The following is a 115343-nucleotide window of genomic DNA, read 5'->3' as shown; positions in this document are numbered from 1 at the left end:
TTTAACATTTGATTCGTCTTACAATCTGGATCACGCAGCACGTCTACGGAATTCATAATCTCACCTAAGCAGACAACACGTTCATCCTGCAATAGCTTATCGATATCTGCAATCTCAATGGAACCACCTGTCGTTTCCAACGGTGTTGCTGGAACTGAGCTAGGAATGGCATAGAGAATATCAGCTGTGCATTCTTCACTCGCTCGAATCATTTCCTGTACCCCTTCAAGACCAAATACATTAGCCATCTCATGTGGTTCGGATACAACTGTCGTCACTCCATTTTGAATAATGCCATGAGAAAATGTTGCCGGGGTAATCATCGAACTTTCAATGTGTAAATGAATATCAATGAGTCCGGGAATTAGATGTCGCCCATTGCCTGCTACAACTTCTTGCGCTGCGAATGTCTCTTCTCCACGAGCACCTACATACAAAAAGCGTCCATCCAGCACTGCTATATTACCTGTAATAAATCGCTTCATATATACGTTGAATATGTGCACATTTGTGATCAACAAATCAATCTTCATTCGTTCTGACATCTTCTATGCTGCCCCCCGTATCATGCTCAGTCTTAACAACTCCAAGCCTCTACCCATCGAAAAAACTTACAAGCGTACATTTAAATATGAATACGTACTTCTTAACTCGTGCTAAACCCTATATATTATCGCTTTACACCGAGATAAAAGATAAACCCCTTCCTTAATAAAGAGAGGGGTTTATGCTATAGCTGAGTGAAGAATAAATTCTCCCCCAAAGATCTTTACGTTTGCATACAAGCATTCAAGTATTTAAGCACTTAAGCAAAATAGGCTACACCTTAGTACGTACAAGTACAACCTTCTCTTTCGGCAGTACGAGCTGAACAACTGCATTGGTTTCAAAAGGCGCTTCCATCTCACGATTGACTGTGAAAGTTCCCAGAGCAGTCTCTACTTCATATTGATAACTGCGACCTAAGAAGGTGCTAACCTTAACTCGGCCAGCAATCACATTCCAGCCTGACTCTAGTTCCGCTGCCGTCAATCCACCAAGCCCATTCGACAGTTCACTTTGCAGAGCAATCAACAGATCATCTGGACGAATCGCTGCTTTCATCTGCTCCACAATCGGATGTCCTGAACGATGAACAAGACTGAGCTTCAACCCTTGCGGGCAATCTGATGTCACTTGCTCTCCATCAACCTTCAGACCATTAACATCAATGAAGTTATGGAAGCCAATAAAGCGAGCAACAAACTCGGTCGTCGGATATTTATAAATTACAGCTGGCGCATCCAACTGTTCGATAACACCTTGATTCATAATTGCAACTTTATCAGAGATTGAGAAACACTCTTCTTGATCGTGAGAGACATATACTGTTGTGATACCTAACTCTTTCTGGATACGGCGAATCTCTACGCGCATATTCACACGAAGATTCGCATCCAAGTTGCTGAGTGGTTCATCGAACAACAGCAAGTCTGGTTGAATGACCAAAGCCCGCGCAATCGCAACGCGCTGACGCTGTCCGCCGGACAGTTCGCCTGGGAAGCGCTTCTCGAAGCCTTCTAAGCTAACGACCCTCAGCATATCCGTCACACGTTTAGCAATGTCATCCTTGCTTACTTTACGCAGACGCAAACCATAAGCTACATTATCAAATACGGTCATATGCGGGAACAATGCATAGCTCTGAAATACAAAGCCGAAGTTGCGCTTGTTCACCGGAACACGTGTATAATCTTTGCCATCGAACATAAAGCGTCCGTCCTTCGCTTCTAGGAACCCTGCAATGAGACGCAGTGTCGTCGTCTTTCCGCAACCGGATGGACCGAGCAGCGAGATCAACTCACCTTTTTCAATATGAAGATTGAAGTTTTTTAGAATGAGATTCTTTTCATAAGCAACTGAAATATCATTAAGCGATAACAATTCCACGTCCGTAGTCCCTCCGATGTTGAGCCGTTATTTGTTCGTAAAATAAGACAATCCCATCAAGCGCTCGATCATGACCATTAATAATCCTGTCAGCACCATGAGCAGTACCGATATCGCCGCTATCGTCGGATCAAAATAATTCTCGACATACGTTAGCATCTGAATCGGCAAAGTACTCACACCCGGACCCGTCATAAATACGGAAATATCCACATTGTTGAACGATTCCAAGAAAGCAAGCAGCACACCTGCAATCAAACCTGAGCGAATGTTCGGCAGTACGACCGTAAAGAATGTCTTCAAGCGGCTCGCCCCCAAGCTCATAGAAGCTTCTTCTACCGAGTAATCAAAGTTCGATAGACTCGAACTAATGACACGAATAATAAAAGGCAGCATCAGCACAATATGGCCGATTAGCAAGCTTGTATAAATGGGAAGATTGAGTTGTACGACCAAAAACTTCAGCATCGTGAAGCCCATAACGACCCCCGGAATTAAAATCGGGGAAATAAAGATCGAATTCAGCAGCTCTTTACCGCGGAAATGACCACGGCTTAGTGCATAGGCTGCTGGAACCCCTAGCAAAAGGGCGATTAAGTTGCCAAGCAGGGCGACGCCCATCGTTACTTTGAACGTCTCCATAAACATATCGACTTCGAAAATATTTTTATACCACTTCAGCGAGAACCCCTCTGGCGGAAACTTCAACACAGAGCTGTCTCCAAATGATGTTCCGATTATAATGACGAGCGGTCCGAGCAAAAAGATAAAGACGAGCGTCGTAAACAGAGCAAGGCCGCGATGTTTGTCCTTCATGTTGCGCTACCCCTTCGGATTCAATTTGCGGGCAAGACGATTCATGAGCCCAATAATGATGAACGTTATCACAATCATAACGGTCGCTATAACCGAGGCCATATACCAATCGTTTAGCGTCATCGCATTTTGATAAAGGAACGTTGCGATAACACGCTGTTTGCCTCCTAGCAGCTGTGGTGTCGTATAGGCCGTCAAACTTCCTACAAATACGAGAATGCTGCCTACAATAAGGCCCGGTACACACAAAGGAACGATAATGCTCATGAAACCTTTCCAACGCGAAGCGCCGAGTGATTCAGACGCTTGCAGCAGGTCGCCATCAATATTCTCCATTACACCAACAAGCGAAATAATCATTAATGGAAGGAACAGATGAATCATTCCTATCATCATCGCTGTCGGCGTGTACAAAATTTTGAGTGGATCATCGATAAGACCGATGCCAAGCAGGAACTGATTCACTAGGCCATTTTTCCCGAGGATAACCATCCAGCTGAATGAGCGCACAATCGCACTTGTTAAGAGTGGGAACAGTGCCAACATCAATAAGATGCCTTTCGTTCTCGCCTTCGTCTTCGAGATATAGTAAGCTGTCGGGAATCCTAGCAAAATACAAACAAGCGTCGTCACGAAGCTCACTTGTAAAGTTGTCCCGAGAATCTTCAGCATGTAGGGATCGCTGAGCAGCTTCACGTATCCATCAACCGTAAACTCGCCTTCATAATAGAAGGTGGAGCCAATCGTCATAAAGATCGGAATGATCATAAAGATTGTCAAAAATAACAGTCCTGGCAGTAGTAAGAGCCAGAGGTGTACTTTCTTCATCGCTGCTTATCTCCCATTTGCTATCATAGTAAGTTGCTTAAGATGACTTCTACCTCTTCTATTTCTTCTAACCTCATATTTCTTCCTTTGCGATATTTTATCTATTCTATTTTCATATTTTCTTATTCTATTTTTAAGTCGCGAACAATCGTTTCGAACAAAGCTTCACTACATTTCGATCTACACTATCTCTTTAGGACATGTAAGAAACGCTCAATAAATGCTTCTTGGTTAAGGTCCATGCACACATGCACGTTAGGTTCCTTATTCCAGCGCCCTTGGAAATCAGCCACTGTCTGTCCATCACACAAGTTGCTGTTCACTTCAACGTCAACATACAAATGCTCTGTCGTTGCTACAGCACGATCGATTGCCACAGCTACTGCAAATGGATCATGCATCGCACAAGCAGGATATCCGTAACGCTTCGCGTACATGTCCATGTAATCGCGAGTACAGTCATAAACCAGTGGAGCTAGTGGAGCATCACCCATCGATTCAATATGCTCTCGAGTCAACAGCGCTCGACGTGTTACATCAAGGCCGACCATCGTAATGTTAAAGCCAGCTTGCAGAACGTTGCGCGCTGCTTCAGGATCAACAAAGATGTTGTACTCTGCCGTCGGTGTAACGTTGCCGAATGAGGTAACAACGCCTCCCATGAAAATAACTTCCTTCACGAGCGTTGGCAGCTCAGGGCAAGCGCGCAAGGCCAATGCCAAATTGGTCAAAGGTCCTGTCATGATGAGCGTAATCTCGCCCGGACGTTCTTTGATCGTTTCTACCATAATAAGTGCAGCCTGCTTCGAAGCACGCATTGGCGGCAGCTCTAGATCAGCCAATGCACCACCAATGCCATCATTGCCATGCACGCGATGTTCGAAATATTGAGGACGACGCAATGGACGATCCGCTCCTGGAATAACAGGAATGTTCGCGATGAGTTCTGCCTCTTCATTGCGTCCCTTCTGCTTCGCTTCCTCTGCTAGCACATGAAGCACTTTCCGAGTGTTCAAAGTCGCCTGAGCTAGTGATACGTTGCCGTTCACAGTTGTGATGCCGAGCATATCAAATGCCCCGCTCTTTACTGCCAACATAATGGCAAGCGCATCATCCACACCTGTATCAACATCAAGGAAAATCGGTTTACGCGACTGTAGGCTTCCTGTCTCAGCAGCTCCTATTGCGATTTCCTCTGCTCGTGTTTCCGTCATTTGTTCGTTCATTTTGTTTCGCCTCCTATGTCGTATCTCTATCGACAACTTTCGCTGCCATTCGACCATGCACGGTCGCGATGATTATACATGGAAAAGAGGCTCGTGACCAATGAATTGAAAATATTTACACTTTATTCGCTCTAGTACATACACGGATTGCTACTCTAATTCACGATTCCAACGATCGATCCAAGATGCCATCTGCTCGTTGACCATTTTAAGGTCAAGTGTCTTCAAATTCTCAACAACTTCTGCACCATATGTCATTCCAAATGCTTGCTCTTCAGTAAGCTTTACATTTTTATTAGAAGGAGCATCGACTTTATCGAGCGCATTTGCTTTTTGAACTTCCTCACTCATATGCCAGTTGATGAACTTTTCAGCTAGCTCTTTATTTTTCGAACCTTTTACAACATTGACTGTGTTCAATAGTGCATACGCGCCCTCTTTCGGTGTAATGAACGCTGCACTTGGCACAGCCTCTTTCGCACTGCCGAAGAACGTATCCTGCATGGGAGCAATGATAACTTCACCCTGCGCGAACATGTTAGACAAGTCAGCTGACTTCGAATAATACTTCACAACTCCTGGGTTAATTTCTTTTAGTGCTTTGAACGCGGCATCTGCATTCATATCTGAGCTGCCTGCATGCTTGGACGCCATATCCATCAACATCGGCCCACTTGTAATCGTAATGTTTGGCAGTGCAATCTTGTTCTGGAATTCAGGCTTCCACATATCACTCCATGATTCTACTTTCATTTTCACTTCATCCATATTTATGACTAAACCTAACTGCGCTACAGTGTGTGCCGGTCCCCAGTCCTCACCAAGAGGTGCCTGTGCAATGTTGTACAGCTGATCGATATTCGGAATGTTCTTGCGATCGATCTTCTCAAAAAGTCCCTCTTCAATTCCTTGTAGTGCGTAGTAATCAGACAAATAAATAAGGTCGACTTTGGAGCTTCCTTGACGAATTTTATTCAAACGGTCGGTGTTATTACCCGTTTCCACAACGATTTTGACGTTATGTTCCTTCTCAAATGGCTCGTACACATTTTTCTTCATTACATCTTCTGAGAAGCCCCATGTCGAAATGACTAGCTCAGTCGGCTTATTCGCCGTAGAATCATTCGAACAAGCCATCAACATCGTGCTTAGCGCAAGTACAATAACAAGAATAGAAGCGATTTTTTTCATAAGTAGAACCCCTCCTGGATGTAGTAAAATTCGTTAACGATATCATACATACGGAATGATAGATTATGTTATCGATATCACACTAGAGAAAAAAGTGAGATTGCAGCTTTAGACCTAAAGTTGCAATCCCGCTTCCCGTTCTTAGTGACCACCTTGCATAAATACGTAACGTGCTAGTACGAGGACAAACAATACCCACATCAACCAGTGAATCTTGTATTTCTGCTCTCCTCTACCCGAAACGTTGGCAACGAATGCAAGCAGCACATAGGATAAAATACCGAACGAGATACCATTTGCGATACTGTACGTAAATGGCATGAATGTCACTGTCAAAAAGGCTGGAATACCGATGACCAAGTCTTTGAAGTTAATTTCATTTACAGACTGCATCATAAGTACACCGACAACGATCAACGCTGCTGCTGTAGCAGAGCTTGGAATAATCGCAATGGCCGGTGCCAAGAACAAGGCTAGCAAGAAACACACACCTGTAGATACTGCGGTTAGACCTGTACGTCCACCCTCAGCGATACCAGCTGAACTTTCTACATAAGCCGTTACCGTTGATGTACCCAACATCGCACCACCGCTCACTGCGATGGAATCTACGAACATCGCCTTGCCGACGCGCTTCTTCCCTTCTACTGGATTTTTCATAAAACCAGCACGGTTGGCTGTTCCAATCAAAGTTCCGAATGTATCGAACAATTCTACGAATGTGAATGTCAAAATGATAGATACGATACCAACACCCATTATGCCTGCAAAATCAAACTGGAACATTTGTAATTCAGACAAGTTAGGAATCCATGGTGTTTGTGAAGTATCTGAAAGACTGCCAAGATTCACTTCACCCATAAAAATACCAACTACGGTTGTACCTAATATTCCGAAGAGAATAGCACCAGGCACACGAAGCACCATAAGAATCGAAATCAGAGCCAAGCCAATTATCGTAAGTAGTACAGGACCTGATGTGAATTGACCAAGACCGAATACCGTTTCAAATCCTAATACAGGAGTGAATGTTCCTGCCGGAATATCTTTCACCGATTCAACGGACACCGTTAGCAATCCGCTATTTTTCAAACCCACTATTGCAATAAATAATCCAATACCAACTGTAATTGCATGTTTCAAACCATCTGGTACTGCATCAATTAACATTTGTCTAATTTGCGTAATCGTTAATAAGAAGAAGATAATTCCCGAAATAAATACGGCGGTTAGCGCCATCTGCCACGTTACAGGCTGTCCCGTCGATGCGGTCGACACGACGATAGTAGCAAAGTAAGCGTTCAAGCCCATACCAGGTGCTACTGCCACTGGGAAATTAACGAAAATCCCCATCGCAATCGTAAATACTCCTGCTGCAATCGCTGTTGCCAAAAAGACCGGATACCATTCCATGCCTGTCTTACCGAATGCCGTTAAAATGTTAGGATTGACGACGAGTATATAAGCCATCGTCATAAACGTCGTAATACCTGCCATAATCTCGGTTCTAACCGTTGAGCCGTGCTCCTTGATCTTGAAGAAGCGTTCCATCCGAGTTACATCCTCCCCATAATACCCCTGTTTTGTGTTCTGTCCCTCTTGTAATGCTCCCCTGACAAACAAAAAAGAACTTGAGATGAAGCTCTCAAGTTCTGACTACGTAACAGATACACTTATCCACTCTTATTTGGGTACACAAATATACATTGCATACATTCGTGTGCATTCTGTACATGTCCTATTGCTAGGATACATGCACAGCCCATCCGCCTATTCAAAATTGTAGAAATAGACAACGGAAACAAAGAGTAAGGTGAGGTGAACTAACGCTGCACCCACATCGTGTGGACTTGCATGACGCGTACACCTGTATCTTTCGTAGCCAGATCATTTACGGTAATCTTGTAGAAACTTCCGGGCCAATTCCCGAAATTATACGAAAAAACGATATGAAATTATCTATTCCTATTGTACGAGCGACCATGATTTATGTCAACGCAAAATCCGAACATTAGTAAATTTAATTATGTTTACGTTCGTGTTTTAGATTTAATCATTCGTTAAACTGACAAGTTTCTACACTTTTTCATCGCTTATATATCTATGAATGGAGCGTTAATAAGCCGTTCACATTCCGTGACATTTCTACAAAAACACAAAAAACCGCCGAATACCTAGCATAGGCATCCAGCGGTTCTACTGTTGTTATTTCTATTCCCACTCAATTGTTGCAGGTGGCTTGGACGTTACATCGTAAACGATACGGTTGACGTTCTCAACTTCGTTAACGATACGTACGGAGATCTTCTCAAGAATATCCCACGGAATACGTGCCCAGTCAGCTGTCATACCGTCAATGGATGTTACTGCACGAATACCTACTGTGTAGGAATACGTACGGGAGTCACCCATAACGCCGACACTCTTCATGTCAGGCAGCGCTGTGAAGTACTGCCAAATCTCGTTATCAAGACCTGCTTTTGCGATTTCCTCACGAAGGATCGCATCAGATTCACGAACGATTACTAGCTTGTCCTCTGTTACTTCGCCCAATACGCGGATCGCTAGACCCGGACCTGGGAACGGCTGACGCCATACGATTTCACGAGGAAGACCCAACTCTTCGCCCACTTTACGAACTTCGTCCTTGAAGAGTGCGTTAAGAGGCTCGATAAGTTGGAACTTCATGTCCTCTGGCAATCCGCCTACGTTATGGTGAGACTTGATTGTCTCAGCAGTAGCTGTACCACTCTCTACGATATCCGTGTACAACGTACCTTGTGCCAAGAAGTCGAACTCGCCAAGTTTAGCGGACTCTTCATCGAAGCAGTAAATAAACTCGTTACCGATAATTTTACGCTTTTGTTCAGGATCAGAGACGCCTGCCAATTTGCTCATGAAGCGTTCACGAGCGTCAATTTTGATAACATTCATATCAAACTTGCCTGTGAATGTTTCCATAACGCCTTCAGCTTCGCCTTTGCGCAGCAAATTATGATCAATGAACATACAAGTAAGTTGATCACCGATAGCACGGTGAATCAATGCAGCAACTACAGAGGAATCTACACCGCCGCTCAATGCACAAAGTACTTTACGGTCGCCAACTGTATCACGAATTTCACGGATTTTGTCTTCAACGAACGATTCCATGCTCCAGTTGCCTTCGCATTTACATACTTCGTATAGGAAGTTGCGGATCATTTCATTTCCGTACACAGAGTGACGCACTTCTGGGTGGAATTGAACAGCATAGAAATTCTTCTCAGGATGGCTCATCGCTGCGATTGGCGCATGCTCTGTGCTTGCATCCACGCGGAAGCCAACTGGTGGTTCTACAACGAGGTCACTGTGGCTCATCCATACCGTTTGGTTGGATTCCAAACCGTTAACTAGTGCACTGTCTGGTTGGAATACGACATCTGCTTTACCGTATTCGCGCTTCCCTGCACGCTGTACTTTACCTTCAAGCTGATGAGACATCAACTGCATGCCGTAACAAATCCCCATAATCGGAAGACCCAAGTCATAAATCGCCGTATCAACGACTGGAGAATCTTCTAAGTACACGCTCGCCGGACCACCGGAGAATACGATACCTTTCGGATTCAATTCCTTGATTTTTTCTACTGGAGTGTTAAACGGCATCAACTCGCTATATACGCCTAGATCGCGAATACGGCGAGCGATAAGTTGGTTGTACTGACCACCGAAGTCAAGAACGATAATCATCTCTTGCGGCTTGCTGCTCATTCATGTGCCCCCTCAAAAATAATGTTTACTATTATAATAAAATGCCGGTATCAGCGTCAATTGTTTGTACTGTGACGCGATATGTTTCCAGTAGTTACTATGCCATAACTTACCCGTTCGCATTCCCTGCATTATGTTGATGGTACTCTTTCTTCCTTCATTCGTCAAAGATAAATGTCCTGTTGAAAAATGACAGATATACCTTTTCCATAAATAAGGAAATTAAGTCATGAAGTAAACCATTCCATATTCGATTCATGTTCAGCAATAAAGGATAGCTATTTTTTGTTACCGATAACTGGACTTATTGAATACTTGTTAAGTAACTTTTACTTCCTAAATAATAACACAAAGTGTATCCCACAAGAAGACATTCTGTGTAAATGTCCACACAAAAGTGGACACCTAGAACTTACTAGACAACTCTTCCTCTCACCAGACATAAACACTAGATATAGTTCGTTTTTGTTTTATAACAACTAAATATGCTATTTCTTCCGCGACAGATGGTATATATTCTTTTCAAAACAAGTGTCCACTTTTGAAAGAACATTTTTCGTTATTTTCCACCTATAAAAGACATCGCACAACATTGTATTCTGACTAGGACGGAGTCTAATATGACGCGTCCTGCCACTCACTCACGATGCCATACTATTTACGCCTACGCTTCGATAAGTTGTAAATCAATTAGCCCTTTGCGGATCCCATCCTCATGAGCAGCAGCCGTTAGGCGATGCGCCACCTGCTTCACTTCATCCTTCGCATTCCCCATTGCTACACCTGCTCCCACGAACTGAAGCATCTCCAAATCATTCAATCCGTCACCGAATGCAGCGGCTTGCTCGGGTTGCAATCCTGCTGCTTGCAAATAGGCTGCGATGCCTGATGCTTTTGAGCAGCCCTCATTCTGAATATCAACAGCCAGGGGATGCCAACGAATGAAGCGCAACTGCGGGAATTCATCTACGTAGTCGCTCATTTCCTCTTCTTCACAAAATAACAATCCTTGGTATACAGCATGCTCATGGTAGTATTCTGGCATGATTAATGGGATCTCAATGCCGAATTCCGCAAACGAATCCGTTACACGCTCATTAGCAAGTGATACTGCGGTATTATCGGTCCCAACCATACCAAGTGCATGTCCTCTTGCACCAGTAGAACGGCTTATTTTATCCAACATTTCAGCAGATACTGGGTCATCAATAATAACTTCCTCATTTCGGACGACGTAACTTCCGTTCATGCTAACGTACGAATGAATATTTAATTCTTCTCTTATCCATTTGAACGCATATGGGGTCCGTCCCGTTGCGATAACCGTCTCTACACCCTGCTGCTGTAAGCGCGCAATGCTTTCTTTGGCCGATTGTGGAATACTTCCTTCCGAGTTCAACAGCGTTCCATCTATATCAAAAAATACAACTTTATACATCATTTATGCCTCCTTTATCTTACGACCACGATCCAAGAGAAAAACAAGGCCGTCACGCCGAATTGAACGACAAACGCCAACGTCCAAATCGTAACGCCAACCTCGCTCTTCTCGTCTTACATGTTCAAGATAAAGGATGAAACGCGTTTCAGAGCAAGCATTTTTCATAATATTTTTTGAAAATCTGATACTTCGATGGCTACGATCACGCTCACCATGCACATGCAGCTCGTACGATGATAATTTGAGGCGTTAGCCGTACTTGGTATACAATAGAGTAAAATACTAACGTTCGAGTGAAAAAGTAGTATAGCCTTTAACGATACATAGCAGAGGTGAATGAATTGGCTAACATTCGTCAGATTGCAAAAGAAGCAGGTGTATCGGTGACGACGGTATCACGTGTACTTAATGGCCATCCCTATGTGCGTGAGGACAAGCGCCAAGCAGTCATAGCAGCGATGGATCAATTGCAATATACCCCGAACCGAAATGCTGTTCATTTGGCAAAAGGACGAACGTTTATGGTCGCGGTTATGCTTCCTTTTGCAAATCACCCTTACTTCTCAGGACTTGTCGACGGGATTGCTTATGAAGCATTACAGCATCAATATCGGATTATCCTGTGCCAAACCGACTACAATATAAGTGAAGAAGAGCGTGTTCTTCAGTTGCTGCGCGATAAATTGGTAGACGGCGTTATTATTTGCTCACGTCAATCTTCTTGGCATGATATTGAACCCTATAAAGCATACGGCCCGGTCGTTGCTTGCGAATATACAGATGTACCAAGTTTTTCGAGTATTTATATGGACCACTACCAGACAATGAAGCATGCACTGGATGTACTCATGGATTATGGGCATCAACGGATAGGGTACTGTCTAGGTCGGCCAGATAGCTACAACAGCGACAAGCGCTTACTTGCTTATCGCGAAGCATTACAGCAACTTGGCGAACCATTTCGCCCTGAGTGGGGATTCCATCATTGTTACAATGTTGAAGATGGTGCAGAGGTTATACGGACACTGTTGCAAATGGAAGAACGTCCAACTGCACTGCTCGTTGCAGGTGACCAGTCAGCAGCCGGCATGATGTTGGAACTGCGCAACCACAGCGAAGCTGACATTCGGTCCTTTTCTATTATCGGGTTCGATAACTTGCCAATTGCCAAAGTGCTCGGCCTGACTACGTTTGATCTTTCAAGTTACGATATCGGGCGGAAAGCTTTTGAACTGTTCAAGTACCAGCTCGATCATCCAGATGATCCGCCTGAACATCATGAACTTCCGTTTCGCATGATTCATCGCTCCAGTGTGTATCGAGTAAATGCGTAAATGCAAGCAGCCTATATGGTTTGCCATCATTAGAAAAAAGCAGCAGACACCATTAAAAGTCTGCTGCTCTCCGCTTTTTAGTAGGAAATAATTCAGAGCAGATGTGCCCTAATTCATCTTGGTGATTGGGACGCTCCTCTACAGCCGCATACAACATTTCATTGCTGTATGCAATAAAGCGCTCTAATGCATCTCGCTCACTGTGCGTAAGCTTACTGCCCAGTTTCTCGCCCCCCGCCTTTACATAACACTCCAATGTCATACTAGGCGTCCGTTCACCTAAGCGGCTTTGCATGATAGACCAAGCCAGCTCACCTATACGCAGTGCACGACTTCTGCTGTAGTTTCGCTGCTGTTTGCGCAGCAAGAAACGCAGCGTCCATAGTGGATATTCTCGCGAAATACTTACCCTAATCCATCGGGCTAAACATCCTATCACAATCAGCAGTACAATGGCTGCGATGCTCACAGATACCGGATAGGCTGCCCATAGTCGTCCCCAGCTTTCTCCTTGCCAAAACATAATTATCGCTGCTAGCCAATCTACCCAAAATGCTTGATGCTGCCAAGCTCCAAGCTCCGTCAACAGCTGCTGCCGTAAGGAAGAAGTACTCATGAGCAGTTTCTCCCCGCCCGCTTGCATCGCTGAAAAAATGGATTCCCATATCGGATCCAACCACTTTTGAATATAGGTTAGTATCGAATCTACTGTCATTGCAGTACCTCCGAGCGCTCTATTGTACAACTGCGCATTCAGCTCGTAAGATGCATTTTCACCTTGTATAACATCTGCTCTTGCAGGAATCGCCACAGCCTGCTCCACATCCTGAACGATACCTCTCGCAGGTGTTGGATCGAACGGCACCCAACCCACTTCAGGTATATACACTTCCACCCATGCATGTGCATCTGAATGACGTACTGTATAGGTGCCATCTGCTTCTTGCTCTCCTGGTGCAAAACCTTTGACCCAGCGTGTAGGAATGCCCTGTGTTCGCAGCATAACCGCCATCGCAGTGGAGAAATGTACACAGTAGCCTTGCCGCTGCTCAAATAAGAAATGGTCAACAAAGTCAACTGCCCCTTCGGGAACAGTTGTGGCTTCCGTTGTATAGACGTAATTCTCCAACAAGTAGCGTTGAACACGCTGCACTCGTTCATATCGGTTAGAGGCACCTCCCATCAATTTTGCTGTAAGCTCCTCAATTCTGTTTGGTAGATGTTCCGGCAGTTCTGTATATTTTCGCTGCAATTGTTCTGGATCATCCGTATCTGTTAATTTTGTAAACAACACTGGTGTGCCAATGAAATGACTTACTTGGACGGTGTAATTCGTTACTTTAGTATCGCTCATATTGACTGGTTCCCGGTTCACTTGAATGAGCTGTCCACCGTGCAGCAAAGGCATCCCAGCTGGAAACTGTTCAAAACGTAAATGTTGTTCAAATGGTTCTGTCCATGCACCTGTAATGAGGTTGGACGAACTGCTGTTATTCGTCAAAACCGATCGAACACTATCGCCTTGCTCCCTATCATCGAGATCGTCCCAACCTTGTCCGGTATACAATCGCTTAGATTCAGCTCGCCAATAAGTCGGATATGGGCTCGTGGCACGAAACAACACTGCTTTGTTCATCCGAATTGGCATCCCAAGCTGACGATCATCCTGTCCGTATCCTGTCATTCCAACCGTAGCGATAGGGCGGCCACCTTTGTTTGCCCGAGCTTGCATTCGATCATCATTGTCTATCAGCTTCTCGAACTTTTCTTGCACCCATGCCTCAAGGGCTGGCCATACAACAGGACTTCTGCTAGTAAAGGTCATCGCCCATATTGTGTAGCTTATAACTAACACAACAGCCAGTGAGACCGTTGCCAGCCACCACCGAGCAGGCCATGATGCCGTGCTCAGGCCGCTTCCCTCACGCTGGCGCTGCAATTGCAGCCATGAAACAGCAATCATCGTCCAAATGAACGCTCGAACAAGTCCATCGCTTGTGTCGAGCCCCATGATTTTTTCCATCAGCAGCAAGTATATGATGGTCGCGGTACTGAACAAGCTGACCGAATAAGAAGAAGTCATCAACGATTGAACGAGCAAGCTTAACAGCATAATAAAAACCAATATTACCGTCATCTCGCTAACATCTGAATAGCGAAAATCTTCTCCTGTTATGAAATACATGGCCATTCCTTCTATATCTACGGCCCAAGAATAAATCGTGTCCACGAGTTGTCGTGGCATGGAAAGTACATTTGTTAGCCACGTTTCTTCCCCTAAACTTGCCCATGCGCTGACCAATAGAACGGTTAAACATACAAGCCCACCCCGCAACCATGCGGAAGAACAGCATAGACCGATCATCAGAGCAGCACCCATAGGAACGAGCCATGTGCCTAAATGAACGGACATACTTAAATAGGTTGATTGATAGAAAGGAAGGAGCCACTCTACAAACAGTCCCATCAACAGCAAGTTGCAACCTAGCCAGCTCCACCAATGAATGAGCGATGTAGGACGGTTGTCACTTAATCGAGCAGCCTGGATGCCGCCATTGGAGGGAGTACTCAGGCTTGTAGATACATCCCTTGTTTCTATGGAGTCCATTCCACTCCGCTCTTCATTTGCGAGAGGCGATAACCGTTGTCGTTCAGTTGTGAAAAGTAACATCGCCGCTTCCTCCCGTATGTTTATGTAAGGGATCCCCCATCCGTATTCGTTCTGGTGACTGCTGTGCCGTGGCTTGAATCCAACACGAAATGCGGGATATCTGATAATCAGACTGAATCGATGCTAAACGAGAGGACGCATCATAAGGACTAATAACGATTACAGCTGCTTGAGTAGAAAAAAAGCGATGCGATGCTAATGATGACTGAACTGTACTTCCTATGCTCGTCCCTTCCTCCCCTAGCCTCCTACCTGCTGCAAGATGAACGATGACCGATTCATAGCCACGAACCCACGTTTCTGTGCATGTTCGAAACAGCTGTATTGGCCCACGATAGCCGCTCTTTTGTAGTCTCCATACCCACTCTAGTGTTGTGTCTATTAACGCTGCAAAAGATTCCTTACTCAACGGAGGATTCTCTCGTACTAAACGATCATCGAACAATACAATCATCTCTGTCTCATCCATAGCTTGCTGAGGGCGAACAACTAACTGACGATTCTTTGCATAGTTTCGCCACTGTATGGAACGCCAAGCATCCCCCTTCTGATAGGGACGAAGCTCCGTCGAGGCCATCACGACTTGAGATGTATGCCGCTGCTTCAAATTATCCACAGATTCCGTATAAACCTCCGTACCCACTGCTCCCTTAGTCATCGCTTCTGCCCGTAACATTTGCATGAGTGGTTGCTGCAAGCCGTCATCGTTAACCCATTGAACAGCAGAAGGAACGACAATGGCGTGACTTGGATCTATCGCCTTTTGTCCGATTGTATGCGGTTGTAATGCAGCGTCAGCATGCTGGCTTCGTTGTATAACTAACGCCTGCTCCAAGGGTTGGATGAACCGCCCTCTGCGCCACCATCCAAGCAAATCGCCTGTTACGATATGCGTGCCTCCATGACGATACATGCCCAAGGTCACGGCAGGCAAGCTCATCTTACAGATCAGGCGGCGCTGGCTGCCTAGGTAGAGCATGCGGGTGCAGGACAACTGCTCCAGCACCTCACCTTGCTCGTCTACCCGCAGCCACACTTCTGTGACTTGCAGCCATATTCGCGGCAGGCGTGACCGCGAATGTATCGTTGTTGTCCAGACGAGCTCTGTCTCGACAGGACCGATCTTGTGACCGCACCGCGTTGTGACTGTGCGAATATGCCGCAGCGGTGCGGTTAGGCAGCTCCACGCCGCGAAGAGCCAATAGCCGAGCAGCGCGGAGCCCATGAAGCTAAGCGCTCCATGCCGCTCAGCTATGCCCCATGCGAGCAGGACTAGCGCTAGCAGTCCGGCTACCGTTGGGCGCAGCCATGCAGCGCCCAGGTCTGTTCCGCTTGCCTCAAGCGGCTGCAGCTGCAATAGCTGCGGCTTCATCGGAACAGACCCCCGAGCCACCAATGGTTGGCTCGGCGCTGCTTGCGCAGCATAGCAGGCAACTGTTCAGGCACGCTGCTGCCTGCATGGGCCGGGCGTCGGAGCAGCTTAGCTGCTCTGCGCGCCTTGCGGCCTCCTTGGCTGCCGCTACCGCCCGCACTCGCATGCGTGCGCGGCAGCTTATGGCCGAATGTCGGCACCGGTGTGCTCAGCAGCAGCTCCTGGATTATGGACGCCTGCCGCTCAGCGGCATCCTCCCCACCACGGAGCTGCAGCCGATGCGCCAGCACCGGTACCGCCACGGCCTGCACGTCCGCAGGTATAACATAATCCCGGCCGTGCAGAAACGCTTCCGCTTGGCTCGCGCGCAGCAACGCTGCTGAGCCGCGCGGACTAACCCCAAGACGTACGTCGGCGTGGCTGCGCGTCGCCTGTACCAACTCTACGATATAGCGACAAATGGTCGCATCCACATGCTGCTTGCGAATCCGCTTTCGTAGTAAAAGCCACTCCTCCGGCGTTAAGACAGCACGCACTTTTCGTGTGCAGCCTTCGTAGGCCAACTGCTGAATAAGCATATCGGATTCCATTTCTCGATCTGGATATTCAATCGTTAATCTCATCAGAAAACGATCCAGCTCTGCTTCTAGCAAACGGTACGTACCTTCAAACGATAACGGGTTTTGCGTCGCGATAAGCATAAATGGCTCTGGCAGTTTACGTGTAATCCCATCTACCGAAATCGTTCCTTCCTCCATCGCCTCCAGCAAAGCTGCCTGTGTACGTGTCGATGCTCGATTCAACTCGTCCGCAAGCACGATATGTGCATCCAATGGACTTCCGCTGTAGCGCAGTTCGCCTCCCTTTGGATCAAATACCATACTCCCTGTTACATCAGCCGGCAGCATATCGGGCGTCATCTGTACACGACGATAATCGGCGGCAGTGACTTGCGCTAACGTACGCGCAAACAGAGTCTTCCCTACACCTGGAGCACCTTCCAGCAGCAAATGCCCGCCGCACAGCATCGTATTGCAAGCAAGTCGAAATACCTCCGGCTTGCCAACTACGACCTGTTGAAGCTGTTCCAGCAGCTGCGGAAAATCATGCTGCACAAAGCCCGACGTCCAATTCGGCTTATCCCTTATATTTTCATAACAATCTATCATTGCAGTGATACCTCCATCCTTTACATGCTTGTCGCACAACACTAGGTATTGATGAACCATCGCCTACTAGCTTACTAGTCTCAGTCTCGCCCAATTCTATGAATTGTAAACAAATAGACAGCTAGACTAGAGCATGTAAATAACAAAAAAACCTTCTGCCTCACGAGGAAAACAGTCTGCGATCAAGAGCTTATTACTAAGCGTCTCTATCAGTTGTCCCTTATTTGTGAAATAGAAGGTTTTACGTTTAATTAGAGTCAAGCATCGATCTTCCCCAATTCCAGAGGAATGAACTCATGCTTTAACAATGAAATGTCTATGGTATCTAGAACTGGACGAAGTGGTATCCACAACACTCCATCTTCTTCGATCCCTTTCCAAGCTAAACGCTCACGTTCATTCGTACCAGCCTGCCAAACAACCGCACCTGTCATCCGATTAACCGTAATGGTTCCTTGCTTAAAATGAAGCTCAATTGGGCTCGAATGATCGCTGATAATAATTTCTCCATCTAAATGAGTAGTCAATATACGCGCAGGAATATACGTATTTTGTTGGATACGTTTGTACTGTCCGGGCTGCAAATTGAGCATTCCCACTTCTGTTGTTGCCTTGAAACGCATCGTACTTTCATTTTGATAGTCGAAATGTTTTTGTGGCTGTTGTTCCGCTCTCTTCTCTGGACGTTGTTCGGTTTGACGTTCTGGCTGCTTCTCACCTCGTACATCTACAGCCTGTACGTGCTGGTCGATCCAAGCCTGTGAAACAGGCTTACGTTCCCAACGCTTACGTGTCGCTACTTTAAATTGCACGGGCTCTAAGTCTGGAGTCATTATGTCAAATGTATAGCCTTTATCACGATAAAACTGAATCATATCTGGCAGCGCCTTAACCGTCTCGCCATGCCCTGCACTATCATGCATTAGCACAACGGTATGCGGCAGTCTTGCACCAGCTCGGATCGATTTCATAATCTCGCTTTTTGGTACATTTGCTCGCTTGGAATCCCCACTATCCACATGCCAATCATGTACGATATAACCTGCTTGACTTAACAGTTGAAAATACTGTTTGTCAAAATTCAAATAGGTTCCTCCTGGAGCACGTACAAGGCGCGGCTCATAGCCAACCACCTCTTTAATCGCTTGTCCCGTATCTCGGATTTGCTGCCAAAAATTCCGGAAATCGCTGTACAGCTTTTTATAAGCATGATTATAGGAATGATTCCCTATCGCATGACCTTCTGCATCAATCCGCTTCAACAGCTCTGGATTCTGCTTGACTTGCTTGCCCAGCACGAAAAATGTGGCTTTTACCTTTTCACGCTTCAATATATCCAACACATCAGCGGTATGCTTGCTAGGACCGTCATCAAATGTTAAATAGACAACTTTGCTAGAAGATGGAACAGATTCCTTTGCAGCTACAGCTGCATTAGCAAATTGATCAGTGATAGAACGAGTATGTATTCGTGCAGATTCTCGCTCACTTAGATGGGATCGCTTGTCCAGCAAATGCTCAGCGTCTCTAGCATCACCCATGTGCTCCGTCCACGATTGAATCCCGCTTCCCTCGGCTTTATCACCATCAATAGGATGGAGACCCGCTCCCATTAAGAACACGACGGTTAACACTAGCACCAACATTTTGCTTACTATATTGGACCATCTCTTTCTTCGTGCGTGTCGATTCCGTCTCGCAAATACTTTCATCATTAGCATCCTCCTTCAGCAGTACATCTGATCGGATTTAAGAACCAGCAAGCTTACACATGCTCTATCAGTTACTACAGAAACCTACCTTATTAGACCTAAAACAATGTTACTCACTTTATTAGGAAAAGGCAGTTTCCTTATTACATGGACACCAATCTGATCTGTAGTTCAGCTTATGATAGATTACTATGTTTCATGACGGTTTCTGAGATAAATAGAATGAGATCCGCTTGTATTTATTTTCAAGGGATATTTAATAATTCCATTTCATCTATACTTCTTAAATTGAAAGTATGAACCGATCCTTCTATAATAAAATGGATATGCTTGGGCATCAATTCGAATCTACTATGATTAAGAATGAGTGAGGAAATAAACAAATGAAGGAATCGATTCTGAAGCGCAGCAAAGTCCGCGCGCTAATCGCATATGTATTACTGCCTGTGTTATTGCTGCATTCCTGCAATCTGTTACCCTCAACACCGCCTAATGACAACGATGCTGCACATGGAACATTAGTCGTTGCGGCAGATGCTAGCTTGCAAACCGTGCTAGTAGAGATACAAGATAACTTCGAGCGAAAGTACCCACATGTAAAAGTACAGCTCAATTTCGGAGCTTCGGGAGCTTTACAGAAGCAAATCGAACAAGGCGCAGCAACGGATATATTTATGCCTGCTAGCAGCAAGCAAATGAACAGTCTGATCAAGTCTGGATTCGTCAATACCGACCACCAGCAACATTTACTGAGCAATGAGCTTGTTGTTATCGTAAACACAACGAACAAACAAACTTGGTCAAGCTTGAAGAAGCTAACATCAAGCGACATGGAACGGATTGCGATCAGCGACCCTGAGACCGATGCCGCAGGTATGTATACGGAACAAACGTTACAACGCTTACATTTTTGGAATGACATTAAAAATAAAGCGGTATTCACAAAAGATGTTCGCCAAGTTCTCTCCTATGTAGATACCGGCAATGTGGACGCTGGCTTTGTTTATCGTACGGATGCGTTAGTAGCGAAAAACTCCAAAATCGTTCACTTTGTAAGTCCAAAGCATCATGATCCAGTCGTCTATCCGATTGGCATCATTCAGCAGACACGTAATGTAGAAGCTGCGCAGCTATGGATGGCATATGTGCAACTGCCCGAGGCACAACAAATTTTTAAGCGTTATGGATTTAAAATGGCGGGCGAATAACCTGTGACATGAAAAGGTAGATGCTTGTAAACAGCACAATCAAGTTCATGGATAAACGAAAGGGATCTGCATATGGTTCATCCCCAAGATGCAGATCCCTTTCGTATTTAGTATGCGATGTCCATCATTCTTTATAATAGAAACATAAGTCATGGACGTGCTGGAAACCGACCTTTTTATACAACTGAATAGCTTGATCATTGCTCGCATTTACACACAGCGTAATCGATTCAATCGTATCAAAAGCAAACAACCAAGTTAGTGCAGCCGTCAACAAACGACTGCCTACGCCCTTTCCTCGCTCGGACTCTGTCACGCCGAAAAACTCGATGCTAGCTTCTCCAAACTCTGGATCAGCTTCGACATAAATGTACCCCGATAAATCCGTTTCATTTTTAATGATAAACACTTTTCTATGTTCATTTACACGCTCTACAATTTGTTGACCGCTGTAATACGTATTCGGAAATACATGATCATGTAGTTCGATCATATCAGCATAATAATATTCTGTTAATTCGTCAGCTCCTGCTTCTGTTAACTTGCAACGATCCGCCTGTTGAAACTTGAGAATGGCTTGTTCACTTTCTTTAGCGAAATCAAAATATTCGGCTAGTTGAATAACAGGTGCATTCTTTTTATTTGGAAACATGCTTAGCGAGTGGATTTCTGGAGGAAGCAGCTCAACCATTTGACCCCACAACTTATCAATATGCCCCCACTTGTCCGCCTTCATAAATGGTCCCCATATTTCAGCGCAATGTTGCTCTAGCTCTGCATCGAAGCCCAGCACTCCAATCAATTCATCATGCTCGTAAGCGAGTACGAAACCTTCATTGTATGGAACATCGGTTATATCCTCGATAAAGGAATGTGCAATCTCTTGCTGCTCAGTACCACAATAGCCGATATGTGTCTCTTCGAGCTGATTTAACTCTGCAATAAAGCGAGAAACCTGGTCTACATCGGCTGCATTCATGATCCGAATCTGTACCATGCCTTGTTACACCCCTATTTTAAAAATGGATGGACTTATCGTTCTATTGCTTCATCTTCGACTTAGATTCCATTCGACTATAAATCATCGCCACGATAGGGCCGGATATATTGTGCCACACACTAAAGATCGCACTTGGTACAGCAGCGAGCGGAGAGAAATGAGCCGTTGCTATTGCTGCACCTAGACCTGAATTTTGCATACCAACCTCGATCGAAACTGCTTTACATGCTGCAAGGTCCAGCTTAAGCAGCTTCGCAAATAAGTAACCCAACAGAAGCCCTAAGCAATTATGAAGAATAACAACAGCAAAAATAATGAGCCCTGTTTCTGCTATCTTCTGCTGGCTGCCTGCTACTACAGCGGCTACGATTGCAACGATTGCCACTGTGGAGACAAGCGGCAAAGCCTTAATCCCTACTTGTGCAGGCTTCTTGAGCAAGGTTTTGAAAATAATACCTAGTATGATGGGGATAATTACGATCTGTACAATAGACCATAACAATGCCGAAGCATTAACAGGAACCCATTCACTAGCTAAAAATAAAATAAGTGCTGGTGTGACGATAGGCGCCAATACGGTCGTAATCGATGTAATGGTTACGGATAATGGCACGTCTCCTTTGGCCATATACGTCATAACATTGGATGCGGTACCTCCAGGACAGCAGCCAACGAGAATAACACCTACTGCGATTTCCGGCGGAAGCTGAAGTCCCTTCGCGAGTAAGAAAGCAAGCGCCGGCATAATAAGAAACTGCCCAGCAACTCCAATGATAACCGCTACAGGACGACGAAGTACCTCCTTGAAATCACCTATAGATACCGTTAGCCCCATACCGAACATGATGATACCGAGCAGTGGCGTAATGTATGCACCGATCCATTTAAATAAGTCTGGCCAAATAAAAGCTGAGCACGCTGCGATCATCACCCAGACCGCAAATGTTTTTCCTACAAATTGTCCTAACTTTTCCATAATGTCCTCCATGTATGTACATATGTTTTTATGTAAAACACATTATATATCCTAATTTAGGTATTTGCCACATAAAAATATGAAAATTGATCCAATTGAAACAGACAAACTCTCAATCATGGAAGCGGCTTAAACTAACATGAGCAAATAAAAAACAATGGATAGCGTATCATCAGGGCTTGCAGCCACCGATAACGCTATCCATTGTTTACGTTAATGAAGCGTAAATGAATTAAGATTTATATTTACGCCAATCCATCTTGTCGTTGTTTAATAAATACTCAAAATCATTATCAAGACGTTTCTGTTCCGCCTTGCGTGCTTCTTCTTCCTTCTTGCGCTCTGCTTCTTTGCGTTCAGCTTCAGCTGTCTTCAAGCCTTCGCTTTGCGCCTTCAGTTTGCTTAGCACATCCGCACTCAATAAGTCTTTCAACGTAGCTGGCTTATCCGCGGATAGGTTGGGAGAAGGCGTTGATTGCTGTTTTCTTTTCTTAGCCATCCTATTCACCTCAGTTTCTCCTTCTATTATAACAAGGATAATACAGCAGGTGAACTGAGCAACGGAAAGCAATCAGCTTTCCGTTAGGCTCTACGCCTCTACCATCCTATACGATGATTGTTACAGCTTGAACTTCGCAATCGTTTCTTCTAAACGCTCAGCCATGCGCGACAATTCTTCCGCTGAATTGCTAATTTCCTGCATGGAAGCCAACTGCTCTTCCGTTGTAGCAGATACCGTTTGTGTACCATCTGCCATCTTCAACGTGACAGACTTCACTTCTTGCATGTAGCCGGACATTTCTTCTGTACCTACAGACATCTGTTGAGCCGAAGCAGATACTTCTTGGATTTGTGTCGCTACAATTTGCACAGCCTGCTCAATACGTTCAAACGCAGCTCCTGCTTCGTGCATGACTTCAATACCAAGAGATACCTCAGATACGCTTTGCTCTGAATTGCGAACCGACTTCTGCATTTCAGACTGAATATGCTTAATCGTCTCTGCAATTTCCTTCGCCATCGTCGAAGATTGCTCAGCCAGCTTACGTACCTCACTTGCAACCACTGCAAAGCCTCTGCCATGCTCACCAGCACGAGCCGCTTCGATGGAAGCATTAAGGGCCAACAAATTCGTTTGTTCTGCGATCCCTGTAATGGCTTTAACGATATCATTGATCTTATGCGTTTGCCCGCTGAGATCTTTCATTGATTGACCCATGCCGCTCACACTGCTATTAATGGACTCCATCTGCTGGATCGCACGCTGAATCGAACGATTCCCCTCTTCTACCATATCTGACGATTCAAGTGCTGCATGACTAACCGTCTGTGAGCCGCTAGCAATTTGTTTGGCCCCAACGGTAATCTCTTGAACAATTCCCTCTGCTTCATTCATATTCGATACTTGCGTTTCTGAGCCTACTGCCAGTTGGTTCATGCTCTCCGCTGTATATTGAGATGCCTGAGCCGATTGCTCAGAAGCAGCCGCAAGTTCTTGCGAAGAGGAAGACAAGTGCATCGAAGTATCTGATACTTCATGAATGACACTGCGCAGCGAATTAGTCATCGTATCAAAGCTGTAACTCAGCTTACCGAATTCATCGTTTGAGCGAGAGTCAATTTTTACAGTCAAGTCGCCCTTGCTCACTCGATTGGCAGCTCTCATTAATCGTTGCAAAGGGTTGAAAATAGAACGAATAATAACAAAGATAACGCCAGCACCAATAAGGACTGCTATAGCTATAATAATAACTGTCGTTCGGAAAATAGGCTGTGATGCCTCTCCATACTCTTCAGTAAGCATCATTCCAGCAATTTTCCAGCCTGTCTCTTCATTCGTCGTATACGCCATATCTTTTGATTCACCGTTCAGCATATAATGATGACGTCCAGAAATTTGACCGTACACTTCGTCCATCCATACTTCCTTAGCCTCGCTTCCTAGTGGCAGGGTTGGATGCACAACATATTTACCAGTCTGATCGAGAATGATGATATATCCGTTCGTTCCAACTTTTACTTGACTCGTCATCGCCATCAGTTTCTTCAGATCCAAATCTACGGCAACTACGCCATTACCGTTATCGATAGCACGGGAAATCGTAACGACTTCTTTGCCTGTTAAAGCATCACGGTACGGAGGTGTAGTAACGACATCACCCTTCTTCTCCATCGCGAGTGTATACCAATCACGCTTCCTTGGATCAAAGCTTACGTCCGTCTTAAACTTCGGCGCTTGAATCATAGCACCGTCCTTCGTGCCAATAAACGTAGAAGCTAATTCAGGATGAGTGAACTGGAATCGATTTAACAGATCAAAGATTTCAGAATGATCTTGACCCTTCTCTATTGAATCCAGTACAGATCCAGCTAAAAATTCAACATTGCTCTTGCTGTCGGAAACCATACCGCTTATTTTATCATCCAACAGCATGACACTAGCTTCAGTTGCGGAGTATATTTCTTCTTGTACGATACCTTTAGCCGTATCGTATGAAAACATGCCAATCGACAAACTCGGCACTAACAATATCAATACAAACGCTAAAATCAGACGCGCCCGCACGGATAATTTCCACTTCATATTGTTCCCACCTTGTAACAAAATGTTTATACTATGTCTTTTACTTATCGGTATTTTAGGCTTGAAAATGCATGCATAAATATTAACAGGGAAAAGAGCCCATTGAAGATTCACTGGACTCTTTCCTGTAACGAATGATTCTATTTAAATAGACTGCTTATTTAAATGAACTAGACTATACCTTAAACTTTGTAATTAGCGACTCCAGACGTTCTGCCATACTGGACAATTCTTCTGCTGAGTTGCTAATTTCCTGCATGGAAGCCAGTTGCTCTTCTGTCGTCGCAGATACCGTTTGAGTACTGTCAGCCATTTGTACAGTGACAGCCTTAATAGACTGCATATTACCCGCCATTACTTCTGTGCTCGCAGACATCTGCTGAGCAGCCGCAGACACTTCTTGAATCTGTGTCGCCACGATCTGAGCTGCTTGCTCAATTTGTCCGAATGCCATGCCCGCTTCATGAATAACATCAATACCTCGTGCAACCTCTACTGCACTCTGCTCAGAACTAGATGCCGACTTCTCCATCTCAGCTTGAATATGCTGAATCGTCTCTGCAATCTGTTGTGCCATCAGAGAAGACTGCTCTGCGAGCTTGCGCACTTCACTTGCTACAACGGCAAATCCTTTGCCGTGTTCACCAGCACGTGCCGCTTCAATGGAAGCATTCAACGCCAACAGATTCGTCTGTCCTGCAATCGCTGTAATCGCCTTGACGATATCGTCAATGCTCCGTGCTTGCTCTCTTAAGCCACGCATCGACTGGCCCAGCTCACCTACACTGCTATTGATCGACTCCATTTGCTTAATCGCTCGCTGGATGGAATGATTGCCGCTGCCAACCACTTCTGACGATTGCATCGCTGCTTCGCTAACTGTGCTAGAACTACTAGCAATTTGCCTAGCCCCAACTGTAATTTCCTGTACAATCATCTCCGCAGCATCCATACTCGCTACCTGGCTGTCTGACCCTTCAGCCAACTGTCCCATGCTGTCAGCTGTATACTGAGCCGCCTGCGCAGATTGCTCAGAAGCAGCCGCAAGCTCCTGTGAGGAAGAAGCCAAATGCATCGATGTATCGGACACCTCATGAAGTACGGTACGAAGTGACTCGGTCATCGCATCAAAGCTGTTACTTAACTTACCGAACTCATCATTCGATTGCGAATGAATTCGCACAGTCAAATCCCCCGCACTAATCAACTGCGCAGAGTTCATAAGACGCTGCAATGGACTTGTAATGGAACGAACAATTAAGAAAACAACTAGTGAACCTACTAGCAACGAGATAGCAATAACAATTAGAGCGCTCTTAAAAATAGGAGCCGAAGTCTGCTCAAACTCCTTCGTGTACATCGTTCCGATGATTTTCCAACCAGTCGTCTTGTTCGTTGTAAATACTAATGCTTTAGGTTCTCCCTCAAATGTATAGCTGATCGTACCCGATTCCTTGTTGTACAGCTCATCTATCCAATCCGCCTTAGATTCAGCGCCTAATTTTTCAGTTGGATGCGCTACATACTTGCGCGTTTCATCCATGATGATTGTATAACCTTGCTTACCAATCTTAATACTCTTCGTCATCTCCAAGATGCCTTTTAAATTCAAATTCATCGACACAACACCCGAGCCATCGTCAATCGTCCGTGATATGGAGACTACTTCTGCCCCTGTTGAAGCCGTATAGTAAGGCGCAGATACGATAACCTCTCCTTTTTTCTCCATCGCGTGCTTATACCAATCCCGCTGTCTCGGATCATAGTCTGCAGCCATTTTAAACTTAGGAGATTGAATCATTGCACCATCTTTCGTTCCTACATATGTACTGACAAGCTCAGGATTTTGTGCCTGATAATGAGTAACTAGCTTTCTAGTAGGAGATCCCTCTTCTCCCTTATCACCAGTTGCCTGAACAATTCCTGCCAAAAATTGAACATCGCTCTTAGCGTCAAGAACCATAGTTGTGACCTTGTCATTCAGCAGCATAACATTCTCTTTAGCTGCATCAACAATCTCTTCCTGTACGATAAACTTAGCCGCATCATATGAAAATAGACCAATTGACAAGCTTGGAACGATCAAAATAAGTGCAAATGCCAAAATAAGTCGTGTACGTACTGACCCTTTGATTTTCATGTTGTCCCCCACTTGAAGAAGTTTGTAACCATCTAACAACCTAGTAGTTTCCCCTTAGTAAATCTCTTTGACACCTATTTCGATTTGCTCATGCACTCACCTCGCGCCGCTTCCCCTCTTAAAATAGTAGCTATACGATAATTTGTTTCACAAATATTATAAATGACATATCAATTTAATGACATATTTTACGATAATTTTGTTGAAAAATGGATCATTATAACTAAAAAAGCTGCCTTGTCATTACCTGACAATGGACAGCTTTCTTAGAACTTTATTCCTGATATAGCGCAATTACATTGAACTGTATCCTTACAATTTGAACTTCGAAACGACAACAGTTAACCGTTCCGCCATGCGGGATAGCTCTTCAGCTGACGAACTAATTTGCTGCATGGAAGCCAACTGTTCCTCCGCTGTTGCCGATACGTCTTTCGTATGATCCGCGGCTTGTTCCGTCACAGCCTTCATTTCGTTAATGTAGCCACTCATCTCATCCGTACCAGCGGCCATTTGTTCAGAAGATGCAGATACTTCTTGAATTTGTGTAGCTACAACTTGAACCGCACTCTCCATACGTTCGAATGCAGATCCCGCTTCATGGATTACTTTAATACCAAGCTTAACCTCAGCAGCACTGTTCTCTGTATCTTGTGCAGACTTCAGCATTTCTGCTTGAATATGTTGAATCGTTTCTGCTATTTGCTGGGCCATCAAGGAAGACTGCTCCGCTAATTTACGAACTTCGCTTGCTACTACTGCAAATCCTCTGCCGTGCTCACCAGCGCGAGCTGCTTCAATCGACGCATTTAGCGCCAGCAGGTTAGTCTGGCCGGCAATACCGGTTATAGCTGTTACAATATCATCAATACTGCGCGCTTGCTCGCTTAATCCGCTCATCGATTGACCTAGCTGAGTTACACTGCTATTAATCGATTCCATTTGCTCAACCGCTTGCTTAATAAAGCGACTTCCTTCCACAACTACATCGGAAGAAAGCGTCGCCGCTTCTGCGACAGATTGTGAGCTGTTTGCAATTTGACGCGCGCCTACAGTCAACTCGCCAACAATCGTATCTGCTTGATTCATCTGGCTTACTTGCTGTTCTGATCCTGCAGCTAGCTCCGTCATACTCTCCGCCGTATATTGCGAAGCTTGCGCAGACTGCTCAGAAGCAGCTGCTAACTCTTGAGACGAAGAAGACAAATGCAGCGAAGCGTCTGTTACTTCATTCAATACGGAACGCAATGAATCCGTCATCGTATCGAAGCTACGACTCAACTCACCGAGCTCATCCTTGGATGAAGAATTTAAACGCATCTGCAAATTGCCGCCACTTACAGCATGAGCAACGCCTCTTAGACGATTAAGTGGGATCAGAATAGAACGTATAATATATACGACAACAACAGTGCCAAGTGCTACAGCTATAGCAATAACAATCATCGTTGTATTCAAAATAGGCTGTGATGCGTTACCATATTCCTCTGTGTACATCGTTCCTGCTACTTTCCATCCTGTCGCTTCATTTGTAAGGAAGCCCATCTCTTTGGAATCTCCCTCAAATTCATATGTGAACATTCCTTGCTTATCTGTAAACATAGGGTCAACCCAAGACTCTTTACTTACATCCGATCCTATCTTCCTCGTTGGGTGTATCATAATTTTCTTATCTTTACTTAGCATAATAATATAGCCTTCATGGCCAATTTTCACATCTTGTGCAATATTCATTAAATGTTGTAGCTTTAAATTCATCGCAACTGCCCCAGAACCGTCTTCCAAGGAGCGTGCAATGGTTACGACCATTTGTTTAGTAGCATCGCTCATACGAGGATTCGTAATTACAACTTTTCCTTTAGCTTTCATAGCCTCTTTATACCAAAGGCTGTCTCGTGGGTCATAGTTGTCAGACAACTTCATTTTCGGAGACTGAATCATAACTCCGTCCGTCGTTCCAACGAATGTACTCGCCAAATTTGGGTGAAGCTCTTGGAAATCATTCAACAATTCACGAACTGGAGAATTATCTGCTCCATCATCTCCTTTAGCGTTAATAATTTTAGATAAGTATTTGATGTTTGCATCACTTTCATCAATCGCTGTATCAATCTGTTCATTGAGCAGCTTAATATTTTGAGCAATGGATAGCTCCATTTCATGCTTTACGATCGAACTCGCACTATTATAAGAAATTACTCCAATCAAAATGCTTGGAGCAAGCAAAATAAATGCGAATGAGACAATCAATCGCACTTTTACGGATGAAAACTTATTCATGTTGGCCCCCTAAATGTCTTTTCTTTCTGTATCTACTGATTAATTATCGGAAAATGAATGTAAATGCAGTAGAGTTTCATCATTATTTTCACAAACCTTTTTATTCCAGTAAATTCTTGTATGTAGGAATCGTCGTCTTTTCACAAGTGATCGAAGAATGCAAAAAAGCCGAGTTCAGGATTATCAATGCCCCTGACTCGACCCTTTTCACCTATTTGTTTATTGGATCTACTGCTTGTTCAAAAGTCTAACTTCTTCTCGAACAGCCTCTACACCTGCGCTGCCTGTACCGCTTCTAACACATCCTGCGTATGTCCATTTACTTTTACATTGCGCCATTCACGCACAAGTCTGCCTTCTTCATCTACTAAGAAAGTAGAACGAACGATACCATAATACTCGCGACCGTACATTTTCTTCAACTGCCAGACGCCAAACTGTTCGGCTACCGTCTGTTCCGTATCCGACAACAGCAAGAACGGCAATTCATGCTTCGCAACAAACTTGTTGTGAGATTTCAGATCGTCAGGGCTAATGCCAAGCACAACCGTATTGTATTTCGCAAAGTCACCATGATAATCACGGAAATCACAAGATTCCTGCGTGCAGCCAGGCGTCATATCTTTCGGGTAAAAATAAATAACGACCTTCTTGCCGCGATAGTCTTGCAAACTTACTTGCTCCCCGTTCGACGCGAGAAGTGTAAAGTCTATTTGCTGCCCTAGTTGAGCTTGTTCTGTCATCGTCATACACCTCTTATCTCTTTACCATCCTATACCCTTAGCTTATCATGCCGAATCAATAGCGACAAATAATTGACCGGGATAAACGACTTATTACTACCTGAATCCTGAAATGCGTTTTTTGCACGAGCACTGTTTTAATGAGCATTGACCGATGTAAAATCAATACTTAGCCATAACACTCTTCCCGCAAATCACGCCAAACGGCACCACTAAGAGCGATCCGAAGAATGGCCTTGAACATGGAACGTTCACTTAATTTTGATGTCCCTCCTGTTCCCTTCATCCAGCCAATACGCTTATGCTTCTTATAGACAAGACGAGAAAAGGACTTATGATTGGCATTTAATCCCTGTGTTCGTAAGTCCATTGGTTGCATGGCTAATGCTCTTTGAAATCATAATTTCTATGAAAAAGTTTACTTGCAGTCTTATGTGTAGGATGTAAAAAGTAGAATAGTCAATAAGCAGGATAGAAAAGAATAAAGTCTCCCTTTACTTTAGTGAGATAGCTCCTATGTTTTCCTTTTTGAACGTAGCTAAACATGGAGCCGAGTTGTTCTGTAAAGTGCCAGCCTTTGTTTTTCATATATTTATGAAATGATTCGTACCCATTCTGCTCGGGGGTTATGTTTTTTTGATTGGTGATAAAAATCTCTGCTAACAACGTAAGACGATATACAGAGTACTCATTGTAGTATGCTCTTGAAAATGCAATGACGGTATATATAATGTTTATAAAAATGAATAATGCTATAATCGCTAATAATATTATCATCTTTTTTTTCATAGTTTTACTTCCTTTATTTCGCATATTTAACGGACATATTATCAAACTAAGCGCAAAAGTTCATTTATGAGTGATTCGAAAGGCTCTCTCCCAGCCAGTAAATTAGAACATTAGTGGCACTCTCAAGCTTTTTAAGATATGTGTGAAAAAATTAAAGTCCGATGAAAAGAGTATACAATATCCACAGTACAATATTTAGAATACTGGTATCGTGGTGATTGGATATTGTATCATTTCAAATCATCGGACCACTTAAAGATCGAGCACTTATTCAATCGAGTTAGTCGTAGTAAGTTAATAGTGGCTGGAACTCAATAATACATTGCAAGTTTTGGAGGATTTCGAGTTCAAAGGCTATAACTATAAGCCGTTTTTGATGTAAAAGAAATCGAACTTTTTATCAGTTGATCTAGCAGCTAGGCTTTTCAAACTAGTATTGTTTGTGGACGAAGAGTGTGCCGCTAAATAAACATCAGAGGAGTCATAAGTATATACTACCATGGTATGATACGCTTCATACCACCAAAGTTTTTTCTGGAGAAGTTGTACTACATCTCCTGTCCATAGCTTTTGGTGAAAATGTCCTATATTATCAATAACCCCTTGGCCAGTAAATCCTAAGTCAACTGAGGCTGAATATCCTCCACTGTAACGGTTGTTAAACTGTTTCGCACTGATCCAAGGACTAGGGTCGGCAGTACCCCAAGAATGATTAAACTGTGTTACGTTAGATGGTGAGGGATAAGTGGGAGGAGATTGTTTAGAGTTGATATACCATCCTCCAGTCGTGTCCATTGCTAAACCGCCTGCATGTAAAACTTGAGAGACAAAATTTGCACAATCTCCACCCATATTGTTTAAGTTTGGATATTTAGGAGTATTGTAAGTATTCCAGTAGTTAGTTATATATTGTTTAGCGACAGTACGGTCGTATTGAGAATTAGATGCGGCTTGAGGAGTGATTACATTTTGTTTATTAGATATGTGTCGTTCCAAAGAAGGTTCTCCAGCATAGGGAGCAAATTTATTTACATAGTATTGGAGTAGTTCTACTTGTTTAGAAGATCCTTTATTGTTATCGATGGTTTCGATTATTTTTTTCATTACAGTTATTTTATCTTCTTTAGTTATTGATGTAGCTAATGTTACAAAGTTAGTTTCGGGATATAGCGAAGTTAAAATCTCACCAACAGTTCTCTCTTTATCACGTTCGAGCTTCTGATTTTCTTCGTACTTTTGATTTAACTGTGAAATATAAGAATCGATATCGGAAGTTTCAGAAGTTTGAAAAGCTTGAGTACGATTATATTTTAGATTAATTTCTTCTATTAAGCCATTCTTAATGTCTGTGGGGGAGTTGATTTTTGAGTATTCTTCCAACAGTAGTTGGTATGTGGATTTACTATGGCTATTTTCTGGTGAAGGAGAAATACTCGATGATGAATTAGCTACAGATGAAAATAGTGTGAAGAATAACAATAAAGATAGAAGTTGTGCTATTTTTTTCATATCAAACTATCCCCTAACAATTTAAATTTTGAAATGCAACTACATACTTAAGACGTGAAAGAGTTGAATTGTTGAAATGGTTGGGGCATCTAGAAATTAACATGAATCAGTTTTTTATAGTAGCAATACACACCCCTCCTTTTCTACCAATTTTATCAAGTTAGTTATGTATATGTCAATTATTTTCTTAGGTGAATCATCTAACTTATAGTTGGCATCAGAGACACAATTACATGTTCCTTATTGTATTTCAGTTTCTTACATTAATCATAAAACCCTTTAGTTTTCAGACACGCCCTAGTAAGCGTAGTCGACATGCACAAAAAAAAAACGGGTCAGACAGTATTTCTGCTGTCTGACCCGTTGTGTGATGAAATTTATTATACCCGAGTGAAATTATATATGGCTACTGTGAACCTTGAGCATAAGTTATCCTATTGATTCAACATCAAGCTAAACCGTTCTAAGACCCCGCTCCACGATATCGCTTCACGCCAACATTCCACATCGTAAGACCAATCGTAAATGCAATAATACCGACGGCAGGTGTTAACAACGCCATTTGCTCCATTCCCTTGTCCTCCAAGAAGCGAGATGCCGGCACAATGCCAACAAACGCAAACGGAAGAATCCACGTAAGCAGCACTTGGATAAAACGATTGTAAATCGTCAACGGATATCGACCATAGTTCTGAATATTCCATACGAGCGGCAAAATGCCTGTCGGCGCATCCGAATAGAACGAAATGGACGTTAAACCCGTGTAGATACCGAAATAAATAAGTACAGAGCCGAGGATCATAATCAACAGCAGCAGCATATCTAGTATGCCGAAATCAATTCCCATCTGCGAACCTGCCGTAATCATCAATATAGCTCCGACGAAGGAGCCGATAATGGATGGAGGATCGACATTTTCCAAAAGAATCTGAAACAGATTGTGTGCAGGACGCGTCAATATGCGGTCCATTTCACCCTTAACAATATAACGCTCGCTAAATCCCCACATGTTGAAGAAACAGCTGAAAATACCGTACGGTATCATAAAGTATCCGTAGACGAACACCATCTCATCCCGGGTCCAACCTGCTAAGGTCGGCGTGTGCATAAACACAACGAAAATAAAAATTAAGTTCGTAACTTGAAACATCAAATCCGAAATAACTTCTATCCAAAAGTCTGCCCGATAGGTGAGACGGGTTTTGGCATAGTTTTTTAAGTACTCTGAGACAAGCCCCAAGTAATACATTCGTTACCCTCCTTGCACGAACAAGCGCTGACGCGCTGCACGCCACAGCAGCATAATAGGCACGATCAGCACAGCGAACCAAATCAACTGAATCGCCAATACGCCGAGCAAATCACCATCCGGTATACGCCCTGTAAATACGGAGCTTGGAAGATACGTGATCGCTTGGAACGGTAGCCATTCATTTAACGTAATAAGCCAGCCTGGGAAGAACGAGATCGGCACGATTACGCCGGAGAACAAGTCAACGATAACCCGCTTCAATCGCATCATCCCTTGGTTATTTTCAATAAAGAAGGCTGTAAGTCCCGTAATAATGTTGATCTGGGAGTTAATAAGAAAACTCATAAATAGCATCCATGCAAATATAAGCCATAGCTTCGGATCCGTCGGCAGCTGCACTGGGAACAGAATGCACGCCAAGATCATCCCCGGTCCCATAAACAGCAGCAAGCGGAAAATACCTTCCCCGAACCCCTGCATCATCTTCACTAGAATATAGTTGTACGGACGAATAAACTGAATCGCAACGCTGCCATCTCGTATTTCCCGTGATATTTCTTGATCGAGATTGTTGAAATAAAAGGCCCGTGCCATCCACGATACTGCAATATACGTCGTCATTTGTTCAACTGTAAAACCCGCCAACGTCTGCTGGGAGCCATATATCGCTTGCCATGTAAAATAGTACACCCCAATATTGAGCGTATATATTAATATGCCTGAATAGTAGTTCACGCGGTACGCAAGCATCATGAGGAACCGCATGCGAATGAGGTCCAAGTAAGCGCTGTTTCTCATATTACGATACTCCTTGCTTGGATGGCTGATCCGCATTGCCTGTACGATAAATCTCACGTACGATATCGTCCGTGTTCGTCTCTTCGATACTCAAGTCAGAAATCGAAACCCCACTCGCCACCCGCGCGATCACGTCAGAAACGTTCGCATCCTGCGGCACGATTACACTGGCTTCATATTCAGACTGCACTTCCAGTACAACCGGAAGACCCGCTGTCAGGATGCTAAGCTTCTCTTTGGATACTTGTTCTGCGAATTGGAATTTCACTTCCCGACCTTTGCCCCATGTCATTTTTAAATGATCGAGGCTTCCATCGTAAATAATGTTTCCGTCATCCAGCATCACAACGCGCGAACATAACGCTTCGATATCTTGCAAGTCATGTGTCGTCAAAAGAATCGTCGTACCATGCTCCTTATTAAGTTGAAGAAGGAATTCACGTATTTCTGACTTCACAACGATGTCGAGACCGATTGTAGGTTCATCTAAAAATAGAATCGACGGTTGATGAAGCAAAGATGCAACCAGCTCACAGCGCATCCGCTGCCCTAAGCTTAATTTTCGTACAGGACGATTGAGCAAATCCTGCAGTTGAAGACGTTCAACTAACTCATCCAAACGGCTTTTGAAATCTTGCTCACCTACTCGATATACTTTGCGCAGCAAGCGGAATGACTCAATAACACCGATATCCCACCATAGCTGACTTCGCTGTCCAAATACGACTCCGATATGTTGGACGAACTTCTCGCGCTCTGCATAGGGCACATAGCCACCTACCTTCAGATGGCCCGAAGTAGGCACGAGAATACCTGTTAGCATTTTAATCGTCGTTGACTTGCCAGCACCATTTTCACCGATGTACCCACAGATCTCACCTTGAGGAATGGTGAAAGAAATATCCTTTACTGCCATAACTTCGTTATATTCACGCTTGAACAGATCCAGCATGGCACCCTTCAAGCCTTCTCGATTGCGCTGCACTTTGAATGTCTTGCGCAGTTTATCTACTTCAATTGCATTCATTCGTTGAAACAACCACCTTTCTGCTTAGCCTTTAACAGTGTAACGCAACTGGGCTTGTCAGGGAAGACATGACGGTTCAGCTGTGAGTACATTCATTGATAAGCCCTTAGATTCGACCTATAATGATAACAAGCAACAGACACAACTTCATATCGGAAATCACCATGAACAGACTCTCTTTCTCCGATCGCAGAAAGGACGAAATGACATGACATGGTTGAGACAAAAGTGGAAATGGGTCCTGCTCGGTGTACTCATTGTCATCCTTGCAACTGTCGGCCTGTACACATGGTCGCTCTATCGCAGCTTGGATGGTCTAAATAAACCGCCTGACAGCAGCTTGCTGCCTAAACCTAAAGATTCTGCTCAGCCTGTCTATTCGCCTCCTACATGGGAAGGCACGGAACGAGTAAACATCCTGCTGCTTGGCGCTGATTCTCGTGGATTGGAAACGGGCGATGTCCCTCGATCAGATACAATGCTTATTGCCTCCATTGACCCTATCACCAAACAAGCGACACTAATGTCCTTGCTGCGGGATATGTACATTTCGATTCCCGGACACGGTGACAATCGAGCTAACGCCGCGCTTGCATTAGGTGGGCCAGAATTGGCTATGAAAGCGATAGGTGATTATACAGGTCTACATATCCAATACTATATTTATACCGATTTTCAAGGCTTCATCTCGCTTATCGATGAGCTCGGTGGTATTGAATTCAACGTAGAGAAAGATATGAAATATCGAAGCAGAGCAGATGGGCCCGAGTATGATATCAATCTCAAAAAGGGAGTACAAACCCTTGATGGCAAGAGAGCGCTGCAATATGTCCGCTTCCGGAATGATGCGATGTCCGACTTCTCTCGTACGCAGCGACAGCGTGAACTCATGGTCGCCGTAGCAAATAAGATGCAGTCCGTATGGTCGATTATGAAGCTGCCTCAACTTATCGAAAGCATTTCACCTTACATGGACACGAACTTAGAAGTTAGCGATATGCTGAAGCTGGGGTCATTAGCACTTGATACAAAGGTAGGAGCCACACATCAAGTTCCTGGGCAAGAAATGATATACGACAAAAAGATTGGTTCAAGCTCTGTCATCGCTCTGCGTCAAGGTTATGACGTACCTACCTATGTGCACCACATTCTCAAAGGTTCGACTACGTCCGAATCAGAATCGAATACAAAAGCGAGAGCAGAAACAAGCGAAACCCGTTAGCATTAAAGTGGATCCACATGAAATTCCATATGAGTTCAAGTTGTCAGAGAGAACGACATTTTACAAATGAACACCACTATGACAAACAAGGAGATGATATACATGACTCACCAAAATAGAAATCGTTCGTCTGAGCTATATGAAGAAGCATTACAGCATATCGTAGGCGGTGTAAACAGCCCTTCTCGCTCATTCAAAGCCGTAGGCGGAGGAGCGCCTGTATTTATGAAGCGCGCTCAAGGCGCTTATTTCTGGGATGTAGACGGCAATCAATATGTGGATTATCTTGCCGCATACGGCCCTATTATAACCGGACATGCCCATCCGCATGTAACGGAAGCGATTACGCGTGCAGCACAAAATGGTACGCTGTACGGCGCACCTACTGAGCTGGAAATTCAGCTTGCTCGCATGCTGAAAGAAGCAATTCCTTCGATGGATAAAGTGCGCTTCGTCAACTCAGGTACCGAAGCCGTTATGACAACGATTCGTGTTGCCCGTGCTTATACGAAACGCAATAAAATCATTAAGTTCGCTGGCTGTTACCACGGTCACTCTGACCTCGTGCTCGTTGCAGCAGGCTCTGGTCCATCCACGCTCGGCATCCCTGACAGCGCGGGAATTCCAGCAAGCATCGCCCAAGAAGTCATTACCGTTCCATTCAATGATTTGGACAGCCTGAAGCTTGCTCTCGAGCGTTGGGGCGACGATATCGCTGCTGTTATGGTTGAACCAATCGTAGGCAACTTCGGAATGGTTATGCCAGCAGAAGGCTTCCTTGAAGGGCTATGCGAGATGACACGTGCCAATGGCTCGCTCGTTATCTATGATGAAGTGATTAGCGCGTTCCGCTTCCACTACGGCTCAACGCAAACGTTCCGTGCCTTCCCGAATCAGGCTGCTATCGAGCCTGACTTGACGGCACTGGGCAAAGTCATCGGCGGCGGATTGCCAATCGGCGCCTATGGCGGACGCAAGCATATTATGGAGCAAGTCGCTCCACTAGGCCCTGCTTATCAAGCGGGAACGATGGCAGGTAACCCAGCCTCCATTTCGGCAGGTATCGCTTGCTTGGAAGTGTTGCAAGGCGAAGGCGTGTATCCTCGCATGGAGGAGCTGGCGATTCGCTTGACGGCTGGCATCGAGGAAGGTGCAAAGCGTTTTGGGGTTCCGTTAACGATTAATCGCATTAGCGGTGCATTCTCCACTCATTTCTGCGATCATCCGGTGACAAATTATGAAGAAGCGCAGGACACGGATACAGAAGCGTTCGCATCGTTCTTCCGTCATATGCTCGATCAAGGTTTCTACCTTGCTCCATCGAAGTATGAAGCGTGGTTCCTAACGACAGAGCATACAGAAACGGACATTGATCGTACGATCGAAGCTGCGCATGAGAGCTTCCGTAGAATGACGAAATAGCGATATAACATTCACAACCTGAACACCCCGTAGATGCACACTTTGATTAAAGGTTCATCTACGGGGTGTTGTCGATCATTATCGTTCAGACATGAAGGATTAATAATTTGCATCAGCGCACACCTGTTGATTAATCGTCTTATAGACCGTCGGGTATCGGATGTGAGTTTTACATTCAACCCTTAATTTTTAGTGTACAGCTTACAGCCTTCATCCTGCAATACACCGAGAGGCAACCTGAGATCTTTCTCTAATGGGCGTCATAGAGGCTATTTTCGTGAAATGGCACATTATAAAAATGTAACGGTTGTAGGTGAGCTTATTTGGGCTTTTGTGATGATTAAAACTGCTATAAGTAATAAATAAGCTCTCTGGCGCCCTTTACATTTCAAAACTAGCCAATTTAAGCTGAATAACCTCTGTGGCAACCGTTAGCACATTAGAACTTACGAAATTAAAAATAGCGGTGCAGGAGTCTTCTCCTACACCGCTATTTTATATTCCTATTTAAAGCCTAGCTTACAGCTTATTAATCTCTTCCTTAAGAAGCTCAGATTGTGTACCGAATACGATCTGTACGTTACCAGAGCCAAGCTTCATGATGCCAGCTGCACCTAGAGCTTTCAAGCCAGCCTCATCTACGACTTGGTCGTCTTTCAACGTCAAGCGAAGTCGAGTAATACATGCTTCGTTGGACACGATGTTGTCTTTACCACCGATCATGCTAAGCACCTTCTGTGCCTTCTCAGACAACGGAGAGCTTGCATTTGTAGAACCAGCAGAGTTGCCAACAGCTTCATCGTCTTCACGCCCAGGTGTCTTCAAGTTCATCTTCACAATGAGGAAGCGGAACAAGAGGTAGTACACCGCGAAGTACGCAAGACCAATTGGGATAATGAGCAACGGTTTCGTCGCCAATCCGAAGTTCAAACCGTAGTCAATAAATCCTGCCGAGAAGCCGAATCCATGCTTAATTCCCAACATGTAGGTTATCGCACCAGACAAACCAGCCAAGAGCGCATGAATCACATATAGGAATGGAGCTACGAACATAAATGCGAACTCAAGCGGTTCTGTAATACCTGTAAGGAAAGAAGCGAATGCCGTACCGATAAAGATAGAAGAAACCATTTTGCGTTTCTCAGGCTTCGCTGTGTGAATAATCGCCAAAGCCGCACCAGGAAGTGCGAACATCATAATCGGGAAGAACCCTGTCATGAACATACCTGCAGACGGGTCACCATGGAAGAAGCGTTGAATGTCTCCACGGAATACTTCGCCGCCAACTTCCCATGTTCCAAGCTGGAACCAAGGAATGTTATTCCATACGTGATGCAAGCCTGTTGGGATAAGCAAGCGGTTAATCGTAATAAACATACCAGAACCCACTGCACCCAAACCTGTAATCCAAGTACCAACCGCATCGATTTGCGCTTGCACTGGACCCCAAATCATACCCAATGGAATACCGAGAAGCAAGATTGCTGCTGCTGTTACCATCGGAACAAAACGTTTACCACCAAAGAATCCTAACCAATCCGGCAGCTTAATGTTATGATATTTCTTATATAACCCAGCTGCTACTAGACCTGACAAAATACCACCGAGTACGCCCATATCGAGCTTTACAGAATCATCTACGAACGACCAAATACCCGGAGAAATGGCTAACACTTTCATAAGTATCGCATGTGCGATAACTGCTGCCAATGCTGCTACTGCATCACCGGCCAAACCAATAGCTACACCGACCGCAAAGATAAGTGGTAGCTCCGCAAAGATTGTACCACCCGCAGCATCCATGAATGGTGCGATATAGCTGTTGAAAAATCCACCGACTGTTTCGCCAAACTTGAATTCGTTGACGTAGTCAATTGCACCTAACCTCATGAGAATTGCTGCCGCTGGAAGCGTTGCCACAGGAAGCATCAATGCACGACCTATTTTTTGCAAAAAGGCTAACATGAGAGGTATCCCCCTTTAAAAGATATATTAAGTATGGATAAAAGGCAGGCGCAATATTCTTTGCACCCCGGCCTGTCATCACCGCTAAGGATGATCAAGCAATCGAACAATTAAAAAAGGCATGAACTTGCGACGAGTCGCATCCTTGAATATCAAGGATGTGTCTCATGGCAAGCTCATGCCTAGTCGAACTAGTAACACGCTTATGGTATAAGGTTAAGTTAATCTAAATCTTTATTGAATAAACGATACAAATGCATCGCGATGTAAGCTGTCTCATCATCAGTTACTGACTTGTTGAGCTTCTTCTCCATTAGATCTGCTGCCTCTCTCGCAACCGAGTATTCATGAGGCACCATATCCTTCAGCTTATCGCGGAATGGATTCGGTGAATGCTCACCCTGCCTAATACGCTCAATCGCAAAACGAAGATGCGTAATTAAGCGTAAATAGTCAACACTTTCCTTCGGAATCGGCCCACCTCGTCTGTGCTCGATAAGCGCCACCAAGTCTTTCAGCAGGTGATTGTACTGTACAACATTACCTACTGGAACATGTGCAGCAGCAGATTGAATATGGATCGTTAAGAAACCGATCTCATCTTCAGGCACCTCTACACCGAAGCTGTTGGCAATCATCCCAGCAGCTCGTGCGGCAATTTCGAATTCCTTCGGATTCAGCGTCTGCAATTCCCACAAGAACGGATTCTCAATCGCTATATCATGACGAATACGATATAAAGCGTACTCAATATGGCTCGGCAGAGCCAAGTGAATGTGCTCATTGAGATTCGGCGTTAGTTCCTCCGATACCATGGAAATAATGCGTTCTGAAACGGTGATGACATCAGGATCAATCTGATTCAGTAACATTTGATATTGGGATAAATGCTGCTGGCTTTCAAGCGTAAACGTCTTCTCAATCCGACCATCTGAAGCGGGTATAGATCCATTAGGCTTAGCCCCGAATCCTATTCCTTTGCCCATGAGAATAGTCTCTTTGTTCGTCAACACATCGTTCGCCAACACGACATTGTTGCTTAATGCGCGTATGATTTCAAATCGACGCTCGTCGGACAACGGTATACTCCTCTCTCATCGGATTGAAAACGTTTTCGCCATCACAGCGGTCAATCTAATGATTATATTAGAAGAATCCTTGATAATTGTCAATGAAGATATGCGATATTATCGCGTTTATCCAACTATTACACTAAATTAGAGAACAACATCATAATTATACTAAAAATGTAAAAAAATGCAGACTAGGAGTGCTTTCTAAACTTCCCTAGCCTGCATTGTTGTGTCTAGATCGTAAGTTCCTGAATCGCAGGTACACGGTCAACAATCAAATATTGAATTTCTTCTGCTGTTTCCAAGTTCAACGCTTCTTCAGCCAATTGCTTCATCTCTTCACGATTCAAGCGGCTCAACAATACACGAACGGAAAGTACAGAACTTGCACTCATACTGAACTCGTCTAAGCCAAGTCCAAGCAAAAGTGGAACAGCTTTCAAGTTACCAGCCATCTCGCCGCACATACCAGCCCATTTGCCTTCTTTGTGCGCAGCATCGATAACCATCTTGATCAAACGAATAACTGCTGGGTTGAATGGTTGTGTCAAGTGCGATACGTTCTCGTTCATGCGGTCAGCCGCCATCGTATACTGCACCAAGTCGTTTGTTCCGATCGAGAAGAAGTCTACTTCTTTTGCCAACTGATCAGCGATAATCGCTGCAGCTGGAACTTCGATCATCATTCCGACTTCCATTTCCTTATTGTATGCAATGCCCTCTGCATCCAATTCCGCTTTTGTTTCGGCCAACAACTCGTTAGCTGCACGAAGTTCTACAATGGAAGAAATCATCGGATACATCAACTTAACGTTACCATGAGCGCTTGCACGCAAAATAGCACGAAGCTGTGTCTTGAACAGATCTTTACGATCCAAGCAAAGACGAATAGCACGGTAGCCCAAGAACGGGTTCATTTCCTTTGGAAGCTCCAAATATGGAAGTTCTTTATCTCCACCAATATCGAGCGTACGAATGACAACCGGCTTCTCAGCGCCCAATGTCTCACACACAGCAACGTAAGAGTTGAACTGTTCTTCTTCAGATGGGAAGTTATCGCGACCCATGTAAAGGAATTCCGTACGATACAAACCTACACCTTCAGCCCCGTTGTTACGAGCGCCGAGTGCATCTTGAGGATTACCGATGTTAGAAACGAGTTCAACCTCATGTCCGTCAGCTGTAATCGATGGTTTGTCTTTGTACAGCTTCATCGCTTCTTGACGCTTCATGTACTTCGCTTGCTTCTCTTGGTATGTCTTGATTGTATCTTCATCAGGATTAACCAAAATAATTCCGCTTGAACCGTCCAAAATGACGATGTCTCCCGTTTTTACAACTTCAGAGCCATTTTGCGTACCAACGACAGCTGGGATTTCCATAGAACGTGCCATAATTGCAGAGTGCGATGTACGGCCTCCGATGTTCGTTGCAAATCCAGCTACTTTGCTGCGATCAAGCTGAGCTGTATCCGAAGGAGTCAAATCATGTGCGAACAGTACAACTGCTTCTTCGAAATCATTTAATGATGTGCCTGATTGGCCAGATAAAGCAGTCAATACACGCTTGCTCACGTCACGGAAGTCCGCTGCACGCTCACGCATGTACTCACTGTCCATACTGGAGAAGATATCAACAAGCATTTGCGTTACTTCTGACATTGCAAATTCTGCATTAATAGACTCGTCACGCACTTTTTGTACCGCTTGACCGATAAACTCTTCGTCCTGAAGAACGAGGATATGTGTTGCAAAAATTTCTGCCTCATGTTCACCAAGCTTAGCTGCTGTTTTTTCTTTGATCTGTTCCAGCTCTGCCATCGCTTGCTGTACCGCCGCCTGTAGGCGGGCTGCTTCTGCTTCTACTTCACCAGCAGGCAATTCACGACGTTCAATCTCAGTATGATGCTCTTCCATAATGAACGCCGGTCCGATTGCATAACCAGATGCTGCTGCGATTCCTTTAAGTAGCATGAAGGATTCTCCACTCCTTTACGATTGCCTAGACGTTGCTTCGATAACGTACAAAATTAGTCAAGTACAGATTCGATAACTGCGCCTACTGCTTCAACCGCTTGCTCTGCTTGATCGCCTTCTGCGCTTACTGTAACTGTATCTCCAGCTTTCATGCCAAGTGTCAATACGCCTGTGATGCTTTTTGCGCTAATTTTACGGCCGTTTAGCTCAAGAGAAATTTGAGTAGCTGCGAACTCGCTAGCTTTTTTCATAATTGCACCTGCTGGACGAGCGTGAATACCTTGTGGGTTTTTAACTGTAAATTGTTTTTCCATGATGAAATGGCTCCTTTGTTCGTTAAATTCGAAAATAATTATATTTGTAAGAAGTAACGTAAGCTTAACGAAAAATAAGGACTAGACCTTTTATTTCGGAAGAGCAGTTCGTTCTCTATTTCAATGTAATTTCAATAACCGGGCTGGAAGCTGCCGTTACATTGCCTTCAAGTGCTTTCAATTCAGCTACAACGTCACCATTAGCAATGATAACAGGTGTAATCGTTGGAAGACCTGCTTCTTTAATTTGAGCGATGTCAAACTCGATAAGCGTATCGCCTTTTTTCACTTTGTCGCCAGACTTCACGTGCGGTGTGAACGGCTTGCCTTGCAAGGATACTGTGTTAATGCCGATGTGAACAAGAAGTTCAACACCTTCGTCACTTGCCATAACCAAAGAATGGTGGGAGTCGATCAAATGAACGATAGTTCCGTCAAATGGAGCTACGAAAACGCCCTCAGTCGGCTCGATTGCGATACCATCACCGATAATTTTCTGTGAAAATGCTGCATCAGGAACTTGATCCAATGCTACTGCCTTACCTGTAATCGGAGCTGCGATTGAAACTTGCTTTTTTTTCTTACCAAAAAGACCAAACATGAGAATTCCTCCTTCAAGTTATCTAGCTGTCAGCGTATCGACTGTATGGATCCGTCAAAGACGGCTTTTTATTCATATCAAGCTGGAAAATATACCACTGAATGTCAAAAAAGGCATAAGCTAAAGCTGCAGTTCACCCTAATGAACAGCTGCTTAGCTCATGCCTAGTCGTACTAGTAACACGCTATTGCATTCCACTTAAAAACTATATAAGTCATTTTAACATTTTGAATCAGCGGATGCAAGCAAGCAGAGCACTGCAACATATTTTCCAAAGATATGCTGAAAATCGGCCGTTCACTAGCGATAGCCGCTCTTATAAGATGCACTGCAAACAAGCAATTCATACAGATTAGCAGCGTCTATTCTCATCGCATTGTGAAGTAATTACCTACCATGAAGATCATTGAAACAAGTAAGCTATTCATCCTTATATTTATGCTTACTTGCTCCAATTGGAGATCTGTTCGTTGCTGATGTATCCGAATCCTGCTCGGTAGGTTAAATAAACAGTGCCGTCTTCCCTGCTATAATGCTCGTTGTAATATTCCTTCATATATTGAATCCATGTTCGTGTTATAGGGGCAGGCTGCTGTTGAAGCGCATTGCTCGCTCCAATTCGACGAACATGTTGAAGCATGTCTTCAATGCTGGCATAGGTCAACGTCCATTCTTGCTCCATCCAAGCTGAAGAAGGGCATTCTCCCATCCATGATTGCCAGTCCGCTGCATCTACATAAGCTTGTCCGCGTGGGTACACTTCATCATTCAGTTGGCTGTCTGCATAGGCACATGCATCGTGCAATTGATGCAGCGTACCTGGCAAAAAGGTTGCGAATGCGAGCATGCCTCTTGGCCTTAGACGTTTACAAAGCGCTCGCAGCGTCGAGTGCGGCTGATTGAACCATTGAAACGCAGCACTTGATAAAATGATGTCGTAACTGTCTTGGCTCGATGTTTCAATACCATTTCTACTATCGCGTTTCTTGCTCTGTTCATTGTCAACAACAGCCCACTTTTCGGCGTCCGCTACAATAAGATTGAGTTGCTCGACGTCATATCCTGTTAGCATTAGCTTCCGTCGTGCTTCTTGCAGCATTCGTGGCGATAAGTCCAATAATGAGAGGCGGGCTGATGCTGGTACAACTGAAGTTGAGATCGCAGCTTGTGTCAGTGCTCCTGTACCGCAGCCGATGTCCAGCAGCTTTACTGGTTCATGATTGCATGCATGCTGTTCACTGTTCAAGCCTGCATGTAGTTGCATATGCCGCTGCACAGGGGGACATCCCAGTAATGTTTGAATCATTTTTATTTGAACGTCGGCATATCGGTCATATTCATGTGCACGGCGATCAAATCGCTGCCCTACGATTTCTTTGTTAATGTCAGGCGCTATCGTGCCTGTTGTTCCCTTTAAAAGGAGCTTGTTAGGACTGGAATTGTTCATGCCAGCGGCTCACCTCTTCCTCCCATTCGCGTGGATGCGTCAAGAATGGGATATGCCCTTGTCCGGTCAAGCGTCGATATACGACGGACCGTACGTCGGGACCCGCTAGGCGGCGCGCTTCTGCTTGCGCGCCTATAGACACTAGCGGGTCTTGCTCCCCGTGAAGCCACAGCACGGGGAGCTGCGCAGCGCATAGCTGCGCCCATGCATCCGTCAAGTTAGCGGATGCCAAATAGGCCAAGCCCGCGTCCAATCCCGCGGGCGTGAAGCCAGGCCGTTGGAAGCGCTCAATGAGCTTCGCTTCCAACGGCCTGTGCTGCTGCCGCTCCGCCGGAGCTAGCAAACGCTCCGCGAATTCGCGGAGCGTTTGCTCTGGCGCGGCGGCCAGCCGCTGCCGCATGCGCTGCAATACGCGCGGCGGCCACCCCTCCGTGCTGGTAGGTGCGACGAAACGCAGCGTCGAACCCACCAGCACAAGGCTCGCGAGCAGCCCTGCATTAGGCTGCCGAAGCTTCATTTCTTCTCCGCTCATGGCACTGCTGTTGCTTACCGCTTCCCGGAGCTTCACATTTCCCCTGCTTCGCATATCACTTCTCGCTTCCCGCAAATCCAAACTTTGTCCACACCGCGTATTACTTGCCACTTCAGACAGCCTTCCATCATCCACGCTGTGCGCAGCACTCCCCGCTTCGCGTTGCCTCATATCCGACCTGCTACGCACTTCTTGTCCTGCATCGTTGTTCCCTATGCTTCCCAAGCTACGCACAGTACGCCCAGTTCCACGTAACCACTTGGCAACTGCTTCAATCGCCAGCATGCCGCCCATAGACCAACCCACAAGATGGCAGCGCTGCGAACTCGCAGTTGCCGCAGCCAATCGCTCCATAATCACTGCAACCATCTCATCCGATGAATCGCATTCCATAAAGCTTACATAATGATGAGCAGCATCAGGAAGCGACTGTGCCGCGTGCTGCCACAGCTGTTCATTGGCCCCCCAGCCGTGAATCCATATGTAACTGTCATTAAAATTGCATAGATTGCCGCTCATTGACTCCAGCGCCCCTTTCTCGCTTATCGCTCATTGAGGCTTACCTTATTACTACTGGTCATCCATGACCTTATACATGAATGTATATCAAGCACCGTAAAGTGCAGAGCATGCTGCCAACCCATTACGTTCCTCGAACCACATTCACAACGATGGAAACTGCTTTGCGCAGTTCTTGTTCTGACTGAGACGCCATCGGTGTAAAGCGAATTCGTGCCGTGCCCTCCGGAACGGTTGGCGGTCTAATTGCAATACCCGCTATGCCTAATTGTGCAAGCTCGCGACTAATCTCCACAGCCCTGTCATCTGTACCAAGGATAAGCGGTACGATATGACTGCTTCCCTCACCTGTGTTCAGTCCCGCTTCCATGAATCCATCGCGCAGCAAAGCCGCGTTTCTCATCAGTGCGAACCGCGAATGATCTGCTTTTTTCACTTGTTCTAAACGCATAAGGATAAGTGCCGCCATTAGTGGGGGCAATCCCGTATTGTATATCAACGTACGAGCGCGATTAATCATATAACGAATTACAATGTCATCCGCAGCAATATAAGCTCCTACTGCTCCAAATGCCTTACCGAATGTGCCCATCACGATATCGACACGTTCATGCAATCCTAACTTATGGCATAAACCTCGCCCTTCAACACCATAGACGCCACCGCTATGCGCCTCATCAATAAGAAGAAGCGCATTGTAGCGCTCCTTCAGCAGCACCAGATCTCGTAATGGCGCAACTGTGCCATCCATACTAAATACCGCATCACTAACAATTAAAGCATGATTGCGCTTCCCTTCTAACGTCTTGCTCCACTGCTGCAACTGATACTCTAACTTGTTCATATCAAGATGTGAATAGCGATACATGTGAGCGCGGCTTAACAACGCACCATCTACAATGCTGGCATGATTCAATCTGTCGCTGAACACAGCATCATTTCGTCCTACTAGTGCAGCAATGACACCAACATTGGCCATATATCCGCTCGTGAAGACAAGTGCAGCCTGCCGGCCTTTAAACTTGGCTATTTCTCGCTCTAACTGTGCATGTACACCATCATGACCGGAAATAAGCCTCGATGCTCCCGAACCAATTCGTACGCCTGACTCACCATACTGCCGGCACCATGCTTTCACTTGCTCCCAACCGTTGTCATCCAACCACGGATTCAATCCCAAATAATGATTGGATGCAAGATTCAACATACGAATACCATCTCGCTCCATATAGCCATCGTCCAACCAGTGGCTCTCTATCATAGTTCGCAAACGATCTCCTGCTTGCAATCGCTCCAAATCTTGATGCATCCAATCGTATTTTTTTGAACACATTGATTGAGGAAAACCTCCTCTCACTTTTCCACAATCCTATATCTGCGTCACTTACAGTAACGTTCTATTTTCACAAAGAGCCTTCTTTTACAAGGCACATGTTTCAATTTCAAATCCGATATCTTCAATCATGGCATGATCGGCAGATGCCTCTTGTCCCTCGGTCGTTAAATAGTCACCAACAAACACGGAGTTAGCCGCATATAGCGCCAACACCTGCATCGATCGCAAATTAACTTCTCGGCCACCAGAAGCGCGGATCTCCTTCGTCGGACATACAAATCGGAACAAAGCCAATGCCTTCAAGCAGCGTCTTGGATCCAAATTAGACATCTTCTCCAATGGAGTTCCTGGAATCGCATTCAAAAAGTTCACAGGAATGGAATCCGCATCAATATCACGGAGTGCAAAAGCTACATCCACTAGCTGCTCATCCGATTCTCCCATGCCAATAATAACGCCAGAACAAGGCGACATGCCAGCGTACTTCGCTGTCTCAACCGTTTCAATTCGATCTTCGTAGGTATGTGTAGAAGTAATATGCGAATAGTGGTCAGCACTCGTGTTGAGATTGTGATTGTAGCGATCCACGCCTGCTTCTTTGAGCCGTTTTGCTTGCTCTTCAGATAAAATACCGAGACAAGCACATATTTTCATCGGCATCGTGGATTTAATTTCCTCCACCGCCTCAATTACTTGATTCAATTCACGATTCGTCGGTCCACGTCCACTAGCAACGATACAATATGTTCCCACCTGCATTTCCATTGCTTTACGTGCACCATCAACAAGCACACCTTTTTCTAGCAACGGATATTTAGTAACAGGTGTATCCGCTACACGAGATTGTGAGCAATAGCCGCAGTCCTCCGGGCATAATCCACTTTTCGCATTAATGATGAGATTGAGCTTTACCTTTTTACCGTAAAAATGCTTTCTTACACGGAAGGCAGCATCCATAATCGCCAATACTTCATCATCATCCGCTCGAATTACACTTAACGCTTCTTCACGTGTAATGGACTCCCCTGCAATTGCTTTACGCGCTAACCCCAACCAATCTTGCTCCACCATCATCATAGACATCTTCTTCCTCATCCTCTCATCTATGTATCGAATTTTTCATTCATAGTCGAACATTTAGCCAGTCGTACAAAGCTGTTAGGTGAGCTGTTTCGCGCAGCCAATCCTTACGCCAATTGATCCACATGTCCTCATCTAATCTATTGGGGTGCGGAAGATATGGAACAGCTCCTACTACCGGTACTTCAGCTATCGACTGAATCATCTCGGTGTTCTCGTACAGCTGCTGCTCATAAGCAGTCTTGTTCCATTCAGCAGCTGGCTTAATCAACATTGCACCAAACACAACAGCGACATCCTTCACACCCTTAGAACGAGCATATTGCACGGCTGTAACCGTATGACTTACCGTCCCCAACAGCGGAGCAGCAACGATCAGCATGGGCAATTGCAGCGCCGCAGCCAAATCCGCCATCGTATGTCGAGCATCTAAAGGAACAGCCACACCACCCGCCCCTTCTACAACAAGCCTGTCAGCTGCTTGCAATCTGCGCTCCCCTTCTACAACAAGCTCACTCATGCTAATTTCTAGCCCCTCCCGCTTAGCGGCGGCCCATGGGGCTAACGGTTCACGTAAAGTCCAAGTAACCAGATCACGTTCTCCCACATTTGTTAACCCAGAACCTTTTAACAAACGATAACTATCAGCCTCTAACGTCCCTAGCTCCACACCACTTTGTACAGGCTTCCATAGTGCAGTTTCACCTAACTTATGTATATGCATCCAATGAGCAATTCCTGAAGCTAATACCGTTTTACCCAGCTCTGTTCCAGTAGCTGAAATAAATATCCCCTTGCCAAAACATCCATCAAGAAGTGCCATCATCCACCTCTTAGTCTACTATTTATACCTTTTTATTTGTTAACCTATTATTTATGGAATGAGGTTAACACTTTACGCAAGTTGTATTTTATCTGAAACCATCTCAATCATCAACTATTAAGGTTAATTTCATTCCAATCCATTTCATTCACATGGAATGCAATATACAAACGTAAAAGACAAAAAAGCCTCCAAATATCCACTATTTAAGCGGAGATGGAGGCTTCTGTTGAAGCAATACTTTATGCAGTTAGGTCACACTTACAAATTACGATATACCACTACCTATTACATCTACTGATGCTATCCATATAACTATAAGAGCTCCGATTAACGCTGCTCGTGTAATGCTTGCATTGCCAAAGCCAAAGAGCCCGTAATTCCTGCGCGATCCTCTAGGCCTGGAGATACGATATAGGAAGCTGTATCCGTCAAAATAGCCGGATGCTGCACATATCCATTCAATAGCTGACGCAATTTCTCATGTATACGAGGGAACAAATGACGCTGCTTAGATACGCCGCCTCCAAGCACAATTTTTTCAGGGGACAAGATCAAAATATAATTCATGAGCGCTTGCGCAATATAATGAGCTTGGAATTCCCATGCCTGATGATCTTCGCCTAATTCAAAAGCCTTAACACCCCAACGTTCTTCAATTGCTGGTCCTGCTGCTAAGCCTTCCAAGCAATCTCCATGGTAAGGACATTTGCCTGCATACGTATCATCTACATGACGCGGCACAACAATATGCCCCATTTCTGGATGAGTCAATCCATGCACGAGCTTCCCTTCTACAACAGCACCTGCACCGATGCCCGTACCAATCGTAATATATAGACAGCTGTTCAAACCACGTGCTGCGCCCCATGTTGCTTCACCTAGCGCAGCTGCATTCACATCAGTGTCAAACCCGATCGGCACTTGGAAATGACGCTTCAAATGCCCAACGACATCATACCCACTCCAATGCGGCTTCGGTGTTTTCGCAATATGACCATACGTATCGCTAGCACGATTCAAATCAACAGGGCCAAATGAGCCGAACCCGATCGCTTCCACACCTTTGTTTTGGAAAAATTGCACCGTACGCTCCATTGTCTCCTCTGGAGTTGTTGTCGGGAAAGATTCCGTTTCAATAATGGTTCCATCCGATGTTCCAATTCCGACGACGAACTTTGTGCCGCCGCCTTCAATAGCTCCCAGTACTGTCATGTTCGTATCTCCGCTCCTTCGTACTGCTCTCTCCTCTACACGAAGCGCTGCCGCTAGGAAAGTATCGTCTCACGATAGCGCTTCCAACACATATTGATTATATCATTTATATCTTTACAATCCAATATTAAACATAAACTCTAACTCAAGTAATCCACACATATACAGCTATAAATTTTAGTAAATACAAAACCTCTCTCACACCTAAAAAGGATAGACTTTCCTTTCAAGTCTCCGCTAAAATAAATATATTTCAACCTTTTTCCATTTCGTTTATCTCGAACAGGAGGACAAACCATGACTATTTCAACATCTACTACAGGCATGTTCGGTTCATTCGGAGGGAGCTTTGTTCCCCCAGCACTGCAGGGTGTACTGGATCGTTTAGCAGAAGCGTTTGAGACTTACAAGAATGACGCTGAATTTATAGCAGAATTCGAATACTACTTGCGTGAGTATGTCGGTCGACCAAGCCCACTTACTTATGCAAAACATTTAACGGAACAATTAGGCGGCGCTCGTATTTATTTGAAGCGTGAAGATTTGAATCATACTGGCTCTCACAAAATTAACAATGTCCTTGGGCAAATTCTCCTCGCTAAACGTATGGGAGCGAAGCGCGTCATCGCTGAAACAGGTGCAGGTCAGCATGGCGTTGCAACAGCCACTGTTTGTGCCATGTTCGGGATGGATTGTGTCATTTATATGGGGGCTGAAGATATTCGCCGCCAAGCACTCAATGTGTTCCGCATGGAGATGTTGGGCGCTATCGTCGTTTCTGTAAATAAAGGACAAGGCCGACTTAAGGACGCTGTCGATGAAGCGCTTAATGACTTAGTTGCGAATTATGAAACTACATTTTATTTACTCGGATCTGCAGTCGGGCCTCATCCATTCCCTACGATCGTTCGTCATTTTCAAGCAATCATTAGTCAAGAATCAAAAGAGCAAATCTTGCAGGCCGAAGGAAGACTTCCAGATGCGGTCATTGCATGCGTAGGGGGAGGCAGTAATGCGATTGGTGCCTTTGCACATTATTTGGACGAGCCAAGCGTTCGAGTAATTGGAGTAGAGCCTGATCAGGCTCCAGCATTAACACAAGGCGTACCAGCTGTTCTTCATGGCTTTAAATGTCTCGTGCTGCTAGATGAAAATGGGGAGCCTGCTCCTACCTACTCGATTGCAGCAGGACTTGATTATCCTGGTATTGGTCCAGAACATAGTTATTTGAAAGAGTCAGGCCGAGCGGAATATGTAACGGTTTCTAACGAAGAAGTTCTGGACGCGTTTATGCGCTTATCCAAAACAGAAGGTATCATCCCTGCGTTGGAAAGCTCACATGCTGTTGCACACGCTATAAAACTAGTTCCGCAAATGAAGCAAAATGAGATTGTTATCATTAACATTTCTGGACGTGGTGATAAAGATGTGGAGCAAGTCTATGAAATGTTGAAGCAAACTAAATAAATCGGTAACATAGTACTTTTCTTGTGATAGCTCACTCTACAATTCATAAGTAAATGATCAGACTATCCTACTAAAAGATGCACTTTCACTTCAAACGAAGTAGTATCCAGCTAAAGATCGGGCTGCTATACGAAGACAAAACGTCCTCTGTTCCGATTGTTCCTATGTTTAAACAACACGTAGTTGAGTGCCGCGAATCTGAAGCATTTAAGGAACGTTACATGCAAAAATCACAAAAAAATCGTTTTGTCGCTGCTCTAGGCAACTATAAAACGATTTTTCAGTGCTCTTCTGCTTTGGGATATTCCCTTTTCAAATCGGAATGTAGATTGCTAGAAACTAAGACGTGTTATTGGAATGTAGCTGAATAATCAGTGATGGATGCCCAAGGACCTACACGGACAAATACTCGGTAAGTTCCTTGTGGGAGATTATGGAGGACGGCATGACTGCTCATATTTTGATGGTACAATGTCGGCCCGCCTGGACCAGCATATGGGTTATAGGGTTGCCCGGCGACGATTGGTCCAACTATCGTTAAACTCCAGTACCCTGCACCGCCTGCATCTGGATTAGGATGGGCATTTCCTCCTGTAAAATTTACAACTAGTGTTCCCGATCCTGTTATGTCTTCATAAAAACCACTACTATCTGGCCAAGGCAACGGAACTGTTGCAGCGGAAGCATTAACGGCAGGCAACATGGCGATGATAAGTACAAAGATTAGCATTATTTTGGTCATCGTTTTTTTCATGATCTAATCCTCCTTTGATTTTACGGATAGTGTAAGCCTAATAGCGAGACATTCACCTCCATAGGTAAGAATTGCCTACACAAAACGGATCATATATGATCTTCATCTAGTTGTAAATATACCTATAAAATAATACGATTATCGACTTTTTCTATTAAACCTGAGACAGCACGTTTGTTTCAAGTTGAAAATGGAGCCGTTGCAAAACTCGCTTCTCTTTTTTGAAAGAAAACGATTATTGGCTATGAGTAAAATTAAAATATATGGTCAATCAATAGTCAGGATAAAATGTTATATTATTCTTTATTTCTAAAGCCTTCGCTAGAGGGCTTTTTCTATTATTCAAATCAACTTTTGAACTAACATTTTCAACCCTCCTATCCGATAAATAAGTATATCTATGTCCACGTAACTTAGTAGGAGGATGCAATGGTGTCACGCCTTGTTCGCCAGATGAATCGCTGGCTGCTGTTCTGTATTATTATCACCTTGTGCGTGTTTCCATTACAACGACTGATATCGTCCAAGATTAACGAAGGACGCTTCTCATTCGAGATGCCTACCGATGATATTGTGCTCATGTTGTATAGCAACACTGCAATTGTAGGTCCATATTTAGTACCGATCGATTCGAAAACGAAACATGCTGCTCCCTATCAACATAGTGGAGAAACACTCATACCTGCTCGCTTCTTAGCAGACAGCTTTGATGCAGAGCTCACGTACGATAATAAACAAGGAAATATCGCGCTTACTTCAGATGAAGGAAGCATTCAATACGCATTACATAAAGCTCAAGCAAAAGTAGAAGGCAAGCCACTCAAGCTCCAAACCAAACCTGTGGTGAAAGACGGCATTACCTACGTTCCACTCCGAGCCGCAAGTGAAGCATTTGGACGCAATCTTCATATTGAAGACGGTGTTGTGCTGTTATCTCGCAGCAAAGATGCACCAGACTCAGACCGGATGACTGCTTGGCGTGAAGAGCTCTCTACCTATATTGCTTATGAAGCATTTGGTTCTTTCACTGTGGAAGCGTCCAATCATAGTCAGGCATTATTTAAGACATGGAATGAAGCTGTCACGTATGCAAGAAAAGGTTCTGGTCGCAAGGTGACCTATCGCGGCAGCAATCAAGTGTTATGGGATCCTGCTAAGCCAGCTCCCATAACGGCACGACATAAGAAAGCCAAAGCGATTATGCAGCTGCCCGAACTGCCTCGTGGTTGTGAGGTCACTGCGCTCGCCATGCTGTTATATGCGAATGACATTGACGTTGACAAGATGACACTTGCCAAGCAGATTAAAAAAGAACCAACTCCATACAAGAAGGTTGGCAATACGATCTACTTCGGTAATCCGCATGATGGCTTTGTCGGCGATATGTACAATATTAAGAACCCTGGACTTGGTGTGTATCATGAACCAATTGCTGAATTAGCTGAACAGTATGCACCAGGTCGAGTAGCCGATATAACAGGTACAACTTTTGAGCATCTGAAGTATACGGTCGGTCAAGGGATACCCGTATGGGTCATTCACACTACACTGTATGATGCCGTTCCTGAAAGTGCTTGGCATCAATGGCAAACGCCGACTGGGCCTGTCCGCATTACCTATTACGAACATTCCTTGCTTGTTACAGGCTACGATAAAAATTATATGTATGTCCTAGATCCACTCGGACGTACTGATCGCATCAAAATAGATGCCTTCCGTCGTGGCTGGGAGCAAATGGGCTCTCAGGCCATTGCAATTATGCAGCCAACAAAGTAAAAAACAACCTGCAAGCAGTTCAACTGCATGCAGGTTGTTTTTTTAATGCTATTCATTTTAACAGGCACACTTTTTTCTCGATTACCCTTGTGCATCCGCATCTTTGAGCACTTGAATGAAATCAGCATGAATATGGCCATTTGAACCTAACACATCTCTCACTCCGAGATGGTACGGCTGACCATGTGTATCTGTAATCTTTCCACCTGCTTCAGAGATGAGAAGGCTGCCAGCTGCCAAATCCCAAGCATTCAAATTCAGCTCCCAAAACCCTGTTAAACGACCAGCTGCCACATACGCCATATGTAGGGCTGCTGAGCCTGCCGTTCGGATATTTCGCACTTTCGGTGCAAGGGCCTGAATGCCTTTCAGATTCACTGGCAGTGCCCGAGTGATGTCCGTAGGGAACCCCGATGCGATAAGACTGCCATGTAAGTTCTTCTCATCTGCTACCTGCATCCGCTGACCGCGGACATAAGCACCTTTTCCTTTCTCTGCGACGAACAACTCGTCCCTTATCGGGTCATACACGATACCAACAATTACTTCGCCTTTATGTGCCAATGCAATCGATACCGAGAAGAAGGGAAAGCCATGAACATAATTCGTTGTCCCATCCAGCGGATCAATAATCCAAAGGTATTCGGATTGCAACGCTTCTTTGAGTGCTTCTTCCGAAGCCGCCTGTCCGCAACCTACTCCCTCTTCACCCAAAATGCTATGATTCGGGAAATGCGTTCGTATTAGCTTGCGGATCATTAACTCCGCACCTTTGTCCACTTCCGTCACAACATCGTGCATGGAAGATTTCATTTCTAACGATTTATATTGACCGAGTCGACTTTTGATCCATTCACCCGCTTTTGCAGCACAATTGATGGCCACAGCGGTAAAACTTTTCCCCGTTACAACGTAAGGTGTCTTTTCCTGATTCAATCCTCTCTCACTACTTTCTGTATAAAAATGTCATATCCTTAACTATACGCTGCCTCCTTGCCGAAGTTTCATCCAATTATCCTTAATCGCTCAAATTCCACTAATCTGCCATAAATCCACTTATAATCATTCGAAGGGAAATGATGAGCAAAGTCAATCGCAACAGCAACAGCAGCCCCTTACCCGACATTCGATTGGCTATCGCAGCACCGAACTTCCCCCCTATCCACGCACTTGGAGCCAAGATGAGTACAAGCAGCCAGTCCACCGATCCATTCCATGCATGAACCGTCGTGCCCAATATCGAACTAAGGAAGATGACAAACATCGAAGTAGCTGTTGCAATATGCGCTGGGTAGCGAAATAGCAAAACCATTAATGGTACGAACAAGGAACCCCCACCAATGCCGAACAACCCCGAGACTAAGCCGACCATAAAACCGATCAGCAGCATAAGCGGGATATTTACACCATATTCATGCGTTGCACCTGTTCCATCTGTAAATGACTGCATACGACCCCACTGAATTTGAAGCGGCTTCATTCTTTCTTTTACAATCATTAGAACAGCCATCGCCAACATAAAAAAGCCGAACGCCAACTGGAATGAGCTATCTTGAAAATACTGTGCGAGCTGTGCACCAACCATCGACCCGGGGCCGCTCGTTATGAAGAAGATCAAACCATTTCTCCAGTCTACTCGCTTGACTTTGGAGTAAGCTAGCGTAGAAGATAGCGCTGTAAAGATAAGTACAGCCAATGAAGTAGCGACAGCTGTCTGTGATGAAACCGCTTCCCCAAGCAGCCATGGTCCAAGATAAACGAGACCAGGAACGAGAATAATTCCCCCACCTAAACCGACCACACTGCCGAATGTCGCTGCAATGAATCCAATGATCCCGAGCAGCAAAATCTCAAGCCACATGCCAAGTTCCTTCTTTCGTATTAACGAAGCCCATAGCTTCTATTTATTGTCGCAGCGCCTCGATTATAACCACAACCTTTGTGGGGCATTCCGCAATTGCACCGCATAATATTAGCGGCACATAGAACAAGCGCCCTGCATAGGATGACGTCTCCTTAGAAGACACCTGTGCAAGGCGCGTGGCAATCAGGCAGGCGAACGCACAAGCCTGATCACCGCCGTTAATCATTTAACTAAGTAGATACGATGTTGTAACCGCCATCCACGTAGATGACTTCCCCTGTAATACCGCGGGACCATGGGCTCATTAAGAACATCGCCGTATCCCCTACTTCTGCAGCATCTGTCGTACGACGAAGCGGAGCCTTCTCTTCCACTTGCTTCAAGATGGAGTTGAAATCGCCAATCCCCTTCGCTGCTAATGTACGAATTGGACCTGCGGAGATCGCATTTACGCGGATATTGTGTTGACCAAGGTCATTCGCCAAGTAACGAACAGACGCTTCCAGCGCAGCTTTCGCTACACCCATTACGTTGTAGTTCTTCATCGCACGCTCTGCACCTAAATACGTCATCGTCATGACGCTTCCGCCTTCTGTCATGAGCGGATGCAGACGCTGCGTAACCGCTACAAGAGAGTATGCGCTAATATCATGTGCTAGCGCGAAGCCTGCACGAGACGTATCCACATACATGCCTGTGAGTTCTTCTGTTTTCGCGAATGCGATACTGTGCACAATACCGTGCAAAGTACCAAAATGTTCTTTTAATTGGACAGCCAACTGATCGATATCCTCATCCACTGTAACATTACAAGGAAGAATAACAGAACCTTCGATCGTTTCCGCCAGCTTGCGGACACGAGCTTCCACACGCTCGCTCTCATATGTAAACGCTAGTCTTGCGCCTTGAGCTGCCAACGATTGCGCGATTGCCCACGCGATACTACGATCATTTGCAACACCCATGACGACGATATTTTTACCTGCTAATACTTGGGACATACTTTTACATATCCTCCTCTCACCGTTGAACCATTGGCAGACCCAGCTTGTACATTTCTATACGTGCATGATTCTCCAATAAACGGTTTGCTTTCTTTGTACAAGGTAACGTATTTCGCTCATCTTTTCAAGTGACGACCATCATTAAGATTGGATGGTCACAGATGCAGGGCTTACGAGCGAAACCCCTTCGCCCTCATACTGAGCAAGGTCATGCATCAGTTTAAAGAGTGCATCATCTTTCTTCTTCGCTTCAATCATCACATCCAGCCTATCTGTATAGGGAGCTATATCCCTTAGAAAAGCTAGCAATGGCTTCACATCCACATAATCGGCATGCCCCCGAACATCCTTCTCACTCTTCGGACTAGATACATGTATCTTAGGTGGAAACGAATTATCAGCTGGTGCGTCTGCCTGAGCATACGCGCTGTCCCATGTTTTCAATATTCTTGGCCACAGCTCAGCTAGCTGCTCCCCTTCATGATTGACCCAATGATGGTGAATATCCAGCACCATCGGAACTTGAAGCTGCTCACATACGTCCAACGTCTCTGCCGCAGTGAAAGTTTTGTCGTCGTTTTCCAGCGTCAATCGCTGCTTAATAGGTTCAGACAGGAGCTTGAAATTAGCCGCGAACCGCTCTCCTGCAGCCTTCTTATTGCCATAAGCACCGCCAATATGAATATTGTTCTTTGCTCGCGCATCCAGTCCCATTGCCTCAAGCATGCGAAGATGATGCTCTAAGTCGCGGATCGAATTATGAAGCACATCTTCTCGGGGTGTGCTTAGCACAGTAAAGTGGTCAGGATGGAAGCTCAACCGCATTCCATGTTCGTTGGCATACGCACCGATAGCTGCAAATGGTTCTTTCAAAGCGATAAAAGGGTTCCAATCTGCTAATGCTTCATGTGTGGCAAGAGGAATCAGTTTGCTGGAGCAGCGGTACAACTCAATATGATGAGCACGATTATGCTTCAATAACCTCAGCGTATTGGTCAAGTTCTCCTCTGCCAATCGCTCCAACTTGCGAATCGCCGCTTCGCGATCATCAATCTTGCAAAAGCTCGTATACGTCATCGTACGTGAGGGCGAACAATTCTTCACAATGACCGACATCGCTACATAACCGAATCGGACAAGCATAGCTGTACCTCCAATGTTTGATTTGCTACTTACTAGCATCCCAATCAAGAGATTGGATCATACTCGGAGATACGAATAAAGCCGAAATGGAGGAATTTATACATGTGGACAACTCAAGCTGGAAAGGAGAACGAAGATTATATAAACAGACTTCACTGCACGAAGCCGGAGAAATAAACGTCCACCGGCTATGTGCACGCGTGTATTTTCGGAAGATACCAATCAAGAGGTTGGGTCAACAAACACCTGAACATTAAGAGAAATGGCTAACTTGGAAATGGCCTTCCACTTTAGCTTGTAGTAACTGTACTCAGATAAAGGAGGATCGAACGTAAAGCTGTACACTTGGTAGTCATAAACACCGTCTTCCTTCAAATAGCGTTCGGTAATAATCTGCCGTTCCTTCTCAGGCAAGCGCTGTGCAGCTTTCTCCACTCGCTCGCAATAGCTACGCATCTTCTCAGAAATATCAACATTGTCGGCAGCAATCTCCCCCGTCTGATCCGTTACTCGATTCGTCAGCCCATGAGAACGCACCGTGTAGGAAGAGGTCAGTCTCGTTTCTTTCACTTCATAGCCAATTTGCTTGTACATCCGGTATTTTTCCAGTACCGCCTCAACGTTTCTACGAGTCGCTTCCTTGTCTAAATCCGGAAGATCGAAAGATACGCCACAAAGCATCGTAGCACCGCCTTTGTTCACATATGCAGTATTTATACTTTCATTATATGAGAACAAACGTTCTTATTCAAGTTCTTTTTCATATATCTCTTTTTCCATACAACTAGAATTGAAATATAATTTTCTCCTATTTAAACAAATAAAAGCCCCAGACTTATCCAGGGGCTAGAAGAGGCGTGTTACACATAGCTAATTGATGTAATTTCAAGGTATTGTTCTGGTGTTATCTCTCCAGATGGGTTGTTCCCTGTTCGCACAGCTTTACGAAGAATATCCGCGTTGATCCACTTCATATCGAATGCATATTTCCAAAATTCCATTGTTCCAATCTCCCTTCTATTTATCGTTGTTATTATTCATATCAGTTAACCATCATTAACCTACTTAAAATTGTTTCGAAACGTGCTGAACTGCTAAGTTGTTAATGTTTTATTACACTATTTAAATTCGTTTAAATGTTTATCAAGCATCTTTGTATGACTTCTATCATTTTGTCTCTTCGCTATTTTTCATAAGTCTCACTTAGTTAACTGGACATATTCACAAAAATCAAACACAAACCGAATCACACATGTTCTGCGCCTGCCCGCGCCTTTGATCCATTGTGGAACCGGTGTGTCGTTTGCGTTTGAATTCGTAATATTAATGTAACATGTCTAGAACAAAACGCTTGATGGGATTCCTATTAATTAATCGAGAACATTTGTTCTTATTTTTGTGTAAAATCATTTCGCTATAATGGATTTCCTTTTGCGTTTTCTTGCCATCCTTGTTGGATATTCTTTGACGTTTTTTCGTTCTGTCCTTGAATGTCCCATGACTCATCCATGACTTACCCACGCCTTATCCGTAACACTGCCGCATTCCTAGTGACGTAATGCAACCTCATTTCATACAAAAAAGCCCATCCCGCATAGGAATGGACTTTATTATCGTAAAGCCATAGGTTAATGCCGAACAAGAGCCGACTTATGCTTTCTGCTCACCAAAAAACATTTCAAAAGCTAACGCCGTTTGAATGCGTGACTCTTCATCTGTCAGCTTGCGCACTAACTCCATCTCAACCTCTGTTACTTCTTCTCCTTGAAAGTTAATTTCCGCGATAGAAGCAACGATTTTGACAATGGCTACTGCTGTATTATCTGGTGTATACGCGATTACCTTCTGACCTGTTGGGAAAATACGCAAGCCCGATTTCTTCATTTTCCCGCGTCCATATTCTAATAATTCGTACAACTCTTGCTCGCTTTTGAATTTGCATACCGAATTGAACTCTGTCTGGAACCCCACAATAACCGCTCCTCTCTGCATCTTATACGTCTATTGAAGCACGAAACATTATCGGATGGCAATGTGAGATAAGGCAAACCCTCCATATTCATAAATAAGTAAAGAGGCACCATAATCAACAAATCGCAATTTACTGCCCACAATCAACTAATACGAAGCAATTCCTTTTCATTCAACTTGCGATCAATAAGCCGCTCCATACGCAGCTCCAGCATCTTCTTCAAACGGTCTCGTTTACTCGCTGGCAGCTTGCGAACTCGGTCCTCTTGCTCTAGCTTTTCATGAATTCGAGCGTTCATCTTCTGGACAATGGTCTGCCGTTCTATCCCTTTCGTATGCGCGTACTCAACGAGTGACTTACCTTCCGCCGTTGCCTTGTGCCAGGCATCTGCCCCCAATCCAAGCTCCACGAGCACCTCACTTAATTGAAGCTTCTTCATTTTCAAACCAATATGCTCTTTCCCAATAGGTCGCGCTCTCTGTTCTTGAATCGAGCCCTGTTCCCCAGCTGAAAGAGACGTATAAGCAGAGAACACCTCTTTACTTGCATAGGCTCCTACATGTATGGCTACAAATATATTGGTAGCCACAATAACACCCAACATGACGAGTTTGGAAGCTTTCCGTTTCATATCTAATTCCCTCCGTAGATACTTATATAGGAATCAGTATGTCCACGGCACTGCACTTTCATCTCTATCACAAAAAAGCGTGCCGACAACTTACACGAAGTAAGTTGAGAGCACGCTCCTACCTAAATATTTATTCACACTGCTGAAATGATAGATGTGATGGACAGATACAGCTACACATTCACATAATGAAGCTTCTGCTTCGCTGCATAACGATTCAATGCCAGCTCAATCAAATCATCCAACAATTGCTGATATGGCTTGCCCGTTTCTTTCCACATCAATGGATACATACTGTACGGGGTGAAACCTGGCATTGTATTTACTTCATTAATAAATACCTGACTATCGGAACGGCGCACGAAGAAGTCTACACGAGACAGTCCAGAACCATCAATCGCACGATACGCACGAACTGCCATCTCACGAATGCTAGCTGCCAATTCAGCATCGAGCTCGGCTGGGATTTGCATACCGGATTTGCCATCAATATATTTAGCTTTGTAATCGTAGAACTCATTGGAAGAAATAATTTCACCCGTTACAGAAGCCTGCGGTTCGTCATTGCCCAATACACTTACCTCAACCTCACGAGCATCTACAAATTCTTCGATAATGACCTTGCGATCATATTGTAGAGCAAGCTCGATAGCTGCGATCAGTTCTGCACGATTGCGCGCCTTCGATATGCCTACAGATGAGCCAAGATTAGCTGGCTTAATGAAGCAAGGATAGCCAAGCTCCTCTTCCGTTTGACGCAAGATCTGTTCCTGATCACGGTTCCATTCTGCACCGATAAAATGAACATACTGAACTTGTGGCAAACCTGCATCTGCAAACACAAGCTTCATAAACGCCTTATCCATGCCGACAGCTGAAGCCAGTACGCCTGCGCCTACATAAGGGACATTTGCCATCTCGAACAAGCCTTGAATCGTACCATCTTCACCATTCGTTCCATGAATGAGCGGGAACATAACATCGATGACAGATTCAGCTGCTGTACCAGCACTTCGATCCAAGCTGCGGAACAACATATCCATAGCCTGTACCGTGCCACCTTTTGCATCCAACAGCTTCAATTGTTCTTTATCTGCAAATGGAGCGTTCATCAAACTGCCTACACGCCATTCCCCTGCCTGTGTAATAAAGAATGGGATCATTTCATATTTGTCAAAATCAAAAGCATTCATAACCGCGAACGCTGTTGATAACGATACTTCATGTTCTCCGGATTTGCCGCCGTATACAAGGCCGACGCGCATTTTACGTTGTTTATCCATAAGCCCCTCCATTTAGCGCATATCGCGCAGTTAGTCTATCCATGACGCACCTTAGGCTTTGCTGACTGTACCAAAATACCGGCAACATGCAATTCATAACTTCAAGCGGTTAGAATACGTCTGTTATGTGGAAAAAGCGATACGCTGTCGCTTCCGTCCATGCGTAAGAATCTTGATAATCCCAGTAACGGTGACGACTGTTCGTCGTATGAGCGTTCACGAGCGGCATACCATTCAGGTCAAACGAAGTTACAATTGAACTGTGCTGATAGTGTCCGTTGCCATCCCAATCATAAAGGATAACATCTCCAAGCTTCAGTTCTTTCGGGTGATCCACTGCAATTGCTCGCAGTCCTGACTGATTATACGTCAAATAAATCTCTAAGCTATTGGATACCGCCCAACTGTAGCTCCACGCTTCGCGATCCGCTATCATCCCTCTGTACCACCAGCCTAATTCTCTTTTACCAGTATAGTTCATGGGTGCTCCACCTGCAAAGAGACATTGTGATACATAGTTCGTGCAATCGACCTCGAATTGTAAAAATTGAGGGTTGGGTTCATTCCAATACAATTCTGCATACTCCACAGCCATTTCACGGCGATAAGGCGTCAGATTGGCTGGTTTGGAGTGACCAAGCACATTTCGATTTAAAAATGGCCGCGTTGCAGACCGATGCTCCTGCATCAGCTTTTTATCTTGTAGGAGCGTCGACATCGGCTTCCGTTCTGGGGTAGCATGCTCAATCTGGGCAATTACCCAGTCTCCCCCTTCCTTGACTAGGACAACTCGTTCCGATTCCAGTCGCTCTTCTATTAATGTATTTCCTTTTTGCTGGCCGATACGCTGAACATGGAATTCCAAGTCAACATGCACTTCACCTTCTGTCTCACGCACACGATTTAATTTGGCCTTCGTCTGGGACTTAATCGGCTCAAGATCACGCCTCCGATACCATTCACGCAACCGCTGCCTGCGCTCACTCATCATGAGCACATATCTTCTATCCGTAATTGGCGTAAGAAGTGCTTGAGGACGTTCGTCTACTTCGTGTCGGTTATGTTGTTCCACATAAGCATATAATGTCGTCTTCCATGCCTGCCTCATCTTCCTGCCTCCCCTGTCCATCGCCTATTCATCTAAATTCATATGTATGCCCAACTTGTCTTGTACATGTCGATGTGAAACATTTAGGCATATTTTTGAAGGAAAACATCTTTACCAGCGTCACTAGAAACGATATACTTGTATTGTAAATATGAAATGGGGTTTCATTAGATGAAACATTCTCATTTGATAAAGAGGAATTGAGGAGTTTACAACGATTACCACTAACTAGATATTGCAATCACAACCATGAAGGAGGTCCTTTACATGACAAGAAATAATGCATATTCCGCTCAGCGCGAGCTGACAGTCGGAAGCAAGTCCTATCGTTACTACAGCTTGGATGCACTAAACACGCAAGGATTCAACAGTATTTCTCGCCTACCGTTCTCTATTAAAGTTCTTCTTGAGGCAGCTATTCGTCAATTCGACGGTCGTGCAATTACACAAGAACACGTTAAACAAATCGCGAACTGGGCTGAAGAGCGTGATGGAAACAAAGAGATTCCGTTCATCCCTGCACGTATCGTTTTGCAAGACTTCACAGGTGTTCCTGTTGTCGTAGACTTGGCAGCAATGCGCGACACGGTTAAAAAAGCAGGCGGCGATCCGAAGAAGATCAACCCGCTCGTTCCAGTAGACCTCGTCATCGACCACTCTGTCATGGTAGATGCATTCGGTAATAAAGACGCTCTTGAATATAATATGAACATCGAGTTCGAACGCAACGAAGAACGTTACCGCTTCCTTCGTTGGGCACAAACAGCGTTCGATAACTTCCGTGCTGTGCCTCCAGCTACAGGTATCGTTCACCAAGTTAACTTGGAGTACCTTGCTTCTGTAGCAGCTACGAAAGAAGTAGATGGAGTAACTGAAGTTTTCCCTGACTCTCTAGTAGGTACAGACTCTCATACAACAATGATCAACGGTCTTGGTGTTGTTGGTTGGGGTGTTGGCGGTATCGAAGCAGAGGCTGGTATGCTTGGACAACCACTTTACTTCGTTACACCTGAAGTTATTGGCTTCAAATTGACAGGTAAGTTGGCAGAAGGCGCAACAGCAACTGACTTGGCATTAACCGTTACACAAATGCTTCGTAAAAAAGGCGTTGTTGGTAAATTCGTTGAGTTCTACGGCCCTGGCCTTGAGCAGCTTGGCTTGGAAGACCGTGCAACAGTTGCGAACATGGCACCTGAATATGGCGCTACAATCGGCTTCTTCCCAGTTGATAACGTTACATTGAACTTCTTGCGTGCAACTGGCCGTAAAGAGGAGCAAGTACAATTGGTTGAAGAGTACTACAAAGCACAGGGCATGTTCCGTACACCTGATATGGAAGATCCAATCTTCTCTGACACGATCGAGCTTGATATCGGCTCTGTTGTACCGAGCTTAGCAGGACCAAAGCGTCCACAAGACCGAGTTGAACTAACAAACATGAAGAAAGAGTTCAACGACATCTTGCGCACGCCATTGGACAAAGGCGGCTACGGCTTGTCCGATGAGAAGATCGCTGAAGAAGTTACCGTTCAGCATCCTAATAACAAAACTAGCAAGATGGGAACAGGTGCGGTCGTTATCGCAGCAATCACATCTTGTACAAATACATCCAACCCTAGCGTAATGCTTGGTGCAGGTCTTGTTGCGAAGAAAGCTGTCGAGCGCGGATTGGTCAAACCTGAATACGTGAAGAGCAGTTTGACGCCAGGTTCTCTCGTCGTTACCGAATACTTGAAGAAAGTGAACTTGTTGGAGCCGCTTGAAGCGCTTGGCTTCCACGTAGCTGGTTACGGTTGCGCAACTTGTATCGGTAACTCCGGTCCACTTCCAGATGAAGTTGGTCAAGCGATTGCAGACAACGATATGACAGTAGCAGCTGTTCTTTCCGGTAACCGTAACTTCGAGGGTCGCGTACATGCCCAAGTAAAAGCTAACTACTTGGCTTCTCCACCGCTCGTTGTTGCTTACGCACTAGCTGGAACGGTAAACATCGATTTGGCTAATGATCCAATCGGCTATGATCAGAACAATGAGCCTGTATTCTTGAAAGATATTTGGCCTACTTCTGAAGAAGTACAACAAGCTGTTGCTCAAGCACTCAATCCACAAATGTTCATCGATAAATACGAGAACGTATTTACGCAGAACGAGCGTTGGAATGCAATCGAAGTTCCAGAAGGCGAGTCATATGAGTGGGATCCGAAGTCCACTTACATTCAGAACCCACCGTTCTTCGAGAACTTGGGCGATGATCTGGATGATATTACAGACATCAAAGATGCTAACATTATGGCGTTGCTTGGAGATTCCGTTACAACGGACCATATCTCCCCTGCCGGTAACATCAAAGCAGACAGCCCAGGCGGCGAATACTTGATTAACAACGGCGTACAACGCAAAGACTTCAACTCCTACGGCTCACGTCGTGGTAACCATGAAGTGATGATGCGTGGTACTTTCGCGAACATCCGTATCCGCAACCAAGTTGCACCAGGTACAGAAGGCGGCGTAACGAAGTACTTGCCAACTGACGAAGTCATGTCTATCTACGATGCTTCCATGAAGTATCAAGCAGAAGGCAAAAACCTCGTCGTTATCGCAGGTAAAGAGTACGGTACAGGAAGCTCCCGTGACTGGGCTGCGAAAGGTACGTACTTGCTGGGCGTCAAAGCTGTTATCGCAGAAAGCTTCGAGCGTATTCACCGTTCCAACTTGGTTGGTATGGGCGTAATGCCACTTCAATTCGAAGCCGGTCAAAGCTGGGCATCCCTAGGCTTGACAGGTCGTGAGGTAATCTCGATCGAAGGATTGTCCAACGCAGTACTTCCAGGACAACAAGTGAAAGTAACAGCTGTTCGCGAAGACGGAACAGCGTTCGACTTCAACGCAATCGTACGTCTCGACAGCATGGTTGACGTTGACTACTATCGCAATGGCGGTATTTTGCAAACGGTTCTTCGTCAAATGATCGCTAACATGCGCACTCATGCTTAATTGAATCTTATAAATAGAGAGGACCTTCCCGAGCAAATTATTGCTTAGGAAGGTCCTCTTTTGTTAGGTAACAATTATGATGTTCCTCTTCTGATCCGAGTTGATCATTTGACAGTAAATCCTTGGCACGATGCATTTGTGTTCATCCATTTTCTATCTCAATCCATACGTTCCGAAGAATAGGTCGCTGCATATGATAGATCACCCAAATGTAAGCCTTTTCGAATTAAAGGAGGTATGTGTACTGTGATGGAATTATCTTGGCTTCATGGGATTTATCTTACCTTCATCCTGCTTATTATTGGCTGTCTAATAAAGCGCCGTGATACGACACTTGTTTGTATCGTCGGCATATTGCTTCTCGGTTGGTTCGCCACTTCCTCTCTGGTAACAGCAGTCAGTGGTATTTTTTCTACGTTCATTTATGCCATGAAAGAACTTATGCCTACGATACTTATTATTTCGATTATCGTTGGTATGAGCCGCGTCCTGCTCACTTCAGGTATTCACGAAGCGCTCGTAGCTCCATTTACGCGCTTTATGCGCAGTCCTGCGATGGCTTATTGGACAATCGGCATTGTTATGATGACGATAAGTCTGTTCTTCTGGCCATCGCCTGCCGTTGCGCTTGTTGGCGCCGTGCTGCTACCAGCGGCGATCCGAGTTGGACTGCCGCCGCTCGCTGTCGCCATGGCGATGAACTTGTTCGGACACGGCATCGCTTTGTCCGGCGATTTCATTATCCAAGGTGCTCCAAAGTTAACAGCTGATGCCGCAGGCATTCCCGTAGAGAGCGTCATTAGTGCTAGTCTACCGCTCGTACTGGTCATGGGAGCAGTAACGACAGGCGCAGCCTTTTGGTTGATACGGCGAGACTTGAGGTCAGGGCGACTGCAACCTACTAGCAGTACAATGGAGACCCGAGTAGAATCTACAGAAAATGTAGGCAAGACAGACTCTACGAATATTGCATATATGACAGCTCCTGCGGAAACTAGGCCTTCTCCTGATAAGGGCATTAAGGACAGTAAGAATAACAGCGCTAATCATCCTAATAATCCTGATTATCCTAATAGCTCCAATAACTCTAATAATGCTAGTGACGATACCGATATCCCTTTGACGGGCACTATTGCACTCACTCCGCTGTTAAAACGTTTATCCGCCCTATTAATCGTTCTTCTATTTGCGCTCGATGTCATGATCTTATTCCGATATAATCTCCAAGGTGGTGAAGCCACTGCACTTGTAGGTGGTACCGCGGTACTTATTCTCCTCCTCATCAATCTACTCACCTATCGTGGAAAAGGATTAGAACAAACGACGACACATCTTATCGATGGTTTCCTGTTTGGCTTTAAAGTGTTTGGACCTGTCATTCCTATCGCCGCGTTCTTCTATCTTGGCGACGCGGCTTTAACAGAATTGTACGGCTCGGTGCTGCCAACTGGTTCGCATGGTATCGTCAATGACCTTGGCGTTACCCTAGCCCACAATGCGCCCGTTCATCCAGCAGTTGGCGCTGTCACGATGACCGCCGTCGGCACGATAACGGGCCTCGACGGCTCAGGCTTCTCTGGCATTTCGCTGGCGGGCTCAGTCGCCAGCGTGTTCGGCAGTGCCATTGGTGGAGGCACTGCTACCTTGACCGCCCTAGGGCAGGTCGCCGCCATCTGGGTCGGTGGCGGAACGCTTATCCCGTGGGCGCTCATCCCAGCCGCTGCGATCTGCGGCGTCAGCCCGTTCGAGCTCGCGCGGCGTAATCTGATTCCCGTATTCATTGGCCTAACGGCCACAACGCTGCTAGCAATCATGCTGCTTATGCTCAACATATGAATACGAACAATGATGTGAAAAAGCGATGAGAGTACGCGCTTATCAGCAGCGTACTTTCATCGCTTTGGCTTTATTTTCAAAATGGTACAAGGGCTATTTGCGTTTATCAGTTTAGTATTTTGATACTCTAGATTACAATTAACTACAACTTGTTGCAATAAATCGTCTTCCCTATAAGGACAAATCATAGTTTTGTCTATACAAAGGTGGACATCATAGAGATATAGTCCCGAAACGCACTTCAATCCCCACCCCACTACATCTAGTGCTTCAATAACATCCATCACACCAGATACAGGTTTCCGTTCAGCGAGCATGTATATACTTTTTTTAAAATGTATGTCCACTATTACGAAGACATTTTTAATAAAATTCCATGTATAATAGACATTAACTCATTCATTTTTAGTAATTGAAGCAACGTTTGGACCACTTACACTGCTTATGTTGCTTATGCTGCTTATATTCCTTATTCTGCTTACTCTGCTTATGTTAAAAGTTAATTTGATATGGCCTCTTATTATTGGATATAGCGAGGCAGTTTCACTTTATCGATAAGCAGGACACCGTCATAATGATGGCGCGGAACAATCAAGGTACCAGCCATTCCCCAATCATAAGCAACGACACGTTCAAACATCCACGAGTTGCCACGCTCATTGTCGCGATAGCGCAAATCCATAAACGTGTAAGGCTGCTTCGATGAAGATAAAATATCTTCCATCGATCCTGGAAGTAAAGGCTGTACAGGAATCGGTTTCCTTGTTTGATTTTCTGCCGATTCTCCACTTGCCATATAAAGTCCCATGACGTAGCTTTGACGTTGGAGATTATCTGTCATAAGTTCTCCCATCCATTTATGGGAGCCGTCAACAATTTGAGACTGTGCCTTGCTGATGTGACCATTATGGGCCCAGACAATAAACTTCTCTTCTGGATAGACTTCCGTAGCAAGCCAAATCAAATTGTTCGCCATGGCACGATCACGCCATTCCGTTGCACGATACATCGCTTCCATGCCTTCTTTTTCTATATCTATATTTACATTAATATTAATCTCAACATATTCGTTAATGAGGCGGATACGATCCTCTACCGCCCGTTTCATTAGCACCACAATTTTCGGCTCATTCGGATACTGTTTCTTCAATTCCTCCTCATGAGATGCCACTTGCTCTCTTAATTTTTTATACAGACTAAGAAGTTCTGGCTTCACCTTACGATATCCCGCTAAATCCTTTCCACGGCTCCATTTGGACAAATCAGCCTCTGCCTTCATGACTTGCTCTTTAAGCTTCTCATCTTTTAACCACCGTGCATCTTTAAGCAGAGGAGTTTGTAATTGAATATCAAAGCCTAGCAACCGAAGCGGCTGCTGGCTGTCCTGCGTATCCTTCATATATTGAAACATAGGAAGTGTCTCTTCCGTCCACCATACTTTGAAAATAGAACGTTTCATCGTTTCTTCAGCCGTCTTGCTCTTCATTGTACCTTGTGCAATCGCCGCATCAGGAAGACCGCTTTCGAACGCAACAAAGTTATAACCCAACTGCTGATGCAAATACTGAATCAAACGTGTCTTCACGGAGTTAAATTCAGCAGCGCCATGACTACTCTCTCCTAAATAGACAATGCGCTTATCCGCTAACAACGGAACTAACATATTGAGATCTTCAAAATTGCTTTCCGGAATCGCCCCATCTACTCGTTTCTCCGGTTGAATGGATTTGAAAGCATAAGCATAGTCATTCACATACTTTTTCCAATTGGCAATAGCCTCCGGGTAGTTGCGGGCTTTACGTTCTTCTTTGGGATGTATCTTCTTGTTTGTCTGCTCTACTGTCAGCTCTACTGTTTGATCTCCTTGCTGCTCAAGTTGCTTGCCCTGCTTGGAGTTGGAGTCACTTTGTGCAGAAGCAATATGGCTCGGTGCTGCAGCATAACTAATGGAATTAGTAGATGTTAATGCCATTGTGGCTGTCAATACAAGCAAAACAAAGCGGCGACATCGTGCAGACAACGGCTGGGATGTGTGAGTTGATTTCACTAGTTTCATTACGTTCAACTCCCTAATTTCAATATGGTTTATGTTGATTTCATCCTAGCAGTTACGCACGATGGGCGTCTTGACATTTTGTGCTATCTTATTTGGAGATAGGCCGTATATATCCATTCAGGAAATCATCTCGAAGGAAATCTTATCGTTACAATACACTATGACAATATGAGAAACTAGCTCAATTTCCGCAAAAAACTTCCCGTCTTAAAGTAGAAAAAACGCTGCATCACTTCTCGATGCAGCGTTACCGTTTCTATAAATCTATTTAACTGCCTATATCTTGCGCAATTACTTTATATAGCGAGGAAGCTTTACTTTATCGATAAACAAGATACCATCATAATGATGACGCGGTACGATCAAAGTCGGCATATATCCCCAATCATAGGCGAAGACACGTTCAAACATCCAAGAGCTGCCACGCTCATTGTCACGATAGCGTAAATCCACAAACGTGTAAGACTGCTTCGCTCCAGATAAAATATCCTCTAAAGTCCCTGGTATCGAAGGCTGTACAGGAATCGCTTCTCTCGTATCGTTGTCAGCCGATTCTCCACTCCCCATGTACAGACCCATAACGTAGCTTTGACGCTGAAGTGACTTCGGCATCAACTCGCCCATCCATTTATGCGCATTTTCGAAAGGATAAATTTTGGACTGTGCCTTGCTAATGTGACCATTATGAGCCCACACAACAAACTTCTCCGTCGGATATACCTCAGTAGCGAGCCAAATCAAATTGTTTGCCATAGCACGGTCACGCCACTCCGTAGCACGAAACGCAGCCAACATGTCCCCTTTTTCAAAAGCAATATTGCCTTCAATATTAATTTCAACATATTCGTTAATAAAGCGGATACGATCCTCGACCGCACGTTTCATCAGCACCATAATTTTCGGTTCATTCGGATATTCTTTTTTCAATGCTCCTTCATGAGCTTCCACTTGCTTCAGTAATTTTTTATACAAAGTAATAAGCTCTGGCTTCACTTTACGATAGCCCGCTAAGTCTTTGCTGTCTCTCCATTTGAGCAACTCCACTTCTGCCTTCAATACTTTTTCTTGCAGCTTCTTATCCTTTAACCATGCAGCATCCTTAAGAAGAGGTGTGCGCCATTGAATGTCGAAGCCTACCAATCGAAGTGGTCGCTCGCTGTCTTGTGTATCCTTCATATACTGGAACAAAGGAAGTGTTTCCTCCGTCCACCACACTTTAAAGATGGAACGCTTCATCGTTTCTTCAGCCGTCTTATTTTTCATTTTCCCTTGTGCAATTGCTGCATCAGGAAGACCGCTTTCAAATGCAACCATATTATAGCCAAGCTGCTGATGTAAATATTGAATGAGACGTGTCTTCACCGAGTTGAATTCAGCAGCGCCATGGGTGCTTTCTCCCAAATAAACAATTCGCTTATCTGCTAACAATGAAACTAACATATCAAGGTCTTCAAAATTGCTTGCTGGTATCGAGCCATTCACACGCTGTTCCGGTTGAATCGACTTCAATGCATAGGCATGATCATTCACATATTTCTTCCAATCTGCGATTGATTCCTTATAGGTACGGGCTTGGCTATCCATTGCCTTCTCGATTTGCTCTTTGGCTTGTTGACTCTGTTGAGCGGCTTGCTCCGCTTTCTGTTCTGGTTGTGCTGCTGCCGCTTGCGCTTGAACGGAGCTAATAGGTCCGAGCCAAGCTGTCATTACCATCGCCGTCATCGTAACCGTTAACAGCATCGCTTGCAGGCGTCCACGCCATCCTTTATTTGAGTTGTTCGTTGCCATCTTCATCGTATTCATCTTCATTCCCCTATTCTAAGTAAAGTAATGTATGTACGAATCTTTTTCTACTATTACGCATTATGTTTGCTCACGAATTGATATGTTTGTTCTTGTTTCTCGTATAAGATAAGTTTAGACCCCAAAAGTTAAATGGGAGATACTTGAAGTTTAAATTTAGGTTAAAAATCAGCTTGGATACACATATATCTATAGCAGCATCATTTCCACTTATGATGGAAACCATTGTTCAAACTCTAACAAACCTTCCTCTGTCGAATAAACCGAACGGCTGCTTTTATCGCGTATAAGGACTCCCGTCTCTATTAATCGCTCAGCAATCGCGTGCCCTAGCGCCTCTACCTAAAAGGAGCGACTCTTCGCAAGTCAGAACTGTGCGCAACGGCACCCTTTGATATCCATCCTGCATCTATGCTACGCTTCTTGCATGGAGGTGGATGATATTGGAATCCAACAATTGGTCCCCGTCTTTATTAGAAGAAGCCTGCCGGAGATATGGCGGTGATCCTTCTTCCATTCAAACGCTCGGTGGATTTGCTAACAATGTGTATTCCTTTAAGAGAGATGAAGAATCGGTAATCTTAAAATTATATACGTACAAGTCTCCTGCCGATCACTCACAACTAGCTAGCGAACTAACATGGATGACGCATTTATCACGGAAAGGAGTACGTATTACGAAACCTATTTTCTCTCAACAGAGTCTATGGATTGAGGAGATACAGCTGGATGAGGGAGCTTTTTTAGCAGTCGTTTATGAGAAAGCGGCAGGTAAGCTGCTCCAAAATCAGCACGAAGAAGCTTGGAACAATACTCTATTTTACAAAATAGGTGAAGCAACGGGGAACATGCATCGTGTGGCGGCAGAAATGGAACCTATACTAGATGACAACAAACGCCTCGAATGGCATGAGGAGGCGTTTATACATTCTCCTCCCCTTGTCAGTAAAGAAGTACTTTTACAATGGAATACCTATGTGAGCAAGCTAAAAAGCTGGCCAACCGATTCAAATGTATACGGGCTTGTCCATCACGATCTGCATCCGCATAACTTTTATGTCCATGATGGAGAACTCGTTCTATTCGACTTTGGCGACTGCCTCTATCATTGGTACAGTTATGATATCGCCATCATTCTTTATCACTCTTTGCAATTCGCTCGTATCTCCGATCAGGCTGACAGAGACAAATGGGCCGTTTCATTTATGGAGTCCTTCGGCAAAGGATATGCTGCGGCCTATCAGCCATTAACCAAGCAGCAGCTCGAACAGATTCCGTTCCTATTAAAATATCGTAGACTGTATTCCTATATGTATTTCAAAGCGAATACTGTTTGGGAACAGTTAGATGAAGGAACAAGAACTGCACTTGAACAAATGAGAGTAGCAATTGAGCAAGACAAACCTGTACTTGATGTCGAATTGAGTCCACTCAAGCAATAAATAAGTAAAGAGCGCTGAATCCAATTCGATGATTCAGCGCTTCATTCTTGTAGCAGTGATTCATTATCTATTTGATATACTTAGGCGCGTTCACTTTATCAATTAATAGAATGCCATCGTATTGCTCACGTACGTTCATGCTCTCCGGCATCATTCCCCAACTGTACGTAGTTACAGGTTCGAACATCCAAGAGTTCCCCCGTGTTTCACGCTGATAGCGCAAATCTACAAACGTATATGGCTTATTGGATGCAGACAGAATCGATTCCATCGAACCTGGCTCCAATGTGACAACATCCTTTTTATTGCCTAAATTATCAGCAGTCTCACCGCCAGCCATATAAAGACCAAGAACATAGCTGTACTTATTGTACTCTTCCGGCATCAATTCACCCATAAACTTCACCGTATATGGCGTACCTTCAACTTCGGAATGAGCTTTACGGATGTGGTCATTATGTGCCCATACAATGATTTTTTCCGTTGGATACACCTCTTCTGCAAGCCAGAGCAAATTTGCAGCCATCATTTTATCGCGCCATGCGAAAGATTGCAGCATCGTATCGTATTTACCTTGCTTCGCATCTACCTGACCACGAATGCTCAACTCGTTATATTCATTAATAACGTCAATCTTTACCTTGAACGCACGCTCCATCAACTTAACGATATGAGGCTCATCTGGGTATGCTTTCTTCAAACGCTCTGCGTTCGGCTTCACCTGCTGTTTCACTTTTTCAAAGGTCTTAATCGCATTAGGCTTTACCTTTTGATAAGCTTTCAGATCATCGCCTGCTTCACGCAGTTGCTTCTAATGTGCCGCTGGTCAACTTACCTTGCGCTGCTGTAACATCTCCTAGCCCACTTTCAAAAGCAAGCACGTTATATCTCATTTCTTGATGCAAAAACTGTATCAATCTTGTTTTCACACTATTAAATTGTGCCGCTCCATGTGTACTTTCACCAAGATAAACAATTCGTTTTGATTGCAGCAATGGCTTCAGCATTTGCAAATCATCGAACTCTTTCTTCGCAATCTTACCGCTCCCGAATTCAATCTTTTCTGGCTCAATGGAATCTAGTGCGTACGCGTTATCCTTAATCCAAGAAATCCAATCCGCCATCGTTCATCAATGAAAGCTGATATAGAATATAACCCCTTACCTTTTCCGATTAGATTAGATTCGAATGAACGTTGTATCAAAGTAACTAACTGAACACAAATACCACAGGAGTTGAGCCCCTGCCTATGAAAATTATGATTATCGGATCTCCCGGTTCAGGAAAATCTACATTTGCAAGAAAACTAGGCACACTTACTAAGTTGCCTATCTATCATCTGGATGCCTACTACTGGCGGCCTGATTGGGTTGCAACGCCAAATGAAGATTGGGATTTGTTTATGAACAATCTAGTAAAAGAGGAGTCTTGGATTGTAGATGGGGATTATAACAGGACGCTGGATATTCGAATGAAGGAAGCTGATGTCATCGTCTTTTTCGATCTCCCTTCTATTATGAACATGTACCGAGTCATCAAAAGACGGGTACAGTATCACGGGAAAACAAGACCTGATAGGAATGAAGGCTGTGAGGAGAAACTTGACTGGGCGTTTATAAAATGGGTTTGGAGTTTTAGGAGAAACAACAGACCTATAATCAAGCGAAAGATAGTGGAGTATGGCAGCGGGAAGAAAGTTATCATTTTTCGAAAAATATCAGATTCTAATAAAGTAATGCAACAAGTTGAGGAGATTGGGGTTAGAGGGCTGCTTTAGAATATGTCTAAACGCCCTCTCATTTTATCTTCGCGTACTCGTTGGCAAGCAACTTCATAGTAAGGGTCATTTTCAAATGTAATATACCCTGTCATATATAAGCATTTTAAGTAGTATTCAAAATATTCATTTCCTAACACCATTTGTTGTGGTGGAAGACCACGAAATACATAAAGCTCATATCCAAGAATTTCAGATCCTCCTTGAATGGTCAGACCCGATACATATTTATGATCGGTGGATTCAAGAATTAAATTAACCTCTAGGTAATTTCTTATAAGGAAAGTACTTGTCTCATCATTTACCTTCACTAGCTCTTCTATCACTTCTTTATCTCTGAAAATATATGCCCTCACTGCTTCATTAAAATTAGCATACGGATCTTTAGCTAGGTCAGCAAATCGATTTACATTTACTTCTTCAGCCATGTACCGCTCCTTTAATCTCTTATCGATATCTTCTAAAGTAAACGGGTTAGGCAAACTTAATGTCAAAAACTTTTCGTGTAGTGTGTATATATTCATTATTATTCTCCTTTAATTAAGTTTTTTGGTATACGGAAAATTAAAAGCAAATTCGAGAATAGGGCTTATGTAACACACAGTGGCCCCATTCTCGAATTTGGTAATCTACCCAAAGATAATTTTATTAATTAATTACTGGCTCTGGCAGGAAGAAAGGAGTCCAACTTTGTTGACCTACCTTAAACTCCGTGCCATAAAAAATATGGCCTACTGTTCTATCTTGATCATGATAGTGCCAATAATATAATAAATCAACTGAACCTCTTTCTGCATGATTTTCACTTACCGGCCATTTGCCATTTCCTATTTGCGAAGCAAGGTAAAATGCTTCCATTGAATCCGTAGCCCACACATCATTGTTCTTATTCTGCTTCAACCAAGAAATAGCCTCTTCTTGTGTAAGAGGGTCACCTACATGCAACTGTCCGTGTTTTCCTGGTCTAATCTTAGCTTTATAATAGTCAGGAAGATCCTCTTTTTTCTTGTTTGTTTGTCCTAGTTGCGCAGCGAAGTCTGTAACGAGAGCATATTGCTGTCCAGCAATATATACAGTATGAGCTATTATTGTACCAGCTGCTACCCAAGTTATAAATTTAGAAATACTATATCCAATCCAAACAATTGGATGAGCATTTGGGACTATAATATCACTCTGATCTTTAATGTCTTTGTTGATGGAGGCTTGATTATGTTGAGTTAATATCTCGTTGGAATATGCAAGAGGAAGTGAGGAAGTTTCATTGAGAGCATAAGTCTGACCTGCTGATAAAAATACAATTACGAATACAAGTGCAGCAGAGATATTTCTTATCCAATTTTTCCACAACTTTGTTCTTTTCATTTTCCACCTCATAATTCTATTATTTACGCGCGCTCATATATAATACTATCTAATTACTTTTTTTACAATAACATCCTTGGTATTTTTTTCAACTATCTCTAAAAAGCAATCTCTCGTACTACTGCAGCTTATAACATTATTTTCATAATTACTGATAATTCATTGTGATTGAAATGATTACTTAGAATAAAGGAGGAAAAGTGGTTGATAGCTATTAATAAATACCTACTACTAGTATTGATGCTGGTGGTGTTCATACTGAATACGGCCTGCACTCAAGAAGAGATGAAACATGATTCGATGATGGAGCGAATGAAGCAGTCTAAAGAAGGTGTCGATCTGTTTATCTCCCCCGACTATAGAATTGTATCTAATAAAGAAGAGATTATGAAACTAGAACCAGCTGTATTAACTAAAAGCTCGGGCAGCATCAAGCTACTCGATATTCTCGTACGTATAAAAAATGAAGGCACCAAACAAGCTTCTAACCTAGACGTAAACATTAATGAACCTACTCCATTAAACTACATTCAAGCCTCTATCGTTGGCATAAAAAGAACTCATCTGGATAGCAATAGTGAGACGCAATTGAGGTTTGTTGTGGCATTTGATGATGATCTGAAGCTAGCTTCCTTCAAAGAAAAAGTTACGTGTACGATATCCTGGGACGAGGATAATGAACGTAAACAAATAACCGTCGGCTTTTAACCCTACAATCCAAAACTTATGGACAAAAGTGCATCTATTTAAAGTAGAAAACGTCATTTTGAGATAGATTAGGACAAAAGTGCAGTTATTTCTTCAAATATATGCTTAAAATAGGGAAAGACGCTAAAATAGATGCACTTTTGCCGATAATCCCTCAAATAGGGACAATTCCAGATAAAATAACTGCATTTTTGTCACTATCCTGGACTAGAAGTCGTCCATTACATGCAAACCTAGCTAAATCCTACTAATATCGTCTAAATAGTGTGGTCGGTCGGCTCACTCTAAGCATGAAACATGATTACTATGAAATATATATTAGTAATTAGAAGATGAATAGTTGTACATAACTTGATATATGATGCATTATGAGATTAAAACATACAAACAACAATAAAAAGCGTTAACGACTCGCCACGGAGCTGAACCTTGCCTCGCAAACAAGGTCAGCCTCTAGTGGCCGCGTTAACGCTTTTCCTATTTAGCCGCTTCGTATTTACAGCCGCTTATTCATCACTTCTGGTTATATCGCCATCTATCGCTTCGCTTCTTGACTAGAAGCGGAAATCGTCGTCTGTCAGCGGTTCAACATGCATCGCACGAACATATCCGTTACCCTTCTTCGAGAAGAAGTCATGCTGCTTCGTACGCGTGCTAATTCCGTTAAACACAATTGGATTGATTTCTTCCTCTGGGAACAACGGCTCCATACCAAGGTTCATCAACGCCTTGTTGGCATTGTAACGGATGAATTTCTTCACTTCCTCCGTCAAGCCAATCGTTGTGTACAGCTCTTCCGTGTACGTTTCTTCATTCGCATGCAGTTCCTTCAATAGCGTTTGGAACTCTGCCACAGCCGCATCCTGCTCTTCTGGGCTCAATTCCGCGAACAACTCTTGAGCCAACACACCCACATAGAGACCATGGATACTTTCGTCGCGCAATATAAGGTCGATAATTTCGCCACTGCTCGTCATCTTGCCTTGCCCTGCTAGATACAGCGGATAGAAGAAGCCGCTGTAGAACAAGTAGCTTTCCAGCAATACCGAAGCACACATCGCCAAGTACAAGTCTTTGCGCGTCTCAATGTTCGTGTAGTAGCGGGACACCATCTCCGCTTTCTTCTGCAAGCAAGCATTGTCCTCTACCCAGCGGAATACGCCGTCGATCTCTTCCGTCGTTGCCAGCGTTGTAAAAATACTGCTGTAAGACTTGGCATGGATCTGCTCCATCATCGCCATAAATCCAAGAACGGCTTTACGCTGCAAACCTTCTACATGGTCCAATATTTTCGGCATACCTACGCCGCCTTGAATCGTATCAAGAAGCGTCAGACCGCCAAGTACCTTCATATATAAATCCTGCTCATCCGCATTCAATGTCAACCATGACATTTTATCGTCTGATAGTGGAATTTCATCATCCGTCCAAAATTGCATAATATTTTGGTTCCAAAATGTAATTGTAAAATCGTCATCGGGACGATTCCAATTGACAGCTTTCATGGCGCTCAATTCTGTTGCTCCCTTCTCGTTCGTTGCCTGTATCTATCATCGTTCTATTATACGGAGCAGCTAATGCACTCTTCAACAGACAAACGGTTCGTACGTGTGTAGTACAACGATTTCAAGCCCTTCTTCGCTGCATAGATATAGTAGCGAGCTAGCTGACGCGTCGTCACATCACTGTTTACGTGCAGCACCGTGGAAATTCCTTGGTCAATATGCACTTGAATTTCAGCAATCAGATCAAGCACTTTGAACTGATCCATTTGATAAGCTGACTTATAGTAGAAGAAATTATCAGCTGCCATATAAGGCATTGGATAGTAAGTTGTTGAGTTGGCATACGTACGAGTCTCAATCTGCTCTACGATCGGCATAACACTGGAAGTCGCATTTTGAATATACGAAATACTTTGTGTTGGTGCGATCGCTAAGCGATAAGCATGGTACAAACCATGTTTTTGTACGTTTTCTTTGAGTGATTGCCACTCTGCCGGACTAGGAATGTTCATTCCCTCAAACAACTGCTTCACTTTATCCGAAACTGGACGGTAGTCTGTCTCTAGATAGCGCTCGAAATACGAACCATCTGCATAATCAGAATGTTCAAACCCTTGGAACGTAATGCCGCTGTCTTTCGCGATTTCCATGCTTTTCTCCAAGGAGTAGAAGTTCAACATCATAAAGAAGGTGCGCGCGAAGTCTTTCGCTTCTGCACTATCATAAGCAATTTTATTTTTAGCTAAAAATCCGTGCAAATTCATCGCGCCAAGACCGACGGAATGCAGTTCACTGTTTGCTTTAGCAACACCTGGTGCATTTTCGATACGAGTCATGTCGCTGACCGAAGTCAGTGCAAGCATGCCTGCATGTACGGATTCCTTCATTTTCTTATGCTCCATTACGTTAACAATGTTCAAAGACGCCAAGTTGCAGCTAATATCTCTGCGGATAATGTCTTCTTGATTGTAGTCGGTAATTTCGGATGTCTCTTGCAGTTGGAAAATCTCCGTGCACAAGTTGGACATTTTGATGTTACCGATATTTTTAAGCGCGTGAGCATGGTTCGCATTGCTCTTGTTCATAATATACGGATAACCAGATTCAAGCTGAATCATCGCAATTTTCGTCAGCATGTCACGCGCACTCATTACTTCCTTTTTACGTACACGATCGTCTGCTAGCAGTTGCTCGTACATTTCATCCATATCCATATCGTCTAAATGCACACCATATGCTTTGAACACGGAATATGGTGCAAATAGATGAAGCGGTTTGTTCTCTTCCGCTAGCTTGTAAAATTGATTCGGTACGATTAGGCCGATCGACAATGTCTTCAAGCGTGTCTTCTCGTCCGCATTAATTTTCTTACTGTCTAGGAACTCCATGAGATCCCAGCCGAAAATGTTGTAGTAAGCTGCGCCAGAACCTTTGCGCTGTCCCATCTGATCTGCATAAGAGAATGCATCCTCCATCAGCTTCAGAACAGGCATAATGCCTTTCGCTGCTCCTTCAACGCCTTTAATTGGCTCACCGCGTCCACGCAACTTCGACAAGTTAACTGCTACGCCACCGCCGATTTTCGAGAGCTGCATGCACGTGCCGAGTACAAAGTTAATCGAGTTAAGCGCATCGTCCATTTCTAAAAGGAAACAAGATACCATCTCACCGCGACGGCTCTTTCCTGCGTTCAAAAATGTAGGCGTTGCAGGCTGTACGCGCTGCTCCATCATCGCTCTAGTAAGCTCGCGAGCCATATTTTCATCGCCACGTGCCAAGTGCAAAGCAACGATCGCAACACGATCTGCGTAATGTTCTAAGTATTGAGAGCGGTCGTTCGTCTTCACCGCATAGTCTGTGTAAAACTTGGATGCTGCCATGTAGGATTGGAATTGGAAATTATAGCTATGTGCAATTTCATAAATCTCTTCTACAGCTTCTGGCGAGTACGTCGTATAAACATCCTCATAATAATCATTGTCAATCATATAGCGAACTTTCTCTGCAAAGCTGGTAAATGAAATACTCTTTGCAAACACTTCCTCCATGAATGCCTGTACAGCTTCCTTATCTCGCTCCAACCGGAAGAAGCCATCCGCTCCACGCTGCATTAACAAGTTGTTTAGTTCAATATGACGCAACTGCACTCACCTCCTCTTGGTAGCCCGTATAACGAGCAACACCTTGCTTAAACCGCTCTACATCTTGTGTTGTACCTGCCAATTCGAACTTGCTCAACACAGGCACACCATACGTACGAGCTATAATGTCCGCACTGCGGCCAAAGCATTCACCCCAGTTACGATTGCCACTCGCTGCAACCGCCACACAACGAGCATAATTATTTTTCAAAAAGGATTGTACCTTGGCTGGCACTTCACCAAATCCTGTCGTATAGGTAATGAGTACAAACGGCTCGTCCAACGTCATTTTATCGTCAATCTGCACCGCAGGCAGGTTTAATTTATTTATAAATCTCCGTACGTTTCCGGTTCTGGAATCATAGGCAACCAACATTTTAATCGTATCTCCTTCCATCTTCATATGAAGCCTGTCAGCCCCATCTAAAGCGATCATACATAGATCATTGTCCCTGACAGAGACGCTGCTATCTATGGTGTTTGAAATGTCTATCCGTAACAATATCTTGAGTGCATTATCAAATTTATATCAATATATAGTGTTTGTCAATGGACTTGAGCACATTCCAAATCTTTGTTTTCTTTGCACAAAATACCCATCTCTTGCCCCGTAAGCCTTTGCGGACATATCGACAATTCCGTGTCTTTCAGAGGTTCCATGGACAAGCAGGTTTGTGCTTCAACACATATCCTTCTTATTCACAAAAAAATAAAAAAAGAAAGTTTGCTTGTTCGCATTGACAATCCGTAAACAACCACTAGATATTGATGCAGTTAGAAAAAAAGAAGGATCGACAAATTGTCGACCCTTCCTTAATGGATGTTATTATTTATAGCATAAAGTACATGAATCATAACGAAAATGGACTAATTACATTATGAACAGGAGCCATGCACCCTGTTACATAAATTTATAATGAAAGCACGTATATTTAGGATGTCGCTGATAGCTTACTGCGATATTGCTCCGCCTTCTCTTCCATCCCCGCCGTAATCGCTGCATGATCATCCAGTCCGTTCTCCTTCGCGTACTGGCGAATATCTTGGGTAATTCTCATGCTGCAAAATTTCGGCCCGCACATGGAGCAGAAATGAGCGGACTTAGCTCCTTCTGCTGGAAGCGTCTCGTCATGATATTCCATCGCACGCTCTGGATCAAGGGACAGATTAAACTGATCGCGCCAACGGAATTCGAAGCGCGCTTTGGACAATGCATCGTCTCGCTTCTGGGCACGTGGATGTCCTTTCGCCAAGTCAGCTGCATGAGCTGCAATCTTGTAGGCGATAACTCCTTCACGGACATCATTTTTATTAGGAAGACCCAAATGTTCCTTCGGTGTTACATAACAGAGCATCGCTGTACCAAACCAGCCAATCATGCCCGCTCCAATAGCAGACGTAATATGATCATAACCTGGCGCCACATCTGTCGTCAGCGGCCCCAGCGTATAGAATGGTGCTTCTTTACATATTTCCAGCTGAATATCGACGTTCTCTTTAATTTTGTTCATAGGCACATGACCAGGTCCTTCGATCATCACCTGCACGTCATGCTTCCACGCTATCTCTGTCAACTCACCAAGCGTCTCCAGCTCCGCAAACTGCGCTTCATCATTCGCATCATAAATACTGCCTGGACGAAGGCCATCACCAAGCGAGAAAGCAACATCATAGCGTTTCATAATCTCACAAATATCTTCAAAATGCGTATACAAGAAATTCTCCTTATGGTGCGCCAGGCACCATGCCGCCATGATCGAGCCTCCGCGCGATACAATCCCTGTCATTCGCTTAGCCGTCATCGGTATGTAACGAAGCAGCACGCCCGCATGAATGGTAAAATAATCGACTCCCTGTTCCGCCTGCTCAATTAACGTGTCACGGAACACTTCCCAACATAAGTCCTCTGCCTTGCCGTTTACTTTCTCCAATGCCTGATAGATTGGCACCGTACCTACCGGAACAGGCGTATTGCGTATAATCCACTCACGTGTGGTATGAATATTTTTACCCGTGGACAAGTCCATGATCGTATCTGCGCCCCAACGGATCGCCCATGCCATCTTCTCTACTTCTTCATCAATCGAAGATGCAACGGCAGAGTTACCGATATTGGCGTTAATCTTTACGTGGAAGTTGCGCCCGATGAGCATTGGCTCACACTCAGGGTGATTAATGTTGCACGGCAATATTGCACGGCCAATAGCTATCTCATCTCTTACAAACTCTGGCGACAAACCCTCACGGATAGCTGCAAACTCCATTTCCGGCGTAATGATGCCTTTTCGTGCATAGTGCATTTGGGTCACATTTTGACCCGTCTTCGCACGAAGTGGCTGTGTGTTTACAGCAGGGTACTGTTCAGCTCCAGCAACCCGTACACCTTGCTCCGTACGAAAGCCATTGTCTTCTGGCTTGATTTCACGGCCAGTATAAGCCTCTACATCATTGCGTTCAAGGACCCACTTCTGCTTTAGCGGCTGCAAGCCATTACGAATGTTAATTGTGACATCTGGGTCTGTGTATGGACCACTTGTGTCATATACGCGCAATGGTGGATTATGCTCAATACCGTCTGGCGTCTCTGTATCATGCAGTTTAATCTCTCGCTCCGGTACTAGAATGTCTGGACGCGAGCCTACGGTGTATACTTTGCGGCTGCTAGGGAAAGGTTCGATCATCCGCTTGGATGGTTGGGATGCTGATGGAGCGTCTGCGGATAGTTCCATTTCCGTTTGTACAGTTGTGGTGACTTGTTCAATGGTAGAAGATTCAGTTGAAAAGCTATTAGGGGTAGAATCAGTCTGCAATTGTGCAGATGTGGCTGTAGGTTTCTTCATGTTCATTTCCTCCTTGGTCATGCCATGACGAAAACTGCAAATGTGCAAATCTATCGGTTATACCTAACAGAGGAGCCCCTACTACATCATTTTTGCAAATAAGAGGGCTTAAAGGTAAGTTGCGCAGTTGTAACTCGTATATATCGGCTGTATGTGATTCAACAATAGATTCAAACATACAAAAAGCCGGTCCCGTAAAGGAACCGGCTGTCGTCGATATACCCACACACCTAGAAAAAGGATAAATGTCCGCATCCTTATCTACTGGTGCTTATCGTGCCGATTACTTCCCTACGCTGGTATAATCCAGATCAGGTGCAAAGGGTTTAAGATCTTCAGCGCGATCTTGTCTCAGCCTCCACTCGGAGGCACCCCTAGTAACAATATGCAGTTCTTGCATGGTAAATGTTAACTCATGTCTCACTAACCATAACGGAATAAAGTCAATTATGCAAGTAATTCCAGAGAAATAAGCCTTATAAATAAATCCTTACAAATTAACGGTACGTATCATCTTTTCCATACGAGAAGCCGCTTCCATCAGCAAAGGAGCGTACGCCCGCATCGTATCCGGAGTCATGCGGCTAACAGGGCCAGATACGGACAACGCAGCTGAAATACGATGGGAACGATCCAGTATAGGCACGGATATGGCTGCTGCCCCAGGTTCACGCTCTTCCACACTTAATGCGTACCCGCCTTTTTTCACTTCTTCTAGCTGCTGCAAAAAGTCTGTTGTCTCAATGGAACCAGGCCAAGAGGAACTTTGCATCGTCTCTGCACGCTCTGCTTCATCCGCAAAAGCAAGAAGCACTTTACTCGACGCCCCTACATATAGAGGCAATCGTACACCGATCGGTGCTACACGACGAATCGCCTGATTGCTCTGTACCGCTTGGATGCGAATCCGGTCATTGCCATCCCGTACATACAAGCTTATCGTCTCTCCAAGCTGATCACGCAAACGCTCCATTTCAGGAAGCAGCAGTTGAGCTGCATCATCCACTTGAGTCAAGTTTGCTGCCAACTCCCAGACACTATATCCGAGTCTGAACTTATCTCCGTCACGCAGTAAAAAACCTTTCTCCTCCAGCGTCGCCAGCAAACGATGAACAGTACTCTTATTTAAACCCACTCGTCCTGATATTTCCGTTAAGCTCAAATCATGGGCATCCTTGAAGCACATCAATATATCAAGCGCTCTTTCGACCGCACGAACTGTCAACTTACCTCCGCTTTCCTCCATAGGTAAATCACCTTCTTTCGTTCCATTACATGGAACTTTGTTACATCTAGTATAACGCTGAGATTTGTTTGCGTAAAGAGATGTTGTTGCTAAATTGCTAAATAGAACAAAAAGAATACGGTATACTGCACAAGTAAAAAAGTACATGCTTATCCATACTCTATTTCAAAATGACAACTAATATGACATTGAATAGGTCCGCCCAGATATTCATCCAACCCAATCCGTATGCCTCTTGCTTATTTCAAACGACAGATGTTTACGCTGGACTTTAGTCCCATCATTCGCGCTTTTTTTTACATGAAGTTTACTATATTACACGAGCATTACAATCGCCTTACAAATCGTGCAATACCATTGTTTTAGCAGGGTTATCCGCATACGATGGGAGTAGTAGAAAACGATTTCAATTCAATGACAACGAACGAGAGCATTGCACAGAGATCAGCCTGTTCGACAACACTCGACTAGGCCTTTCGTTCCATATTTATACATCAGATTTGTTACAAAGCTCATCCGTGAAACATCGCGAATAAAAAGGAGGCATCTGCCATGAGTTCACCTATGATATCAACGCCAAACGTCCAACCCGACTGGATCGCTCCTATTGAGCCAGCAATACCCGCTCGAATGAAGCGCGTGAAGTTGAAACATATACTCATCGCCTTGCTGTTATCCGCTGTGTTCACCGTGATTGTCATCTTTTTAGCTTTGCATGCTTTTATTGCTTGGATGTTCGCGAACCCTCAAGTCCCGCCGCTGTTCGCTAATCCGATGACAGCGAAAGGACTCCAATATGAAAATGTGACCTTTCCTGCGCGTGATCAGCATACACTCGTAGAAGGCTGGTACATTCCAGCAAGCTCTGCGTCCAAGAAGACGATTATATTGAGCCATGGCTATGGAGCAAATCGAGAAGAATATTGGGTACCCATGTATGACCTAGCCCAATTCGCTCAACGCCTCGGCTATAATGTCATTATGTTTGACTACGGCTTTGCGTCACCAAACCATAAGACAAAAGCAACGGGCGGAAGACTGGAGAAAGAACAACTTCTCGGTGCAGTTGAGTTAGCGAAAAAGCGAGGTTCGGAACATATCGTCGTATGGGGCTTCTCAATGGGAGCTGGAACTGCCCTTCAAGCCAGCTTACTAAGCAGCGATATCGATGCCATGGTACTCGACAGCATGTTCTTGCTAGAGCCAGATACGCTCTATCATAACTTGGAGCAGTTTGTAAATCTTCCAAAAGAACCATCGCTGCAATTATTACGCATCATGTTCCCACTACTGAATGATACAAGTTTGCAGCAGATACCCTATGATGAAGTAAAGGCACATCAGTACTCGATTCCAACCTTCTTCATTCATGGAACAGCAGATACGAAAGCTCCTTATACCATTGCAGAGCAAATTGCTAGCAATCAGGACCCTGCTCTCTCCAGCTCTTGGATCGTAGACGGCGCTCACCATGAGCTCATCTATCGAGAAGACAGCAAGACGTATTTGCGCAAAGTCGCCCAGTTCCTAGAGGCATCTGCTGAACGCGATCCCCAGCTCACGGCTAAACGCTAAACCATTCGGTGTTATAAATATCCCTTTCCTAAATAGGAAGGGGATATTTGGTTATTTAATTGTGTCAAAGCTCCTAATTGAGATGAGTGAAAAATTGTTATTCCCAGAAAGCACATAGCTTAAATGGTCGACAAACCTGCATTCGCACAAAGCACATCTGACAAATCTGCAGTTATTTTAACTCTAATTGTGCTTATTTGGGCTATTATCGGCAAAAGTGCATTTATTTTAGCCTCTATACCCATTTATAGAGCTTAGCCGGGAAAAACAACTGCACTTTTGTCCTTATTGAAGGCAAAATGATGTTTTTTTATTAAAATAGCTGCATTTTTGTCCACACCATAATTGGTTATGTTTTATGAGCTCATGCGTACGGAAATTTGATATTACGATGCTCTTTTACACTACCTTTTTGAAACCTCACCTTTTTCACCTTCTCTCCCCTTTGTCACGCTCAAGCATATCGATAACATTACCATTGTTATAGTCCAACCATTCCTCCTCATACATATGATTATGAACGCATCACGTATGGTGAAGGAGGATTACCATGCTGCTTATTTACGGTCCTTACATGCCGATTCGCATATTGGAAGCGATACAAGATTGGAAAAATCAAGAGAAAGAGCATGCTGTGCTCATTCGCAGCGTCGTTCCGGAGTTGGAACCAAGCTTCAGTCAAGTGCTTACTGAATGGGAGCATGTCTTTGCTAAAACCGAGGAGACGGCGCGCGGCTGGCTGCACAACTGCATTAGCTCGGATACACGTTGGGACAATTCCTTACTGACACAAATTGATCAGCTGCTGGGCGCTTCTGTCCAGCAATCGGAGCATTTTATTCAACAGTTGGAGCATATCAAGCAGTACAGCCAAGCGGTGCGGTATACGTCAGCCGCACCGCTTCTATGCGCCCACGTCGTGCGCGAATCATATGTGTTCGTTAGCGTGACGAAGTCGCTGACGAGCACCCCGCTCGCCGAAGCGCAAGCGAACGCCGCGGCGTATGGGCAAGGCCCGGCTGCGGCGTATCATTCAGCCGCTGTTAGGCCCAATGATGTGACGGCGGCCATCGGTAGCCGCCCGGCGCAGTCACAGGCTTGTGCGGCTGGCGAAGCCATTCCGCCGCAAAGCGAGCGCCCGCCTAACGGTGCTGGCGCCATGCAGCACGGCACGGCACACGCGCCACATGCTGCGGCGTTGCAGCATGGCTCACCTTACTCGCCGCAAGCCGCGGCTAGCCAGCACAACTCGCCTTACTCGCCGCAAGGCTCGCCGTATGCTCCGCAAACTGCGGCTAGCGCTCAACCAGCGGCAGCCTCAGAGCCGCAACTGCGCCAAGCGGCTCCTGAAGAGGCACGTCCAGCGGACAATGTTTACGTGCCGCCAGGCGGGCATCGCTTGCCGCCACTACCCTACCCTTACAACGCATTAGAGCCATACATTGATACGAAGACCATGCAAATCCATCATGACATCCACCACAAAGCATATGTCGACGACCTGAACAAAGCCGAGCTGGCCCTAGTCGAAGCTCGCCGCACTGGCAACTTCGATCAGATCAAGGCGCTAGAGCGCGATTTGGCCTTTAACGGTGCAGGGCATTATTTGCATACGATCTTTTGGGACGTAATGAATCCAAAAGGTGGAGGTGAGCCGCAGGGTGATTTAAGACGCCAAATTGAGCAAGACTTTGGCAGCTATCAAGCCTTCAAGCAGCAATTTTCCAAAGCAGCAGAAAAGGTAGAGGGAGGCGGTTGGGCTCTCCTCGTCTGGAGCCCTCGAAGCCGTCGCTTGGAAATTCTCCAAGCAGAGAAGCACCAGAACTTATCACAATGGGATGTCATCCCGCTGCTCGTGCTCGATGTTTGGGAACACGCTTACTATTTGAAACATCAGAGCAAACGCGCTGACTATATTAAAGACTGGTGGAATGTAGTATATTGGCCTGCTGTAAACGAACGCTATTTAAAAGCACGTCAATTGAAATGGGCACCTTTTTAAACCTATCAATGTCTTGATTCCTCGTTTGTACTTGGTTAAAATAGGTAAACAGATGTTCGTCCCTTAGCTTATATTCAGTCATGCTAAGGGACGCTCCTCAATATAAGCCATTATGGAAGGAGAAAACCCGTGCTCAAGCCGATCCTAAAGTGGGCCGGGGGCAAACGGCAAATACTTCATCATCTGCACACTCAGCTGCCGCAATTGGATTGGTCCATATGTACCTACTACGAGCCATTCGTAGGAGGAGCGGCCATGCTCCTTTCGTTAAAGCCCCAAGCTGCCGTAATTAATGATATTAATGAAGATTTAATCAATGTCTATCGAGTAATCCAACATGATCCAGAAGCCTTAATTACCGCCCTCAACGGACACATCAACACCGAAGCTCATTATTATGAAGTCCGCAGTTGGGACAGAGAAGAAGATACTTATGCGTCACTCTCTTCGATTGAACGTGCTGCGCGCACCATTTATTTAAATCGGACATGCTTTAATGGTCTATATCGCGTTAACAGTCGCGGCAAGTTTAACGTACCGTACGGTAAATACAAACAAGCAAATATCGTGCAAGAACATAAAGTACGCGCCTTTTCCCGTTATTTAAACCGCAATACGATCCAGATTCATCATGGTGATTATGCGGCGGCAGTTAGCCGAGCAAAGGCAGGAGATTTCGTTTACTTCGATCCACCCTATGATACCCTCTCACCTACTGCATCGTTCACTTCCTACGCCAAGGGAGGATTTGCGCGAGAAGAACAACGGAGACTTGCCGAACTATACAAACAATTAGATCAAAAAGGTGTATATGTCATGCTTTCCAACCACGCTACCGAGTTCATCACCGACTTATACCGCAACTATCACATCCATCATGTTCATGCCAAACGCCTGATCAACTCCAAAGGCACTGCTCGCGGCGGTGTCAATGAAGTCGTCGTCGTCAACTACGACAACAACTCACGATCCTCAGCCTATTCCTTCTAAGACATACTTCACAGCTTTTATTTTTCATGTCTATCTTCAATAAATATGCTCTCTCAAAACATGTTCTCTCACCATTCCATTTACATTTACACTCACCGCTTTATAACACATTCTCTTGCTGCATATATCTTACAGGGTGTAAAACGAAACTTCATATTACGTACACAAATGCAAATGCAAATATGCACCTTTACGGGTAGCATAACATCAAGCAAAAAGAGGCTATAAGCTTCCCGAAATCGTTCTGGAAAACGCTATAGCCTCTTTGTATAAAACGGTCACTTATAAGATGAGGGAAGGGATTACATGTAATGCGTGTATTCTCGTCCGGTCTACACCCTCTTATCGACGATGCTAGAGCAGGCATTTTGGCGTCTAAGCGACGATAATACGCTTCCGATACATTCCGCGATCAAGGATGGCACTATCAAATTCCACACTATTGAGGAGCATTGCAAGAACGAGGGATAACGCAAAGTATGGTGCGCAAAGGGAATTGTTATGACAATTCCCTTATGGAGAGCTTCTTTGGCATCTTACAATTAGAGTTTATATATGCAGGAGTTTGAATCAATTGAGCATTTCAAAAAAGAACTAGCAGCATATATCAAGTACTACAATAACAAGCGGATTAAGGTGAAATTAAAAAGCATGAGTCCGGTACAGTACCGAACACATGCCTTAGAAGCCGCTTAACTATAGATTAGTCTAACTTTTGGTGGTCATTTCAATGGTTCCCCTCAGCTCTTTAACTTTAACGCTGTTACTATTGCCTACTTGTTAGCGCCCTCTTTCAGTTTCTTTTCTTCCGCGATTCGTTTCTCCTCTTCCTCAATCCGTTTTCTATCTTCTAAAAATATCTTATGACTTTCTTCTTCCGCTAATTTTTGTTCTGCTTCACTTAATTGCGGTAGATTCGACTTAGGGGGTCTAGCGTTCTTTATAGCTTCTTGAATTTGTTGCTCAAATGTTCTTGTATCTAGACCTTCGACAGCTGCTTGAAAATGCTTAACTCCATTACTTTTATCGGCGTCATAAACGACTAGATTATCGTCGTTGATTTTAAATCTCCCCTGATAAAGTCCTACAACAACGTGTGCATCATTTGTTACTGGGCCTTCATATTTATCTAAAAATAAGATATTGTTCTTGTGTGGGTCCATACTAAGGGAAGCGATCTCAAGAAGTTGAACCACATTAGAATTTAATGCTATATCTCCTTTAATCACTTTTTTTACTTTAACTTCAGTCAGTTTATACCTAGTGCTTCTAAACGGGATTTCTTTCGTTTTTCCGGTCAGTTCTGCTTCAATAATTAGTCCAGCATCATAAGCTAGTTCTTCAAGTGCATTGTAATGAGTGGCTAATAATGCGTTGTCGTAATTTACGCTATGTCCTTCTTTGTAATTTGCCGTATGTTCTTCTTTCCCACAAGCAGTCATTGATATAGAGACCATAGCAAACAACAGAAGAGTTATTACTATTTTTTTCATCTATATGACGCTCCCCTGTATTTTTGCATCTATTTCGTCATTCAGCAAGCTATCGCACTACGTCTAGTATTTGCTGACGACTATAAGGATCCAGCTACAACTTGTCCCATAAACATGACGGCACGGCGATCCGAGCGACGGGCAACTGCCTCCGCCGAACAACTAGCCTTTACGAATACGGCATCTGCAAGGTTACCTTGAACAGGCCATATCTGCTCCCCATTATTATTGAGCGGAGTGACGCCACCTGTAATACAAGCAAGTGCACGAGAGAGCGAGTACTCATCCGCATAATTATATAACTCTGCCATTCGATTCGCTTTTTCCAACATATCTCCTGTTCCGAACGGTGACCAGTGATCCGTGATGCTGTCATTTCCAAGCTCAACACGGACTCCTTTTTCACGAAGCATCGGGATCGGCATCTGCACCGCTCCGATCGGCACAGTAGAGGAGATCGATATACCTAGCTCTGCAAATCGTTCCGCCAACTGCTCTGCCGCCTTCGTTACAGAACCTGCGAATCCAAAGGCATGACTCACCGTCACACGTCCTTGCCAGCCTGCTTCCTCTGTCATATCAGCCAACTTGTTCATCGTATAAAGCCCCAACTGATTGCGCTCATGCAAATGCAGATCAATGCCTGCATCAAACTCAACGGCAATATCCATAAGCGTAGCCAAGGACATCTCAATATTATCATCGACAACCGCTGGATCAACAGCTCCGACATGCGTAGCTCCAAGTCTCATGGCGCCCTTCACACGCTCTACAGACGAAGACTTAAGCAAGCCATGCTGAGGGAAAGCAACACTCTCGGCCGTAATCTTTCCAGCATAATCGTTAAGTACTTGCAGCGTCAGCTCCATATTTTTAGTTTCGACAATCGGATCAACATTTACATGAGTTCGAATATGAGTTGCCCCATAGCCAAGTAGTAAATCAAGCATTTTCTCAGCCCGTTCCTTCACAGTAGGCAGTTGTTGTTTCAGAATAACTTGCTCTTCTGCCAAGCGATCGAAAATACTCGCAGCCGGTCGTACCGCTTTCCACGGTCCGCCATAATACGTTTTGTCGATATGAATATGCATCTCTTTAAATGACGGCAGCATCAGCAGTCCTTTTGCATCCACATGTGTAATTCCGTCATCTGGCAGTTGAGTAGCAGCAACAATTTCGGCAATTACACCTTCTTTAACTTGGATATGATAAAGTGCTGTCTGTGTCCCTACGATCACATTTTGCTCTTTTTCAAAAGCTTTCTCTAATAAAACATTCGTAAGCCAATACGTAGATGCATTCATGTAATGTTCCTCCTAGTTAAGTTGCTCCTGCTGCTCTAAGCATGTTTGCAATTTCATCGAATCCTCTAGATTGTGCATGTTCGAGCGCTGATACGCCATCTATATCCGGAATGTTAACATCGGCTCCGTACTGAATAAGCATCCCCACCACTCGCTGGTGTTCTTCTCCCCCACTGCCCAGCACGATTGCTTCCATTAATGCCGTCCAGCCAAGATTGTTAACATGATTAATGTCTACATCTGAATGCTTTACTAAGTATTCAATCACGTCTAAATGTGCGTGTTCTGCTGCTGGGATGAGAGCAGTACCGCCGTAACGGTTCGTAATCTTCGTATCCGCACCTGCTTGGATCGTCAGCTTTAAAATTTCTGTTAACCCTTCCGCCCCAGCGTACAAGTAAGGATTGTCTTTACGGTTATCTTGAATATTCACATCAGCTCCACGATCTAACAGCACCTTAACCGTAACAGAATGATTACCGACAGTCGCTAACATTACCGGTGTACGACCATCCTTATCTCTCGTATTGATATCCGCACCATTTTTAAGCTGTTGCAGCACTGCTGTTGTTTCTCCTTTTTCAGCTGCAGCCAACAAGGCTTCATTTAAGACCTTCACTTCGTGCGACTTCAAAGAGGTTGGCTCCTGTTTTTGAGCCTGATCAGAGGATACGGAATTTTCTGTTTCTTTTTGTGATGGTGCGATCGAACAACCCATCATCAGAACTCCGGATAACACGATTATGAACGCTCTTGGCATGACGCTTCACCTCACCTTTTCTTGGTAATGCTTTTTATGCTACCATGGAACAAAATATATGAAAAATATTGATATAGTTACTTTTGCATATGAATTCAGTATGGAAGGAGCGTTTCGCTAAAAGTGGATATTAGACAACTTAGATATTTTATTGCTATCGCTGAAGAGCGGACAATTACTGGGGCAGCTGCCAAACTCCGTATGGCACAGCCACCGCTCAGCCAGCAGCTAAAACAGCTAGAGCAAGAGCTTAATGTCCAATTGGTGAAGCGCCATCGTTCCGGCATCGAGCTGACTAGTGCAGGACAATCGTTATATGAACATGCACTTCGAATTGTCCAGTTCATGGAAGAGAGTGAAATGGAAGTTAAAGAAATTGGCAGTGGGATTCGCGGTCAACTCGCGTTTGGTGTAAATACGCTATCAGATCATATCCTGCCGAAGCTACTGCAAGCCTTTCGTGAAAAATACCCGAAAATCACTTACAAAATACAGCAAAATGAATCCGCTCAGCTGTGCAAAATGATCAAGGAACAGTCTATTGAAATTGCCATTATCCGCTATCCTCTGAATCTGGAAGAGTTCAATGTTATGCCACTTCGAAAAGAGCTGCTATGCTTTGTCACTGGTACACAAAACATATGTACAGATCGTGATCTATGGCAGCAGCTGCGAGAGGTGCCCCTCATTTTACCAAGTACCCAAGGGCTCGGTGTGCACAGCTTAATTATGGAACAGTTTACGGGGAGAAATATAGCACCGAATGTTATCGGCGAATGTTCAGATATCGCATTACTTCTGAATCTTGTCCAATCTGGCTTTGCTTCAACGATCATACCAGAAACTGTACTACAAATGCACCCTGGTTTCCACGTTCGTTCTGTAAAATTAGAAGATTCAACTTCATCATCCGTTTTAATTTGGCTGAAAAATCGTTATCTCTCTAAGGCAGCTCAGCATTTTATAGACATGTGCCAACTGTACTATCGAGAGTAATCATTAATTAAAAATATAAAAAATCGCCTTTCTTCCACCTACGAATAGGGAAAAGAAAAGCGATTTTTGTCATTCACAGCCATCTTTGCACATTGTCAAAAAGGACTAGCGAATGCATCTATCATTTATTTCTTGTCATTTTTCATGAAATACTCGAACAAATCGTCACGTGCCTCTTCCAAATATACAAGCTTCGGCTCGCGCTCGATTTTGATCTTCATACGCTGTGCTGTCTTCTCAAGCAAGTCCACTGTATCGTTCGTACGAATGATTAGCTTTTGTGGACGAGCCCCCTTCTCTTCAATCAATTGAAGGAAATGATTCAAGAATTCCTGCTCATAGTTGTCATCATAAGACAAGTGGAAGCCTACAGCTTGACGCGCCAAACGGTCTACCCACAGGCAAAGTCGTGGATAGTAAGGACGCTCAGATTCACCTTGTACCGCTACAGGAGCAAAGAAGAATTCTGTTTCCCAATGTCCCTTTTTGTTTGGGAAGCGCTCCATAATATCATTCAAACGAGCTTGATCTTCGCACATCACTTTAACTGGACGCTTAAGGATGAAGTCCGGGTCTCTCCATGTATCCGTCCACTCACCGTTCACCAATTCACGGACAAGCACTTGGCCAGAACGCGGTGCCGCAAGTGTCTCTGCATCCTTTTTCACGCGCTCTGCTATGATCATCGCTTGCTCTAATGCCATCGTCATGAAGCGAACTTGCTCACGGTTCAACGTCCAAGGCACAAGACCTGGATCAAAGGCACGGAACATCGGCCACGCATTTTTACCGCGGAAACTGAAGCCCAAGTCTTTAATTTCTTGCCAGTCACGCTTCTCGATATCAGCACGGTCCTCATACGTTACCATCATGCACTTTTGACGGTGCAGCCATGCGTAGCGCTCATCGCGCTCCAGCAGCATGTCGTTCAAGCTTTCCAAGCCCTCTGCACCACGGAACAATGCCAATCCAAACAAGGATTCGCTCGTACCCATAATGCTGCAGTAACCGATCTCTTCATCTTCTGGATTTCTAACTGCGAATACCGTATTGTCGGACATCCACTTCCAAGCAGACAACTTCTTATAAGCTGTCGCCGCTTCATACATACGAGTCAATTCAGCTTGTTCTTCTGTAAGTACCTTTTCTTGCTCCACACTATTCTCTTCCACTTGTTTCACTGTCATGAGTTCAAAATTCCTCCTTCTTCGTTGCCTAACGGATCATACATCGAAGGCTTCGCACGAAGAACGCGACGATGTATGTCGTGTGCTTCCTACGAAACCTTCCTGCCTACGAGCAAGAAGAACCCGTTCCATGCCCGGAACGGGTTCTTCCTCCATCATTAAACCCAAGTCTACTGTCGCAATAGCGATAAGAATTCCGCGCGCTGTGCTGCATCACTGCGGAACGTACCGCGAACCGCAGACGTTACCGTCTTGCTGCCCGGCTTCTTCACGCCACGTGCGCACATGCACAAGTGCTCTCCTTCCACAACGACCATAACTCCGTGTGGTTGAAGCACTTCATCCATTATATCTGCAATTTCGGATGTAATCCGTTCCTGAACTTGCAAACGACGCGTAATCGCATCTACTAGTCGAGCAAACTTGCTCAATCCAGCAATCTTGCCGCTAGGAACGTACCCGATATGAACTTTACCGAAGAACGGCGCCATATGGTGCTCGCATTGGCTATAATACGTGATATCTTTGACGATGACAAGTTCTTCATGCTGTTCATCAAAGGTAACGCCGAGCACATCGCGAGGATCTACTTGATAACCAGAGAAGATTTCCTCGTACATTCTCGTCACACGTGCAGGAGTATCTAGCAACCCTTCACGCTCCACATTTTCACCAATGAGCTTCAAGATTTCTTTTACATGATGCTCGATTCGCTCTCGGTTATCGCCAACTTGCGTATTAACGTAATCTTTCACGCCTGCCATAAATGGCCGTCCCTCCTCCAGCCGCTCCATCTCTATCTCCGTCAATTGCGTTAGAGGATGGCCGATTATTTAAATTTCTTGTTCTTCATCATTTGCTGTGCTTTTTGCATCTGCTTGCCATTCAAGTTATAGCCCATTTGCTTGGCCATCTTTTGCAGCATCTGCGGATCAGTCTGCATCTTCTCCATTTGCTTACGCAAGTAGAATACGCCACCGGCAAATCCAATGACAATACCGATAATTAGCGCAAGAATTATGAAAATGGTTGTCCACATGTTACGTCGTCACCCCAGCATTTATATTCATTCTTTTATGCACTCAACCATAATTCTACCATTACATTAGCCATTATGATAGCATGTCTGCCGTTTCTTTACAATTGAACGTAGTTCCATTTTTTTCTTGTTTACCCGATAATCAGACAAAACTCATCAACTTTCTAAAGAAAGTAACGTTTCTTTTATCCCTAAACCCCCACCATAACCGACAAGTGCACCACCTGCGCCAATGACGCGATGACACGGAATGACAACTGGCAGTGGATTGCGATTGTTCGCTCCACCTACAGCGCGAACGGCCTTAGGGCGACCAACTGCTTCAGCGATATGTTTGTACGAGCAAGTTTGACCGTACGGTATATCGCATAAGGCTGTCCATACTTCACGCTGAAATGGTGTTCCGCCTCGCATATCGATCTTCAAATCGAACTGCTTGCGTTCACCTCGGAAATACTCCTCCAACTGTAGCTTCGCTTCCTTTAGACGCTCTGGATGACGCTGCATCGTTACTTTGCCGATGGCTTTGGCTGCCCATGCTTGAATCGCATCTGATCGATCCAAAATGGAGCCGAATTCGATGGCACAGAGGCCGTCCAGCGTAGCGCACAATGTCAGTGTGCCGATTGGAGATTCCATCTCTTGTACGTACAGCGGCTCTGGAGCCGCCTTCGCTTCCTCGATTGCGTCACGCATTGCCTGACGCACCTCCTCATCCTGCTCGCGCGGCAATGCCTTCGTGAGCGCTTCGATCGCGGCCGCTCCACTGATGCGGCCAAGTGCCCATGCCGCCGTGATGCGCAGCTCACTGCGCGGCTCGGCGTTCAACGCTTCCGTGAGCGCAGGCACTGCACTGCGGTCGCGGAAGTTGCCCAGCGCCACCATCGCATTGCGCTGGATCGGCTTCTTGCCGCGCCATGCGGCGGCGCTCATGCCGAACTGATCGCGGAACTCGCGGTTGGACAATTCCAACATCGGTACCAAGAGCGGCTTAACCGCCTCAGGATCAGGCTGCATTTCGGGATGATGCGTCCAGTTGAAGCCCTTATTTTTCGGGCATACGACCTGACACGTATCACATCCGTACAGCCGATTGCCCATCTTCGCCATCAAGTCGCCAGCAATCGGCTCCTTAAGCTGCGTTAAGAATGAAATGCAGCGCTTTGCATTCATTTGCCCCGGTCCGACAAGTGCTCCTGTCGGACAAGCATCCAAGCAGCGCGTACATTCGCCGCAATCCTCCGTAATCGCATGGTCCGGCGGAAATGGAATGTTCGTAATCATCTCACCGAGATAGATCCACGAGCCATATTGCGGCGAGATAATTAAACAGTTCTTGCCGCTAAAGCCAATACCAGCTCGCTCTGCAACAGCGCGGTCACACAGCTCGCCTGTGTCGACCATGCTTCTAAATTGCAGTTCAGGTTCAGGCACGCGCTCCCGTATAAACGCCTCTAGCTTCTGCAAGCGGTCGCGCAGTACATGGTGATAATCCATCCCCCATGCGGTGCGGGCAAACATCCCACGGTATTGCCCAGGCTCCGACTTGGTCTGCGGAGATTCCGGCAACTTCGACGGATACGCGACAGCAATCGCGATAATCGACCGTGCTTCCGACATTAGCAGACGCGGCGTCGTTCGCTTGTCCAAATCCGGCTCTTCGAAGCCTGAGGCATAGCCTCGATCAATCGAAGTTTGCAGCCTTTCTTTTAAAGAAAGAAACGGATCTGCCGTCGTAAAGCCGACTTGGTCAATACCTAAAGACGACGCTGCTTCAATGATGTCTTGTTTCAAGGATGCCCAACGTTCTGCCGTCTCAGGCTCATGCCAATTCGCACGAGGCATTTCACGCCCCCTCCTTTTCCATTTATTTTTACATCCGAAAACAATCCGGCTATATAATACATCCATGATTACAAATTGAATAACATGCAAAAAATATGGTTGCTATATCAAAAGTTAGAAGTTCGTTAACAAGATGTTCGATACCTTATTGTAACCCTACTAATGATAACGTTAAAGTGCGGTTCGGATCAACGTGTGTTTCTACCATAAACAAGATTGCCAAAAACACCAAGCAAAACTTTGCTTGATGTCTATTCCATTACAAATTAGCTAGCTTAGCATTGCTTACGGACACCGTATCTGTTATGAATGCTTCATTATGGTAAGCCTCTGGTCTAAAAAGCGGCAATTATGCAGTTATTTAATCTGTAAAATTTCGTTTTAGGGATATTATCCGCAAAAATGCATTTATTTAGGTTCCCATACCTATTTCAAGTACATAATCGAGCAAAATAACTGCATTTTTGTCCTTAATCATCGTAAAATGATGTTTTACAGCTAAAATAGCTGCACTTTTGACCAAATCATCCTATTTAATGTAAATCAAGTGGAAAGTATCGTGAATACCACCCTGTTATGTTCCTACAATTATTTGCCCAATTGCTTAATCGCTTCTCGTGCTAGGAAGTCACAATGATTATTCAATTCATTGTCACTGTGGCCCTTAACCTTTATATATTCGACTTTATGCTTGCGCATCAACTGCCAGAGCTCCTGCCACAATTCTTTATTTTCGACAGCCAGCCCTTTGCTCGTACGCCAGCCATTTTTCATCCAATTGTAAATCCAGCCTTGTTGAAAACAATTAACGACATAAGCAGAATCACTGTACAGCTTGACGAGACAAGGTTCATTCAACGCTTTCAGTGCCTCGATGACCGCCTGAATCTCCATGCGATTATTGGTCGTATGCTTCTCTCCGCCAGATATTTCTTTGCGATATACACCAAAAAGGAGCACGGCGCCCCATCCTCCAGGACCGGGGTTCCCAGAGCAGGCGCCATCTGTGTAAATTAGTACTTGTTTCACCAAGCTACCTCCATCATAACCCGATTAACTTTGGGCTTTCATCCATTGTTGATAGTACCATAGGACCGCTTCATCCTGAAAAGGAGTATCTCCCTTGCGCATCCGTCCCATTAGTGCTTCCATTCCTTGTGCGACCCGCCGTTCTACAACATCAGAATAATGATACACCAGACGATTCATATCATATTCCTCACGATCAACAATCGCGATATGGCCGTCGGAATGACGGATCACGTCCAGATCGTAATCAATATAAGTAATGACCTCATCTGTCTGGTATGCTGGTGACGCAATATTACAATAATACCGTATTCCCTGCTCTTCTATGAGAGCGACAATATTGAACCATTGATTCGGGACAAAAAAAGTGACCGCCGGCACTTTGCTTATCCACTGCTTGCCATTCGCTTCCTGGATAGGAGTATGACAGTTAATGAGCACCAGCATGTCTTCTTGTTGATGTAGCTGGTGACACATTTGCTTAGGGACGATCCAATTCTCCATCCACATTCGATGCAAATGCCCATCATGCTTAAAACTTTTCACAAGTGTTCTACGATATGCAATCATGCGCTACCATCAGCCTCACGTCATCATATACTAATAGAAAAGCATATCTTTCCCCCGAATGCAACGGTTGAAAAGATATGCCTTCCTATGCATGATATTCGATTGTACGTGCTTAATCGTGATTCTGCTTGCTATTAGCCAGCCACGATGCGCAACTGCTTCAGTGAACGCAAGACATGCTGTGTTCCGTATCCCAACTGCTCAAAGAACGGAAGCACCATCTCAGTATGCTCATCTGCAGCAATCATAATGTTCCTTACTTTACGTTGTTGGAACTTCTGCTCCAACTTGCCTACAAGCGCTTTGCCAATACCTTGGTTACGGAATTCAGGATGTACTGCCAAGCGATAGTAGTAGCCATTGTTCTGGTCTACTGTCCCAATCGCAACCCCTACAGTACGTACTTCTGAATCCAGCTCCAATTGTGCAACGACGACAAGCTCACCATCTAATGACAGTTGTCGTGCAAAGGCATCCCAAGTTTTCTCGCAACATTCTTCCGACAATGACAACTCCAGCAACTGCTTCGTCGGCATATAATCCGACAATTGAAAGGAACGAACAATCATGTCTTACTCTCCTCATCCTGAACTCAATGTATTTACAGCGTCTATTGTCTCTATCTATCGTCTGTTTGGTCTTTCCCTCTGACCTAAGTATTATACGACAAAAAAGCCTAAATTCCTTCTTCTTCGGCCATATTCCATAAAAAAGCATAGAAAATCTTTCGTTTTCTATTGAAAGCGCTTAATTGAAATCGTTTACAAAGGTATTTTGTCTTAATTCCTGTTAAAAGTGTATATTTATTTCCAAATGATATCTTTATCTAGGTATTTAGGCTAAATAAATGATTTACTTTTTGGTTAGTGTAATGGATATGCCCTCTCACATATTGAAGCCAGCTTCAAATCTTACTATTACTCGTACTCATTCGTTTATAAATAATCGAAATTGGGTACATAATAGAAAGCGAAACTTAACTTGCCTTCCCTTCACACTGATTTGCGGGTAATTTACACAGTCATTTTAGACCTTCAAGACTTTTTAAACTTTTTTGTTGATTTATTCAATAGGATCAGGTTTAATTGAAAGTAGAGTTATTACATATTCCTTTTAGGAGGTAATGCATAATGGCACATCAACTACCAGCGCTTCCATACGCACCTAACGCTTTGGAGCCGCATATCGACGAAACAACAATGACTATCCACCACGGTCGTCACCACAATACGTATGTTACGAACTTGAATGCAGCTTTGGAGTCCGCTCCTGAATTGCAAGACAAGTCTATTGAAGATTTGATCGCTAATCTGGACGATGTTCCAGAAAGCATCCGTACTGCTGTCCGCAACAACGGTGGCGGTCATGCGAACCACTCCCTATTCTGGGAGACAATCGCTCCTAACGCTGGCGGCGCACCATCCGGTAAGCTTGCTGAGGCAATCGAGAACGAGCTTGGCGGTTTCGACAAGTTCAAAGAAGATTTTGCTAAAGCAGCTACAACACGTTTCGGTAGCGGCTGGGCATTCCTTGCTGTAGACAACGGCAAATTGACTGTATACAGCTTGCCTAACCAAGACTCCCCAATCATGGAAGGCAAGACTCCAGTTCTTGGCCTTGATGTATGGGAGCACGCTTACTACTTGAACTACCAGAACAAACGTCCAGACTACATCGCTGCATTCTGGAACGTTGTGAACTGGTCCGAAGTTGAGAAGCGCTACGAAGCAGCTTTGAACAACTAATTATAATTGGGTCATCTGACCTTTGAAAAACAGCTGTCATTCCGCTTGCGGGATGACAGCTGTTTTTTTGACTATTTACTTATATATGTTCATTGTTTATATATTCATTGTTCATTCGAAAGAAAAATAGCTGAATCTCCCTTCAATCACTTCTCCGTATGTTCAGTTCAATGTTAAGTTCAATTTAAACAAATGTATATCCGCGATCTATTTATATTTATGATTTAACCGTATTTACCTCCTCTTCCATTTATAAAAAAACCATACTTTATTCCAAAATGAAATTAAGTGTCCTATAATAAAGATATCAAGAAGTACTAGGAAAAGGGGTTAACAACGATGCAATCATCATCTTCCCTCTTCACAACGTCACAGCTATGCTTTCAATTATTTTTATCCTTTATCAAAATAAGCCCGACGACCTTTGGTGGCGGGTACGCTATATTACCGGTCATTCATCGCGAAATAACTGATCGGCGGGGATGGATAACCCCTAATGAGATGCACGAAATAACAGCCATTGCAGGAGCTACTCCTGGTGGCGTCGCCATCAATATTGCAGCGCTTGTCGGATATCGAATGGCGGGAATTCGTGGCTTGCTCGCTTCTGTTACCGCTATATCACTTCCAACTGTCATGATCATGCTAGTGTTATCCATTTTAGCAGCCATATATCAACATTCTCCTTTCCTCGAGGCGGCCATGCTAGGCATTCAGCCAGCAATCATTGCACTCATTGCCTATGCAGCCATTCGTATGCACAAAGATGTCCTTCGTTCACGCGCGGCTTGGATAACATTCGGAGGAAGCTGCATTCTGCTGCTCTGGACGGCATTAAATCCTGTTATTGTCATTGCATGCGGCATGGTTGCCGGCTGCCTCGTTCATTATTTTCAATGGAAACACGCTGTAAATCGAACTGTTCGAAAAAATGGAAAATAGAAAGGAACTCAACGATGATATGGGATCTGTTTTGGACCTTTTTCAAATTAGGGTTCGTTTCATTCGGCGGAGGATATGCGATGATTCCACTGATCGAGCATGAAGTGTTGCAGCATAACTGGATGACCGCGACCGAATTTACTGACGCTGTTACATTGGCAGGAATGGCTCCAGGCTCAGTTGCGATGAATAGTGCCGTCTATGTGGGCTACGCAGCATCAGGATGGATCGGAAGCACTGCCGCTAGTATTGGAATTGTATTACCTTCCATTATTTTGATGTTTTTAGTTGCTACTCTATTCTACCGGATGTATCATAATCATTGGGTGCAAGCTGCACTCGACGGCATGAAGCCAGCTGTTATGGCGCTTATCGCCTACGCTGCCTTCAATATGGCGGTGCATTCCGGCCTATTGAACGGATATGCTCGATATACGTGGTTCAGCATCGTTATTTTCGCTGTCATGCTGTTCGCGCTTATTCGTTGGAAGCTGCATCCCATCGCTGTCATTTTAATTTCAGGAATAGCGGGGATTATTTTATATGTCTAATACACACGCTCAGGATGGAAGAACGCATCTGCCCTTGCAAGATCGAATCCCTTCATCAAAGGCACGGGAGATCTTTAGACGGATTCGGCAGAAGCACGAAATCTCGAAGAACGACCTGCTCACAAAGAGCGGCTTAACCGTTAGCACACTCACCCGCGTACTGGAAGAGTTGTCTGCTGCTGGACTCATTGAGGAGAGCGGATTCGGTGCCTCAACAGGTGGGCGGCGTCCCATTCTCTATCGAACAAGGGCATCTTATGGCTATTGTTTCGGGCTGGACATTTCGCGGACAACTTCTCGCCTTGCTATTGTTGATGCGGCAGGACAGAAGATCGACTCGATTAGCTGGACAATGACAGAGCATATGACACCCTCTGCATTGATTGATTACGTTGTGGAGCAAATACAGCTATGGGTTGCCAAGTATCGTATTCCACATGAACAGTGCATTGGACTTGGTATCGGAGCAGTAGGCACGCTTGATCGTTTTACTGGCATCATAGAGAATCCGCAATGGTTCTATGCTCCTGGTTGGAATGATGTTCCGATCGGTGCAGAGCTGGAGCATCGACTGCGTATTCCTGTGCTGCTTGATAATGGAGCCAATACGGCTATTATTGCCGAATCTTGGAGCAATCGTACAAAAGGTGTCCGTTATATGCTTTACGTTCATGCTGGAGTTGGACTGCGCTCCGCGATGATGGCAGATGGCAAACTTATTCACGGTGCTACAGATATGGAAGGCTCCCTTGGTCAAATGATTATCCAAGCTGATGGAATTCCTCATCGCACACCAGGAGGCAACTATGGCTGTCTCGACTCTTATGCCACGATCTATGCAATTGAGCGAGAAGCGATCTCGAAGCTCCGAACAGGTCGGCCAAGCCGCCTCCAATCCGTGATTCAACTCGGTGAAGCTGTTACATTCAGACATATCATCGAAGCACTTCATCAACAAGATACACTGGCTACTGAGATCGTCAGTCAGGCTGCTACTTACTTCGGCATTGGACTTGCGAATCTACTGAACGTGCTGCATCCTGAAAAAGTCATCCTTGGTGGACCTCTAATGACGTCCAATGACCTATTCTTCTATACAGCTACGCAAACGGCTATTCGCCGCACCTACCATTACCCGAGCTATCAAGTTGTATTTAGTAAAGGAACTTACGGCGAAGAAGCCATCGCTATCGGCGCAGCGCTGCTCGTTCTCGACAATCTTACATCTCGACAAGAAGCCTAAATTAGGTCATACAAGCCTATCTTCAAGTTTATGTTCAAGATTAATCATTTTCTATACAAGTAATCCCGTCTCTTCCGATAGGAAGTGACGGGATTAACTTCACTGCACATTTCGTGCACTCACTATATTTAGTGTACTACGGCAAGCTGCATGTTCTGCTGTTCGCCAGCTTAATCACATCCAGCAATGGAACTCGATGCTTGGTAACTTCATGAATGAGCACCCCATCTTTCATTCGATCCACGAATAAGATACCATCCAAATGATCGATTTCATGCTGCAAGCAGACGGCCAAATCGCCTTCCGCTTCCGTTATGAGCTGCTGTCCTTCTTGATCCACACTCTTTACTTTGACATACTGATAACGGGTTACACGTCCATAATAGCCCGGATAAGATAAGCATGCCTCGAAACTTTGCTGTTCACCGTGAGCTTCCATGATCTCAGGATTGATAAACTCTCGAAAGCCATCCCCCATATCCATCACAACAGCTCTCCGCAACATACCAATTTGCGGTGCAGCCAAACCCGCACGCCCAGGCTCCGCATAAAGCGTCTCTTTCAAATCTGTCAACAAGGTCAACATCCGCGGCGACATCTCTGTTATCGGTCTACAAGCTTTACGTAATAATGGGTCGCCAAATGGCAATATCGTTCTTACTGTCATCCTGCACCACCTATTCCTTATTAGCTGGTAGAAGTGTAAACCGCATTACATAATCTGTCAACTCATACCATCACAACCTATTATTTAGCGCGAATTAGCGCTGGTGTATGCAATAATGTCCGTTCTTCCACATATAGCTGTCCTTGCAAACCGTGCTGCTCTTCTAGCTTACGCAGTTGGGCTTGCGCTTCTTCCTTCGTCGGATAGTAGCCTGCTTCCACCAAATACGTACCAGCACTGTCTTTCAAAATACGGACATGTTCTTGTTCGAGCAGCTTCTCCTCCATCATGCTTTGCTCTTCTCCAAATGGATGCGAAGCAGTACGTACCGAATATACCGCTTCTAACTCATTTATTGCGTCGCCTTGCTTTAAGGTAAGTACAACCTCTGCTGGTTGTTGATATTCCTTTACTTCATAAGCAACCGGCTGTTTAAATACAATTGTAAAGCGAACAAGCGAATCATCCGGTGATATAATCATATAGGCATCCTGCACAAATTTACTCTTTTTCAAAGTAGCCAAATCTTGCTCGGCAGAGAAGTTACGAGCGCCACCAACCGCAAATGTCATCGTATTTGGGAACTCACGATGAGTAACATGGAAGTAGCTTGCTACGTCCTGCTCTCTATTATTTTGTTGGAAACGAATCGTAATCTGATCACTATCGCCCTTCTCATGTAATCCGATCGCATAAATATCCGTTGAGTCTGTAATCTGACCACCTTCTGCTTCTCCCTTATTAAACTGCAATACCTTTACTAGCTTGCCGATACCTGGAATATTCTCGAGGCTGCTTGCAAAAGCAGGCATCGTATTCACGCTGATCGTAAACAATACAAATAAAGCTGCTGCGCTAGCCCCTATACGCTTCGCCCATCGATTCCGTAGTAATGCTCGTTGCCTTTGCAGCTTACCTGAACGCTGCTGGTAGTTACGATCTTCACGATTCATTTGAATAGAGCCTGACTTCGTATCCAGACCTTGATTATCAATGTGACCATAACTCACATCATGATAGGAAGCTTGCTTTAATCGCTCCCGTTCCCGCTTCCCCCGTTCCAATGCTTGCCGCGTCACAGAAGTGAGCTCATCAGGAATTTCGATGTTTTGATAATCTTTCTTTAGCCGTTCCAAGTCTTTATTCAAGCCGCTCACCCTCCCCCAAATTTATTTTCAACTTCTCCAACCCACGATAGATTAACGACTTAATCGTACTTAATGGTGTCTCTAACGTTTCCGCAATGTCCTTCAATGGCATATCTTCAAAATACCGGAGCATTAGCACAGTTCTCGTCTTCTCATCCAGACTGTCCAATGCCTCATACAAATCGAGCTTCTCTTCCCGATGATCAGGCGTATAACTTCTTTCTATATCTTTATCCATATAAACGACTCGCTTAGACTTGCGTATATGATCCAAAGCAGCGTTCACGGTAATCTTCATTAGCCACGTATTAAAAGATTGAGGCTGCTGCAGCTTCTCCACGGACAAATAGGCTTTATATACTGTCTCCTGAACAATTTCCAACGCATCTTCTTTGTTTCTTACATACGTATAGGCCATTCGGTAAATTCTTTCTTTTCGCTGCTCGATAAGGATAGAGAAGCTCTCATCATCGCCAGCAATCGCTCGCTTCTCCAGTTCAAAGTCGCTCACGCAGTCCTTCACCTCCAGAAAATCATCGATCGTTACGTATCTCCTTATCTTTTAGTGTCGCCACTCCAGTACCAACTTTAACCGTTCCATCGATGCGCGTTGCTACCTTTATGTAGAGAAGAAGCGACACCAGTGGCGTCGCTTCTTCCAAACAAGTCTACGCGATTTATCTATACAGGTTAGCGAATAGGCAGTACAAGTTTATTCGTCGCCTTGCCGCTCTCCATATCCATTTCAAACAATTCTAGTGTGAGCGGCTGTTTATCAGATACTTTGCCCTTATCCATGGAAATCGTTTGATTGAGTGTGCCCCATTCTGGTGCACCAATCGATGCAGTGCCGTAGCCCTCGGTAATCGTCGTTTTACCTTGTTTAACTGCATAGTGATACGTGCCTTCGAAAACACGAGCTTCGCCTTTTACGGAAGCCTGCAATTTCGCAGATGCCACTTTTACACCACGAAATGCATCATTTTGCTTCGCATTCCCTTTGCCATTCACATCAACGACTACTTTGTTTACTTGCTTACCGCTTTCCATATCTACTTCAAATAATTCAACCGTCAGCGGCTGCTTCTTAGCTGTTTTGCTTACAGGAACCGTAATCGTTTGGGAGAACGTGCCCCATTCTGGACCGCCTTTAGATGCTGTGTTGAAGCCCTTCGCAATCACTTTGCTGCCTTGCTTAACAACGTAGTTGTAGCTGCCTTCAAATACACGCGCTTCACCTTTAATCACATATTGCTCGCTAAGCTTCACTTCACCGATATTGCGGAATGCATCATTGGCGTACGTTTTTTCTTGCTGCGGCTTTTGCGGCTTCTGCACCAGTACGTTTGGAACTTTCACTTCTTGTTTCGTTTGTGTGGGAGGCTGCTGCTGTTTGCCAGCCCATGTTGTTCCTACATAACCTAGTAGAGTAGAACCTGCCAAAATAGATGCTGTTACGATTGCGATTGTTTTTGTTTTCATGTTGTATATGCTCCTTTATTATGACCATGGTATCCATGTCTTCGTGTATTTGACTGTCCTGTTAGGATGTTGTATCTTCATGAAGTTTACATGGATTAGACGGGGGAGCCTCACGAAAAGACGCAAAGTTTCATTGGAAATATATTACTCATTTATTTTTGTGAAACTAGTACTAAAAACAGCCCCAGTTCAGGAACTGGAGCTGTCTGTTCTTACTATAGATGTATCATTTATTATTGTGCTGGTTGAAATGGAATCCCCTTCACTTCAAAGCCGTAAATACGAGCTGCTGTATCTCCGCCTTGTGTTGGCTTCTCTACGATCAACTTCGCATAGCGAGCTTTCGTCTTACCAATCGCATGTTTGCTTGTACCTTTGTCGTTGTCTTTCACAACAACTGCATCTGTCCACGTTTGACCATCCGAGCTTAGCTGTATTTTGAACTCACGTGTGTTGAAGGATGCAGATTCGCCACCTGCTTGCGCATGGTGTACAACGAACTCCGTAATGTTGAATTCGCCACCCAAGTCAACGGTCATCCAATGCGGCGCATTTCCTACTGCGCACCATTTGGTATGCATTTCACCGTCAACTGCAAATTGAGGCGCTTCACCTGCATTAACGAAGGAAGAAGCTGTCGTCTTTTTACCTTTAGCTACATCCTCTGAGCGATTCTCTGCTGCTTTATCCACCGTAATGAGCTTTTTCGTCACGACATCTTGGCCAACTGCATTTTTCGCTGTCAGTGTAATCTCGTACTCGCCTTCTTGCTCGTATTTCACTTGTGGATTACGCTCTGTACTTGATGTTGGTGTTCCACCCGGGAAGCTCCACAACCATTCTGTCGTTACTTCCGTAGACTTATCTTTCAGCTGGATCGTTTCGCCTGGTGCTACATACGTCTTATCTGCTTCAAAATCAGCCTTTGGCGCAGGATATGCCGGCCATTGGAATTGAACAGTCGCTGTACGACCTTCTGCATAATGACGGTTAACAGGAACGACGACTAGGTCCGTCGCTTGCTCGATACCATTACGACGCATTTCCGATACGTAGTAATAGTTGTTACCCGTTGCGCCCATGAACTCGCGGGAGCCATCCGCCTTCTGACGATACACTTGGTAGTATAGGACATCATCGCCCATATCATCCCATTTCAATCGAGCATCTGCATATAGACCATCACGGAAATCGTTATCGATAATGGTTAAGCCTTTTACTTCTTTAAGATTCGGAGCTTTGAACGCTTTATGATCACGGATTGCAAATTCACCTAGGTTCAGCTCATAATTGTTTACTTGCTGCTTGCCTGCTACTTGTACAGACATACCGACAACCTTCTTGCCTGCGAAGTCTTTCAAATCGTACGTAGCTTGTGTCCAATTTTTCGCTGTGCCAGCCTTTTGCGTATGCTTGGGCTTCACGATTACATAATCATTCGGTGCACCTTCAAATGCTACACCGATGTTTATATCTGCTGCTTCTGCTTCATTGGTCTGATACGTAATCGTCATTACTGTAGACTTCGTAACAGGTACATCTGTCTTATACAGCTTCATATTCGTGCTTGCGCTTGGTGCCGTTTGACCGCTGAGCTTCAAGGAGCTGCCGCCATAGTATGCTTTATTGAAGTCGAATGCGGCATCAATCTTCTGACCTTGCTCATCCTTCATCCATCGCCATGTCGGTAAAATGTCCTGCAAGCTGCGGTTGAACCATTCGCGGTCACGAACTTGCTGGCCGTGTACGCTGAACATTTTTCCGTTACCTGTGTTGAAATGTGTTGTAAAGTCAGTATCTGTGATGACTGTCTCATCGACGATATCATGCGCAATTCCGCGCCACGCTGTGCCATTGGACTTCGTATTAGAAGGATCTTTGCCTTGGCCTACCCAGAAAATATGCTCGTTCTCCATGAACTGTTCATTCGTCTTGGAAGAATTGAATGCCCAGTCTGGACGATAAATACCAAGCGATGTTACAGGCGTTCCATTGTCAGGGAATAATACAGGCCAATTCAGCTTGCTCTGATAGCCTCCTGCTTCCACATCGATACCTGCGTAAAGGTCATACTGACTGCGTCCAAGCTGCTTCGCGACATCAGGCGATTTTTTGAACGGAGTCATACCGCTACCTTGATACTGCCAACGGAAGTCGATAAATAGATGATCAGACACGCGCTCTGCACCATCTTGTACGAACATACTGTTCTTGTCGTTAAGAGCACCTTGCCATCTTACCGGACCGTCATTAATCATGGAATCGTACCATACGATGTCCATTTCAGGTGATTTAATCTTTTGCATATATTTTAGGAACTCCTGCATCTTCTTCGCATCTGCAGGTGTACCACCTTGAGTCTCCTCATTGATAAACCAGCCATCAAAACCATAGTATTTTGCTACTTCAATCAGCTTGTCTGCAACTGGGAACGTACCATCTGGACGCTGCTGCAGCAAATCATGCGTCCATTGGAATTTTCCCCCATGCTCCATTTGTGGCAGGAAGACCGTACCATATACAGGCACACCATTTTTATGTGCCGCATCAATGACATCTGCACTTGGTGAAACGATAAGGCCTTCACCTGCAGATCCACCCCACATGATAAGGCTGTCTACATACTGCCAGTAGCTGAATGCATAGCCATGCATGTTGTCATTTCCTTGTGACGGCGCACCTGATGTATTTTTGTACATAGAAGCGAGTGCCATCACTTTTGGCTCTACTTTTGCATTCGGATTCACTTTAGCTCCTTGAACGCGCTTTTCCTCCAACGGTACGGAACTACGGTTGAATGGTGCATCTGGGTCCGTCTGCGGCGACCAATTCAATATCGTATTCGGGTACCAGTAAGAAGAATGAGGCTGAGCTGCCTGTACTTCGCCGGCACCAGTGAATCCTACCAACGCGCCTGCTAGTAGAGCTGTGCTTAAGTAGAGAGCTGCTTTGCGTTTCAGAGTGCTTCGAGATAACATGGTTGGTTTCCAACGTTTCATGTAAACATCCCCTTCTTAGATGAAATACAAATCGCATGCACATGATAGACACCCACTTTTATGTGAGCGCTTACAAATTCTTATCGACATCATTATAGGACCTACAGTTGGACAAAAAAAGGGAGTTTGGACCCACAAGACCAACCTCCTTAAATATCAACACCTGATCTTTAATTTTTACTATGCAAAGTTGACATTCATCACTTAGTGCGTCCCCCTGACGCGATAATCATCACGAGACGATTGATCCGCATCGTAGAACACAATATCGCCATCCTTCAGATGGATTGTCGCCCCATATGGATCAATAACGCTGTAAACAAAACCTTCGCGCTTCCATTGATTCGTCAACGGAGCATAAATGTACTGTAGATGTGGATCATCCATACGTCCTGCACGAATGGTCTCAATGTTGAAGTTCACGATAATATAGCCATCCTTTAAGAAAAATGAAGCATCTTCTCTGAACGAAAATTGCCGATGCAACGGAAAGCCTTTTTGCACAACATATACTTTAGATGGAATACCAAACTCACCATACCATTGTTGTTCAGCAGCATAGGCCCGATATGGATTTACGCCATTCGGCAACTGAGTCGGCCCTCTGAATAAGCGGAGCTCACCTGGTATCTTCATATGACTAAATCCACCCGTTTTCGTTGGGCGATCAACTTGTCTTAACCATTGCTGCATGAATACCTGCTCACTTTGAGAAAGCTGATGACGATACAATTGATAAAAAGTTTGCCCCGTCTGTTCGATCTGCAGCGGATGGAGGTTCCTAAGCCTTGCATTCAACGTAATTTCCCGCTCTATCGTATCAAATGAAGAGCCGACCCTCACAAAGTTTCGATCTGGCGCGTGGTAATACAAATCTACATCTTGCCGGTGCTTGCCGTCTCGGCTCACAAACTCAAACGTCGGTGTAATCCGAATGGAGTCGTTCGGCCCGAACATATTGCCTTTCGTCTTAAGGTCAAACTTGAAATGATAACCTGGCTTAACGGTTACATTTTTGAAGCCATCATTCGGATGGCTTCCGCGCCTAATCGGCAGCGTGTAGCGCGAAGCATTCCCTCTCGGATTTCCATCGATATTACGCGTACCTAACCAATAATAGCGACCTGTATGCTCCTTACTCTTTTTCTGCTGACGGAAAGCAAGCTGTAGTGATAGGTAAGCTTTTGAAGTAATCTCCAGCTGTTCCCCCACTCCGCACCGTACGTGAGACTTTCACCTCATACGGCGCTCCATCTATTTAAACTATTAATTCATAGGTTCCAAGTTACACATATTCCGATATTGATTGATTGTATTGACCATGCTTTCAGTCAAATCCAGTCTGGATATGAGTGTTGCAATCGTCTCTGCATGGGTTGCATGAATCAGTCTGTGAACGTCTTTGTGAAGGATACGCAAATTATTGAATTTGTCGTCTCCATTAAGATAAATCGGAAGATAGTGATGGCAGTGAACATCCTCTGCGCATAAGAATGTTCCTGTTATTTCGCACCTGCCCATTCTCATGCTGTATCTGCTTATCCGATTATCCATATATTCTAAACTTCGACCAAGAATATGAGACTTCATTAGTTTAGTTATCTCTGTTTGTACATCTGGTCTCAGTTTCTTGTGTATCAGTTCCCTACCTTCGTACGTGAACGGTGTTAGGTTTGGACTAAAGTTGAAATTGTTTACCGTTTTTATATCTGCCAAGGGATATAGATACACACCGCCTATTTTGAATGTTCTATAAGTGCTCTTATAAAATTTTGAATAGGTCGGTGGCGGTCTTACAGGACGTTCATATCTTTTGCCTTTAAGACGATTAAAAATGAAAGCACGCAGATCGTAGGCAAGTTCTGAGAAATCAGAACTAACATGGGTTGCTCTGCTAAAGTAATTATGTATTCCTAAAACAAAACTATTGAAAAGATAGGCGTTCAGGGCTATAGGCATCTTTTGAATGTGTCTAATCCGTTTTTTAGCCTCTTCTTTAATCTGTAATTTCTTTTTATGATTAATCCCTGTGTACGCTACCCGACGCTTTCCTTTTTTCGCTGCCCAGATCGTAAAACCAAGGAACTCAGATTTTCGTTTTCTCAAGTTTACGATTTGTGATTTTTCTGGCGAAATATCAAGTTTAAGACGATCTTTTAGGTAAAGTCTTACGGCATGATACCACTTTTGAGCTGTTTTCCAGTTACGACAAAGAACTTTAAAATCATCAGCGTAACGTACGATGAAACCTTCTTTTAAACCTGTTTTTCTAAGAGGTATATATTTCACGTAGTTATGGCTATATTGATGATTTGTTTTGAAGTTCTCCCATTGTCCAGCTATCCATTGATCAAGATCATTCAGCACAATGTTGGATAACAGAGGAGATAAGATACCTCCTTGCGGTGTCCCTTTAGGGGGAATACCTTCTCCCTCGATTTCAGCCTTCATCATTTTACTGATGATACGCAAGACTTTTCTATCTTGTATCCCCATATTCCATAACTGCTTTATGAGCAATGCGTGATTCACATTATCAAAGAAACCAGTTATATCTACATCAACTACATAGTGTAAAGTCCCCTTATTAATAAGAGTCTGCACTCTTGCTAATGCGTGATGAGTTGAACGCAATGGTCTAAACCCATAACTATGCTTGTAGAAGTGAGCTTCTGCGATAGGTTCAAGAACCTGCTTAAAGCATTGTTGGATAACTCGGTCGATAATGCATGGAATACCAAGCGGTCTCTGTTTACCATTTGGTTTGGGAATAAGTACTCGTCTAACTTTCTTAGGTTGATAATTCAATAGTTTTTGCTGTATGAATGACACGATTTCCCCGTCAGTCAGCACCTTAATGTCATCGATTGTTTTGCCATCTGTGCCGGCAGTTTTAGAGCCTTTGTTGGATTTAATTGTTCGATGGGCTAACAGGATATTTTCTCTTGTAGTGATGATATCGTAAAGATTTGAGAATGATTCCTTGCGAGAAGCCCTATCGTATAATTCTGTAAAGGTCTCCGTCATGCCATAGTAGTCCCAATATCGTAGTGTTTGCACTGTGGCATCTCTCCTTTCTGGAAAGATGTTTCCCACATTCCTACCTGATCGGTGCAATTCACTTTTGGAAAATGAATGTTTGTTTAAATAGACTCGGGGCTGTTCCTCCTTTCCCATTACAGGAAGTTCACAGGTCGTGCCCCTACCCTCACAAGGATAAATGCCTTTCAGACTAAATCTTATAGCAACCGTCTAGGGATGACAGCCCATTTTACGACGTTCCTTGCTTTCCAAGTACCTTGTAACTTTAGCTATGCATTCTGACCTTAGGTGCTGCTTATGAACCTGTGGGCTGGATACCGCCATAGTCCGGTATAGCGAGTTTCCTAACTGGGATTTGTACTCGTCGCCACCCACACTAACATATTGTTAGCACATATGTTTCCATATGTTCTTTCATCTAGGCCCGTACATTCAGCAGTTCGTCAGTCCTTTATAGACATTCTCACCATAGTCAGTTTTTCAGCCGTCCGGCATATCCGTTGGCATACCTTCTCTTTCGAGTGGCTACAGCCTTCGTTCTGCCGACTCCACCTGTGCTTCGCACCTTGTAATCTGTCTATTACAACGCACGCAGGAGTATTGTCGGGATGGTTTCGGAATACATGGTTTCCTCGTTCCCATCACTAAGTTACAAAGTTAGGTTTGTAATTTCAAACCCCTACATTTCACGCGAGTAATGCGTTTATAGTAGAACTTGTCGCACCCCAATTCATATCCACAATATC

The 115343-nt window shown here is 44.6% G+C and carries 94 protein-coding genes, 1 pseudogene and 2 riboswitches (1 of these 97 running past the window's edge); of the genes and pseudogenes, 20 read left to right on the top strand and 75 right to left on the bottom strand.

What is annotated here, in order from left to right; all coding sequences use genetic code 11:
* From H580_RS0110580 to H580_RS0110540, 9 genes are all read right to left on the bottom strand, one after another.
* Positions 1 to 533: the 5' portion of an adenine deaminase gene (locus H580_RS0110580; RefSeq protein WP_028594762.1), read on the bottom strand. 1252 nt of this gene lie to the left of the window's left edge; only the first 533 of its 1785 coding nucleotides appear in the window; it begins with the start codon at positions 531 to 533; the stop codon falls past the left edge of the window.
* Between the two features lie 286 nt (positions 534 to 819).
* Positions 820 to 1929: an ABC transporter ATP-binding protein gene (locus H580_RS0110575; RefSeq protein WP_028594761.1), complete on the bottom strand. Its 1110-nt coding sequence runs from the start codon at positions 1927 to 1929 to the stop codon at positions 820 to 822.
* A 27-nt stretch (positions 1930 to 1956) separates the two neighbouring features.
* Entirely contained in the window at positions 1957 to 2745 is a 789-nt protein-coding gene (locus tag H580_RS0110570; protein ID WP_028594760.1) for an ABC transporter permease, read from the bottom strand.
* A 6-nt stretch (positions 2746 to 2751) separates the two neighbouring features.
* Positions 2752 to 3573 (bottom strand): ABC transporter permease, encoded by an 822-nt coding sequence (locus tag H580_RS0110565; protein ID WP_028594759.1) that lies wholly within the window; start codon positions 3571 to 3573, stop codon positions 2752 to 2754.
* A gap of 185 nt (positions 3574 to 3758) precedes the next feature.
* Positions 3759 to 4799: a nucleoside hydrolase gene (locus H580_RS0110560; RefSeq protein WP_281167967.1), complete on the bottom strand. Its 1041-nt coding sequence runs from the start codon at positions 4797 to 4799 to the stop codon at positions 3759 to 3761.
* 150 nt (positions 4800 to 4949) lie between these two features.
* Positions 4950 to 5990, bottom strand: a complete 1041-nt coding sequence (locus tag H580_RS0110555) for an ABC transporter substrate-binding protein (protein WP_028594757.1) — start codon at positions 5988 to 5990, stop codon at positions 4950 to 4952.
* A 141-nt stretch (positions 5991 to 6131) separates the two neighbouring features.
* Positions 6132 to 7541 carry an NCS2 family permease gene (locus H580_RS0110550; RefSeq protein WP_028594756.1) on the bottom strand — a complete coding sequence of 470 codons (1410 nt, stop codon included), beginning with the start codon at positions 7539 to 7541 and terminating at the stop codon, positions 6132 to 6134.
* A gap of 308 nt (positions 7542 to 7849) precedes the next feature.
* Positions 7850 to 7950, bottom strand: a riboswitch (purine riboswitch).
* 251 nt (positions 7951 to 8201) lie between these two features.
* Positions 8202 to 9743, bottom strand: a complete 1542-nt coding sequence (gene guaA / locus H580_RS0110545; RefSeq protein ID WP_028594755.1) for a glutamine-hydrolyzing GMP synthase — start codon at positions 9741 to 9743, stop codon at positions 8202 to 8204.
* A 664-nt stretch (positions 9744 to 10407) separates the two neighbouring features.
* Positions 10408 to 11184 carry a Cof-type HAD-IIB family hydrolase gene (locus H580_RS0110540; RefSeq protein ID WP_028594754.1) on the bottom strand — a complete coding sequence of 259 codons (777 nt, stop codon included), beginning with the start codon at positions 11182 to 11184 and terminating at the stop codon, positions 10408 to 10410.
* Between the two features lie 341 nt (positions 11185 to 11525).
* Here H580_RS0110540 and H580_RS0110535 point away from each other — a divergent pair, with 341 nt between their 5' ends.
* Positions 11526 to 12518 (top strand): LacI family DNA-binding transcriptional regulator, encoded by a 993-nt coding sequence (locus H580_RS0110535; protein WP_028594753.1) that lies wholly within the window; start codon positions 11526 to 11528, stop codon positions 12516 to 12518.
* Positions 12519 to 12570: 52 nt separating this feature from the next.
* On the opposite strand, the gene H580_RS0110530 is transcribed toward H580_RS0110535, so the two are convergent.
* The 4 genes from H580_RS0110530 to H580_RS25475 form a co-directional block, all read right to left on the bottom strand.
* On the bottom strand, positions 12571 to 15189 hold the full coding sequence (locus H580_RS0110530) for a transglutaminase-like domain-containing protein (RefSeq protein WP_028594752.1): 2619 nt from the start codon (positions 15187 to 15189) through the stop codon (positions 12571 to 12573).
* The gene (locus H580_RS0110525; RefSeq protein WP_028594751.1) at positions 15170 to 16561 is read right to left on the bottom strand and encodes a DUF58 domain-containing protein; all 1392 of its coding nucleotides are present in this window, start codon (positions 16559 to 16561) and stop codon (positions 15170 to 15172) included. The genes H580_RS0110530 and H580_RS0110525 overlap by 20 nt, the downstream gene beginning before the upstream one ends.
* The gene (locus tag H580_RS23960) at positions 16558 to 17730 is read right to left on the bottom strand and encodes an AAA family ATPase (RefSeq protein ID WP_051217390.1); all 1173 of its coding nucleotides are present in this window, start codon (positions 17728 to 17730) and stop codon (positions 16558 to 16560) included. Before H580_RS23960 ends, H580_RS0110525 begins: the two co-directional genes overlap by 4 nt.
* A gap of 257 nt (positions 17731 to 17987) precedes the next feature.
* On the bottom strand, positions 17988 to 19445 hold the full coding sequence (locus tag H580_RS25475) for a polysaccharide deacetylase family protein (protein WP_051217389.1): 1458 nt from the start codon (positions 19443 to 19445) through the stop codon (positions 17988 to 17990).
* A 380-nt stretch (positions 19446 to 19825) separates the two neighbouring features.
* Here H580_RS25475 and modA point away from each other — a divergent pair, with 380 nt between their 5' ends.
* Positions 19826 to 20650: a molybdate ABC transporter substrate-binding protein gene (modA, locus tag H580_RS0110505; protein ID WP_036605044.1), complete on the top strand. Its 825-nt coding sequence runs from the start codon at positions 19826 to 19828 to the stop codon at positions 20648 to 20650.
* Between the two features lie 124 nt (positions 20651 to 20774).
* Here the strand turns inward: modA and H580_RS0110500 are convergent, their stop codons facing one another.
* The 12 genes from H580_RS0110500 to H580_RS0110440 all read right to left on the bottom strand — a co-directional run bounded on the left by H580_RS0110500 (position 20775) and on the right by H580_RS0110440 (position 35748).
* Positions 20775 to 21647 (bottom strand): GNAT family N-acetyltransferase, encoded by an 873-nt coding sequence (locus tag H580_RS0110500; protein WP_028594749.1) that lies wholly within the window; start codon positions 21645 to 21647, stop codon positions 20775 to 20777.
* A gap of 43 nt (positions 21648 to 21690) precedes the next feature.
* Positions 21691 to 22638, bottom strand: a complete 948-nt coding sequence (locus H580_RS0110495) for a bile acid:sodium symporter family protein (RefSeq protein WP_028594748.1) — start codon at positions 22636 to 22638, stop codon at positions 21691 to 21693.
* A gap of 220 nt (positions 22639 to 22858) precedes the next feature.
* Positions 22859 to 23125 carry a YqkE family protein gene (locus tag H580_RS0110490; protein WP_028594747.1) on the bottom strand — a complete coding sequence of 89 codons (267 nt, stop codon included), beginning with the start codon at positions 23123 to 23125 and terminating at the stop codon, positions 22859 to 22861.
* 120 nt (positions 23126 to 23245) lie between these two features.
* Positions 23246 to 25210, bottom strand: coding sequence for a methyl-accepting chemotaxis protein (locus H580_RS0110485; RefSeq protein ID WP_028594746.1), 1965 nt, complete (start codon positions 25208 to 25210; stop codon positions 23246 to 23248).
* Positions 25211 to 25385: 175 nt separating this feature from the next.
* Entirely contained in the window at positions 25386 to 27350 is a 1965-nt protein-coding gene (locus H580_RS0110480) for a methyl-accepting chemotaxis protein (RefSeq protein WP_036605056.1), read from the bottom strand.
* A gap of 312 nt (positions 27351 to 27662) precedes the next feature.
* The gene (locus tag H580_RS0110475) at positions 27663 to 29630 is read right to left on the bottom strand and encodes a methyl-accepting chemotaxis protein (RefSeq protein ID WP_028594744.1); all 1968 of its coding nucleotides are present in this window, start codon (positions 29628 to 29630) and stop codon (positions 27663 to 27665) included.
* 269 nt (positions 29631 to 29899) lie between these two features.
* Complete coding sequence (bcp, locus tag H580_RS0110470) at positions 29900 to 30379, bottom strand: thioredoxin-dependent thiol peroxidase (RefSeq protein WP_028594743.1); 480 nt, start codon at positions 30377 to 30379, stop codon at positions 29900 to 29902.
* Positions 30380 to 30542: 163 nt separating this feature from the next.
* Complete coding sequence (locus H580_RS25470; protein WP_028594742.1) at positions 30543 to 30752, bottom strand: hypothetical protein; 210 nt, start codon at positions 30750 to 30752, stop codon at positions 30543 to 30545.
* Positions 30753 to 31522: 770 nt separating this feature from the next.
* On the bottom strand, positions 31523 to 32671 hold the full coding sequence (locus H580_RS0110455; RefSeq protein ID WP_028594740.1) for an amidase domain-containing protein: 1149 nt from the start codon (positions 32669 to 32671) through the stop codon (positions 31523 to 31525).
* Between the two features lie 463 nt (positions 32672 to 33134).
* Positions 33135 to 33920, bottom strand: a complete 786-nt coding sequence (locus H580_RS0110450; protein ID WP_028594739.1) for an ABC transporter permease — start codon at positions 33918 to 33920, stop codon at positions 33135 to 33137.
* A 3-nt stretch (positions 33921 to 33923) separates the two neighbouring features.
* The gene (locus H580_RS0110445) at positions 33924 to 34721 is read right to left on the bottom strand and encodes an ABC transporter permease (protein WP_028594738.1); all 798 of its coding nucleotides are present in this window, start codon (positions 34719 to 34721) and stop codon (positions 33924 to 33926) included.
* Between the two features lies 1 nt (position 34722).
* Positions 34723 to 35748, bottom strand: a complete 1026-nt coding sequence (locus H580_RS0110440; RefSeq protein ID WP_028594737.1) for an ABC transporter ATP-binding protein — start codon at positions 35746 to 35748, stop codon at positions 34723 to 34725.
* A 208-nt stretch (positions 35749 to 35956) separates the two neighbouring features.
* Between H580_RS0110440 and H580_RS0110435 the strand changes: the two genes are divergently transcribed.
* Both H580_RS0110435 and H580_RS0110430 read left to right on the top strand, forming a co-directional pair.
* Positions 35957 to 36970, top strand: coding sequence for an LCP family protein (locus H580_RS0110435; protein ID WP_051217387.1), 1014 nt, complete (start codon positions 35957 to 35959; stop codon positions 36968 to 36970).
* A gap of 102 nt (positions 36971 to 37072) precedes the next feature.
* A complete protein-coding gene (locus H580_RS0110430; protein WP_028594735.1) occupies positions 37073 to 38392 on the top strand; it encodes a glutamate-1-semialdehyde 2,1-aminomutase in 1320 nt (439 codons plus the stop codon).
* 519 nt (positions 38393 to 38911) lie between these two features.
* On the opposite strand, the gene H580_RS0110425 is transcribed toward H580_RS0110430, so the two are convergent.
* The 11 genes from H580_RS0110425 to H580_RS0110375 form a co-directional block, all read right to left on the bottom strand.
* Positions 38912 to 40357 (bottom strand): PTS transporter subunit EIIC, encoded by a 1446-nt coding sequence (locus H580_RS0110425; RefSeq protein WP_028594734.1) that lies wholly within the window; start codon positions 40355 to 40357, stop codon positions 38912 to 38914.
* Positions 40358 to 40578: 221 nt separating this feature from the next.
* The gene (gene glcT, locus H580_RS0110420; protein ID WP_028594733.1) at positions 40579 to 41436 is read right to left on the bottom strand and encodes a glucose PTS transporter transcription antiterminator GlcT; all 858 of its coding nucleotides are present in this window, start codon (positions 41434 to 41436) and stop codon (positions 40579 to 40581) included.
* A gap of 227 nt (positions 41437 to 41663) precedes the next feature.
* Positions 41664 to 43403, bottom strand: a complete 1740-nt coding sequence (gene ptsP, locus H580_RS0110415) for a phosphoenolpyruvate--protein phosphotransferase (RefSeq protein ID WP_028594732.1) — start codon at positions 43401 to 43403, stop codon at positions 41664 to 41666.
* A 56-nt stretch (positions 43404 to 43459) separates the two neighbouring features.
* Positions 43460 to 43720, bottom strand: a complete 261-nt coding sequence (locus H580_RS0110410) for an HPr family phosphocarrier protein (protein WP_028594731.1) — start codon at positions 43718 to 43720, stop codon at positions 43460 to 43462.
* Positions 43721 to 43835: 115 nt separating this feature from the next.
* The gene (locus H580_RS0110405) at positions 43836 to 44321 is read right to left on the bottom strand and encodes a PTS sugar transporter subunit IIA (RefSeq protein WP_028594730.1); all 486 of its coding nucleotides are present in this window, start codon (positions 44319 to 44321) and stop codon (positions 43836 to 43838) included.
* 442 nt (positions 44322 to 44763) lie between these two features.
* Positions 44764 to 45768 carry a methyltransferase gene (locus H580_RS0110400; protein ID WP_028594729.1) on the bottom strand — a complete coding sequence of 335 codons (1005 nt, stop codon included), beginning with the start codon at positions 45766 to 45768 and terminating at the stop codon, positions 44764 to 44766.
* The gene (locus H580_RS25465; RefSeq protein ID WP_028594728.1) at positions 45749 to 46819 is read right to left on the bottom strand and encodes an alpha/beta hydrolase; all 1071 of its coding nucleotides are present in this window, start codon (positions 46817 to 46819) and stop codon (positions 45749 to 45751) included. Before H580_RS25465 ends, H580_RS0110400 begins: the two co-directional genes overlap by 20 nt.
* 124 nt (positions 46820 to 46943) lie before the next feature.
* Complete coding sequence (locus tag H580_RS0110390) at positions 46944 to 48152, bottom strand: aminotransferase class I/II-fold pyridoxal phosphate-dependent enzyme (RefSeq protein WP_028594727.1); 1209 nt, start codon at positions 48150 to 48152, stop codon at positions 46944 to 46946.
* A gap of 87 nt (positions 48153 to 48239) precedes the next feature.
* Positions 48240 to 49238, bottom strand: a complete 999-nt coding sequence (bioB, locus tag H580_RS0110385) for a biotin synthase BioB (RefSeq protein ID WP_245583539.1) — start codon at positions 49236 to 49238, stop codon at positions 48240 to 48242.
* Positions 49239 to 49278: 40 nt separating this feature from the next.
* On the bottom strand, positions 49279 to 50061 hold the full coding sequence (bioD, locus tag H580_RS23940) for a dethiobiotin synthase (protein ID WP_051217386.1): 783 nt from the start codon (positions 50059 to 50061) through the stop codon (positions 49279 to 49281).
* A gap of 327 nt (positions 50062 to 50388) precedes the next feature.
* On the bottom strand, positions 50389 to 51273 hold the full coding sequence (locus H580_RS0110375) for an ROK family protein (protein WP_028594725.1): 885 nt from the start codon (positions 51271 to 51273) through the stop codon (positions 50389 to 50391).
* A gap of 297 nt (positions 51274 to 51570) precedes the next feature.
* On the opposite strand from H580_RS0110375, the gene trpB reads away from it, so the two are divergent.
* Complete coding sequence (trpB, locus tag H580_RS0110370; protein WP_028594724.1) at positions 51571 to 52740, top strand: tryptophan synthase subunit beta; 1170 nt, start codon at positions 51571 to 51573, stop codon at positions 52738 to 52740.
* Positions 52741 to 53089: 349 nt separating this feature from the next.
* Here the strand turns inward: trpB and H580_RS0110365 are convergent, their stop codons facing one another.
* The gene (locus H580_RS0110365) at positions 53090 to 53494 is read right to left on the bottom strand and encodes a hypothetical protein (protein WP_028594723.1); all 405 of its coding nucleotides are present in this window, start codon (positions 53492 to 53494) and stop codon (positions 53090 to 53092) included.
* A 429-nt stretch (positions 53495 to 53923) separates the two neighbouring features.
* On the opposite strand from H580_RS0110365, the gene H580_RS0110360 reads away from it, so the two are divergent.
* Complete coding sequence (locus H580_RS0110360) at positions 53924 to 55270, top strand: C39 family peptidase (protein ID WP_245583538.1); 1347 nt, start codon at positions 53924 to 53926, stop codon at positions 55268 to 55270.
* Positions 55271 to 55351: 81 nt separating this feature from the next.
* Here H580_RS0110360 and H580_RS0110355 read toward each other — a convergent pair whose 3' ends face one another.
* From H580_RS0110355 to H580_RS0110310, 10 genes are all read right to left on the bottom strand, one after another.
* Positions 55352 to 56206 carry an inositol monophosphatase family protein gene (locus H580_RS0110355; protein ID WP_028594721.1) on the bottom strand — a complete coding sequence of 285 codons (855 nt, stop codon included), beginning with the start codon at positions 56204 to 56206 and terminating at the stop codon, positions 55352 to 55354.
* A 100-nt stretch (positions 56207 to 56306) separates the two neighbouring features.
* Positions 56307 to 57131: a sulfite exporter TauE/SafE family protein gene (locus H580_RS0110350; RefSeq protein ID WP_028594720.1), complete on the bottom strand. Its 825-nt coding sequence runs from the start codon at positions 57129 to 57131 to the stop codon at positions 56307 to 56309.
* Between the two features lie 233 nt (positions 57132 to 57364).
* Positions 57365 to 58135, bottom strand: a complete 771-nt coding sequence (fabI, locus tag H580_RS0110345) for an enoyl-ACP reductase FabI (RefSeq protein WP_028594719.1) — start codon at positions 58133 to 58135, stop codon at positions 57365 to 57367.
* Positions 58136 to 58279: 144 nt separating this feature from the next.
* Positions 58280 to 59281, bottom strand: coding sequence for a UV DNA damage repair endonuclease UvsE (gene uvsE, locus H580_RS0110340; RefSeq protein WP_028594718.1), 1002 nt, complete (start codon positions 59279 to 59281; stop codon positions 58280 to 58282).
* Between the two features lie 222 nt (positions 59282 to 59503).
* Positions 59504 to 59962 carry an ArpU family phage packaging/lysis transcriptional regulator gene (locus H580_RS0110335; RefSeq protein ID WP_028594717.1) on the bottom strand — a complete coding sequence of 153 codons (459 nt, stop codon included), beginning with the start codon at positions 59960 to 59962 and terminating at the stop codon, positions 59504 to 59506.
* A 179-nt stretch (positions 59963 to 60141) separates the two neighbouring features.
* Positions 60142 to 60282, bottom strand: a complete 141-nt coding sequence (locus H580_RS23935) for an XkdX family protein (RefSeq protein WP_036605039.1) — start codon at positions 60280 to 60282, stop codon at positions 60142 to 60144.
* A 649-nt stretch (positions 60283 to 60931) separates the two neighbouring features.
* Positions 60932 to 61252, bottom strand: coding sequence for a hypothetical protein (locus tag H580_RS0110325; protein ID WP_028594716.1), 321 nt, complete (start codon positions 61250 to 61252; stop codon positions 60932 to 60934).
* 143 nt (positions 61253 to 61395) lie between these two features.
* A complete protein-coding gene (locus H580_RS0110320) occupies positions 61396 to 61884 on the bottom strand; it encodes a hypothetical protein (RefSeq protein WP_028594715.1) in 489 nt (162 codons plus the stop codon).
* A gap of 173 nt (positions 61885 to 62057) precedes the next feature.
* Positions 62058 to 63167, bottom strand: coding sequence for a D-alanine--D-alanine ligase (locus tag H580_RS0110315; protein WP_028594714.1), 1110 nt, complete (start codon positions 63165 to 63167; stop codon positions 62058 to 62060).
* A gap of 109 nt (positions 63168 to 63276) precedes the next feature.
* A complete protein-coding gene (locus tag H580_RS0110310; RefSeq protein WP_028594713.1) occupies positions 63277 to 64275 on the bottom strand; it encodes an amidase domain-containing protein in 999 nt (332 codons plus the stop codon).
* A 267-nt stretch (positions 64276 to 64542) separates the two neighbouring features.
* Between H580_RS0110310 and acnA the strand changes: the two genes are divergently transcribed.
* Positions 64543 to 67269, top strand: coding sequence for an aconitate hydratase AcnA (gene acnA / locus H580_RS0110305; RefSeq protein WP_028594712.1), 2727 nt, complete (start codon positions 64543 to 64545; stop codon positions 67267 to 67269).
* A gap of 249 nt (positions 67270 to 67518) precedes the next feature.
* Positions 67519 to 69105, top strand: a complete 1587-nt coding sequence (locus H580_RS0110300; protein ID WP_028594711.1) for a membrane protein — start codon at positions 67519 to 67521, stop codon at positions 69103 to 69105.
* Positions 69106 to 69625: 520 nt separating this feature from the next.
* Here the strand turns inward: H580_RS0110300 and H580_RS0110290 are convergent.
* Complete coding sequence (locus H580_RS0110290; RefSeq protein ID WP_051217385.1) at positions 69626 to 71161, bottom strand: erythromycin esterase family protein; 1536 nt, start codon at positions 71159 to 71161, stop codon at positions 69626 to 69628.
* Positions 71162 to 71452: 291 nt separating this feature from the next.
* A complete protein-coding gene (locus H580_RS0110285; RefSeq protein ID WP_245583537.1) occupies positions 71453 to 72964 on the bottom strand; it encodes an erythromycin esterase family protein in 1512 nt (503 codons plus the stop codon).
* 443 nt (positions 72965 to 73407) lie between these two features.
* On the opposite strand from H580_RS0110285, the gene H580_RS0110280 reads away from it, so the two are divergent.
* Positions 73408 to 74406 carry a phosphotransferase enzyme family protein gene (locus tag H580_RS0110280; protein ID WP_028594707.1) on the top strand — a complete coding sequence of 333 codons (999 nt, stop codon included), beginning with the start codon at positions 73408 to 73410 and terminating at the stop codon, positions 74404 to 74406.
* Between the two features lie 67 nt (positions 74407 to 74473).
* Here the strand turns inward: H580_RS0110280 and H580_RS26645 are convergent, their stop codons facing one another.
* Positions 74474 to 75157 carry an erythromycin esterase family protein gene (locus H580_RS26645; protein WP_342663188.1) on the bottom strand — a complete coding sequence of 228 codons (684 nt, stop codon included), beginning with the start codon at positions 75155 to 75157 and terminating at the stop codon, positions 74474 to 74476.
* A 46-nt stretch (positions 75158 to 75203) separates the two neighbouring features.
* A complete protein-coding gene (locus H580_RS26640; protein ID WP_051217383.1) occupies positions 75204 to 75530 on the bottom strand; it encodes a hypothetical protein in 327 nt (108 codons plus the stop codon).
* Positions 75531 to 75655: 125 nt separating this feature from the next.
* Here H580_RS26640 and H580_RS0110270 point away from each other — a divergent pair, with 125 nt between their 5' ends.
* Positions 75656 to 76183, top strand: a complete 528-nt coding sequence (locus H580_RS0110270) for a DNA topology modulation protein (RefSeq protein WP_028594706.1) — start codon at positions 75656 to 75658, stop codon at positions 76181 to 76183.
* Here H580_RS0110270 and H580_RS0110265 read toward each other — a convergent pair.
* Positions 76180 to 76611 carry a pyruvate kinase gene (locus H580_RS0110265; protein WP_245583536.1) on the bottom strand — a complete coding sequence of 144 codons (432 nt, stop codon included), beginning with the start codon at positions 76609 to 76611 and terminating at the stop codon, positions 76180 to 76182. The two genes, H580_RS0110270 and H580_RS0110265, sit on opposite strands and share 4 nt — an antisense overlap.
* 220 nt (positions 76612 to 76831) lie before the next feature.
* The gene (locus H580_RS0110260; RefSeq protein WP_028594704.1) at positions 76832 to 77548 is read right to left on the bottom strand and encodes a hypothetical protein; all 717 of its coding nucleotides are present in this window, start codon (positions 77546 to 77548) and stop codon (positions 76832 to 76834) included.
* A gap of 204 nt (positions 77549 to 77752) precedes the next feature.
* Here H580_RS0110260 and H580_RS0110255 point away from each other — a divergent pair, with 204 nt between their 5' ends.
* Positions 77753 to 78256, top strand: a complete 504-nt coding sequence (locus tag H580_RS0110255) for a hypothetical protein (protein ID WP_028594703.1) — start codon at positions 77753 to 77755, stop codon at positions 78254 to 78256.
* A 554-nt stretch (positions 78257 to 78810) separates the two neighbouring features.
* On the opposite strand, the gene nrdF is transcribed toward H580_RS0110255, so the two are convergent.
* The 5 genes from nrdF to H580_RS0110230 form a co-directional block, all read right to left on the bottom strand.
* On the bottom strand, positions 78811 to 79761 hold the full coding sequence (nrdF, locus tag H580_RS0110250; RefSeq protein ID WP_028594702.1) for a class 1b ribonucleoside-diphosphate reductase subunit beta: 951 nt from the start codon (positions 79759 to 79761) through the stop codon (positions 78811 to 78813).
* 56 nt (positions 79762 to 79817) lie between these two features.
* Positions 79818 to 81902, bottom strand: a complete 2085-nt coding sequence (gene nrdE, locus H580_RS0110245) for a class 1b ribonucleoside-diphosphate reductase subunit alpha (protein WP_028594701.1) — start codon at positions 81900 to 81902, stop codon at positions 79818 to 79820.
* On the bottom strand, positions 81889 to 82278 hold the full coding sequence (gene nrdI / locus H580_RS0110240) for a class Ib ribonucleoside-diphosphate reductase assembly flavoprotein NrdI (RefSeq protein ID WP_028594700.1): 390 nt from the start codon (positions 82276 to 82278) through the stop codon (positions 81889 to 81891). The genes nrdE and nrdI overlap by 14 nt, the downstream gene beginning before the upstream one ends.
* A gap of 556 nt (positions 82279 to 82834) precedes the next feature.
* Positions 82835 to 84631 carry a phosphomethylpyrimidine synthase ThiC gene (gene thiC / locus H580_RS0110235; protein ID WP_084509142.1) on the bottom strand — a complete coding sequence of 599 codons (1797 nt, stop codon included), beginning with the start codon at positions 84629 to 84631 and terminating at the stop codon, positions 82835 to 82837.
* Positions 84632 to 85013: 382 nt separating this feature from the next.
* Positions 85014 to 85128, bottom strand: a riboswitch (TPP riboswitch).
* 104 nt (positions 85129 to 85232) lie between these two features.
* Positions 85233 to 85988 (bottom strand): IclR family transcriptional regulator, encoded by a 756-nt coding sequence (locus tag H580_RS0110230; protein WP_028594698.1) that lies wholly within the window; start codon positions 85986 to 85988, stop codon positions 85233 to 85235.
* 552 nt (positions 85989 to 86540) lie between these two features.
* On the opposite strand from H580_RS0110230, the gene H580_RS0110225 reads away from it, so the two are divergent.
* From H580_RS0110225 to H580_RS26635, 4 genes and pseudogenes are all read left to right on the top strand, one after another.
* Entirely contained in the window at positions 86541 to 87563 is a 1023-nt protein-coding gene (locus H580_RS0110225) for an alpha/beta hydrolase (RefSeq protein WP_028594697.1), read from the top strand.
* Positions 87564 to 88113: 550 nt separating this feature from the next.
* Positions 88114 to 89565 (top strand): Fe-Mn family superoxide dismutase, encoded by a 1452-nt coding sequence (locus H580_RS0110220; protein ID WP_028594696.1) that lies wholly within the window; start codon positions 88114 to 88116, stop codon positions 89563 to 89565.
* A 129-nt stretch (positions 89566 to 89694) separates the two neighbouring features.
* Complete coding sequence (locus H580_RS0110215; protein ID WP_028594695.1) at positions 89695 to 90555, top strand: DNA adenine methylase; 861 nt, start codon at positions 89695 to 89697, stop codon at positions 90553 to 90555.
* 321 nt (positions 90556 to 90876) lie between these two features.
* Positions 90877 to 91251: pseudogene (locus H580_RS26635) on the top strand (transposase); the annotation flags it as partial.
* 77 nt (positions 91252 to 91328) lie between these two features.
* Here H580_RS26635 and H580_RS0110205 read toward each other — a convergent pair.
* The 3 genes from H580_RS0110205 to H580_RS0110195 form a co-directional block, all read right to left on the bottom strand.
* Entirely contained in the window at positions 91329 to 92048 is a 720-nt protein-coding gene (locus H580_RS0110205; protein WP_028594694.1) for a hypothetical protein, read from the bottom strand.
* A gap of 80 nt (positions 92049 to 92128) precedes the next feature.
* Positions 92129 to 93352, bottom strand: a complete 1224-nt coding sequence (locus H580_RS0110200; protein WP_028594693.1) for an amidohydrolase family protein — start codon at positions 93350 to 93352, stop codon at positions 92129 to 92131.
* A 16-nt stretch (positions 93353 to 93368) separates the two neighbouring features.
* Complete coding sequence (locus H580_RS0110195; protein WP_051217391.1) at positions 93369 to 94073, bottom strand: ankyrin repeat domain-containing protein; 705 nt, start codon at positions 94071 to 94073, stop codon at positions 93369 to 93371.
* A 162-nt stretch (positions 94074 to 94235) separates the two neighbouring features.
* On the opposite strand from H580_RS0110195, the gene H580_RS0110190 reads away from it, so the two are divergent.
* Positions 94236 to 95108, top strand: a complete 873-nt coding sequence (locus H580_RS0110190) for a LysR family transcriptional regulator (RefSeq protein WP_028594691.1) — start codon at positions 94236 to 94238, stop codon at positions 95106 to 95108.
* A 125-nt stretch (positions 95109 to 95233) separates the two neighbouring features.
* Here the strand turns inward: H580_RS0110190 and H580_RS0110185 are convergent, their stop codons facing one another.
* The 7 genes from H580_RS0110185 to H580_RS0110155 form a co-directional block, all read right to left on the bottom strand.
* Positions 95234 to 96295, bottom strand: coding sequence for a DUF7309 domain-containing protein (locus tag H580_RS0110185; RefSeq protein WP_028594690.1), 1062 nt, complete (start codon positions 96293 to 96295; stop codon positions 95234 to 95236).
* Between the two features lie 170 nt (positions 96296 to 96465).
* Positions 96466 to 97059 (bottom strand): GTP cyclohydrolase I FolE, encoded by a 594-nt coding sequence (gene folE / locus H580_RS0110180; protein ID WP_028594689.1) that lies wholly within the window; start codon positions 97057 to 97059, stop codon positions 96466 to 96468.
* Positions 97060 to 97124: 65 nt separating this feature from the next.
* Positions 97125 to 97334 carry a YneF family protein gene (locus tag H580_RS0110175; RefSeq protein WP_028594688.1) on the bottom strand — a complete coding sequence of 70 codons (210 nt, stop codon included), beginning with the start codon at positions 97332 to 97334 and terminating at the stop codon, positions 97125 to 97127.
* A 156-nt stretch (positions 97335 to 97490) separates the two neighbouring features.
* On the bottom strand, positions 97491 to 99179 hold the full coding sequence (gene queG, locus H580_RS0110170; RefSeq protein ID WP_028594687.1) for a tRNA epoxyqueuosine(34) reductase QueG: 1689 nt from the start codon (positions 99177 to 99179) through the stop codon (positions 97491 to 97493).
* 588 nt (positions 99180 to 99767) lie between these two features.
* Positions 99768 to 100208 (bottom strand): ribonuclease HI, encoded by a 441-nt coding sequence (gene rnhA / locus H580_RS0110165; protein WP_028594686.1) that lies wholly within the window; start codon positions 100206 to 100208, stop codon positions 99768 to 99770.
* A gap of 24 nt (positions 100209 to 100232) precedes the next feature.
* Positions 100233 to 100778, bottom strand: a complete 546-nt coding sequence (locus H580_RS0110160; protein ID WP_028594685.1) for a DUF402 domain-containing protein — start codon at positions 100776 to 100778, stop codon at positions 100233 to 100235.
* Between the two features lie 134 nt (positions 100779 to 100912).
* Entirely contained in the window at positions 100913 to 101347 is a 435-nt protein-coding gene (locus tag H580_RS0110155) for a GNAT family N-acetyltransferase (protein ID WP_028594684.1), read from the bottom strand.
* Positions 101348 to 101908: 561 nt separating this feature from the next.
* Here H580_RS0110155 and H580_RS0110150 point away from each other — a divergent pair.
* The 4 genes from H580_RS0110150 to H580_RS0110135 all read left to right on the top strand — a co-directional run bounded on the left by H580_RS0110150 (position 101909) and on the right by H580_RS0110135 (position 105259).
* Positions 101909 to 102523: a superoxide dismutase gene (locus H580_RS0110150; RefSeq protein WP_028594683.1), complete on the top strand. Its 615-nt coding sequence runs from the start codon at positions 101909 to 101911 to the stop codon at positions 102521 to 102523.
* A 339-nt stretch (positions 102524 to 102862) separates the two neighbouring features.
* Positions 102863 to 103465, top strand: coding sequence for a chromate transporter (locus tag H580_RS23920; RefSeq protein ID WP_051217382.1), 603 nt, complete (start codon positions 102863 to 102865; stop codon positions 103463 to 103465).
* Between the two features lie 14 nt (positions 103466 to 103479).
* Positions 103480 to 104016: a chromate transporter gene (locus H580_RS0110140; RefSeq protein WP_028594682.1), complete on the top strand. Its 537-nt coding sequence runs from the start codon at positions 103480 to 103482 to the stop codon at positions 104014 to 104016.
* A complete protein-coding gene (locus H580_RS0110135) occupies positions 104009 to 105259 on the top strand; it encodes an ROK family protein (protein ID WP_036605033.1) in 1251 nt (416 codons plus the stop codon). Before H580_RS0110140 ends, H580_RS0110135 begins: the two co-directional genes overlap by 8 nt.
* A 136-nt stretch (positions 105260 to 105395) precedes the next feature.
* Here H580_RS0110135 and def read toward each other — a convergent pair whose 3' ends face one another.
* The 7 genes from def to ltrA all read right to left on the bottom strand — a co-directional run bounded on the left by def (position 105396) and on the right by ltrA (position 114615).
* The gene (gene def / locus H580_RS0110130) at positions 105396 to 105926 is read right to left on the bottom strand and encodes a peptide deformylase (protein WP_028594680.1); all 531 of its coding nucleotides are present in this window, start codon (positions 105924 to 105926) and stop codon (positions 105396 to 105398) included.
* Positions 105927 to 106006: 80 nt separating this feature from the next.
* Entirely contained in the window at positions 106007 to 107074 is a 1068-nt protein-coding gene (locus H580_RS0110125) for a DUF4179 domain-containing protein (RefSeq protein ID WP_028594679.1), read from the bottom strand.
* Positions 107067 to 107585: a sigma-70 family RNA polymerase sigma factor gene (locus tag H580_RS0110120; RefSeq protein WP_028594678.1), complete on the bottom strand. Its 519-nt coding sequence runs from the start codon at positions 107583 to 107585 to the stop codon at positions 107067 to 107069. Before H580_RS0110120 ends, H580_RS0110125 begins: the two co-directional genes overlap by 8 nt.
* 179 nt (positions 107586 to 107764) lie before the next feature.
* Positions 107765 to 108556 (bottom strand): Gmad2 immunoglobulin-like domain-containing protein, encoded by a 792-nt coding sequence (locus H580_RS0110115; protein WP_028594677.1) that lies wholly within the window; start codon positions 108554 to 108556, stop codon positions 107765 to 107767.
* Positions 108557 to 108789: 233 nt separating this feature from the next.
* Complete coding sequence (locus tag H580_RS0110110; protein WP_028594676.1) at positions 108790 to 111555, bottom strand: endo-beta-N-acetylglucosaminidase; 2766 nt, start codon at positions 111553 to 111555, stop codon at positions 108790 to 108792.
* Between the two features lie 204 nt (positions 111556 to 111759).
* On the bottom strand, positions 111760 to 112767 hold the full coding sequence (locus H580_RS0110105) for a hypothetical protein (protein ID WP_028594675.1): 1008 nt from the start codon (positions 112765 to 112767) through the stop codon (positions 111760 to 111762).
* A 54-nt stretch (positions 112768 to 112821) separates the two neighbouring features.
* Complete coding sequence (gene ltrA / locus H580_RS0110100) at positions 112822 to 114615, bottom strand: group II intron reverse transcriptase/maturase (protein WP_028594674.1); 1794 nt, start codon at positions 114613 to 114615, stop codon at positions 112822 to 112824.
* Positions 114616 to 115343: the final 728 nt, after the last annotated feature.

The organism is Paenibacillus assamensis DSM 18201, assembly GCF_000422445.1.
GTDB classification, from domain to species: Bacteria; Bacillota; Bacilli; order Paenibacillales; family Paenibacillaceae; genus Paenibacillus_B; species Paenibacillus_B assamensis.
The sequence above is the reverse complement of the archived record's forward strand: the minus strand, read 5'-3'. Positions and strand labels throughout refer to the sequence as shown.

Excerpts from the sequence above, each read along its gene's own strand:
- thiC (WP_084509142.1), bottom strand. The coding sequence starts at position 84,631 with ATGGAACTATCCGCAGACGCTCCATCAGCATCCCAACCATCCAAGCGG.
- H580_RS0110230 (WP_028594698.1), bottom strand. The coding sequence starts at position 85,988 with ATGGAGGAAAGCGGAGGTAAGTTGACAGTTCGTGCGGTCGAAAGAGCG.
- H580_RS0110410 (WP_028594731.1), bottom strand. The coding sequence starts at position 43,720 with ATGGAAAAACAATTTACAGTTAAAAACCCACAAGGTATTCACGCTCGT.
- H580_RS26640 (WP_051217383.1), bottom strand. The coding sequence starts at position 75,530 with ATGGCGGATTGGATTTCTTGGATTAAGGATAACGCGTACGCACTAGAT.
- modA (WP_036605044.1), top strand. The coding sequence starts at position 19,826 with ATGAAGGAATCGATTCTGAAGCGCAGCAAAGTCCGCGCGCTAATCGCA.
- H580_RS0110530 (WP_028594752.1), bottom strand. The coding sequence starts at position 15,189 with ATGTTACTTTTCACAACTGAACGACAACGGTTATCGCCTCTCGCAAAT.
- H580_RS0110500 (WP_028594749.1), bottom strand. The coding sequence starts at position 21,647 with ATGGTACAGATTCGGATCATGAATGCAGCCGATGTAGACCAGGTTTCT.
- H580_RS0110365 (WP_028594723.1), bottom strand. The coding sequence starts at position 53,494 with ATGAAAAAAACGATGACCAAAATAATGCTAATCTTTGTACTTATCATC.
- H580_RS0110565 (WP_028594759.1), bottom strand. The coding sequence starts at position 3,573 with ATGAAGAAAGTACACCTCTGGCTCTTACTACTGCCAGGACTGTTATTT.
- queG (WP_028594687.1), bottom strand. The coding sequence starts at position 99,179 with ATGCCTCGTGCGAATTGGCATGAGCCTGAGACGGCAGAACGTTGGGCA.
- H580_RS0110450 (WP_028594739.1), bottom strand. The coding sequence starts at position 33,920 with ATGTATTACTTGGGGCTTGTCTCAGAGTACTTAAAAAACTATGCCAAA.
- H580_RS0110435 (WP_051217387.1), top strand. The coding sequence starts at position 35,957 with ATGACATGGTTGAGACAAAAGTGGAAATGGGTCCTGCTCGGTGTACTC.
- H580_RS0110405 (WP_028594730.1), bottom strand. The coding sequence starts at position 44,321 with ATGTTTGGTCTTTTTGGTAAGAAAAAAAAGCAAGTTTCAATCGCAGCT.
- H580_RS25470 (WP_028594742.1), bottom strand. The coding sequence starts at position 30,752 with ATGCAACCAATGGACTTACGAACACAGGGATTAAATGCCAATCATAAG.
- ptsP (WP_028594732.1), bottom strand. The coding sequence starts at position 43,403 with ATGCTACTTAAAGGAATCGCAGCAGCATCTGGTTATGCAATCGGACCG.
- H580_RS0110480 (WP_036605056.1), bottom strand. The coding sequence starts at position 27,350 with ATGAAAATCAAAGGGTCAGTACGTACACGACTTATTTTGGCATTTGCA.
- H580_RS23960 (WP_051217390.1), bottom strand. The coding sequence starts at position 17,730 with ATGATAGATTGTTATGAAAATATAAGGGATAAGCCGAATTGGACGTCG.
- H580_RS0110350 (WP_028594720.1), bottom strand. The coding sequence starts at position 57,131 with ATGTGGCTTGAGATTTTGCTGCTCGGGATCATTGGATTCATTGCAGCG.
- H580_RS0110550 (WP_028594756.1), bottom strand. The coding sequence starts at position 7,541 with ATGGAACGCTTCTTCAAGATCAAGGAGCACGGCTCAACGGTTAGAACC.
- H580_RS0110525 (WP_028594751.1), bottom strand. The coding sequence starts at position 16,561 with ATGAAGCCGCAGCTATTGCAGCTGCAGCCGCTTGAGGCAAGCGGAACA.
- H580_RS25465 (WP_028594728.1), bottom strand. The coding sequence starts at position 46,819 with ATGAGCGGCAATCTATGCAATTTTAATGACAGTTACATATGGATTCAC.
- H580_RS23935 (WP_036605039.1), bottom strand. The coding sequence starts at position 60,282 with ATGGAATTTTGGAAATATGCATTCGATATGAAGTGGATCAACGCGGAT.
- def (WP_028594680.1), bottom strand. The coding sequence starts at position 105,926 with ATGACAGTAAGAACGATATTGCCATTTGGCGACCCATTATTACGTAAA.
- uvsE (WP_028594718.1), bottom strand. The coding sequence starts at position 59,281 with ATGCTTGTCCGATTCGGTTATGTAGCGATGTCGGTCATTGTGAAGAAT.
- H580_RS0110270 (WP_028594706.1), top strand. The coding sequence starts at position 75,656 with ATGAAAATTATGATTATCGGATCTCCCGGTTCAGGAAAATCTACATTT.
- H580_RS0110490 (WP_028594747.1), bottom strand. The coding sequence starts at position 23,125 with ATGGCTAAGAAAAGAAAACAGCAATCAACGCCTTCTCCCAACCTATCC.
- nrdF (WP_028594702.1), bottom strand. The coding sequence starts at position 79,761 with ATGAAAGCTGTCAATTGGAATCGTCCCGATGACGATTTTACAATTACA.
- H580_RS0110285 (WP_245583537.1), bottom strand. The coding sequence starts at position 72,964 with ATGAATACGATGAAGATGGCAACGAACAACTCAAATAAAGGATGGCGT.
- H580_RS0110175 (WP_028594688.1), bottom strand. The coding sequence starts at position 97,334 with ATGTGGACAACCATTTTCATAATTCTTGCGCTAATTATCGGTATTGTC.
- H580_RS0110335 (WP_028594717.1), bottom strand. The coding sequence starts at position 59,962 with ATGCTTTGTGGCGTATCTTTCGATCTTCCGGATTTAGACAAGGAAGCG.
- H580_RS0110290 (WP_051217385.1), bottom strand. The coding sequence starts at position 71,161 with ATGAAACTAGTGAAATCAACTCACACATCCCAGCCGTTGTCTGCACGA.
- folE (WP_028594689.1), bottom strand. The coding sequence starts at position 97,059 with ATGGCAGGCGTGAAAGATTACGTTAATACGCAAGTTGGCGATAACCGA.
- acnA (WP_028594712.1), top strand. The coding sequence starts at position 64,543 with ATGACAAGAAATAATGCATATTCCGCTCAGCGCGAGCTGACAGTCGGA.
- H580_RS0110430 (WP_028594735.1), top strand. The coding sequence starts at position 37,073 with ATGACTCACCAAAATAGAAATCGTTCGTCTGAGCTATATGAAGAAGCA.
- H580_RS0110315 (WP_028594714.1), bottom strand. The coding sequence starts at position 63,167 with ATGGATAAACAACGTAAAATGCGCGTCGGCCTTGTATACGGCGGCAAA.
- H580_RS0110225 (WP_028594697.1), top strand. The coding sequence starts at position 86,541 with ATGAGTTCACCTATGATATCAACGCCAAACGTCCAACCCGACTGGATC.
- H580_RS0110495 (WP_028594748.1), bottom strand. The coding sequence starts at position 22,638 with ATGGAGGACATTATGGAAAAGTTAGGACAATTTGTAGGAAAAACATTT.
- H580_RS0110440 (WP_028594737.1), bottom strand. The coding sequence starts at position 35,748 with ATGAATGCAATTGAAGTAGATAAACTGCGCAAGACATTCAAAGTGCAG.
- H580_RS0110140 (WP_028594682.1), top strand. The coding sequence starts at position 103,480 with ATGATATGGGATCTGTTTTGGACCTTTTTCAAATTAGGGTTCGTTTCA.
- H580_RS0110155 (WP_028594684.1), bottom strand. The coding sequence starts at position 101,347 with ATGATTGTTCGTTCCTTTCAATTGTCGGATTATATGCCGACGAAGCAG.
- H580_RS0110185 (WP_028594690.1), bottom strand. The coding sequence starts at position 96,295 with ATGACAGTGAAACAAGTGGAAGAGAATAGTGTGGAGCAAGAAAAGGTA.
- H580_RS0110115 (WP_028594677.1), bottom strand. The coding sequence starts at position 108,556 with ATGAAAACAAAAACAATCGCAATCGTAACAGCATCTATTTTGGCAGGT.
- H580_RS0110555 (WP_028594757.1), bottom strand. The coding sequence starts at position 5,990 with ATGAAAAAAATCGCTTCTATTCTTGTTATTGTACTTGCGCTAAGCACG.
- H580_RS0110300 (WP_028594711.1), top strand. The coding sequence starts at position 67,519 with ATGGAATTATCTTGGCTTCATGGGATTTATCTTACCTTCATCCTGCTT.
- H580_RS0110260 (WP_028594704.1), bottom strand. The coding sequence starts at position 77,548 with ATGAAAAGAACAAAGTTGTGGAAAAATTGGATAAGAAATATCTCTGCT.
- H580_RS0110310 (WP_028594713.1), bottom strand. The coding sequence starts at position 64,275 with ATGAGGCAGGCATGGAAGACGACATTATATGCTTATGTGGAACAACAT.
- H580_RS0110455 (WP_028594740.1), bottom strand. The coding sequence starts at position 32,671 with ATGAAAAAAATAGCACAACTTCTATCTTTATTGTTATTCTTCACACTA.
- fabI (WP_028594719.1), bottom strand. The coding sequence starts at position 58,135 with ATGTCCCAAGTATTAGCAGGTAAAAATATCGTCGTCATGGGTGTTGCA.
- H580_RS0110390 (WP_028594727.1), bottom strand. The coding sequence starts at position 48,152 with ATGTGTTCAAAAAAATACGATTGGATGCATCAAGATTTGGAGCGATTG.
- H580_RS0110195 (WP_051217391.1), bottom strand. The coding sequence starts at position 94,073 with ATGATGGGTTGTTCGATCGCACCATCACAAAAAGAAACAGAAAATTCC.
- H580_RS0110445 (WP_028594738.1), bottom strand. The coding sequence starts at position 34,721 with ATGAGAAACAGCGCTTACTTGGACCTCATTCGCATGCGGTTCCTCATG.
- H580_RS0110400 (WP_028594729.1), bottom strand. The coding sequence starts at position 45,768 with ATGAACAATTCCAGTCCTAACAAGCTCCTTTTAAAGGGAACAACAGGC.
- H580_RS0110265 (WP_245583536.1), bottom strand. The coding sequence starts at position 76,611 with ATGGCTGAAGAAGTAAATGTAAATCGATTTGCTGACCTAGCTAAAGAT.
- H580_RS0110110 (WP_028594676.1), bottom strand. The coding sequence starts at position 111,555 with ATGAAACGTTGGAAACCAACCATGTTATCTCGAAGCACTCTGAAACGC.
- H580_RS0110560 (WP_281167967.1), bottom strand. The coding sequence starts at position 4,799 with ATGAACGAACAAATGACGGAAACACGAGCAGAGGAAATCGCAATAGGA.
- H580_RS0110160 (WP_028594685.1), bottom strand. The coding sequence starts at position 100,778 with ATGATTGCATATCGTAGAACACTTGTGAAAAGTTTTAAGCATGATGGG.
- H580_RS0110200 (WP_028594693.1), bottom strand. The coding sequence starts at position 93,352 with ATGAATGCATCTACGTATTGGCTTACGAATGTTTTATTAGAGAAAGCT.
- H580_RS0110150 (WP_028594683.1), top strand. The coding sequence starts at position 101,909 with ATGGCACATCAACTACCAGCGCTTCCATACGCACCTAACGCTTTGGAG.
- H580_RS25475 (WP_051217389.1), bottom strand. The coding sequence starts at position 19,445 with ATGATGAAAGTATTTGCGAGACGGAATCGACACGCACGAAGAAAGAGA.
- H580_RS0110570 (WP_028594760.1), bottom strand. The coding sequence starts at position 2,745 with ATGAAGGACAAACATCGCGGCCTTGCTCTGTTTACGACGCTCGTCTTT.
- guaA (WP_028594755.1), bottom strand. The coding sequence starts at position 9,743 with ATGAGCAGCAAGCCGCAAGAGATGATTATCGTTCTTGACTTCGGTGGT.
- H580_RS0110135 (WP_036605033.1), top strand. The coding sequence starts at position 104,009 with ATGTCTAATACACACGCTCAGGATGGAAGAACGCATCTGCCCTTGCAA.
- H580_RS0110205 (WP_028594694.1), bottom strand. The coding sequence starts at position 92,048 with ATGAAAAAAATAGTAATAACTCTTCTGTTGTTTGCTATGGTCTCTATA.
- nrdI (WP_028594700.1), bottom strand. The coding sequence starts at position 82,278 with ATGTTGGTTGCCTATGATTCCAGAACCGGAAACGTACGGAGATTTATA.
- H580_RS0110220 (WP_028594696.1), top strand. The coding sequence starts at position 88,114 with ATGCTGCTTATTTACGGTCCTTACATGCCGATTCGCATATTGGAAGCG.
- bcp (WP_028594743.1), bottom strand. The coding sequence starts at position 30,379 with ATGACGATGACAGAACAAGCTCAACTAGGGCAGCAAATAGACTTTACA.
- H580_RS0110320 (WP_028594715.1), bottom strand. The coding sequence starts at position 61,884 with ATGAAACGGAAAGCTTCCAAACTCGTCATGTTGGGTGTTATTGTGGCT.
- trpB (WP_028594724.1), top strand. The coding sequence starts at position 51,571 with ATGACTATTTCAACATCTACTACAGGCATGTTCGGTTCATTCGGAGGG.
- H580_RS0110375 (WP_028594725.1), bottom strand. The coding sequence starts at position 51,273 with ATGACAGTACTGGGAGCTATTGAAGGCGGCGGCACAAAGTTCGTCGTC.
- H580_RS0110475 (WP_028594744.1), bottom strand. The coding sequence starts at position 29,630 with ATGAATAAGTTTTCATCCGTAAAAGTGCGATTGATTGTCTCATTCGCA.
- H580_RS0110485 (WP_028594746.1), bottom strand. The coding sequence starts at position 25,210 with ATGAAGTGGAAATTATCCGTGCGGGCGCGTCTGATTTTAGCGTTTGTA.
- H580_RS0110540 (WP_028594754.1), bottom strand. The coding sequence starts at position 11,184 with ATGATGTATAAAGTTGTATTTTTTGATATAGATGGAACGCTGTTGAAC.
- H580_RS23920 (WP_051217382.1), top strand. The coding sequence starts at position 102,863 with ATGCAATCATCATCTTCCCTCTTCACAACGTCACAGCTATGCTTTCAA.
- bioB (WP_245583539.1), bottom strand. The coding sequence starts at position 49,238 with ATGTCTATGATGATGGTGGAGCAAGATTGGTTGGGGTTAGCGCGTAAA.
- H580_RS0110425 (WP_028594734.1), bottom strand. The coding sequence starts at position 40,357 with ATGTTAGCCTTTTTGCAAAAAATAGGTCGTGCATTGATGCTTCCTGTG.
- bioD (WP_051217386.1), bottom strand. The coding sequence starts at position 50,061 with ATGATGGCACTTCTTGATGGATGTTTTGGCAAGGGGATATTTATTTCA.
- H580_RS0110360 (WP_245583538.1), top strand. The coding sequence starts at position 53,924 with ATGGTGTCACGCCTTGTTCGCCAGATGAATCGCTGGCTGCTGTTCTGT.